General features: G+C 32.2%; 102 protein-coding genes (1 of these 102 cut by a window edge). 45 read left to right on the top strand and 57 right to left on the bottom strand.

All coding sequences use genetic code 11. The features are described 5' to 3' along the window. Both ACQ0RB_RS03900 and uvrA read right to left on the bottom strand, forming a co-directional pair. A protein-coding gene (locus ACQ0RB_RS03900; protein WP_129760168.1) for a hypothetical protein crosses the window boundary here: on the bottom strand, positions 1–296 show its start. The gene continues 376 nt to the left of window position 1, outside the view; only the first 296 of its 672 coding nucleotides appear in the window; its start codon is at positions 294–296; its stop codon lies beyond the left edge, outside the window. Positions 297–298: 2 nt separating this feature from the next. Further along, the gene (gene uvrA, locus ACQ0RB_RS03895) at positions 299–3,082 is read right to left on the bottom strand and encodes an excinuclease ABC subunit UvrA (RefSeq protein ID WP_430496609.1); all 2,784 of its coding nucleotides are present in this window, start codon (positions 3,080–3,082) and stop codon (positions 299–301) included. A gap of 230 nt (positions 3,083–3,312) precedes the next feature. Here uvrA and ACQ0RB_RS03890 point away from each other — a divergent pair, with 230 nt between their 5' ends. Together ACQ0RB_RS03890 and ACQ0RB_RS03885 are read left to right on the top strand one after the other, a co-directional pair. Beyond that, positions 3,313–3,897 carry an RNA polymerase sigma factor gene (locus tag ACQ0RB_RS03890; protein ID WP_129760166.1) on the top strand — a complete coding sequence of 195 codons (585 nt, stop codon included), beginning with the start codon at positions 3,313–3,315 and terminating at the stop codon, positions 3,895–3,897. Positions 3,898–3,954: 57 nt separating this feature from the next. Next, positions 3,955–4,098, top strand: coding sequence for a hypothetical protein (locus ACQ0RB_RS03885; protein WP_165353683.1), 144 nt, complete (start codon positions 3,955–3,957; stop codon positions 4,096–4,098). A gap of 28 nt (positions 4,099–4,126) precedes the next feature. On the opposite strand, the gene ACQ0RB_RS03880 is transcribed toward ACQ0RB_RS03885, so the two are convergent. Next, positions 4,127–4,786: an endonuclease III domain-containing protein gene (locus ACQ0RB_RS03880; protein ID WP_129760165.1), complete on the bottom strand. Its 660-nt coding sequence runs from the start codon at positions 4,784–4,786 to the stop codon at positions 4,127–4,129. 37 nt (positions 4,787–4,823) lie between these two features. Between ACQ0RB_RS03880 and bcp the strand changes: the two genes are divergently transcribed. Both bcp and ACQ0RB_RS03870 read left to right on the top strand, forming a co-directional pair. Continuing rightward, positions 4,824–5,276, top strand: coding sequence for a thioredoxin-dependent thiol peroxidase (bcp, locus tag ACQ0RB_RS03875; protein ID WP_131506834.1), 453 nt, complete (start codon positions 4,824–4,826; stop codon positions 5,274–5,276). A 99-nt stretch (positions 5,277–5,375) separates the two neighbouring features. Further along, positions 5,376–5,897 carry a hypothetical protein gene (locus ACQ0RB_RS03870; RefSeq protein ID WP_430496606.1) on the top strand — a complete coding sequence of 174 codons (522 nt, stop codon included), beginning with the start codon at positions 5,376–5,378 and terminating at the stop codon, positions 5,895–5,897. A gap of 56 nt (positions 5,898–5,953) precedes the next feature. Here ACQ0RB_RS03870 and ACQ0RB_RS03865 read toward each other — a convergent pair whose 3' ends face one another. Further along, positions 5,954–7,405, bottom strand: coding sequence for a TonB-dependent receptor (locus ACQ0RB_RS03865; protein ID WP_129760162.1), 1,452 nt, complete (start codon positions 7,403–7,405; stop codon positions 5,954–5,956). A gap of 91 nt (positions 7,406–7,496) precedes the next feature. On the opposite strand from ACQ0RB_RS03865, the gene ACQ0RB_RS03860 reads away from it, so the two are divergent. Next, the gene (locus tag ACQ0RB_RS03860) at positions 7,497–8,258 is read left to right on the top strand and encodes an MBL fold metallo-hydrolase (protein WP_134199049.1); all 762 of its coding nucleotides are present in this window, start codon (positions 7,497–7,499) and stop codon (positions 8,256–8,258) included. A 4-nt stretch (positions 8,259–8,262) separates the two neighbouring features. Beyond that, complete coding sequence (locus tag ACQ0RB_RS03855) at positions 8,263–8,769, top strand: hydrolase (RefSeq protein WP_238155788.1); 507 nt, start codon at positions 8,263–8,265, stop codon at positions 8,767–8,769. Here ACQ0RB_RS03855 and ACQ0RB_RS03850 read toward each other — a convergent pair. From ACQ0RB_RS03850 to ACQ0RB_RS03830, 5 genes are all read right to left on the bottom strand, one after another. Next, the gene (locus ACQ0RB_RS03850; RefSeq protein ID WP_430496603.1) at positions 8,766–9,407 is read right to left on the bottom strand and encodes an alpha/beta hydrolase; all 642 of its coding nucleotides are present in this window, start codon (positions 9,405–9,407) and stop codon (positions 8,766–8,768) included. The genes ACQ0RB_RS03855 and ACQ0RB_RS03850 overlap by 4 nt on opposite strands. A gap of 1 nt (position 9,408) precedes the next feature. Beyond that, positions 9,409–9,741 (bottom strand): hypothetical protein, encoded by a 333-nt coding sequence (locus ACQ0RB_RS03845; protein ID WP_430496601.1) that lies wholly within the window; start codon positions 9,739–9,741, stop codon positions 9,409–9,411. Continuing rightward, positions 9,741–10,994, bottom strand: a complete 1,254-nt coding sequence (locus ACQ0RB_RS03840) for a dihydroorotase (protein WP_430496599.1) — start codon at positions 10,992–10,994, stop codon at positions 9,741–9,743. The genes ACQ0RB_RS03845 and ACQ0RB_RS03840 overlap by 1 nt, the downstream gene beginning before the upstream one ends. Beyond that, entirely contained in the window at positions 10,991–12,916 is a 1,926-nt protein-coding gene (locus ACQ0RB_RS03835) for a vWA domain-containing protein (protein WP_430496598.1), read from the bottom strand. The genes ACQ0RB_RS03840 and ACQ0RB_RS03835 overlap by 4 nt, the downstream gene beginning before the upstream one ends. A 100-nt stretch (positions 12,917–13,016) precedes the next feature. Then, positions 13,017–14,048 (bottom strand): glycosyltransferase, encoded by a 1,032-nt coding sequence (locus ACQ0RB_RS03830; RefSeq protein WP_430496597.1) that lies wholly within the window; start codon positions 14,046–14,048, stop codon positions 13,017–13,019. Positions 14,049–14,120: 72 nt separating this feature from the next. On the opposite strand from ACQ0RB_RS03830, the gene ACQ0RB_RS03825 reads away from it, so the two are divergent. After that, positions 14,121–16,016, top strand: coding sequence for a PDZ domain-containing protein (locus ACQ0RB_RS03825; RefSeq protein WP_430496595.1), 1,896 nt, complete (start codon positions 14,121–14,123; stop codon positions 16,014–16,016). A gap of 40 nt (positions 16,017–16,056) precedes the next feature. On the opposite strand, the gene ACQ0RB_RS03820 is transcribed toward ACQ0RB_RS03825, so the two are convergent. From ACQ0RB_RS03820 to ACQ0RB_RS03800, 5 genes are all read right to left on the bottom strand, one after another. Then, positions 16,057–16,359 (bottom strand): hypothetical protein, encoded by a 303-nt coding sequence (locus ACQ0RB_RS03820; protein ID WP_129760155.1) that lies wholly within the window; start codon positions 16,357–16,359, stop codon positions 16,057–16,059. A 45-nt stretch (positions 16,360–16,404) separates the two neighbouring features. Next, entirely contained in the window at positions 16,405–17,169 is a 765-nt protein-coding gene (locus tag ACQ0RB_RS03815) for a TIGR02757 family protein (protein ID WP_430496691.1), read from the bottom strand. Between the two features lie 73 nt (positions 17,170–17,242). After that, on the bottom strand, positions 17,243–17,809 hold the full coding sequence (locus tag ACQ0RB_RS03810; RefSeq protein WP_430496593.1) for a hypothetical protein: 567 nt from the start codon (positions 17,807–17,809) through the stop codon (positions 17,243–17,245). A 57-nt stretch (positions 17,810–17,866) separates the two neighbouring features. Further along, entirely contained in the window at positions 17,867–18,529 is a 663-nt protein-coding gene (locus tag ACQ0RB_RS03805) for an ABC transporter ATP-binding protein (protein WP_430496591.1), read from the bottom strand. A gap of 51 nt (positions 18,530–18,580) precedes the next feature. Continuing rightward, positions 18,581–20,995, bottom strand: a complete 2,415-nt coding sequence (locus ACQ0RB_RS03800; protein ID WP_430496589.1) for a DUF5916 domain-containing protein — start codon at positions 20,993–20,995, stop codon at positions 18,581–18,583. A 218-nt stretch (positions 20,996–21,213) separates the two neighbouring features. On the opposite strand from ACQ0RB_RS03800, the gene folE reads away from it, so the two are divergent. Continuing rightward, a complete protein-coding gene (gene folE / locus ACQ0RB_RS03795) occupies positions 21,214–21,810 on the top strand; it encodes a GTP cyclohydrolase I FolE (RefSeq protein ID WP_430496587.1) in 597 nt (198 codons plus the stop codon). Positions 21,811–21,866: 56 nt separating this feature from the next. Then, positions 21,867–22,142, top strand: a complete 276-nt coding sequence (locus ACQ0RB_RS03790) for a hypothetical protein (RefSeq protein WP_129760150.1) — start codon at positions 21,867–21,869, stop codon at positions 22,140–22,142. 34 nt (positions 22,143–22,176) lie between these two features. Here the strand turns inward: ACQ0RB_RS03790 and ACQ0RB_RS03785 are convergent, their stop codons facing one another. The 8 genes from ACQ0RB_RS03785 to ACQ0RB_RS03750 form a co-directional block, all read right to left on the bottom strand. After that, entirely contained in the window at positions 22,177–24,438 is a 2,262-nt protein-coding gene (locus ACQ0RB_RS03785; RefSeq protein ID WP_430496585.1) for a TonB-dependent receptor, read from the bottom strand. A gap of 66 nt (positions 24,439–24,504) precedes the next feature. Beyond that, positions 24,505–24,837: a hypothetical protein gene (locus tag ACQ0RB_RS03780; protein ID WP_430496584.1), complete on the bottom strand. Its 333-nt coding sequence runs from the start codon at positions 24,835–24,837 to the stop codon at positions 24,505–24,507. Beyond that, positions 24,837–25,325, bottom strand: a complete 489-nt coding sequence (locus tag ACQ0RB_RS03775; RefSeq protein ID WP_129760147.1) for a DUF6787 family protein — start codon at positions 25,323–25,325, stop codon at positions 24,837–24,839. Before ACQ0RB_RS03775 ends, ACQ0RB_RS03780 begins: the two co-directional genes overlap by 1 nt. A 26-nt stretch (positions 25,326–25,351) precedes the next feature. Beyond that, positions 25,352–25,783: a DUF6146 family protein gene (locus ACQ0RB_RS03770; RefSeq protein WP_430496581.1), complete on the bottom strand. Its 432-nt coding sequence runs from the start codon at positions 25,781–25,783 to the stop codon at positions 25,352–25,354. A gap of 122 nt (positions 25,784–25,905) precedes the next feature. Next, positions 25,906–26,547, bottom strand: coding sequence for a DUF937 domain-containing protein (locus ACQ0RB_RS03765; protein WP_430496580.1), 642 nt, complete (start codon positions 26,545–26,547; stop codon positions 25,906–25,908). Positions 26,548–26,649: 102 nt separating this feature from the next. After that, a complete protein-coding gene (locus ACQ0RB_RS03760) occupies positions 26,650–27,600 on the bottom strand; it encodes a D-2-hydroxyacid dehydrogenase (RefSeq protein WP_262732744.1) in 951 nt (316 codons plus the stop codon). Positions 27,601–27,731: 131 nt separating this feature from the next. Beyond that, a complete protein-coding gene (serC, locus tag ACQ0RB_RS03755) occupies positions 27,732–28,793 on the bottom strand; it encodes a 3-phosphoserine/phosphohydroxythreonine transaminase (protein ID WP_129760143.1) in 1,062 nt (353 codons plus the stop codon). An 81-nt stretch (positions 28,794–28,874) separates the two neighbouring features. Next, positions 28,875–29,933, bottom strand: coding sequence for an acyl-CoA reductase (locus ACQ0RB_RS03750; protein ID WP_430496578.1), 1,059 nt, complete (start codon positions 29,931–29,933; stop codon positions 28,875–28,877). A gap of 119 nt (positions 29,934–30,052) precedes the next feature. On the opposite strand from ACQ0RB_RS03750, the gene ACQ0RB_RS03745 reads away from it, so the two are divergent. The 8 genes from ACQ0RB_RS03745 (at position 30,053) to ACQ0RB_RS03710 (ending at position 38,748) form a co-directional block, all read left to right on the top strand. Continuing rightward, positions 30,053–30,406 carry a 4Fe-4S dicluster domain-containing protein gene (locus ACQ0RB_RS03745; RefSeq protein WP_129760141.1) on the top strand — a complete coding sequence of 118 codons (354 nt, stop codon included), beginning with the start codon at positions 30,053–30,055 and terminating at the stop codon, positions 30,404–30,406. Positions 30,407–30,497: 91 nt separating this feature from the next. Next, on the top strand, positions 30,498–31,016 hold the full coding sequence (locus ACQ0RB_RS03740) for a DUF3124 domain-containing protein (RefSeq protein ID WP_430496576.1): 519 nt from the start codon (positions 30,498–30,500) through the stop codon (positions 31,014–31,016). Positions 31,017–31,048: 32 nt separating this feature from the next. Further along, a complete protein-coding gene (locus ACQ0RB_RS03735; RefSeq protein WP_430496574.1) occupies positions 31,049–31,813 on the top strand; it encodes a class I SAM-dependent methyltransferase in 765 nt (254 codons plus the stop codon). Between the two features lie 113 nt (positions 31,814–31,926). Then, positions 31,927–33,021, top strand: a complete 1,095-nt coding sequence (ychF, locus tag ACQ0RB_RS03730; protein WP_131506796.1) for a redox-regulated ATPase YchF — start codon at positions 31,927–31,929, stop codon at positions 33,019–33,021. A gap of 91 nt (positions 33,022–33,112) precedes the next feature. Further along, on the top strand, positions 33,113–33,574 hold the full coding sequence (locus ACQ0RB_RS03725; RefSeq protein WP_430496572.1) for an SRPBCC family protein: 462 nt from the start codon (positions 33,113–33,115) through the stop codon (positions 33,572–33,574). A gap of 150 nt (positions 33,575–33,724) precedes the next feature. Next, on the top strand, positions 33,725–35,584 hold the full coding sequence (locus ACQ0RB_RS03720) for a DNA topoisomerase IV subunit B (protein WP_335975816.1): 1,860 nt from the start codon (positions 33,725–33,727) through the stop codon (positions 35,582–35,584). Next, a complete protein-coding gene (locus tag ACQ0RB_RS03715; protein WP_430496570.1) occupies positions 35,581–36,060 on the top strand; it encodes a hypothetical protein in 480 nt (159 codons plus the stop codon). Before ACQ0RB_RS03720 ends, ACQ0RB_RS03715 begins: the two co-directional genes overlap by 4 nt. A gap of 3 nt (positions 36,061–36,063) precedes the next feature. Next, positions 36,064–38,748 (top strand): DNA gyrase/topoisomerase IV subunit A, encoded by a 2,685-nt coding sequence (locus ACQ0RB_RS03710; protein WP_430496568.1) that lies wholly within the window; start codon positions 36,064–36,066, stop codon positions 38,746–38,748. Positions 38,749–38,772: 24 nt separating this feature from the next. Here the strand turns inward: ACQ0RB_RS03710 and ACQ0RB_RS03705 are convergent, their stop codons facing one another. From ACQ0RB_RS03705 to ACQ0RB_RS03695, 3 genes are all read right to left on the bottom strand, one after another. Further along, complete coding sequence (locus tag ACQ0RB_RS03705; RefSeq protein WP_430496566.1) at positions 38,773–39,564, bottom strand: TerC family protein; 792 nt, start codon at positions 39,562–39,564, stop codon at positions 38,773–38,775. Between the two features lie 3 nt (positions 39,565–39,567). After that, positions 39,568–39,954 carry a hypothetical protein gene (locus ACQ0RB_RS03700; RefSeq protein WP_129760132.1) on the bottom strand — a complete coding sequence of 129 codons (387 nt, stop codon included), beginning with the start codon at positions 39,952–39,954 and terminating at the stop codon, positions 39,568–39,570. An 80-nt stretch (positions 39,955–40,034) separates the two neighbouring features. Beyond that, entirely contained in the window at positions 40,035–40,409 is a 375-nt protein-coding gene (locus ACQ0RB_RS03695) for a helix-turn-helix domain-containing protein (RefSeq protein ID WP_430496564.1), read from the bottom strand. A gap of 303 nt (positions 40,410–40,712) precedes the next feature. Between ACQ0RB_RS03695 and ACQ0RB_RS03690 the strand changes: the two genes are divergently transcribed. Continuing rightward, positions 40,713–41,855, top strand: a complete 1,143-nt coding sequence (locus tag ACQ0RB_RS03690) for a M14 family zinc carboxypeptidase (protein ID WP_430496563.1) — start codon at positions 40,713–40,715, stop codon at positions 41,853–41,855. A gap of 73 nt (positions 41,856–41,928) precedes the next feature. After that, positions 41,929–42,408, top strand: a complete 480-nt coding sequence (locus ACQ0RB_RS03685) for an Lrp/AsnC family transcriptional regulator (RefSeq protein ID WP_131506780.1) — start codon at positions 41,929–41,931, stop codon at positions 42,406–42,408. Between the two features lie 53 nt (positions 42,409–42,461). Here the strand turns inward: ACQ0RB_RS03685 and aroB are convergent, their stop codons facing one another. Further along, on the bottom strand, positions 42,462–43,529 hold the full coding sequence (gene aroB / locus ACQ0RB_RS03680) for a 3-dehydroquinate synthase (RefSeq protein ID WP_430496561.1): 1,068 nt from the start codon (positions 43,527–43,529) through the stop codon (positions 42,462–42,464). 97 nt (positions 43,530–43,626) lie between these two features. Here aroB and ACQ0RB_RS03675 point away from each other — a divergent pair, with 97 nt between their 5' ends. Beyond that, the gene (locus tag ACQ0RB_RS03675) at positions 43,627–44,799 is read left to right on the top strand and encodes a proline dehydrogenase family protein (RefSeq protein ID WP_430496559.1); all 1,173 of its coding nucleotides are present in this window, start codon (positions 43,627–43,629) and stop codon (positions 44,797–44,799) included. Between the two features lie 33 nt (positions 44,800–44,832). Here ACQ0RB_RS03675 and ACQ0RB_RS03670 read toward each other — a convergent pair whose 3' ends face one another. From ACQ0RB_RS03670 to ACQ0RB_RS03560, 23 genes are all read right to left on the bottom strand, one after another. Then, a complete protein-coding gene (locus ACQ0RB_RS03670) occupies positions 44,833–47,178 on the bottom strand; it encodes a GumC family protein (RefSeq protein ID WP_430496557.1) in 2,346 nt (781 codons plus the stop codon). Between the two features lie 16 nt (positions 47,179–47,194). Further along, positions 47,195–47,968 carry a polysaccharide biosynthesis/export family protein gene (locus tag ACQ0RB_RS03665; RefSeq protein WP_262732757.1) on the bottom strand — a complete coding sequence of 258 codons (774 nt, stop codon included), beginning with the start codon at positions 47,966–47,968 and terminating at the stop codon, positions 47,195–47,197. Between the two features lie 23 nt (positions 47,969–47,991). After that, the gene (locus ACQ0RB_RS03660) at positions 47,992–49,740 is read right to left on the bottom strand and encodes a polysaccharide biosynthesis protein (RefSeq protein WP_343798133.1); all 1,749 of its coding nucleotides are present in this window, start codon (positions 49,738–49,740) and stop codon (positions 47,992–47,994) included. Between the two features lie 149 nt (positions 49,741–49,889). After that, positions 49,890–51,008, bottom strand: coding sequence for a DegT/DnrJ/EryC1/StrS family aminotransferase (locus ACQ0RB_RS03655; protein ID WP_430496555.1), 1,119 nt, complete (start codon positions 51,006–51,008; stop codon positions 49,890–49,892). Between the two features lie 209 nt (positions 51,009–51,217). Then, positions 51,218–52,000 carry a 4'-phosphopantetheinyl transferase family protein gene (locus ACQ0RB_RS03650; RefSeq protein ID WP_335975836.1) on the bottom strand — a complete coding sequence of 261 codons (783 nt, stop codon included), beginning with the start codon at positions 51,998–52,000 and terminating at the stop codon, positions 51,218–51,220. Next, positions 51,993–55,979 carry a non-ribosomal peptide synthetase gene (locus ACQ0RB_RS03645; RefSeq protein ID WP_430496553.1) on the bottom strand — a complete coding sequence of 1,329 codons (3,987 nt, stop codon included), beginning with the start codon at positions 55,977–55,979 and terminating at the stop codon, positions 51,993–51,995. Before ACQ0RB_RS03645 ends, ACQ0RB_RS03650 begins: the two co-directional genes overlap by 8 nt. A gap of 76 nt (positions 55,980–56,055) precedes the next feature. Next, a complete protein-coding gene (locus ACQ0RB_RS03640) occupies positions 56,056–56,922 on the bottom strand; it encodes a cupin-like domain-containing protein (protein ID WP_262732763.1) in 867 nt (288 codons plus the stop codon). 9 nt (positions 56,923–56,931) lie between these two features. Then, the gene (locus ACQ0RB_RS03635; RefSeq protein WP_430496550.1) at positions 56,932–63,585 is read right to left on the bottom strand and encodes an amino acid adenylation domain-containing protein; all 6,654 of its coding nucleotides are present in this window, start codon (positions 63,583–63,585) and stop codon (positions 56,932–56,934) included. 188 nt (positions 63,586–63,773) lie between these two features. Next, positions 63,774–64,619 carry a class I SAM-dependent methyltransferase gene (locus ACQ0RB_RS03630; RefSeq protein WP_430496548.1) on the bottom strand — a complete coding sequence of 282 codons (846 nt, stop codon included), beginning with the start codon at positions 64,617–64,619 and terminating at the stop codon, positions 63,774–63,776. A 135-nt stretch (positions 64,620–64,754) separates the two neighbouring features. Then, positions 64,755–65,609 (bottom strand): cupin-like domain-containing protein, encoded by an 855-nt coding sequence (locus ACQ0RB_RS03625; RefSeq protein ID WP_430496546.1) that lies wholly within the window; start codon positions 65,607–65,609, stop codon positions 64,755–64,757. A 217-nt stretch (positions 65,610–65,826) separates the two neighbouring features. Further along, positions 65,827–66,840, bottom strand: coding sequence for a peptidoglycan bridge formation glycyltransferase FemA/FemB family protein (locus ACQ0RB_RS03620; protein WP_430496544.1), 1,014 nt, complete (start codon positions 66,838–66,840; stop codon positions 65,827–65,829). Positions 66,841–66,853: 13 nt separating this feature from the next. Further along, complete coding sequence (locus ACQ0RB_RS03615) at positions 66,854–67,603, bottom strand: aldo/keto reductase (RefSeq protein WP_430496543.1); 750 nt, start codon at positions 67,601–67,603, stop codon at positions 66,854–66,856. Beyond that, entirely contained in the window at positions 67,600–68,376 is a 777-nt protein-coding gene (locus ACQ0RB_RS03610) for a TauD/TfdA family dioxygenase (RefSeq protein ID WP_430496541.1), read from the bottom strand. The genes ACQ0RB_RS03615 and ACQ0RB_RS03610 overlap by 4 nt, the downstream gene beginning before the upstream one ends. Before the next feature lie 4 nt (positions 68,377–68,380). Further along, the gene (locus ACQ0RB_RS03605; RefSeq protein ID WP_430496689.1) at positions 68,381–68,992 is read right to left on the bottom strand and encodes a sugar transferase; all 612 of its coding nucleotides are present in this window, start codon (positions 68,990–68,992) and stop codon (positions 68,381–68,383) included. A 2-nt stretch (positions 68,993–68,994) separates the two neighbouring features. Continuing rightward, the gene (locus tag ACQ0RB_RS03600; RefSeq protein WP_430496539.1) at positions 68,995–70,146 is read right to left on the bottom strand and encodes a glycosyltransferase family 4 protein; all 1,152 of its coding nucleotides are present in this window, start codon (positions 70,144–70,146) and stop codon (positions 68,995–68,997) included. Positions 70,147–70,313: 167 nt separating this feature from the next. Then, the gene (locus ACQ0RB_RS03595) at positions 70,314–71,387 is read right to left on the bottom strand and encodes a glycosyltransferase (RefSeq protein WP_430496537.1); all 1,074 of its coding nucleotides are present in this window, start codon (positions 71,385–71,387) and stop codon (positions 70,314–70,316) included. Then, positions 71,384–72,469: a glycosyltransferase gene (locus ACQ0RB_RS03590; protein ID WP_430496535.1), complete on the bottom strand. Its 1,086-nt coding sequence runs from the start codon at positions 72,467–72,469 to the stop codon at positions 71,384–71,386. Before ACQ0RB_RS03590 ends, ACQ0RB_RS03595 begins: the two co-directional genes overlap by 4 nt. Before the next feature lie 3 nt (positions 72,470–72,472). Beyond that, on the bottom strand, positions 72,473–74,323 hold the full coding sequence (gene asnB, locus ACQ0RB_RS03585) for an asparagine synthase (glutamine-hydrolyzing) (protein WP_430496534.1): 1,851 nt from the start codon (positions 74,321–74,323) through the stop codon (positions 72,473–72,475). A gap of 20 nt (positions 74,324–74,343) precedes the next feature. Then, positions 74,344–75,441: an O-antigen ligase family protein gene (locus ACQ0RB_RS03580; RefSeq protein WP_430496532.1), complete on the bottom strand. Its 1,098-nt coding sequence runs from the start codon at positions 75,439–75,441 to the stop codon at positions 74,344–74,346. Position 75,442: 1 nt separating this feature from the next. Next, the gene (locus ACQ0RB_RS03575; RefSeq protein WP_430496530.1) at positions 75,443–76,315 is read right to left on the bottom strand and encodes a glycosyltransferase family 2 protein; all 873 of its coding nucleotides are present in this window, start codon (positions 76,313–76,315) and stop codon (positions 75,443–75,445) included. Beyond that, complete coding sequence (murJ, locus tag ACQ0RB_RS03570; protein WP_131506745.1) at positions 76,308–77,645, bottom strand: murein biosynthesis integral membrane protein MurJ; 1,338 nt, start codon at positions 77,643–77,645, stop codon at positions 76,308–76,310. Before murJ ends, ACQ0RB_RS03575 begins: the two co-directional genes overlap by 8 nt. A gap of 21 nt (positions 77,646–77,666) precedes the next feature. Continuing rightward, the gene (locus ACQ0RB_RS03565) at positions 77,667–78,614 is read right to left on the bottom strand and encodes a glycosyltransferase family 2 protein (RefSeq protein WP_430496528.1); all 948 of its coding nucleotides are present in this window, start codon (positions 78,612–78,614) and stop codon (positions 77,667–77,669) included. Further along, positions 78,614–79,708: a glycosyltransferase family 4 protein gene (locus tag ACQ0RB_RS03560; RefSeq protein WP_430496526.1), complete on the bottom strand. Its 1,095-nt coding sequence runs from the start codon at positions 79,706–79,708 to the stop codon at positions 78,614–78,616. Before ACQ0RB_RS03560 ends, ACQ0RB_RS03565 begins: the two co-directional genes overlap by 1 nt. Positions 79,709–79,998: 290 nt before the next feature. Between ACQ0RB_RS03560 and ACQ0RB_RS03555 the strand changes: the two genes are divergently transcribed. After that, on the top strand, positions 79,999–84,096 hold the full coding sequence (locus tag ACQ0RB_RS03555; protein ID WP_430496524.1) for a T9SS type A sorting domain-containing protein: 4,098 nt from the start codon (positions 79,999–80,001) through the stop codon (positions 84,094–84,096). 32 nt (positions 84,097–84,128) lie between these two features. Here ACQ0RB_RS03555 and ACQ0RB_RS03550 read toward each other — a convergent pair whose 3' ends face one another. The 6 genes from ACQ0RB_RS03550 to ACQ0RB_RS03525 all read right to left on the bottom strand — a co-directional run bounded on the left by ACQ0RB_RS03550 (position 84,129) and on the right by ACQ0RB_RS03525 (position 88,742). Further along, positions 84,129–84,500, bottom strand: a complete 372-nt coding sequence (locus tag ACQ0RB_RS03550) for a hypothetical protein (RefSeq protein WP_430496522.1) — start codon at positions 84,498–84,500, stop codon at positions 84,129–84,131. A gap of 80 nt (positions 84,501–84,580) precedes the next feature. Beyond that, positions 84,581–85,780 (bottom strand): alanine dehydrogenase, encoded by a 1,200-nt coding sequence (locus tag ACQ0RB_RS03545; RefSeq protein ID WP_129760106.1) that lies wholly within the window; start codon positions 85,778–85,780, stop codon positions 84,581–84,583. Between the two features lie 57 nt (positions 85,781–85,837). Continuing rightward, positions 85,838–86,389, bottom strand: a complete 552-nt coding sequence (locus tag ACQ0RB_RS03540) for a hypothetical protein (RefSeq protein WP_129760105.1) — start codon at positions 86,387–86,389, stop codon at positions 85,838–85,840. Next, positions 86,328–86,474 (bottom strand): hypothetical protein, encoded by a 147-nt coding sequence (locus ACQ0RB_RS03535; RefSeq protein WP_165353677.1) that lies wholly within the window; start codon positions 86,472–86,474, stop codon positions 86,328–86,330. Before ACQ0RB_RS03535 ends, ACQ0RB_RS03540 begins: the two co-directional genes overlap by 62 nt. Before the next feature lie 156 nt (positions 86,475–86,630). Then, positions 86,631–87,086, bottom strand: coding sequence for a tRNA (adenosine(37)-N6)-threonylcarbamoyltransferase complex ATPase subunit type 1 TsaE (tsaE, locus tag ACQ0RB_RS03530; protein WP_335975880.1), 456 nt, complete (start codon positions 87,084–87,086; stop codon positions 86,631–86,633). A 102-nt stretch (positions 87,087–87,188) separates the two neighbouring features. Next, a complete protein-coding gene (locus tag ACQ0RB_RS03525; protein ID WP_129760103.1) occupies positions 87,189–88,742 on the bottom strand; it encodes a bifunctional response regulator/alkaline phosphatase family protein in 1,554 nt (517 codons plus the stop codon). 35 nt (positions 88,743–88,777) lie between these two features. On the opposite strand from ACQ0RB_RS03525, the gene ACQ0RB_RS03520 reads away from it, so the two are divergent. From ACQ0RB_RS03520 to ACQ0RB_RS03410, 23 genes are all read left to right on the top strand, one after another. Further along, positions 88,778–90,007, top strand: a complete 1,230-nt coding sequence (locus tag ACQ0RB_RS03520) for an HD domain-containing protein (RefSeq protein ID WP_430496518.1) — start codon at positions 88,778–88,780, stop codon at positions 90,005–90,007. A gap of 25 nt (positions 90,008–90,032) precedes the next feature. Continuing rightward, positions 90,033–91,061, top strand: coding sequence for a UDP-3-O-(3-hydroxymyristoyl)glucosamine N-acyltransferase (gene lpxD / locus ACQ0RB_RS03515; RefSeq protein WP_129760101.1), 1,029 nt, complete (start codon positions 90,033–90,035; stop codon positions 91,059–91,061). Next, entirely contained in the window at positions 91,048–92,454 is a 1,407-nt protein-coding gene (locus ACQ0RB_RS03510) for a bifunctional UDP-3-O-[3-hydroxymyristoyl] N-acetylglucosamine deacetylase/3-hydroxyacyl-ACP dehydratase (RefSeq protein WP_131506737.1), read from the top strand. The genes lpxD and ACQ0RB_RS03510 overlap by 14 nt, the downstream gene beginning before the upstream one ends. 94 nt (positions 92,455–92,548) lie before the next feature. Continuing rightward, complete coding sequence (gene lpxA / locus ACQ0RB_RS03505; RefSeq protein WP_129760099.1) at positions 92,549–93,334, top strand: acyl-ACP--UDP-N-acetylglucosamine O-acyltransferase; 786 nt, start codon at positions 92,549–92,551, stop codon at positions 93,332–93,334. Positions 93,335–93,337: 3 nt separating this feature from the next. Continuing rightward, positions 93,338–93,904 (top strand): elongation factor P, encoded by a 567-nt coding sequence (gene efp, locus ACQ0RB_RS03500; protein WP_129760098.1) that lies wholly within the window; start codon positions 93,338–93,340, stop codon positions 93,902–93,904. Positions 93,905–93,910: 6 nt separating this feature from the next. Beyond that, on the top strand, positions 93,911–94,849 hold the full coding sequence (locus ACQ0RB_RS03495) for a UDP-3-O-(3-hydroxymyristoyl)glucosamine N-acyltransferase (protein ID WP_430496514.1): 939 nt from the start codon (positions 93,911–93,913) through the stop codon (positions 94,847–94,849). Then, entirely contained in the window at positions 94,846–95,253 is a 408-nt protein-coding gene (locus ACQ0RB_RS03490; protein ID WP_430496512.1) for a nuclear transport factor 2 family protein, read from the top strand. The genes ACQ0RB_RS03495 and ACQ0RB_RS03490 overlap by 4 nt, the downstream gene beginning before the upstream one ends. 67 nt (positions 95,254–95,320) lie before the next feature. Next, entirely contained in the window at positions 95,321–96,193 is an 873-nt protein-coding gene (sucD, locus tag ACQ0RB_RS03485) for a succinate--CoA ligase subunit alpha (protein WP_129760095.1), read from the top strand. A 94-nt stretch (positions 96,194–96,287) separates the two neighbouring features. Further along, positions 96,288–99,260: a M16 family metallopeptidase gene (locus ACQ0RB_RS03480; RefSeq protein WP_430496510.1), complete on the top strand. Its 2,973-nt coding sequence runs from the start codon at positions 96,288–96,290 to the stop codon at positions 99,258–99,260. A 135-nt stretch (positions 99,261–99,395) separates the two neighbouring features. Beyond that, positions 99,396–100,142 carry a 3-oxoacyl-[acyl-carrier-protein] reductase gene (fabG, locus tag ACQ0RB_RS03475; protein ID WP_131506733.1) on the top strand — a complete coding sequence of 249 codons (747 nt, stop codon included), beginning with the start codon at positions 99,396–99,398 and terminating at the stop codon, positions 100,140–100,142. A gap of 22 nt (positions 100,143–100,164) precedes the next feature. Continuing rightward, positions 100,165–100,701: a hypothetical protein gene (locus tag ACQ0RB_RS03470; RefSeq protein WP_430496509.1), complete on the top strand. Its 537-nt coding sequence runs from the start codon at positions 100,165–100,167 to the stop codon at positions 100,699–100,701. Continuing rightward, positions 100,701–102,734 (top strand): VWA domain-containing protein, encoded by a 2,034-nt coding sequence (locus tag ACQ0RB_RS03465; RefSeq protein ID WP_430496507.1) that lies wholly within the window; start codon positions 100,701–100,703, stop codon positions 102,732–102,734. Before ACQ0RB_RS03470 ends, ACQ0RB_RS03465 begins: the two co-directional genes overlap by 1 nt. 12 nt (positions 102,735–102,746) lie before the next feature. Further along, complete coding sequence (locus ACQ0RB_RS03460) at positions 102,747–103,562, top strand: prohibitin family protein (protein ID WP_129760090.1); 816 nt, start codon at positions 102,747–102,749, stop codon at positions 103,560–103,562. Between the two features lie 281 nt (positions 103,563–103,843). Next, the gene (hisG, locus tag ACQ0RB_RS03455) at positions 103,844–104,701 is read left to right on the top strand and encodes an ATP phosphoribosyltransferase (RefSeq protein WP_129760089.1); all 858 of its coding nucleotides are present in this window, start codon (positions 103,844–103,846) and stop codon (positions 104,699–104,701) included. A gap of 1 nt (position 104,702) precedes the next feature. Then, positions 104,703–106,004 (top strand): histidinol dehydrogenase, encoded by a 1,302-nt coding sequence (gene hisD / locus ACQ0RB_RS03450; protein WP_430496504.1) that lies wholly within the window; start codon positions 104,703–104,705, stop codon positions 106,002–106,004. Positions 106,005–106,093: 89 nt separating this feature from the next. Continuing rightward, the gene (gene hisC, locus ACQ0RB_RS03445; RefSeq protein WP_430496502.1) at positions 106,094–107,146 is read left to right on the top strand and encodes a histidinol-phosphate transaminase; all 1,053 of its coding nucleotides are present in this window, start codon (positions 106,094–106,096) and stop codon (positions 107,144–107,146) included. Beyond that, positions 107,143–108,279 carry a bifunctional histidinol-phosphatase/imidazoleglycerol-phosphate dehydratase HisB gene (hisB, locus tag ACQ0RB_RS03440; RefSeq protein ID WP_430496500.1) on the top strand — a complete coding sequence of 379 codons (1,137 nt, stop codon included), beginning with the start codon at positions 107,143–107,145 and terminating at the stop codon, positions 108,277–108,279. The genes hisC and hisB overlap by 4 nt, the downstream gene beginning before the upstream one ends. Before the next feature lie 47 nt (positions 108,280–108,326). Next, a complete protein-coding gene (gene hisH / locus ACQ0RB_RS03435; protein WP_430496498.1) occupies positions 108,327–108,908 on the top strand; it encodes an imidazole glycerol phosphate synthase subunit HisH in 582 nt (193 codons plus the stop codon). Between the two features lie 78 nt (positions 108,909–108,986). Beyond that, positions 108,987–109,718, top strand: a complete 732-nt coding sequence (gene hisA, locus ACQ0RB_RS03430; RefSeq protein ID WP_430496496.1) for a 1-(5-phosphoribosyl)-5-[(5-phosphoribosylamino)methylideneamino]imidazole-4-carboxamide isomerase — start codon at positions 108,987–108,989, stop codon at positions 109,716–109,718. 1 nt (position 109,719) lies between these two features. Beyond that, entirely contained in the window at positions 109,720–110,475 is a 756-nt protein-coding gene (hisF, locus tag ACQ0RB_RS03425; RefSeq protein ID WP_430496494.1) for an imidazole glycerol phosphate synthase subunit HisF, read from the top strand. Positions 110,476–110,560: 85 nt separating this feature from the next. Next, positions 110,561–111,157 (top strand): bifunctional phosphoribosyl-AMP cyclohydrolase/phosphoribosyl-ATP diphosphatase HisIE, encoded by a 597-nt coding sequence (gene hisIE, locus ACQ0RB_RS03420; protein WP_430496492.1) that lies wholly within the window; start codon positions 110,561–110,563, stop codon positions 111,155–111,157. Between the two features lie 97 nt (positions 111,158–111,254). Continuing rightward, positions 111,255–113,057 (top strand): zinc-dependent metalloprotease, encoded by a 1,803-nt coding sequence (locus ACQ0RB_RS03415; RefSeq protein ID WP_262732804.1) that lies wholly within the window; start codon positions 111,255–111,257, stop codon positions 113,055–113,057. Positions 113,058–113,163: 106 nt separating this feature from the next. Next, positions 113,164–113,946: a tRNA pseudouridine(38-40) synthase TruA gene (locus ACQ0RB_RS03410; RefSeq protein ID WP_430496490.1), complete on the top strand. Its 783-nt coding sequence runs from the start codon at positions 113,164–113,166 to the stop codon at positions 113,944–113,946. A gap of 52 nt (positions 113,947–113,998) precedes the next feature. Here the strand turns inward: ACQ0RB_RS03410 and ACQ0RB_RS03405 are convergent, their stop codons facing one another. Both ACQ0RB_RS03405 and ACQ0RB_RS03400 read right to left on the bottom strand, forming a co-directional pair. Then, positions 113,999–114,436: a hypothetical protein gene (locus tag ACQ0RB_RS03405; protein WP_262732807.1), complete on the bottom strand. Its 438-nt coding sequence runs from the start codon at positions 114,434–114,436 to the stop codon at positions 113,999–114,001. Positions 114,437–114,535: 99 nt separating this feature from the next. Continuing rightward, positions 114,536–114,760, bottom strand: a complete 225-nt coding sequence (locus ACQ0RB_RS03400; protein WP_129760079.1) for a hypothetical protein — start codon at positions 114,758–114,760, stop codon at positions 114,536–114,538. Between the two features lie 188 nt (positions 114,761–114,948). Between ACQ0RB_RS03400 and ACQ0RB_RS03395 the strand changes: the two genes are divergently transcribed. Beyond that, on the top strand, positions 114,949–115,343 hold a 395-nt coding region (locus ACQ0RB_RS03395), incomplete at its 3' end, for a CorA family divalent cation transporter (protein WP_430496487.1).

The following is a 115,343-nucleotide window of genomic DNA, read 5'->3' as shown; positions in this document are numbered from 1 at the left end:
CAACTTACTGGTTTTACCGTTGAAAAAACACCAATAATATTAAGTAGGCAAGCTATTGTAATTATAAGTCCAATACTGAGAAACAAAATAGAAAATGCAGCTCCACCTACTGAAGGTTGATAAGCATATTTTGAAGACGATTTTTTTACTAAAGAGTGTGTTTTAAAATTTGCGCCTCCAGGTTTTAAAGGTGTAACAGCTATATTAACGTTTTCTGAAGTATTTGTAGAAAAATCAATAGACTCAATAGAATGAAGTTCATCTTTATTGTTGTCTATGTTTTCTGAGAGCTTCACAACTATAGTTTTTCTTTTAAATAGCTACCAGTAACCGAGTTTTTATCAGCTACAATGTCTTCGGGAGTACCATGAGCTACAAGATGTCCACCTTGCTCACCTCCATCAGGACCTAAATCAATAATGTAATCGGCACATTTGATAAGCTCTAAATTATGTTCAATAACAATTATAGAATGTCCTTTAGCAATTAAAGCTTGAAAAGAGGTTAGTAGTTTTTGAATATCATGAAAATGTAAACCTGTTGTAGGCTCATCAAAAATAAATAATGCATTATCACTTTTACTTCCTTTGCCTAAAAACGATGCTAATTTAATACGTTGCGCTTCACCACCAGACAAGGTTGAAGAGCTTTGACCTAAAGTAACGTAGCCTAAACCAACATCTTGAAGCGGTTGTAACTTGCCTTGAATTTTAGATTGGTTATGCTTGCTAAAAAACGCAATAGCATCATCAATAGTAAGATTTAAGATGTCATCAATAGTCTTATCTTCAAAGGTAACTTCAAGTACTTCTTTTTTAAAGCGTTTGCCATTACAAGTTTCGCAAGTAAGGTGAACATCTGCCATAAACTGCATTTCTATGGTTACTTCACCTTCACCTTTACAGGTTTCGCAACGCCCACCATCCACATTAAACGAAAAATGTTTTGCTTGGTAGTTTCTTATTTTACTCAGCTTTTGATTAGCAAATAAAGCTCTTATATCGTCATAGGCTTTAATGTAAGTCACAGGGTTTGAGCGCGAAGAACGACCAATAGGATTTTGGTCAACAAACTCAACGTGTTTAATATTGCTAAAGTTGCCTTTTATTTCAGTAAACTGTCCAGGTTTATCGCCAAAATCAGTTAGTTTTTTCTGTATGGCAGGAAACAGTATTTTTTTAACCAAAGTGCTCTTTCCGCTTCCAGATACTCCTGTAATAACGGTTAACATTTCCAAAGGAAACGTAACGTCAATGTTTTTTAAGTTGTTTTCGCGAGCTCCAATAACATCAATATGATATTTTGAAGTACGCCTTTTTTTAGGAATTTCAATAGATAGATTTCCGTTTAGGTATTTAGCGGTTAACGAATCTGAAGCTAAAATAGTGTCATAGCTACCAGTTGCTACAACATGTCCTCCAAAAGTACCAGCTTCAGGGCCAATATCTATAATTTCATCAGCAGCTTGCATAATGTCTTCGTCATGCTCAACTACAATTACTGTATTGCCTAAATCGCGTAAGGCTTCTAAAACTTTAATTAGTTTTTGAGTGTCTTTAGGGTGTAAGCCAATACTAGGTTCATCTAAAATATACATTGAGCCTACTAAACTGCTTCCTAGTGAAGTCGCTAGGTTAATACGTTGACTTTCACCACCAGATAAGGTGTTTGAACGACGGTTAAGCGTTAAATAATCTAAGCCAACATTTGATAAAAACGACAAACGATTATTGATTTCTTTTAATAGTCTTTTGGCGATTTGAGTGTCATAATCGTTTAACTCTAGCTCTTTAAAAAACTGAGTGAGTTTTTTAAGAGGCATTTCAACCAAATCAGTTATTGTGGTTTGTCCAACTTTTACATAGTTAGCTTCAGGACGTAAGCGTTTTCCTTTACAAGCACTACATTTTGTTTTTCCTCTGTAACGCGAAAGCATTACTCGGTTTTGAATTTTATAAGCTTTAGCTTCAAGTTCTTCAAAGAAACTGTTTAATCCTTCAAAATACTCGTTACCATCCCAAATGAGTTGTTTTTGTTCATTAGACAATTCAAAATAGGGTTTGTGTATTGGGAAATCGAATTTATGTGAATTATTTACTAGCATATCTCTATACCAACTCATGCTTTCTCCACGCCAAGCGAAGATTGCATTTTCGTAAACCGATAAACTAGTATTTGGGATGACTAAGTCTTCATCAATTCCTATAATATCTCCATAACCCTCGCATTTAGGACAAGCTCCATACGGATTGTTAAAACTAAAAAGATGAACATTAGGTTCTAAAAAAGACATACCGTCTAGTTCAAACTTATTATTGAAAGCATGTAGTTTTTTTGTGGAAAGCGATTCAATAATACAAGCGCCTTTTCCTTCAAAAAAAGCAGTTTCGATAGCATCAGCAAGTCGGTTGTAAAAATCCTCTTCGTGTTTAACCACAATTCTATCCACCACTAAAAAGACGTCTTTGGCTAGTTTTTTATCGATAGCATCATCAATACGTAATACGTCATCACCAGACTTTATTCTAGCATACCCTTGTTGAAGTAGCACTTTAAGTTTATCTGCCATAGTACGTCCTTCTTCCAAAATAATAGGAGCAAGGAGTAATAGTTTTTCTTTCTCTTCAAATTGTTTTACCAACTCCAGTACATCTTTTGTGGTGTGTTTTTTTACCAATTCACCAGAAATAGGAGAGTAGGTTTTACCAATTCGCGCAAAAAGAAGTTTTAGGTAGTCGTAAATTTCGGTAGTTGTACCTACAGTAGAGCGTGGGTTTGTTGAGTTAACTTTTTGCTCAATAGCAATAGCAGGAGCAATACCTTTAATGAAATCTACTTTTGGTTTATTTAATCGTCCTAAAAATTGACGCGCGTAACTAGATAAGCTTTCAACGTAACGACGCTGACCTTCAGCATAAAGCGTATCGAATGCTAAACTGGATTTACCAGAACCTGATAAACCAGTTATAACCACAAGTTTGTTTCTTGGTATAACAACATCAATATTTTTTAAATTATGAAGTTTAGCACCTTTTATGATGATATTTTGCTTTTGATTAACTTCAGAAATATTAACGCTCATATTGAAAATTATGCTTTAGAATTCGCAAAGATACTACAACTATCTCAGCCTTGAAAATGGATTTTTGTTGATTAAAATGTTAAATTTTAGTCTGTTTTTTTGGAATTTCGGAATGATTGTTGTTATATTTGAGACATAAACAGTTAAAAACCATTCGCCTATAGCGTAACATTACTTTTGAAATTAACCCCAAGCTAAGAAGTAAATTCTTTGCCCTTAAAGTAATGATTATGAAACACGAACTTATCACTGACGCTGTTTTAGTAAAAAACTACATTCAAGGAGACGAAAGCGCTCTTTCGGTTTTAATCCACAGACACAAACAAAAGATTTACAGTTTTATCTATTCAAAAGTATTTGATAAAGACATTACTGAAGATATTTTCCAAGACACTTTTATTAAGGTTATTAAAACGCTTAAGCTAGGAAAATACAACGAAGAAGGTAAATTTTTACCTTGGGTTATGCGTATTGCGCATAATTTAGTTATTGATCATTTTAGAAAAAGCAACAGAATGCCAAAGTTTGACAACTCTGGTGAGTTCAGTATTTTTTCGGTATTAGGAGATTCTGCCTTAAATGCTGAAAAACAGCTTATCAAAGAACAGGTAGAATGTGATTTAAGACGACTTATTGAAGAGTTACCAGACGACCAAAAAGACGTTTTAGTAATGCGTATGTATAAGGATATGAGTTTTAAAGAAATAAGTGATAGTACTGGTGTTAGCATCAATACAGCTTTGGGTAGAATGCGTTATGCATTGATTAATTTGAGGAAGGTAATCGAAAAAAATAATATAGTTTTAACAAATTGATATAATAAATAGAGTTTTACTGCGTTATTGAAATTGTACTAACTTAAAATTCCGATAATGGCAAAACTTTACTCTAATTATCCTCAAACAAAAAACAACCTGAACCCTAAAAAAGAAACTGTAGATTTTCTTTTAAATTACTCTAAGGCTTTAAGTGTTATACATTGTAATAAATTGAAGTTTGAAGCACTTCTAAATTAAATTTTGAAAAGTCCTGATCGGTTAGTCGTCAGGACTTTTTTGATTTATAATAGTCTTTTATTACAGATGCTCTACCAATAGTTTTGGTGATGATGTCTTTTTCTAAATTCCAACCTCTAGCAGGAGAGTATTCTCTACCATACCAAATGATTTGCAAATGAAGATCATTCCATAATTCTTCAGGAAATAATCGTTTTGCATCTTTTTCGGTTTGTACAACATTTTTACCATTACTAAAACCCCAACGATACATTAATCGATGTATGTGTGTGTCTACAGGAAAAGCAGGAATACCAAACGCTTGCGATAATACAACTGCAGCAGTTTTATGTCCAACAGCAGGGAGTTTTTCTAGGTCTTCGTAGGTTTGAGGAACTTCTCCGTTGTGTTCCTCAATAAGTATTTTTGAAAGCCCATGTATACCTTTACTTTTCATAGGTGATAGTCCAACAGGCTTAATAATTTCACGAATTTCTTCAACCGTAAGTTTTATCATATCATAAGGGTTATCAGCCTTTTCAAAAAGTAAAGGTGTAATTTGATTTACCCTAACATCTGTACTTTGTGCAGACATAAGTACAGCTATTAACAATGTATAAGGGTCTTTATGGTCTAAAGGAATAGGAATGGTTGGATAAATAGATTTTAAGGTATTTATAACAAAATCTACCTTTTCTTGCTTAGTCATTAATTGTATTTTTACATAAAATTCAAAGTTAATAAATATGACTAAATTAAAAGCAGGAGATAAAGCTCCAGATTTTACAGCAAAAGACGAACAAGGAAACACAGTATCGCTTTCAGACTATAAAGGAAAAAAGCTTGTGATTTTCTTTTATCCTAAAGCCAATACACCTACTTGTACTGTAGAAGCTTGTAATTTAAGAGATAATTACAGTGAGCTTACCGATAAAGGCTACGAAATTTTAGGTGTGAGTGCTGATACAGAAAAACGACAAACTAACTTTAAAAATAAGTTTAGTTTTCCTTATCCATTATTAGCAGACGTTGATAAAGAAGTAATTAATGCGTTTGGTGTTTGGGGACCAAAAAAGTTCATGGGACGAACATTTGATGGTATTCATAGAGCAACTTTTGTTATTAATGAAGACGGTATAATCGAAAAAGTTATAGATAAGGTTAAGGCTAAAATACATTCAGAGCAAATATTGGAATAGCAATATTTTTCATAAAAAACACATAGGTTATTTAAGAAAATGTTAAAAATTAGATCAAAAAGTTTATTTTAGCTGTATAACTAACTAATACTTTAGATTATGATAAAGAACTTTTTAACAATTATTTTTTTAGTAACATGTTGTTTAGGAGCATATGCTCAAGAAGAACAACCAGAAGAAGAAACTTTAGATCCTTATGAATTTAGAGCTGCATTTAGTGTAGGAGGTACTGTAGGAGGAGACTATGCTAATGAAGTTTTCTCAACCAATGCAGCGTTTGACGTTACGTATTTGTACAATTTAACTAAGGATTTAAAAGTAGGAGGAACGCTTGGAGCAATGTATGCATTTCAAAACAACTCTAGCAACACTCTTATAAAAGAAGGTGACGGGAAGTTTGTATCGTTTGCAGGAACGTTTAGATTTCATACTGATAATGATAAGTTTCACGTAGGTGGAGATGCAGGTTATGCTTATGGATTAGATGAAGGCGGTTTCTTGTATAGACTTAGGCTTGGTATGCAAGTTTCAAAATGTTCAGGTATTGTAGCTTCATACACAGAAGTTATGGATACCTACAGTTATTCTGCAGTTAATATAGGATATGAGTTTACATTTTAAGTAAAGTTTACCCTCTTAATCATAAAAAAAAGCGACCATTTGGTCGCTTTTCTTTTTTATTCTTTATGAAATATTTCTTCCGATTCACATCCGAAGAGGCTTTTTTCTTTAATTAATTTAGAAACACCTTCAGGTAGCATAGTTTCCCATCCATCTTCCCCTTTGGCAATCATTTTAAGTACTTTTCTTGAGAAAATAGCTAAAGTAGAAGGGTCAAAATCTGTAATGTCTACTACTTTTCCGTTGTATTTGAAGAACTTGTAAAGTTCTTTCATTCTAGGATGTACTTTAAGATTTTCACTATTAGTTAGCGTACCATCTTCATTTTGCATTGGATATAAGTAAACTCTTAAATCTTTAAAGAACAACTTACCAAAAGCTTCTAGAATACCTCCACTTAAGTGTCTGTAGTATTTTTCATCAAAAATATCTACTAAGTTGTTGACACCCATTGATAATCCCATTCTGTTTTTAGAGTATTGAGAAAAATATTCAACAAGTTTATAATACTCCTGAAAGTTAGAGATAAGAACTGTTTGCCCTAAAGAACATAATAATTTTGCTCTATCCATGAAATCTTGCTCATCAATTTCACCTTCAGCACGAAGGTTAGATAATGTAATTTCAAAGATGACTTGAGTTTTATCGACATCAACTTTATTTTCTTTAATGAACATGTCATAAGACTTTTGAAACATGTCCATATTTACTTTGGTTACAGGTCTAAAACTACCACGTAGCGCTAGTATATTCTTTTTATATAAAACCCTTGCTGGTAATACGTTGTTTCCGTCAGGAGCAAACATTACGGCATCAGTCATACCGTTTTTAACTAGTTGTAAGCTCATTAAACGGTTATCAATGTCTTTAAACACAGGTCCAGAGAAGTTAATCGTATCGATTTCTAACTGGTCTTTATCTAAATGGTCGTATAAGTAACGCAATAATTTTTTAGGTTCATTGTACTTATAAAACGCACCATAAATTAAATTTGTACCTAAAACCCCAAGTGTTTCTTGTTGTAAACGTGCATCAGTTTCTTTAAACCTAATATGAATAATGATGTCGTTATACTCTTGGTCTGGTTCTATTTGGTATTTAATACCTACCCAACCATGTCCTTTATAGTTTTTAGCAAAATCTATTGTAGCAACAGTATTAGCATAAGAGAAAAACAATTTATTAGGATGTTTGTCTCTAGGTAGTCTTTTTTCAATTAAGTTAACCTCATGATTTAGCATTTTTCTTAAACGCGCTTCAGTAACATAACGTTTGTCATCTTCTATACCATAAATAGCGTCGCTAAAATCCTTGTCATAAGCAGACATTGCTTTTGCAATTGTACCCGAAGCACCGCCAGCTCTAAAAAACTGACGTACAGTTTCTTGTCCAGCTCCAATTTCGGCAAAAGTACCGTAGATATTTTCATTAAGGTTAATTCGAAGTGCCTTAGTTTTTAACGAAGGTACGTCATCAAATTCTCTGTCTCCCTTTAAGGTTATTTCCATCTTTTAAATCCGGGTTTTAGTATTGCACAAAGGTATTAAAATAGCATGGTAAACAAAAAAATAACATTATTTTTGTTTCAAACTTCTAGAATTGAAAATAACATTTTTGGGTACAGGCACATCGCAAGGAATTCCAGTTATAGGAAGCACACACCCAGTATGTTTAAGTGATAATCCAAAAGATAAGCGACTTAGAGTTTCTGTGTTAATTGAATGGGACAATTATGCTTATGTTATTGATTGTGGTCCTGATTTTAGACAGCAAATGCTTACTGCTAATTGTAATAAAATTGATGGTATTTTATTTACTCATGAACATGCAGATCATACAGCAGGATTGGACGATATTAGACCTTTTAATTTTAGGCAAGGTGACATGCCTATTTATGCTCATAAAAGAGTTGTAAAAGCTTTGCAACAGCGATTTGCGTATGTTTTTGAAACTAAAAATAAATATCCAGGAGCTCCTGGAGTTGATATACGCGAGATTGAGAATACACCTTTTAAATTAGGAGATACTACTGTAGTACCAATAAACCTAATGCATGGTAACTTGCAGGTGTTTGGGTTTAGAGTTAATGATTTTGCTTATTTAACAGACATGAAAACCATTGCAGAAGCGGAAATGGAAAAATTAAAGCATTTAAAAGTTTTGGTTATAAATGCCTTAAGAGAAGAATCTCACCACTCACATTTAAATTTAGAGGAAGCCTTAGCATTTATTGACAAAGTAAAACCTGAAAAAGCATACCTTACTCATATTAGTCATTTATTAGGTTTTCATGATGAAGTTGAACAAAAATTGCCAAAACATGTATTTTTGGCTTATGATAATCTACAAATAACACTTTAAAATTATGAAGAGCAGAATATTTATGTACTTGTTTATTTTTTCAGTACTACTAATCATTTTTCAGTATGTAAACTCGAAGAATATACTTGATGTTTATGAAAAGGATATAAATATCTTGAAGGAAAAGGTTGATAAATACGAAGCTGAAATATCAAGCTTAACAGAAAAAAATTCTGAACTCATGCATTTTAATATCGACAATGATGATGATGCACTTACCTATTTTGAAGATAGAGGTTATGATACTGAAACCTTAATTCCGTTTATAAAAGATGAATTGTATAAGTTAAACGTTTATGAAGGTGATGACCATCCAATTGTACCTTATGCATCAATGACAGACTCTAAAATGTCAATAAACACAGTAAAAGTGCTTAATCACAAATGGATTTTAGCCGATTTTACTGATGGAAAACATTGGGGACAAATGTTCTTAACCTATGAAATTGTCGGTCAGGAAGAACTTAAGTTTAAGCTGGTAGAATATTTTTTATACAGACCTAGTTACTAGAGCTTGTCGTTTAACCAAGTTCTAAACTCATAAAAATTTTGTGGTGCAACACCATGGCCTACAGGAAATTCAGAATACTTGTGCTTAATGTTTAAAGCCTCTAAAAACTTAGGTGTTTTTCTTGCCCATTCAACAGGAATAACTTGATCTACACTACCATGAGAGCAGTAAAAATCTAGTTTGGTGTAATCGTTAGGGTTTAAGTTTTCAGGCAAAATGTCTTCACTTACATAACCGCTAAGTGCTATAATATTATTTACCTTGTTAGGGTAGGTTAGCGCAACAGCATAACTTAAAATACTTCCTTGACTAAAACCTAATAATGTAATATTGTCCTTGTTTACAGGGTAAGTATCGCAAGCCTCGTCAATAAATTGAGCAATTAAATCTCTTGATGCTGTGGCTTGTTCATTGTCGTTCCATTTGTTGTGTTCAGCATCAAAATTAATAGCATACCAAGCATTGCCAAAAGGTTGCATTGGGTATGGAGCTCTCAAGGAAATGATAAACAATTCTTCAGGAAGTTCAGATGCAAATGAAAACAAATCGTTTTCGTCACTACCATACCCATGAAGCATGATTAATAGTGGAGCATTTTCTTTTATAGTAGAAGGTCTTTTTATGTAAGATAGTTTCATGTTATTTTCCTAATGATGCAAAAACTTTCTGAAAAAAATCACCTAATAATGGTATTGGTTGTACTTTTCCTGAAATAGCAGTTAATACACCATAAAAGAGTAACACTGATATTCCAATCCAAAAAGCTAAAGTAATATTCCAGTTATCAAAACCACCAATTACATATCCTAAAATCATTTGTAGAATCCAAAGACCAAGAGCTTGTCTTGTGTGAAAAGCAGTAAACTCATTTTTTTTATCTTGATTCATAAAAAAAGCGATTATTGTTCCAAATAGCGTTAAGTAGCTTACTATAGCTAAGGTTTTACCTTCTTTTATAATATTTTCTGTCATTATTTTAAAACAAGTTGGTTGTTAGCGTAAATACCGTAAACAATTCCTTTTAAGTCATGGTTTTCAAAGCAACTGTTTTTGGAGCTTGAAACTATATTATCTTTTGTAAATGTATAACTTTGGTTTGGGTTAAAAAGTGTGATGTTTGCTTTTTCGCCTTGTTGTATTGGGCTGGATTGCAGATCAAAACATTCTTTTCCTTTTGTAAGTAAGTCTATAGTTTTCTTAAGTGTGAAAATAGTTTGTAACGCACCAAAAGCACTTTCTAAACCTATTGTACCATACATTGCGTGGTCAAACTCAACTTTTTTGTGTTCAATATCAATAGGGTTGTGGTCACTAGTAACCATATCAATTGTACCATCTTTTACGCCTTCTATTAAAGCATCTATATCAGATTGCGAACGTAATGGAGGTAACACTTTATAATTGGTGTTGAAATTTACCAGATCTTTATCGGTTAGTATCAGGTTGTGTATAGCTACACTACAGGTAACATTAAGCTTTTTCTGTTTTGCAGCTCGTATAAGCTCAACAGATTTTGCTGTTGAAATTGTTGGAATATGAAGTTTTCCTTCAGTGTATTCTAAGATAAACAAATCTCTTGCTATTTGTAGTTCTTCAGCTAAGGAAGGGTTTCCTTTAAGTCCTAAAGACGTACTTGTGACATGTTCGTGCATGACACCAAGACCAGAAATTTTGGATTCTTGAGGAAAGGACATCACTAAACCATCAAAATTGCTAGCATATTGAAGTGCAATCTTTATAAGATTGGGGTTGCTTATGGGTTTTTGGTAGTCATAAAAAGCAACAGCTCCAGCGCCTTTCATGTCAAACAGTTCAGCTAAATCAACACCTTTACTTTCTTTGGTTAAAGCACCTAAAGGATGTAAGTCTACAGCATTTCCATTGGCCTTTGTTTTTAAAAACGAGACATCAGCATTAGTATCAATTACTGGATGTGTGTTAGAATTTAGGACAACAGATGTAAATCCTGATAATGCAGCAGTTTTTAAGCCGTTTTCAATGGTTTCGCGTTCTTCATAACCTGGTTCTCCAAAACTCACACTACTATCAAACCAACCTTTTGAAACATGAAGATTGTCTAGCTTAATTTCTTTGTAGTTTTTTGGATTGCTAATACGTTTTGAAATCTGCGAAATGACTCCTTTTTCAATTAAAATATCAACAGTTTGATTGTGAAAATCGCTTTTTGGGTCAACTATTGTCGCAGATTTTAGGAGTACGTTCATTTAAAATATTTTAAGATGAGCATTTCAATGATTAAAAAAGCTAATGCAAAAATAACAAACCATTTCCATAGCTCATTAACATTTGTAGCACTTTTTATGTCGTTAATTGCCGAAGCGACACTTTTAGTTACGTTTAAACCTTCAATGCTTTCTAAATCATTATAGTTTAAATTACTTTCAGTTCTATTGTAATTAAAACTTAATTGCTTTAATACTTCATTCTTGTTCATTACAGGAATAATACCAGCTTTTTCAGGATATTCATTAGTAATTAACTCCACTTTATTTGTAAAGGTTTGTTGTAAAGGAATACTAGCGTTGTTTTCGTTTCCTAGTTTTAATATATCGTCTTGTTGTAGCTTGGTGTTTATGTCTATTTTGTTTTCCTTTCCAATAGTATAGTACAATTGAGACAGTTTAAGACTTTGCTTCCCAATATTATATAACACAGGAACAATTAAAGGCGAATTTTTGAAGTTTGAATTGTCTTCATTTAAAGCCGCTGTAAAAGTGTATAGATTTTCGTTTTGGGTTAAAAAAGGAGTGCTGTCTTCAAAGTTTAAAACCGAAGCACCACTAGGTCCTGAAAACACATATCTTTTATTGGTTTTTGGGTATTGAAAATTGCTGATTTTTTTATCAAAAACATTAGTCAATAAAGGATGTGAAAACTGAATAGAAGTTATTTTTTTCTCCTCAGGAGTTGTAGCATTGAATGTTGAAATATTGTAATTTCTAAATAATTGATTATAAGAGCTTAATTCAGAATCACCTGAAGGAATAATTAATAGTGTTCCACCATCATCAGTAAATGCTTTTAAAGCAGTTGTTAGCGAATTTGGAATGTTTTTTATCTCGTTTAAAACAATTAAATTTTGAGATGAAATGGTATTGTAATCTAGCTCGTTTAGCTTGTATGATATGTAACTAAATTCATCATCAGTATATATCTTTTTTAAGAAGGTGTCATCAGCTTCATTTATGGATAATACCTTTATGGTTTCACTTTTATCTAAGTTAAAAAATAAGGTGTTGTCATAAGTTAAACCAGCATCTTCAATACTTAGTTTACCATTAAACATTTGATTAAAAGGAAGTGTGAAAACCACAGAGCCATTTTCAGTACTACTTACTGAACTTTTAGCTACTAAATTATCGTCATTGTATAACGATACAGGTAAGTTATCAATAGGATTACCAGAGTTTTTTATGGTAACGCTCAACTCAATGTTTTCAGCATTTGTTTTTGAAACATAAGCACTATCAATAGCTACATTGTAGTTGTTAACAGGTTTTAGCTGTACTAATTTTAACTGTATAGAAGAATCGGTAACTGTGTTGAATGCGTTATTGTGCTGTTGAAAATCGGAAATCAGCACCAAATTTTTAAGCGTACTTTTATCTTTAGAAAAGGCATTTTTTCCTTTTAATAGTGCAGCATCATAAGTAATTTGATTTGGCGAATTTGATAGTTGAATCAATTCGTTCTTTATAGCTTTAACCGTTGTGTTGGGTTTGTAACTGTTATTAGTGAAAAATGTAATCTTTTCGTTTTCATCAATATGTTCAATAATATCTTGTATAGCACTGTTTAAAAGCGTTCCGTTACTTCCTTTGGCTTGCATGCTAAACGAATTGTCTAAGTAAATTACCGTTTCGCTTTTGGTTTTATAACTGCTAGATTTAGAAATGTAAGGTTGTGCAAATGCAATTATAGTACAAGCTAAAAGTAGTAAACGAGTAAGTAGTGTTAACCACTTTTTTAGTTGGGAACTTTTACGAGTTTGTAAAGTGATGTTTTTTAAAAACTGAACATTTGTAAATTCAACCTTTTTAAATCTACGTAGTTGAAATAAATGAACAATTATAGGAATGATAAGCAGGAGTAAGGCGTAAAGAAGTTCTGGGTGTTTAAACTGCATTCCTATTGATTAATTGTACTAGCTTTCAAATATAGAAAATGATGAGCGATTATTGCGGTTGGGTTTTGAGAAATTTAACGTTTTGTCTGGTAATTGAAATCTAGCAAAAGAAAAAATAATCAATCATTGGTTTCATTTGTTGTTGTTTAAAATAAGATGTAATCTCTTGTTGTGCTTGCTCATTGGCAACTGTAACAATACTTTGTGGTTGTTGCAACTGTTTTAAATGTTCAAAGTTATGCAGTTTAACACCATAAATGCTTTTGCCTATTTTTTTTGGGTTGTCGCAAATCCAAACAAAAGGTGTTTGTTTCGCTTTAAGTTGTTTGGCAATGCTTTTTCCTTTTGCACCTGCTCCCCAAACAGTAAGTGTTCTATTAGAATTGTAATCTAGCTCTAAAAAATAATGAAGTTTTAATTCTAAAAATGTGTTTTCGGCATAATGCTCGTGAGTTCGTGAGCTGCGATAACTGTAGTCTCTCCAATGATGCAATACTGTATCACAAGGAATACACTTGTAATTGTGCTTGTAAAACCTAAAGGTTAAATCGTAGTCTTCAGGATATCTATTTGGGTTAAAAGCATCACAAGCAATAAAATCTTCTCTGTGAATTAACCAACAAGGTGAAGGAATGACACATTCTTTATAGATTTCAGAATAGTTACTGCCAGTTTCCGTAAGGTTATTTAGCCAAGTTTCATAACGTGCATAACCATCGCTAATTCCTACATCACTAAAATACTTTACCTTGCCAACAGCTACATGTTTTTTACCATAATCCAATAAGCTATTGAGCATGAGTTGTAATCGGTTTACATGCATAATATCGTCACTATCCATCCTAGTTACATAACTCCCTTTACTTGCTTTAAAAGCTAGTTGTAGCGCATCAATAATACCGCTTCCAGAGTTTGTAAACAGTTTTATTCTAGGGTCTTGTTGCGCAAAAGCGTTAACAATTTCAAAGCTATTATCGGTTGAGTGATCATCAATTATCAAGAGTTCCCAGTGTGTATAACTCTGATTAATAATAGAGTTTATGCAGTCAGGTAAAAAGGCTGCTGTGTTTTTAAAAGGCGTAAAAATACTTATCAAAGGTTTAGGCATGCTGCTAAGATAGTGATTCATCATTTTAACAAAATATTGGCTCACAAAAATGTAACATAATCCTAAATTTGTTGACCCTTAAAAGAAAATAATAGCATGAAGAATATACTTGCCCTAATTGGGATTAGCGTTTTGTTAACTTCTTGTGGTTCTGCATCTAAGTCAGTTGATGATTTAGCAGTAAGCAACCCAATTAATACGTCTATAGACATTACAGCTGTTAATAACGATAAATTACCTGTTACAATAAATCCTGGACGTTTTACTCAAGATTCAGTAATTTATAGATTGCCAAAAATAGTCCAAGGTACTTATGATATAAGTAATTTTGGGGCTTTTATTGATGATTTTGTAGCAAAAGATTACAATGGTAATGTGTTGCCTTCTAAAAAGATAGATGAAAACTCTTGGGTTATTACCAACGCACAACAATTGGATGTTATCACTTATTGGGTGAATGACAGTTATGATGTTGAAAGTGATCCTAATTATCCTAGCTTGTTTTCGCCACAAGGAACAAATATTGAGCCAGATAATTATGTCCTGAATTTACATGGTTTTATTGGGTATTTTGATAGTTTAAAAAATGCACAATACAATTTAGATGTTACTGCACCTGCAACTTTTGAGCGTACTTCGGCATTACAAAATGTAGGTATAAAATCTAGTAGCGATGGCACTAAAATAACGACAAGCTATTTTGCTCCACGATATTTTGATATTACTGATAACCCAATGATGTATGGGAAACTTGATGTAGAGGAGTTTATGGTAGGTGATATTAAAATTGTGCTTAGCGTTTATTCTCCAAACAAAAAACACACTGCTGCAAGTTTAAAAGAAACGATGTTTACTATGATGGAAGCCCAAAAGAACTACTTGGGAGACATTAACAGTACAGCACGATATGATATTTATTTATACCTATCTGATGGTTCAGATAAAGCACCTAAAGGGTTTGGAGCTCTAGAGCATCATACTTCAACAGTTGTGGTTTTACGCGAATGGGCTTCAGCAGAATATTTGGCAAAATCTATGGTTGACGTGGTGTCGCATGAGTTTTTTCATATCGTAACACCACTTTCAGTGCATTCTGAAGACGTGCATTATTTTGATTATAATGATCCAACATTTTCAAAACATTTATGGATGTACGAAGGTGTAACAGAGTTTTTTGCACAACACTTTCAAGTGTATGAAGGATTAGTAACTCCTGAGGAATACTACAGGACAATTCAAAATCAAATAACAAGATCAAAATATTATGACGACAGCATGAGTTTCACTGAAATGAGTGAGAATGTTATTGAAGAACCTTATGCTAAAAACTATACTAACGTTTATCAAAAAGGCGCTTTAATAGGGATGTGTATTGATATTTTAATGCGAGAAGAAAGTAATGGAAACAGAAGTATGTTGTCTTTAATGAAAGAACTTTCGGCTAAATATGGAGTGCATAAACCGTTTGATGACGATACTATTATTGAAGAAATTACTAAAATGACCTATCCATCAATTGGAGAATTTTTACAAACACATGTGGTTGATGGTGTGCCAATTGACTATGGTGCGTTTTTTGAAAAAGTAGGTTTAATATATGAGTTAACACAAACAGAAACCAATTATGTACAATCAGGAATGGGCTTTGTTTTTGATGCCAATGAAGAAGACGATTACGTGTTCTTTTCTAGTAACGTATCAGAAAATACTTTTTGGGAATCGCAAGGTGTAAGAGAAAACGACATTATTACTTCGGTTAATGGAACAGATGTTAAACTTAACAATCTTAGAATGGTTATGGGACAAATGTTTAGATGGAAAGAAGGAGACGAAATTGAAGTAAAATTGTTAAGAAATGGAGAAGAAAAAGTTATTAAAACTAAGCTAACTCCAGCATTTACAAAAATTAAAACAATAGTAGAAAACTTAGAGGCTACTAAGTCTCAGGTAAAACTAAGAAATGCTTGGTTAAACCAAAGTGATACTTTGTAATTAATTACATATAAAAAATAGAAAAGCGAATTAAAATTTTTTAATTCGCTTTTTTGTTTTCTGTTGTGTCTTCAATGAACTCAGTAAACTTTTTAATAGTTTTAAAAAAGTCTTTTTTATCTCTTTCAGGATTAAGTTCTAATTGAAAACTTACCATAGTATTGATAAAATTGTAATTACAGTCTATCGGATTAAGATAACTGTCAAGGTCGTTAAAAACTAAAATGTTTGTGATTGCATTCTCAACATCAGACTTATTTTCAATAGAAACGGATTTAATATCTAATTTCTCAAAAAAAACAGTCTTTATTTGAGATTTTTTCAATCTAAAAGAGTGCTTCATTTTTTGGTTAGTTAAATTAGGGTAATATGGAGCAAATATATAAAATTAAAAACTTTCAAATACACCAAGCCCAAAAAGTGCAAAATCGTATTTTACAGGGTCTTTAGGGTCTAATTTCCTTAAGTTAGTATCAAGTTCAAACAATGCTTTTGCATCATTTTGTTTACGTGTTAAAAGCTCTAGTTTTCTAGCTACATTTCCTGAGTGTACGTCTAAAGGGCAGGAGAGTTGACTAGGTGAAATGTTATTCCAAATCCCAAAATCTACTCCAGTATTATCATTTCTAACCATCCAACGTAAATACATGTTGATTCGTTTTGCAGCTGAATTATTTAAAGGATCACTCACATGCTTTTGAGTTCTTGGTAAATGTTCTATTTCAAAAAAGTGAGTTTTAAATTGGCTTATTGCTGTTTGTAGCGACTCATTTTTAGCAGTTTTGCTAAATATAGTTTCTAATCCACCATGATTGTTATAAATGTGTTTTAGAGCTTTTACAAAAGTGATTAAATCGGTTCCATTAAATGTTCGATGTACAAAATGCAATAAAGATTCTAGGTCTTTTTCCCTATGGTTTAGTACAAAATCATAAGGTGAGTTATCTAACAAATCCATCATTTTAGATGCATTGTTGATAATGCTTTTTCGGTTTCCCCAAGCAATGGTAGCAGTTAGAAATGCAGCAATTTCAATATCTTCTTTTTTTGAAAACCGATGTGGTATTTGTATTGGGTCGCTTTCAATAAACTTTGGGTTGTTGTATTGCTCAACTTTACTATCTAAAAACTCTTTAAGCTCTGTTTTATTAATGAATTTCACTTTTGCTGTTTTGGTAATAAAGTGCAAAAGTAATCATTAAAACAATTTTGAAATCTATTTAAGGTTATTCGGCAGTAATAGTTGTAGTTACTGTTGAGCGTTCAATAAGTTCTCCATTTTCTAAGGAAATACTAATTTTGAATGACGCACTAACATCTTCATTAATGGGATTAGCTAAAACGAATTGATAAAAATCGCCATAGTAGTAAGTGTCTTGATTTATGTAATCCAAAACACTATCTACCGCTTTAAGTGTTTCATTGTGGTTTAGATAGAATAATTCATTCAATGAATTTCCTGCTTCTATATTTTGAAAAGTAGCGTCACAAGTAATTTTAACTTGAGTTGCTTTATTTCTAACAATGTAGGTTTCATCACAACTTGTAGCATAAGCTTTGTTGGATAGTCTTGATAATTCTTTTTTTAAGTAAGTAAGCTCTGTTTCATAAGTAAGAAACAAGTTTAGCTGTAAATCTTCATGTTTTATTGTAGTAATGTCAAAGTCAGCATTATCTTCAACGGTAAAGTTTATGCTTGTTAAATAAAGATTGTATTCTTCTTCACAACATGAAACGACTAAAACTTCAAGTAAACAAAAAAACAGAAAAGAAAAAGTAATTTTTTTAATCATAGCAATCATTTCTCTTAAGATGCTGAATTGCTAATTTGGTTGCGTTGTAGGAGGTAGTTATTTTACAATCTTCCCATCAACCATAGTAAGTTTGCGGTCAGCCATATTAGCGAGTTCCTCGTTGTGCGTAACAATTACAAAGGTTTGACCAAACTCATCTCTTAGTTTGAAAAATAGGTTGTGAAGGTTTTCAGCACTTTCGCTATCAAGGTTTCCTGAAGGTTCATCGGCAAAGATTAATCCAGGATTATTTATCAAAGCTCTAGCTACTGCAACCCGTTGTTGCTCACCACCTGAAAGTTCGTTGGGTTTATGATTGTAGCGTTCTTTAAGGCCTAAAAAATCTAACAACTCTTTAGCACGTTTTTCGGCTTCAGCTTTAGGAGTATTTTTTATAAAAGCTGGTAGGCACACATTTTCCAAAGCTGTAAATTCAGGTAGCAATTGATGAAATTGAAAGATAAACCCAATATGCTCATTTCTAAATTTAGCTAAAGTCTTATCTTTTAATTGCAATACATCAACGTCGTTAATCAATAACTGACTTTCATTGTTGCTACTGGCTTTGTCTAAAGTACCAAGAATTTGCAGTAAAGTGGTTTTTCCAGCACCAGAAGCACCAACTATAGAGACTACTTCACCTTTAGAAATAGTAATATCAACACCTTTTAAAACGTGTAAATCGTTATAGTATTTATGAATATTTTTAGCTTTAATCATGCTTTAGAAAATAATAACGTAAACATACTATTTTAAGCTGTGATGCACAATTTAAGAGTTGGTTTTGTTTTTCTTCTTAAAGACATTTTTTAAGTCGCTGTAATTTAAAAAGTATTGTAAGCGTAATGAAAATGTATACTGAATAGGTTGGTCAAAGAGTCTGTCTAGGCTTTGTCTGTAAGTCTCAGTAGCTGCAGTATCAGAGTTAAATAATTGATTTCTGTATAACGCAGTTAGAAAACTTCCAGGAGCAAATTGCCATGAGTAATTTAAATCCAAATTCCATGTGCTGAAATTGATATTTGGGTTGTTTTCTAAATCACCAACCGTAAATCCTGAGTCTTTTGTAAGTCTACCATTATCTCTTAATGTAAACAATTCATCTTGATAAATAACGGTTGACCAATAGTTTCTAAACGTTAAACCCAAAGAGTGGAAGGAGTTAAAGTTATAAGTTCCAGAAATACTGTTTACCAATATTTTTCTGTCTCTTTCTCCAAAAATGATATTATCATCTGAAAGCGTTGTAAATCCTCTATCCTTGAAAATTTTATTGTAGTCAAAAGAATACACTACTAAAAATTTATCATTAAATCGTACTCTTGGGTTTAACCCAAACCAATACTCGTTAGTGTCTCTATTATCTTCAAAATAAGTTGCTCCACCAAGATTAGCATCTATAGCAAAGGTGTTGTTGTAATTTGAAGAAATCCAAACGTTTGAGTTTATTCGGTTTTCATAGATAAAATAACGTCCTTCAACACGCGGTTCAAAGTAATCAAACTGTTTACCAACTTGGAAATTTATGTTTCCACCAAAGTTGTGAAGGGTTTTAGTTACTGCGTCAAAGTTTACGCCAAAGCTGCTTCCTGTGTACTCTCCAGGATTAGCTAATCTTGTATAATTAACATAAGTGCCAATATAGTAGTTGTTAAGTTTTTTGGTAGGTTCAAAAATTCGATAGGTAAGGTCCACACCAAAGTTGTTGTAATTGTTTCTTGAGATAAATCCTAAATCATTAATGTCATACTTGGTGTCAGCATAACTATGGTCAAAACTATATCTTAATTTTCCATGTGATTTTCCTGCAAAAAAGAAAGTGCTGTAACCTGTTTGGTTTCCGTCAGCTAAGTTTAGATTACTCATTTTAGCTTCACCATAAAGGTTATAAGTATTTCGCTTGTTTGAAATATCAAACAGTAAACCAGTAACATTGGCATCTCTAAAATCACCATCTCTAGTTACATTGGTGTTAATTAAGCTTACTGATGAGTTTTGATTAAATTGTTGGTCAAGTACCAAAATGTTATAGTTAGCAAGAGGTTCAACAACTTCTTCTCTTACTTCACCAGTTTCATTATCTCTAATTTTAGCTTTGGTTTTTTCGGTAATAGCATTAAAAACACCAATTCCTAATCCTTTTTTAGTTCGACCAGAAACTTTAGCAGCATTAAGTACTTTAACTGTGTTAGGGCGATCAATAATTTCCTCATTTTCATTAAGTTCAACATTACCTGTTGGCCTACTACCTACACGTCTTGAGAAAAATAAATTACCTTTATTAAACAAATCAACACCTTCGGTGAAAAACTGGCGTTGTTCAGAAAAGGTTTGCTCAAAAGGTCCAAGGTTTAGTACCAAATTATCAAATCCTGCTTGACTAAAATCAGGTATTAAAGTCATGTCTAACGTAAAGTTTTCGGTAATTCCGTATTTGATGTCTAAGCCTAAGTTAAAATCAGTATCGGTTTCACCATCATAAGTGTTTAAAAGCCCTGAAGTAAAAGGGTAGAAGCTAAGCCTTACAGGAGGCTCAATATTTTCAATGCCTTTTAATTCACCATGATATAATCCTATGTTACCTTTGGTTCTGTCTATTGGATTCCACGAATATTGCGCTCTAGTAGTTCTAAAATGTCTATGGAATTGTAATCCCCAAGTTTGAACATCTTGGTTTGAAAATCGTAAATTAAAGTATGGAATTTTCATTTCAACAACCCAACCATCATCTACAATTTTCACAGCGCTTTCCCAAACAGCATTCCAACCAAAATCTTCACCGATACTAGGAGAAGCAATAGCATCTGCTTGATTTCCTGACGGAAAAATAAAAAACTCAGTATCGTTTTGAGCGTCGTTGTTAGGGTTGAAGATAACGCCAAAAAAATCTTGTTGACCAAAATTATCTCTGCTGTTAAACTGCTTCATGATTTCCTCTGGCTTATCATAGAGATATGCACCAACATATATAGCATCGTCGTCATAAGTAATTTTCACAACCGTTTTTTGATAATCGGTTTCAGGAACACCCATTTCAGGTCTAAATTGAGTAAAGTCTTTTGCTTCATCAGCATTTTGCCAAACAGCATCGTTTAATACTCCATCAATTTTAGGAGGTGTAGTCGTTCTGGTAATAGTTAAGGTTTTTTTATCCTGAGCTTTAATTGTAGAAAAACAAAAAAGCACAGAGAGAAAGATAGTTAAGCGGAAAAACATTTTAATGATTGATGATTTAATTAATTTCTAAAAGAAAGACATTAATTAATTTAATTTGTTACAGTTAGTGATACAAATCTATTAGTTGAAACCGTTTTTTCTCTTAAATAAAAGTTAAATGAGCTTTTTGTGCTACTAGGGTTTCAATTGAATTTTACGTATTTTTATGTATCAAAAAAAAATTGAATATGCCTTATAACAAATTTGAAGAGTATAATATTAATATCACAGACGACACTAAAAATCGCTTTAAAGACATAATTAAAGATATAGGTGAAGATGTGGAAAGAGAAGGTTTGCTCAAAACGCCTGAGCGCGCTTCAAAAGCGATGAAATTTTTAACACAAGGCTATCATCAAGATGCAGCGGAGATTCTTAAAAGTGCAATGTTTAAAGAGTCTTACAACGAAATGGTAGTCGTAAAAGACATTGAGCTTTACTCGTTATGCGAACACCACATGTTACCATTTTTTGGAAAAGCGCATATTGCCTATATACCAAACGGACAAATTGTAGGGCTTAGCAAAATACCAAGAATTGTAGATGTTTTTGCACGACGATTGCAAGTACAAGAGCGCTTAACAGAGCAAATATTAGACTGTATTAACGATACTTTAAAACCACAAGGAGTAGCTGTTGTAATTGAAGCCTCTCATATGTGTATGATGATGCGTGGTGTGCAAAAGCAAAACTCTGTAACAACAACATCAGGGTTTAGAGGTCAATTTGAAAAAAATGAAACGCGAAATGAGTTTTTAAAGCTTATAAGCGAAAAATTGTCATAATACTATTTTGGTATGTTTCTTGTTATAATATAAAGTATAACAACACATTATAAATTATGAATTTAGAAGGATTAAGCAAATACAAAAAACTAGCATTAAGTATTCTTTTTGATGCTATTGGTTTTATTACCATTATAGATATTATTTGGGCACCACTTTCAGGGGTTTTGATGGCTAAAATGTATAGTGGAAACAAAGGTAAGGTCGCTGGTGTTATATCTTTTATAGAAGAGATTATACCAGGACTAGATATTATACCAACTTTTACAATTATGTGGTTTTATACCTATGTATTCAGTAAAGAGAAAGAAACAGTTATAGAAATTAAATAAAAAAAAAGCGTTCATTTGAACGCTTTTTTTGTTATCACAAGTAATAGGTAAGCCCTAAGCTTATATTTCTTCCCATGTTATAAATTCCATCTGGTTTTAATCTAGATAGATGATTAATATACTTTTTGTCAGTAATGTTTGTTGCAGAAACTGAAACCATCAAGTCATTGTTCATTAATTTAATAGTGCCACCAAGTCCAGCGCTTAACAAACTATAAGAATCAGTAGAAGTCTCAAAAGTGCTTACATTATTTTGAGCAAATGTTGAGCGTAACTTTACAAATGCAAATCCTTGTTTTAACCAGTTTGTATCATACTCAATACGTATGGTGTTATTAAGGTTGTTTGCAGGAATTAAAGGAAGATAATCACCATTGTCTTGTTTTCCTGTTACAGTTTCAAAACTACTCTCAAAGTGTAACCAGTCTAATGGATGTGGATGCAAATGGAAGCCAAATTCACCTCCATATAATTTAGCATCATCTTGTACATAGTTAAATACAGGGGTTTCATCAACTATAGTTCCGTTAGGAGTTAAAAATATATAATTGCTAATGCTATTATAAAAACCGTTAGCAAATATCTCAAAATGTTCACTTTTATACTCTAGATTAATATCTGTTTGAAAGTTTTGCTCGTTATCTAAATTAATATTTCCAACTTCATATCTATTTGAACCATGATGTACACCATCTGAAGTTAATTCAGCTAAGTTAGGAGCTCTGAATCCTGTTGCAAGGTTAATTCTAGCAGTTATATTGTTTGCTATGTTGGTTTTAACACCTACAGCTCCATTGAAACTATTAAAGCTTTTTGATTGAATGCCACTTATATTTAGATCTCTATTGTCAAATCTAGCACCTAGTTGTATGTCGGCTTTTTCAAAATGAATGTGTGAAGTTGCTAAAATGCCAATATCATTGGTAGTTGCATTAGGTATAAGCACTTCTTCACCATAATTAGTATTGGTTTGATGCATACCTTGTATACCAACTATGGTTTCAAATTTACCATATTTAGGTAAGTGGTACTTTACATCATAATTAAAGGTTTTTAGTTTCATTCGTAAAGCAGGATGGTTAAGTTCATGTTCATCATGATCTTCGTGTTCATCTTCATGGTCGTGATCCTCATCCTCATGGTCATGGTCTTCTTCGTGTTCATCTTCGTCATGATGATGTTCGTCTTCAAATTCCTGTCTGTCATTATAGATATACCCTAAATTAAATTCAAGATTAGAATTATTAAAAAACACTGTAGATTTTGAACTAAGAACATGATTGGTAATATCCTGATAAGGAAGTAATGGTGTTTTGTTGGTTGATTGATGACCAACTTCTTCAGGAATGCCTATTTTAGCATGATTGACATTGTATCTAAAATCTGTTTTGAATTTAGTAGATTGATAACCTAAGCCTGCTTTAAAATCTTGTTCTCTAAAACGTGTATTGGTAACTCTATATTCATTTGTTTCATAATCGGAATGCTCGGTAAGACTTCCTCTGAACAAAAATTTAAACTTATCTCCAGATGCTTTGTATCCAGCGTTTGTGTTGTAGCCTTTTGTATTGCTATAGTAATTGGCTCTAATATCAGCTTTTGATGAGTTTTGATTTGCAAACTTTTCAGGGTTTAAATATAAAACTCCACCAAGAGCATCACTACCGTAGAGTAGTGATGCAGGACCTTTAATAACCTCGACACTTTCAATTCCAGCATCGTTGAGACCTAAACCGTGTTCGCTACCAAATTGCTGATTTTCTAATCTAACACCTTGAGTGTAAACCAAAACTCTATTAGAGCTAAGACCTCTAATAACAGGTTTTCCAATTCCTAAACCTGTAGTTACACTTTCAACACCAGGAATATCTGTAATTCCTTCGGCAAGGGTTACTGCTCCTTTACTCTTTAAAGCGGACACATTTTGGTGTTCAACTTTCATTACATTTTCACTTTGAAGTTTATGAAATGGTGTTGATACTATAACTTCTTCCATTTCGATGACAGAAGGAATTAATGCTACAGTAATAGTGTTAATTGGAAATGTAATAGATTGTGACCAAGTTTCATATCCTATATAGGAAACCACTATTTTAAAAGTGCCTTCTGGCATATTCTGTAAGGTAAACTTTCCATTTTCATCGGTTGTTACTCCTTTTTCTAATTGAGGAAAGTATATGTTGGCATAAACAATAGCTTCTTGAGAGTTAGCGTCAGTTACAGTTCCTTGTGTTGTGTTTTGTGCATATATTGATGATACTGCTAATACAAGCAGTACATTTAAAATTGTTTTCATTTAAATTTTTTTTATAGTTAATGTAATTGTCAAAATAGTTTTTTGACAAAATTGAAGTCGTATATGTTAACTATAAAAAGGAGGCCCTCTTAAGGAAAAATGCAAGCGTTGATAATCGCTTAAAAAGAAGTATTGAGATACTATTATTTCATGATTGTCTTTTATTATAGCAATTTCGAAATTAAACTCAGGGAGAGTGTAAGAATTATTAAGCTTAAATTTATAAAAGCTACAATCTACATCTAGTGTGTGAAGGTGAGTTTCACTTTCTCCATGACAAACTTCATGCTTATGATGATTGAATGTGTGTGCAAACTTTTCAGCTTCAGGTGCAAACAGCCCAAGCACTAATAAAAGTGCTGATAATTTTATAAAAATATGTTGTTTTGTTTGCTGCATCAATCAATAAACCGTTTTAAACCAAACCTACGAAGCATCTTTTTTTCAAATTCCCAAAAGAAATTGAACTGACCAAAGAGCCATCCAAAAAACACCAAAAGCAGCTGGTAAAAAATGAGCCCAATGATAATAAATAAAACCCAATAAACTATAGGGTTTAAGTTTTCTTTAGTAATTCCAAGCAATGAAAAAATAGGCTTACCTATATATGCTGAAGTTGATCCAGTTATAGCAAATACAATAAAAACCCTAATCATTTCCCACTTGTATTGCAGTATCCATTTCTTTTCCAGTTTTTTAAAAAGAAATAAAAAGAACTTAAGCAACGCATAAAAAATAGGGATACTTACTAAAACAATTAACCAAACTGTATCTATAAACAAAGATGAAAGTTTATAGGAAGAGTAGAGTAAAGCAACTATACCTATAATTGGAAAGAGTAGTTGCCAATTATGTTGTATTTCCCAGTTTTCTTTAAATTTTTTCATAGCAATTTTTGCTATGCAAATATAGTTTAAATTCTAGGAATGAAGCCTGCTAATTTTTGCTTGTAAGTGAGCTGAAAGTAGATAAAGTAGTTGTACAGTTTATAATTTACCTCATAGCCATAATCAATTCCATTTTGATAGTCAATTTGCATAGCGTAAAGATCTGGATTGAATTGTTGAGGCTGCATAACACGTTGGTTCCAAGCTATAACGTATTGTAAGTTTCTGTTTTCTAAAAAATCTTGAGAATAGTAGCCTTCAGGTCTTGCAACACTTTGTAACCAAGTATTAAAACCTGGTTCAATAATAATGATTTCATACTCTAGTTCATCATTAGTTATTCTAACTGTGTCTTCTTCTGAAATTGTTTTAGGAGCAGAATGTTCAGTAACAGTTTTTGTGCTATTGCAACTAAAGACAAAAAGGGCTAACAGTATTGTGTAAACAAAGGCTTTCATAGCTTAACGTTTCTGTTAAAGGTACAAAAATTATGCCTTAAATTATTGGTTTTTAACTCATTTAACACTACAAAAAAGCCAAACATTTCGTTTGGCTTTTAGTATTTATGATTTAGAAAAATTTATTTGTTTCCAAATAAGCCTCCTAGAAGTCCTCCTAATCCACTTTTCTTTTTGTTTCCTCCAAGAACCATTCCTGCAACATCATCAATTACACTTCCGTCGCCATCAGCATCAAGTATCGATTCTAAAAAGCTTTGTTCTTGTTGTGGAGAGTTTCCTTTAATTAAACCACCTAAAAGTCCTTCAAGTCCAGATTGACTAGATACATTGCTTTGTCTACTTTCTTTACCTAAAACACCCATTAAAATAGGAGCGGCTACTTTAAGTATTTGTGCTACAGAAGCAGCATCCATACCAGATTTAGCTCCTAAGGTATTAGTTACATTTTGTTGCTTGTTTCCAAGTATATGTCCTAAAATTTTGCTTCCATCGTCTAGCACACTAGAGTCAACACCACCACTAAATAATCCACCAAGATTATCTAAGATACTTCCATCGTGTTTAGAGTTGTTTAATGCGCCTAATAATCCTTCAGCTCCTTGAGGAGTAGAAGCATTTCGTTTCATAGCTTGCATTAAAACAGGCAAAGCCATTGTTAATACACTACTTGTTTTGTCTTCTGGTTGATTGGTTTGCCCAGAAACTCCACTAATGATAGTTTTTCCTAGGTCGCTGTTTAATAAGTCTAGTATACCTGACATGATTTTTAATTGTTATTTGGTTAATAAAATGACTATACAATTTACAAAAAAAAGTCCTAATTGTATTAATTAGGACTCACTTTTAATGATTTGGTCACATTATTATTTTAGCAACTCTATAATTTGAGTGGCTAGTTCGGTTCCAATTCTATCTTGTGCTTCGTTTGTTGCAGCTCCTGTATGAGGTGTAAGCGATAACGAAGGATTCATTAATAATTGAATTTCTGGTTTAGGCTCTTTTTCAAAAACATCTAAAGCAGCACTTGCAACTTTACCTGATGTAATGGCTTCTACTAAGGCTACTTCATTAATGACACCACCACGAGCAGCATTAGCTATAATTACGCCATCTTTCATAGTGTCAAACTCGGCTTTGTCAATAACGTAGTCTTTTTGAGCAGGTACATGAAGTGTAATAAAATCTGATTGTTTTAAAACGTCTTCTTTTGAAATGGTTTTGATTTCAAAACTTAATTTTTGACCATCAAAAAACTCTAACTCTAAATCGGTTTTCTCAATAAAAGGGTCAAATGCAAGTACTTTCATGCCAAGTCCTAAAGCTACTTTTGCTGTAGCTTGACCAATTCGTCCAAAACCAATTACACCTATTGTTTTTCCTTTTAATTCAGTTCCTTTAGAATAGTTTTTCTTAAGACCTTTAAAATTACTATCACCTTCTAAAGGCATATCTCTATTAGATTGATGTAAAAATCTTGAAAGACCTAATAAGTGAGCAAAAACAAGTTCAGCAACCGAATGTGAAGAAGCTGCTGGTGTGTTTATAACGTGAATGCCTTTGCTGCGAGCATAGTCAACATCAATATTATCCATACCAACACCACCACGACCAATGATTTTTAAATTTGGACAATTGTCGATAATGTCTTTTCTAACTTTAGTTGCACTACGCACTAAAAGTACATCTATTTGATTGTCGTTTAAATAATTTGCCAATTGCTCTTGAGCAACTGTTGTAGTGTTTACTTCAAAACCTGCATTTTCTAAAGCATCAATACCACTTTGAGAAACACCATCGTTTGCTAATACTTTCATTATTTAAGTTAAAAGTTAAAAGTTATGGACTAAAAGCTGTGAAACAATTAGCTTAAACTTTTAGGGTTAATTATTTTTTATAATTTGAGTAAAACCAACTGCATACTGCAACTGGTTTACTGATTTTTGAATTATGCTTTTCGTTCTAATTCGCTCATAACTTCAACAAGTACAGCAACACTTTCTAACGGAAGTGCATTATACATTGAAGCTCTGTAGCCACCAACACTTCTATGACCATTTAAACCATTAATCCCTGCATCTTTTACCATAGTATCAAATGTTTCTTTAAGGTCTTCGTTTTCAAGAGTAAACGTAGCATTCATGTTTGAACGGTCTGCTTTTGTAGCGAATCCTTTAAAGAGTGGGTTTAGGTCAATTTCAGAATAAATTAACTGTGCTTTTTTCTCGTTTTCTTTTTCAATAGCTTCAATACCTCCTAGGTTTTTTAACCATTCTAGAGTAAGCATTGATGTGTATACTGCAAAAACAGGAGGTGTATTAAACATACTACTTTTATCAATATGCACTTTATAATCCATCATTGAAGGGATTTTACGAGATACTTTCCCTAGTACATCTTCTTTAACAACAACTAGAGTAGTACCTGCTGGACCCATATTTTTTTGAGCTCCTGCATATATAATGTCAAACTTTGAAAAATCTAGTTGACGAGAAAAAATATCACTACTCATGTCACATACCATAGGTATTGGACAATCAGGGAATTCTTTTATCTGTGTTCCAAAAATGGTGTTGTTTGATGTACAGTGAAAATAATCGTAATCAGTTGGGATATCATATCCTTTCGGGATATAGTTATAGTTAGCATCTTTAGAAGATGCTACTTCGTAAATATCGTCATAAATTTGAGCTTCTTTAATGGCTTTAGCACTCCAAGTACCTGTGTTAAGGTAACCAGCTCTTTTTTCTAACATATTAAGCGCAACCATTAAAAACTGAGTACTTGCTCCACCTTGAAGAAATAATGCCTTGTAGCCTTTACCTTCAAGACCTAAAAGTTCAAGAGCTAATGCTCTGGCGTTTTCCATAACGTCTACAAACGCTTTACTACGATGGGATATTTCTATTAGCGATAAACCGTTGTCGTAATCTAAAACTGCTTGAGCAGATTTTTCAATAACTTCTCTTGGTAATACGCAAGGTCCTGCGCTAAAATTGTGTCTTTTCATTCTTGTAAATGTTTAAATGTAGTCTTGACAAAGGTGATAAATTCTATTAAAAAACTCGTTAAATAATCTATAATTTATCAACTATATTTTTAACAAAAATTCAATGGTATCTACATTATCTGCATAATCCCAAAGATTTGGTTTTTGAGTGTTGCCAAAAGCAATTTCAGATTCAAAAATGCCATCGGAAACTATACATTGAATTTTGTCAGAATCTTCAGTTAGCATTTCTTTAAGTGTGTCAATGCTATCATAGTACTCATAAAATACAGTTGCTATTGGCGAAGCGTAGCTTTTATCTTCTTTAATCATTAAAAACCCATTCTCAAGCATATCAAATTCACTCATTAAATACACTGCTTTGTTGTAGTCGTAATTGTTAGCGTATTTAGCTTGATTGATAATAGGGTTCCATTTATACATTGCCTTAAAGAACTTGTCAAAATCATAACCTTTTGGTACAAATAACTTAGAAACACTCCTACAACCCAAGCCATAGTATCTAAAAATATCTTCAGATAAACTATCTAGTTGTTCTTCGGTTTCATTTCCTGTAAGTATAGCAACCGAATTTCTATTTTTTCTAATTATAGAAGGTTTGTCTTTAAAGTAATATTCAAAATAGCGTGCAGTATTATCACTTCCTGTAGCTATTACAGCGTCAAAATTGTTTAGTTTTTCTTCTGTAAAACTAATTTTTCCTTTAAAACCTGGTTCAACATACTCTATATATTTAGCTAAAAAAGGAAGTAAGCTCTTATCGTTTGATGATTGCTTAACTAACACATCATGACCAGACATTAAGACAGATAAAAAATCATGAAAGCCAACTAAAGGAATATTTCCTGCCATTATAATGGCTATTTTTTTAGGATTTACTGTGTTAAAGTTATAGTTCTTAATCCATTCTTTAATGTTTTTTATTTCAAGTGATTTACTCCAACCTTCTAAAGCGAATAAAACATTACTTTCAGTAAACCAACCATTTTGCTCTTCGGAAATTTTAATTTGATGTTTAAAGCCATCAAAAAATAATTCGTTGTGAGGAATAGTGTCTTTTTTTGAGTAACCTTCTGTAGTAAATTGACTTAAAAACTCGCCTAATTTTACGAATGCATTAATTCTTTGTTCTAAATTCATTCTTAGTTTGGTTATGAATTGTTTTGGCTTTATTTTTGTTGTGCAAAGTTAGAAAAATGAAAGTGAACCTGAGTTTTATTTTATGGATTAAATAAAATTCAAAAATCCAAGAATAACCTATGGCAATAATTATAACAGACGAATGCATAAACTGTGGTGCTTGCGAACCAGAATGCCCAAATACAGCAATTTATGAAGGTGCTGACGATTGGAGATATAATGATGGAACTAGTTTATCTGGTTCGGTAGTGTTACCAAACGGAAAGCAAGTAGATGCTGATGAGGCACAAGAACCTATTAGTGATGAAATTTATTATATAGTTCCTGATAAATGTACTGAGTGTAAAGGGTTTCATGAAGAGCCACAATGCGCAGCAGTATGTCCTGTGGATTGTTGTGTGCCTGATGACGACCATGTTGAAACAGATGAAGAGTTGTTAGGAAAACAAGCATTTATGCATCCTGAGGATTAAAAAAACATTTTTAAGTATTAAAATTTAAAAAACCTCAAGTTTAACTTGGGGTTTTTTGTTAGCTATATCTTATTTTAGTAAAAAAAATATAATGCGTTATATAAGTGTAATTTGTGTTTTGGTTCTTTTTTTGTTTTCGTGTAATGAAACAAAAAATAATGTAGATGATTTGCCTCAGTCGGTAAATTGGAACGAAAGAAAAGCAACAACGGTAAATGATTCATTATTAAAAAATAGTGGAAGCACTTACTTATCAGTCTATTCGCAAATTTATAGTTTAACCGAACATAGAACACATAATCTTACAGCTACAATAAGCATGCGAAATGTGAGTAGAACAGATACAATTTATCTTAAAACGGCAGATTTGTATGATACTCATGGTGATTTGGTGAAAAAACACATTAATTTTCCTGTGTTTTTAAAACCGTTGGAAACATTGGAGATTGTAATAAAAGAATCTGACAGAAGTGGAGGCACAGGAGGTAATTTTGTTTTTGATTGGGTAACTCCAATCAATGCTCCTGAACCCTTATTTGAAGCTATAATGATTTCTACTATGGGACAACAAGGCTTGTCGTTTAGCACACAAGGTAAGCGGATTAAATAAAAAAGATTGAAAGCTCCTTAAATGACTAATGAATGAAACAGATTAAAAGTTTTTTAAAACAAATTAAGCCTTTGTATTACTTGGTTAAAGGGAGAAATTTTTTAAACGACTCATTTTATATTGATGGTCAATTAAAAACAAAAAAAGAACAACAAAATGGTCCTTCTAGAACTGTCATTATTAATTACATACTTTCTAAGTTTAACCGTGAAACAGTTTATTTAGAGATTGGTGTTCGTAATCCTAAAACTAATTTTAATAAAATTAATTCTCATGTAAAGTTCGGTGTAGATCCTGGTTATGCTTTTAAAGAAAACCCAGTTGATTTTAAGATGACAAGTGATGAGTTTTTTAATCAGTTAGAACAAGGTAACGTTTTGAGTTCTAATATAAAGTTTGATGTTATATTTATTGATGGCTCTCATTTGGCTGAACAAGTAGATAAAGACATTGAAAATGCTTTAAAATATATAAAAGAAGATGGGTTTATCGTGATGCATGATTGTAATCCACCTACGCAATGGCACGCTCGTGAAGAAATTGATTATACATTTTCTCCAGCAGGAACCAGTTGGAACGGAACTACATGGAAAGCTTTTGTAAAATGGAGGTCTAGCGAAGATGTTACATCATGTTGTATTGATGCAGATTGGGGAATTGGAGTCTTGTCTCCTAATAAATCTGTAGGGAATACTATTAAATTCACTAATGTTTTTTTTGAGTACAATACCTTTTCAAAAGACAGAAAACGAATACTTAACTTAATAGATTTTAACGACTTTAAATCCTTACTTTAGGCTTAGTATTTAGTAGTAATTATTTTGTTGTTGATTATAACTAAATGTCTACCTTTGCACACGCTAAACCAAACACTTGGTTTTATACATTAAATTTAATTGCCAAATAAATTATGAAAGCAGGAATTGTAGGATTGCCAAACGTAGGTAAATCAACGTTGTTCAATTGTTTGTCTAATGCTAAAGCGCAAAGTGCAAACTTTCCGTTTTGTACTATCGAGCCTAACGTAGGAGTGGTAAATGTACCAGACCCAAGACTCGAAAAACTTGAAGAATTAGTAAAACCTGAGCGTGTTATTCCTGCAACTGTTGAGATTGTTGATATTGCTGGTTTAGTTAAAGGAGCAAGTAAAGGAGAAGGTTTAGGAAATCAATTTTTAGCAAACATTAGAGAAACTGATGCAATTCTACATGTGTTACGTTGCTTTGATAATGATAATATTGTACATGTTGATGGAAATGTAAATCCTATAAGAGATAAGGAAACCATTGATATGGAACTTCAGCTTAAAGATTTAGAAACTGTTGAAAAGAAGCTTGACAAAGTTAAGCGTGCTGCAAAAACAGGAAACAAAGAAGCACAAAAAGAAGAAGAGGTTTTAAGTAAGATAAAAGCAGGCTTAGAGTCTGGAGTTTCTGTGAGAGCTGTTGAAGTTTCTGAAGATGATTATTTAGAATTCGTTAAGCCGCTACAATTTATAACAGATAAACCAGTAATGTATGTTTGTAATGTTGATGAAGGTTCTGCTGTTTCAGGTAATGCTTATGTAGAACAAGTAAGAGAAGCTGTAAAAGATGAAAATGCCGAAGTATTGGTGTTAGCTGTAGGTACTGAGGCAGATATTAATGAGCTAGATGATTATGAAGAACGTCAAATGTTTTTACAAGACATAGGTCTAGAAGAACCTGGTTCATCAAAATTAATTAGAGCTGCTTATAAGCTGTTAAGTCTTCAAACGTATTTTACTGCTGGTGTTAAAGAGGTTAGAGCATGGACAGTAAATATTGGAGCAACTGCACCACAAGCTGCTGGAGTAATTCATACCGATTTTGAAAAAGGTTTCATTCGTGCTGAAGTAATCGCTTACAGTGATTACACAAGCTATGGTAGCGAAGCAAAAGTTAAAGAAGCAGGAAAGATGCGAGTTGAAGGTAAAAACTACATTGTAAAAGATGGCGATGTTATGCATTTCCTATTTAATGTATAATGTTACTTTTTTATGTGACTTTGTTAATATGTTGTGTCTAAACTTTAAAAGCAAAGACTAAGTCTTGTGATGTAATAAGTTAGCTCAACATATGCCCTCTGTAAAAACAGAAACTTTAATCAATGCGAATATAAAATTGTGCTTTGATTTAGCTCGAGATGTAGCTATTCATGAACAATCCCTAGACAGAGCCTCATTAAGAGCTGTATCTGGTAAAACTTATGGAATATTAGAATTAGGTGAATGGGTGAGTTGGGAAGAAGAGCACTTTGGATTTCTTCAACATTTAACATTGAAAATTTCAGAACTTGAAAAACCTAATTATTTTGTAGAAGAAATGGTTGAAGGTATTTTTGAGTCCTTTCGTAATGAATTTCACTTTAAAGCTTACGGAGAAAAAACGTTACTTGTAAATGTTCTTAGTTTTGAATTGCCTTATGGATTTTTAGGAAAAATGACTAAGAAGGTAATTATGAGAAATTATACCAAAAGTTTACTTAAAAGTAGGGTTGAATATTTAAAATCAGCTATTGAAGATTCAGCTAAAAAATAGATTTGCTCCTCATTAGCAAATTTTTAACCTCTTAGCCTACGTTATCAACGACATAGGCTTTTTTATTGTTAATTACTTTATGGGTTGTGTATTTCATTTTTTAAAGTGATATATTATATTAGCATCCTATCACTAAATTCACTCAATTCTATGTCAGAACAAACCAATTATACCGAAGATAATATACGCTCACTCGACTGGAAAGAACATATTAGAATGCGTCCAGGAATGTATATTGGTAAACTTGGTGATGGCTCATCTCCAGACGATGGTATTTACATTCTTTTAAAAGAAGTATTAGATAACTCCATTGACGAGTATGTCATGGGAGCAGGAAAAACCATTGAAATTTCCATACAAGGAAACAAGGTTATAGTTCGCGATTACGGACGTGGTATTCCACTAGGTAAAGTTGTAGATGTTGTGTCTAAAATGAATACAGGTGGTAAGTACGATTCTAGAGCGTTTAAAAAATCGGTAGGACTTAATGGTGTTGGTACAAAAGCTGTAAACGCATTATCAAACTATTTTAGAGTAGAATCTACACGTGATGGAAAATCAGCTTCAGCAGAGTTTGAACAAGGAAATCTTACAAACCAAGAAACTTTAGATGATACATCAAGACGAAAAGGAACCAAAGTATCTTTTATTCCTGACGAAACCATATTTAAAAACTATAAGTATAGAAATGAGTATGTAGAAAAAATGCTCAAAAACTATGTGTACTTAAATCCTGGATTAACCATTGTCTTTAATGGAGAAAAGTATTATAGTGAAAATGGTCTTAAAGATTTACTGTCTGAAAACATTAGTGAGACTGATGTGCTATATCCAATAGTGCATCTAAAAGGAGATGATATTGAAATAGCTTTAACTCACAGTAAAACGCAGTATAGCGAGCAATATCATTCTTTTGTTAACGGACAAAATACCACTCAAGGAGGTACGCACTTAGCGGCTTTTAGAGAAGCTTTAGTGAAGACCATCCGTGAGTTTTACGGTAAAAACTATGAAGCTTCAGATATTAGAAAATCTATCGTTGCTGCCATTTCAATAAAAGTAATGGAGCCTGTTTTTGAAAGTCAAACAAAAACAAAATTAGGTTCAACTGATATGGGAGGCGATTTGCCCACTGTAAGAACTTATGTAAATGACTTTATAAAAACATACTTAGATAACTTTTTACATAAAAATCCTGATACTGCTGAGAAAATTCAACGTAAAATTTTACAGGCAGAACGCGAGCGTAAAGAACTTTCAGGAATTAGAAAGCTTGCAAAAGACAGAGCTAAAAAGGCAAGTCTTCACAATAAAAAATTAAGAGACTGTCGTGTTCATTTTGGTGATACCAAAAACGAAAGAAACTTAGAAACTACCTTATTTATTACTGAGGGAGATTCTGCATCGGGAAGTATTACAAAATCTAGAGACGTGAATACTCAAGCGGTTTTCAGCTTAAAAGGAAAGCCTTTAAACTGCTATGGACTAAGTAAGAAAATTGTATACGAAAACGAAGAGTTCAACCTATTACAAGCAGCTTTAAATATTGAAGAGTCGTTAGAAGACTTACGTTATAACAATGTGGTTATTGCTACTGATGCTGATGTTGATGGTATGCATATTAGATTGTTGTTGATTACGTTTTTCCTACAATTTTTCCCAGAAGTTATAAAAGAAGGTCATTTATATATATTACAAACACCTTTATTTAGGGTTCGTAATAAGAAAAAAACCATTTATTGCTATACAGACGAAGAACGTCTAAATGCTATAGAAGAATTAAAGCCAAAACCAGAAATTACACGATTTAAAGGTCTTGGTGAGATTTCACCAGATGAGTTTAAACACTTTATTGGCGAAGATATTCGTTTAGATCCTGTAATGTTAGACAAAGACATGTCTATTGAAGAATTACTGTCGTTTTACATGGGTAAAAACACACCAGACAGACAAGAATTTATCATTAATAACCTTAAAGTTGAGTTAGATATCGTTGAGGAGAGTGTATGAGAACCAACAACTCAAAAGTTAGAAATGTGATAATATCGGTATATTTTATACTGATAGTGCTTGCCATATTTTTTGCAACCGTTTTTAGCGCATTCAAGGATTTAACTAGCAATCCGTTACTTACGTTTGTTATTATAGCTTTAAGTTTTGCGTTTTTGTTCTTTGTGGTGCATAGTATTTCTAAATATTTTGAGTATGATAGTGATGGACTTAAAGTAGTAGTGTCTAATAAAGGTTTATTGCTTTCAGATCATTTTAACTATCGTGAGCATACTATAGAGTTTGAAAAAGAAAATCTCACAGGATATAAGTTTGTGAATTTTATAATTTATAAAGGCTTAATACTTTATATTAAAGATAGAAGAGGGCACACAAAAAAAGAACGTTTTAATGTAACTTTGGTTTCTAAAAAAAAGCGCAAGTATATAAGACAGTCATTGAGTAAAATGATTAAACTAAACCGAAAACAACACTAATTAATGAGCGAAGAAAAAGACGATTTGTTGAATGAACATGATGATAACCAGGAAACAATTACCAGAGTTACTGGTATGTATAAAGACTGGTTTTTGGATTACGCATCGTATGTAATTCTAGAACGTGCTGTACCAGCAATTGAAGATGGTTTTAAACCAGTTCAACGACGTATTATGCACTCTATGAAAGACTTAGACGATGGTCGTTATAACAAAGTGGCTAATATAGTTGGTCATACTATGCAGTACCATCCTCATGGAGATGCAAGTATTGCTGATGCCATGGTACAAATTGGTCAAAAAGATTTACTCATTGATACCCAAGGAAACTGGGGAAATATTCTTACAGGAGATAGTGCTGCAGCATCGCGTTATATTGAAGCACGCTTGTCTAAATTTGCTTTAGATGTGGTGTATAACCCAAAAATTACCGAGTGGCAAGCTAGTTATGACGGTCGTCGTAAAGAGCCTGTAAATCTTCCGGTAATGTTTCCATTATTATTAGCTCAAGGTGGAGAAGGTATTGCAGTTGGACTGTCAACTAAAATTTTACCGCACAACTTTATCGAGTTAATCGATGCTTCTGTTAAACACTTAAAAGGAAAGCGCTTTACAATATATCCAGATTTCCCTACTGCAGGAATCGCTGATTTTACTAACTATAATGATGGAAACAGAGGAGGTAAAGTTCGTGTTAGAGCAAAAATTTCTCAGTTAGATAAAAATACTTTAGTAATTACCGAAATTCCTTTTGGTACAAATACCTCTTCATTAATTGATTCTATCCTTAAGGCGAATGAAAAAGGAAAAATCAAGATTAAAAAGATTGAAGACAATACTGCAGCAGAGGTAGAAATACTTGTGCATTTACCTAACGGAATTTCACCTGATAAAACCATTGATGCACTTTATGCATTTACCAATTGCGAGACCTCAATTTCGCCATTAGGTTGTGTTATTGAAGATAACAAACCATTGTTTATTGGTGTCTCTGAAATGCTACGTCGTTCTACAGACAATACAGTTCAGCTTTTAAAAAGTGAATTAGAAATAAAGCTAGGAGAGTTTGAAGAGCAGTGGCATTTTGCATCTTTAGAGCGTATTTTTATTGAAAACAGAATTTATCGTGATATTGAAGAAGAAGAAACTTGGGAAGGTGTTATAAAAGCTATCGACAAAGGACTTCAGCCACATATTAAGCATCTAAAACGCGCAATTACTGAAGACGATATTGTTAGATTAACCGAAATACGAATTAAGCGTATTTCAAAATTTGATATTGAAAAAGCACAACAAAAAATAGATGCTCTTGAAGAACAAATCGCCGAAGTAAAACACCATTTAGATAACCTTATCGACTATGCTATTGCTTATTTTGAGCGATTGAAAAAAGACTATGGTGAAGGTAAGGAGCGAATGACTGAAATTCGTGTGTTTGATGATGTTGATGCTACAAAAGTTGTAATTAGAAACACAAAACTTTATGTGAATAGAGAAGAAGGTTTTGTAGGTACTTCGCTTAAAAGAGATGAGTATGTGTGCGATTGTAGTGATATTGATGACATTATAGTGTTTACACGAGAAGGTAAAATGATGGTTACCAAAGTGGATTCAAAAACATTTATTGGTAAAGATATCATTCACGTAGCTGTATTTAAGAAAAAGGACAAGCGTACCATCTATAATATGATTTATAGAGATGGAAAAGGAGGTCCAACGTATGTAAAACGTTTTGCCGTAACTTCAATAACTCGAGATAGAGAGTACGATTTAACTAATGGCTCGAAGAGCTCTTTAGTGTATTATTTCTCTGCTAATCCTAATGGCGAAGCAGAAGTGGTAACTGTTTTGTTACGTCAAGTAGGAAGCATTAAAAAACTAAAATGGGATTTGGATTTTGCCGATATACTTATAAAAGGTCGAGCTTCTAAAGGAAATTTAGTTACTAAATACTCTGTAAAACGCATTGAACTTAAAGAAAAAGGAGTCTCAACTTTAAAACCAAGAAAAATTTGGTTTGATGATACTGTACAACGATTAAATGTTGATGGTAGAGGAGAACTGGTTGGTGAGTTTAGAGGAGAAGATCGTATTTTAATCATAACTCAATCTGGTATAGTAAAGACTATTATTCCTGAAATTACCACGCATTTTGATGACGATATGATTGTCATGGAGAAATGGGTGCCTAAAAAACCTATTTCAGCTATATATTATAATGGCGAAAAAGAGTTGTACTATGTCAAGCGCTTTTTAATTGAGAATGAAGGAAAGGAAGAAGTTTTTATTTCGGAACATCCTGAGTCTCGTTTAGAAATTGTTTCAACCGATTGGAAACCTGTTGCCGAAATTGAATTTACTAAAGAAAGAGGTAAAGACCGTAAACCTAATTTAGAAATCAATCTTGAAGAGTTTATTGCTATTAAAGGAATTACAGCTTTAGGGAATCAACTAACAAAAGATAAAGTAAACCAAGTAAGCTTACTTGAGCCATTGCCTTATGAAGCTCCAGAGGAAGTGCCTGCTGATGATATAGAGGTTGTTGACGAAACTGAAGTTAGTAATGATGACAATGCTCCTAAAGCATCAAGCGACAATAAGCAAGAGTCGAATTCATCAAACAGTTCAACTAATAATGACGACAACAATTTTGAAACTGATGAAGAAGGACAAATCACACTGTTTTAAGCTTTAATTAGCTAAGAACAAAATTTACTTGCTCTTGTTTTTTGTAACTCTGTAATTTAAAAATTCTACAAACAGTGAAAATGCTATAGCAAAGTACAAATATCCTTTTGGTATAGCTCCAACAGTTTGTCCAAAAACAGAAGTGTGAGATAAATGCGCAGCTTCAGTAATCAACATAAAACCAATAAGTATTAGAAACGCTAATCCTAATATTTGCATACTTGGATGTGTGTCTATAAATTTTCTAATTGGGTTTGCAAAACCTATCATAATTATTATTGAAATAACTACAGCAATAATCATAAGTACTAAAGCGTAATTGTGGTTTGGGTGTAAACCATTGGTCATTCCTACAGCAGTTAAAATAGAGTCTACCGAAAAGATAAAGTCAATAATCAAAATTTGAGTAATGGCTTGCGATAACGAGGTGATTTTTTTGTGTTTTACATTATTTTCGTCATGGCTTGGAGTTTCAACTTTTTCTCTAATTTCAGAAGTACTTTTATAGATAAGAAAAAGTCCACCAGCAAATAAAATAATAGCTTGCCAACTAATACCAACATGTAGCCAAGAGTTATCTATCGTATAAAAAGGCTCTTTAAGTCCAATTAAAAAGGAAACGAAAAACAACAAAATAATACGTTGTAACATAGCTAGCAGTAAACCAATATTTGTGGCTTTGCTACGTTGGTGTTCAGGCAATTTGTTGGCAGCAATAGATATGAAAACGATATTGTCTATTCCTAAGATGATTTCAAGGAATGTCAATGTTAACAATGCCATTATAGCATCTGGTGTAAGTAAAAACTCTAACATTTTTTAATCGATTTTAGTGGCAACTCCTTTTTCAACGCGATTAGATCTATTTTGCTCTTTTACAGCGTAGGTGTATTCAAACGTATATGAATTGTCAGTTGTATTTAGAATTTTCATATGGATAGCTTTTGCTTCTTGTGTAGACTTAGGGTGTAGTTTTTTTAAAATAAACTCGCAGTCATTTATCCATCGTACAGAAGACGAATCAGCTTTTCCTTCAATAAAATCAATACTATAATCTTCCGTTCTGGTAAACTTTGCAGTTTTCTCGACACCATTGTCGAGATAAGAAAATTCAAAAGTTCCTGTTTTGTAATCACTACAATTACGTTCAGTTTGAAAACAGCTCGAAAACAAGGCTAAAAAGCAAATACAAATAAGTAGTCTCATAAAAGTTAATTGTAATACAAAATTACGAAAAGAAACCTACCAATTTATTTGTTGCTATTATAAAAAGAATGTGAGTAAAACTATTTAACAAAATCTTCAAAAGTACCATCGTCATAAAAAATTACAATTCTATTTATTTTCTTTTCAGATGAATTTGAAGTAGGAGAAGGTGATTGGGTTATTGATTCAATAGTTTTAATTTCGGGTTGAACAATTTTTTGATTTTCGGTAGCAGGAAATTCTCCCTTACCATTCATTAACCAATACAATTCAACTTCGGGATAGGAGTGTAGCACTTTCAAAACAAAATCTAAACTAGGCTTATTTCGTCCTGAAAGTATATGCGAAATACTAGAGCGTTGCACACCAATTTTTTCTGCAAAAGACGATGCACTTTCACCATAAAAATCGATGACTTTTTGTAGTCGGATAATGAATTCTTCGTTGTTTATCATTGTAAACATACAAATTTAAGATTTGGTGTTACAAATGTAACAAATAATATGATATGTAGATTATTATTGTTTCATATTTAATAATTTTATATATATTTTTACTTTAAGTAAAATATATTAAATATCTGATAAATAATATTTTAAATAAATAAATACGCAATTGTTAAAAATTGGATATTTAAATGAAGTGTTCCCAGTTTAAAAATTAAATTTTCTGTTTACAAGTGTATTTATTCCATCAATTTTTTGTGTTTACAATTGTAAATTTACAATTGTATACCTTTGTAGCATTAAAGAAAATCTATGGATATTGAATTGATTAAAAACGCCTATAGTTTTAGTAAGGAAAAGTCATTGCATCATCGATATATTTGTAATGATCATATTGTTTCTTTGCTTAATAATTTACCATCAAATTTTAGAGTTGATGTCATTGGAGAATCGGTTAATGGAGAAGATATTTTTTCTGTTACTGTTGGTAAAGGTGAAAAACGTTTATTGTTATGGTCGCAAATGCACGGTAATGAAAGCACAACTACCAAAGCGCTTTTTGATGTGTTTAACTTCCTTGCATCTAATAATAGTTACGCTAAGGCTATTTTAAATAACTGTACTTTAAAAATCATTCCTATACTTAATCCTGATGGTGCTAGAGCATATACACGAGTTAATGCAAATGAGGTTGACCTAAATAGAGATGCTCAAAACCTTACTCAGCCAGAAAGTTTAGTTCTTAAAACGTGTTTTGAAGACTTTAAACCAGACTATTGCTATAATTTACATGGTCAGCGTACAATTTTTAGTGCAGGAAAGTCCAATAACTCAGCTATAGTATCTTTTTTGTCTCCAGCGCAAGACGAAGCTCGTAGTCTTTCTAAAAATAGAAAAATAGCTATGGAAGTGATTTCGGTTATGAATAATGCGTTGCAACAAGTTATACCTAATAAAGTTGGTATTTATGATGATGCGTTTAATATAAATTGTGTAGGAGACACGTTTCAACATAAAGGTGTGCCTACTATTTTGTTTGAAGCTGGACATTTTCCAAATGATTATGCTAGAGAAGAAACTAGAGCGCTTATCTTTAATTCGCTATTAACATCTTTCAATTATATTACAAATAATAATGTTGAAGGAGAAGGTTATGAGTCTTATTTTGATATTCCAGCAAATGAGAAGCTGTTTTTCGATATTATTATCAGAAATGCAGACGTAAATGGTGAAATTTTGGACATTGCGATTCAATATGAAGAGCGATTGAAAGAAAATTCCATCATTTTTGTGCCGAAAATTCAAAAAATTTCAAAATTAGAAAACTTTTATGCTCACAGGGAAATAAATGCCAACAATAGCAAGGTTTTAGATGCTAAAAATGGTGCTCTAAAAGTGGAAAGCGAAAACGATTTCGTTTTGATAAACAATCAAAAAACTTCATTATATCTTTAAAAAAATCACTTTTCCTTGTATTATCTTCAATAAAAATCTACTATTTTTGCTTTAAATTTAAAGAAAATTAAAAATGGCAAAATTCAAATTAGACGATATAGATCACCAAATTCTAGATATGTTGATCGATAATACAAGAGTTCCTTTTACAGATATTGCAAAAAAATTAGTTATTTCTGCAGGTACTGTACATGTGAGAGTGAAAAAAATGGAGGAAGCTGGTATTATACAAGGTTCGTCTTTGACACTTGACTATAAAAAGCTGGGATATTCTTTTATAGCTTATGTTGGTATATTTTTACAAAACACCTCTCAAACTAAATTTGTTTTAGAGCGTATTAATGAAATACCTTTTGTTACTGTAGCTCATATTACTACAGGAAAATTCAATATTTTCTGTAAAATTAGAGCAAGAAATACTGACCATGCTAAGGATGTCATTTTTAAACTAGACGATATTGAAGGTGTTTATAGAACAGAAACTATGATTTCTCTTGAGGAAAGCATTAACGATAAAAAACGTTTAATGCACACTATTTTTAATGATATGTAACCATCACTAACTAATAAACATAACAAGAAGCCCTTTGCTCTAGAGTAAAGGGTTTATTTTTTGTAGTATTCAAAGGCTTCAATTATAAGCTCGTTGTCCACTAAACAATCAATTTTTGGTGTTCCTATGGCTTCTAGTAGCACAAAATTGATGTTTCCGTGTTCGTTTTTCTTATCGTGTTTTAAGAGCTCAATTATCTCAGGGTAATCATTATCATCAAAATCTACTTGAGCAAATACATTTAAAATCACTTTTTTCACTTCTTCCAAATCTGCTTCAGGGAAATTGAATAGTCTTGAAGAGATATAAGTTTCTAAAATCATACCAATAGCTATAGCTTCACCATGAAGTAAATCGGTTTTATTCGGATTACTTAAAAAGTAAGACTCTATAGCATGACCAAGTGTGTGACCATAATTAAGTGTCTTTCTAACGTTGTTTTCAAAAGGGTCTTTAGTAACAATAGTATTTTTTATAATAACAGATTCGTGGATAAGTGCATCTAAATCGTCAAGGTTGAGTTTTGATAAGTCGGTCATTTTATCCCAATAATTTCTATCGTAGATTAAACCATGCTTTAGCATTTCAGCTAACCCTGATTTTAAATGACTTTGTGGTAAAGTAGAAAGAAAGTTAGTGTCAATTAATACCATATCACCAGAGTCAATAACTCCTATTTGATTTTTTAAGCTCCCTAAGTCAACTCCAGTTTTTCCTCCCACAGAGGCATCTACCATAGCTAAAAGAGAAGTAGGGATGTTTATGTATTTAATTCCGCGTTTAAAGGTACAAGCAACAAATCCGCCTAAATCGGTTACGACACCTCCACCAAGGTTAAGTATTAAGCTTTTTCGGTCTCCACCAAGCTCAGAAAGCGCATTCCAAACACCAACACAAGTCTCAATGGTTTTATGAGTTTCTCCTGGTTCAATTTCAATAATTTCAATAGCAACATCAGTTTCTATACGCGATAAAAACTCAGGTAAGCAATTTGTATTCGTGTTAGAATCGGTAATTATAAAAATTTTAGAAAACCTATTAGAAGCCAAATACTCATTAATGGCAGTGTAACAGTTTGAATTAAAATGAATTGTGCTGTCTTTGGTTGTAATGGAGTTCATAAAATGCATCTATACTTTAAATAGGGTATGAAAATAAGTAGATTTTGATTAAAAATAGAAGATGAATAAATATATTTGCTATTATTTTGTTCAGATAATGATAGATAAAAATTTTTTTGAAAACACTGAGGTTGCTTTTCAGTTAAAAAGTGACTCAGAGTTAGAGCGTGCTTATTTTTTGTTTAAAATGATTTCTCACGAGCCTTTAGTGAGAATAGGAACTGCGGCTACAAACTTTGCGCTAAAAGCACATTTACCTGTTGAAGGTTTAATTAGGTCAACTGTTTTTGATCACTTTTGTGGTGGTGTAAGTGAGGACGATTGTCTTAATGTAATTGATAAGATGTATGAAAAGGGAGTGTGTTCGGTTTTAGATTATTCAGTTGAAGGAAAAGAAGTTGAATCACATTTTGATGATGCTATGGAGAAAACCTTGAAGATTATAAGGTTTTCAGATGAAAAGGATGCGATGCCTATTGCTGTATTTAAACCTACTGGTTTTGGGAGATTTTACTTATATCAGAAAAAAGGAGAAGGAAAAGCGTTTACTAGTGAGGAGCAAGATGAGTGGAATAGAGTAGTGGAACGATTTCATGCCGTATGTAAATTGGCAAAAGAACGCGATGTTGAATTGCTTGTTGATGCTGAAGAGAGTTGGATGCAAGATGCAGCTGATGATCTAATTGAAGAAATGATGTCTATTTACAATAAAGAAAAACCTATTGTTTACAATACACTGCAAACGTATCGTTGGGATAGATTAGATTATTTAAAGAATTTACACACTAGAGCTAAAGAAAAGGGCTTTACAATAGGTGTGAAAATTGTTAGAGGTGCATATATGGAGAAAGAACGTGAGCGTGCTGAAAAGAAAGGTTACGAATCTCCTATCTGTGAAAATAAGCTAGCTACTGACAATTGTTTTAATGATACGCTTACTTATGCTTTAGAGCATTTAAAGGATATTTCGGTTTTTATAGGTACTCATAATGAATACAGTTGTTATCTAGCTATGGACTTGATGGAGCAGCTTAAAATAGAGAAAGAAGATAACAGAGTATGGTTTGGTCAACTTTATGGAATGAGTGATCATATTAGTTTTAATCTGGCTGATAATGGCTATAATGTTGCAAAATATGTCCCATTTGGACCAGTTAAAGATGTAATGCCATATTTGATAAGAAGAGCAGAAGAGAATACATCTGTTGCAGGACAAACGAGTAGGGAACTTAGTTTATTAAAAACAGAAAAGAAGAGAAGAAAGTTATGAAAAAACTCCAATCAATCGATTGGAGTTTTTTGTTTATTTAAGCTGATACCATTTTTTCTTTCTGTTTGGGTTGTTGCCATAGCCGTATCCATAACCTCTTTTGTGTAATGTGCCATTAAGTAAAACAGCCATATTAGGTAAACGTTTTTCAGTGTACATGGTTTGAGCAATGTGTAATTGACGTTTGTCAATGTTATTTGCACTAACAACATAAATAAACATATCTGCAAACTTGCTAATCAATAAAGTATCAGTGACTAAACCTACTGCAGCTGTGTCTACAATAATATAATCATATTTTTTCTTTACGGTATCAAATAAGTGCTTTAGTCTGTCGCTCATTAATAATTCAGCAGGATTTGGAGGGATAGCTCCAGAAGGAATGACATCAAGAAATGGGTTGTCTTTTACTTTTATAGTAACGTCTTCAACTTTGAGTGACTTGTCGGAAATATAATTGGTTAATCCTACGTCGCCTTTAATGTTTAAATAGTCATTAACTCTAGGTACTCTAATGTCAGTTTCAACAATTAGGGTTTTCTTTTCTGAAAAAGAAAAAGACGAAGCTAAGTTTATTGAAGTATGTGATTTCCCTTCTTGACTAGTGGTTGATGTTACAAAAATAGTCTTGCACTCAGTTTCAATATCCTGAAGTAAAAAATGAGCATTGGTTCGTATTATTCTAAATGCTTCAGCTTTAGGAGAGTAATCTATTTTTTTGATTAGTTTTGATTTAGTGTTTGATTTTGGAATATCACCAATAAAAGGAGCGCTTACTGCTTTTAAAACATCATCTTTATCTTGTATTGTATTGTTAAGTAGATCTCTAGTGTAGATTACAGAAAAAGGAACTAGAAGACCTAATAAAATAGCTGCTAGATAAATTACCTTTGGTTTTGGAGATATTGGACTATCAAGAGTATATGCATAATCTATAATTTTAGCATTAGGTGAAGACATGCCAAGAGTAATAGCTGTTTCTTCACGTTTTTCTAGCAAGTATAGGTATAACGACTCTTTAATGTCTTGCTGGCGTTTAATATCTCTAAATTGTCGTTCTTTACCTGGAGCAGAGTATATTTGCCCACGTATTCTTGAATCCTCTTGGTTAAGATTATCTAAAGTTATCTTGTTGGCAGACCTAATGTTGCTTAAGCTTTGTTGAAGATTAGCTTTAAGTGCCATAATCTCATTGTTTAAGTTGATAACAACAGGGTTTTTTTCACTTGAATTTTTTAGAATTCTATTTCTCTTCAATACAAGCTCATTGTGAATTTTTGTTATTTGAGAAACATCACTATCAGCAATTCCTACATCAGGAGGTAGTAAATCAGAATTGCTATTGTTTTCTGATAGGTGATCGCTCATGTAATCAATAAGCTGTATTTGGTTTGAAGTGTTGATTATTTTTTCTTCGTTAATTTTTTCACTTTCCAGAAAGATATTTGCTTGAGAGGATAAAGCTGTTAGCCTATTGTTTTTTTGAAGGTTTTCAGCAGTGAAATCTACTTGTTCGAGTTCGTTGGATACTACGTTTAGTCTGTTGTTAATGAAGTCAGAAGTTGCTTTTACAATTTGTTCTTTATCATTGATAACATCTTCATTGTATTTTTCGATAAGCTTGTTAAGGATTAATCGAGCTTTTTCTTTGTTTGCTTCTGTTAATGATAGTTTTACAACATTAGAGGTTGGGTCAGAAGCAAGTTTGATTTTTCCAAGATAAGATTCAACAACGCTATGTACTGGTCTTATATGTATTTCAACTAAAGAACCAGGAGTAGAGCCATAGGTGTTTGTATTGGGTGTTAGAATAAAATCACCAAAACTACTGGTTACTTTTTCTCCAAAGTTGTGGCTAGTAGTAACACCACTATCAAACTCTAAAACTTTCATAGTGTTAGTGGTTGACATTTCAAATTTTTCTGAAGAAATTATCTTTATGTAAAGATTTGTGTTTATGTGGTTTATAATAGAGTCTTCAACAAAAAAATTAATATTTACAGGAGGGTTTAGGTAGACTTCCTCTTCTTTGACTTTACCACTTACATAATAACTTATGTTTAGGTTTAAATCTTGTACTACTTGAGAAATAATAGATCTAGATTTAATAATTTCAATTTCGTCTGTAACATTAGTAAAGTTGTTTGAAAACAAACCATAATTTTGAAGACTTGAAATTTCTGATAATTTTTGAGAATTCTCATCTTCCTTTATTTTTATAGTAGCATTTGCTTGGTATTCAAACGTACTGTATCTAACTTTTACGTAAGCAATACCAATTGCTATAATTAAGCAAAGTAAAATAAACTTCCACTTAGATAAATATAGCTCAACTGCTTTTATAATGCTTTCTTTTGTGTTTTGAGTGTTTTGTGGCATTTTTGAAAGGTTAGTTCTAACGAATTAATATAGCAGCTATAGTTGCTAAGGTTGAAATTGCTGAGATAATTACAGCTGTGTTTGGGTTGTAAGTAGATGATTTTACTTTAGCATCATTAGGCTCAACATATATCACATCGTTTTGAGCAAGGTAGTATAAAGGAGAGCTAGTTATGCTAATTGATGTTAAATCTAGTTTCGCAAAACGTTTTTCACCATTTACTTCTCGTATTAAAAAAATGTTATTCCTTTTTCCTGTATTAGTTAAATCACCTGCTAAACCAAGAGCTTCAGGGATAGATACTCTCTCATCTTGTATTGTATATGTTCCAGGTCTGTTAACATCTCCTATAACAGTTATTGTAAAATTCACCAACCTAATGTTTACTATTGGGTCTTTAACATATTCAGAGAGTTTCTCTTTCATCATTTCTGTTGCTTGCTCTCTAGTTAGTCCTCCAATTTTTATTGTTCCTAAAGTAGGAAATTGAATGTTGCCACTATTATCAACTAGGTATGTTCTCATTGTGAGTGTACCCTGAACAGTTAACGCGCTTTCACTATAGCTAACAGCAGGTAGGTTAAATGGTTTTACAACTTCTGGATCTAATGCTGCTACATCTATTGTTAATAAATCGTTTGGTTGATAAGTTATATCAACAATGTTGCTTAAAGTGGAAGATTCAATAGCTGGTTCGTCTTGAAAATATACATACTCTTTTCTTGAAGCACAAGAAGATAGTGTTATTAACATTAAGACAGCTAGTTTAAAGAGTATTTTGTTATTCATGATAAATTTATTTGTTAGGGATTTTATTTTTTCGAGTCTAAAACTTCAAATTTTGAATTGTTAGAAATGTACTCAGGGATAATTTCTTTTATTAAAGACACTATTTCTAGTGTTTGTGTTTTTGAGTTTATATTGCAAAGGTTGAGTATTCTGGATTCTGTATCTTCAGCTATATTTACTTGCTTTGTTTTTGCAATCATTATCTTTTCATGATAGGTTGGTATTGTGTTTTCACCATCAGCGAGCAGTTCTTCAAATATTTTCTCACCAGGTCTAAGTCCGGTTATTTTTATATCAACATCCTCAGGGTATTGTAGGCCTGAAAGAATAATCATGTTTTTTGCTAGGTCAAATATTTTGATTGATTTACCCATATCAAACACAAAAATTTCACCTCCATTTCCCATTGTAGCTGCCTCCAAAACTAATTGGCAAGCCTCTGAGATGGTCATAAAATAACGAGTGATTTCTTTATGGGTAACTGTAAGAGGTCCTCCAGCTTCAATTTGTCTTTTAAATAAAGGGATTACTGATCCATTTGAGCCTAAAACGTTGCCAAAACGAGTAGTTATAAATTTTGTTTGACCTTTTCCTTTAAGACAGTTAACATAAAGCTCTGCAATGCGTTTTGATGCACCCATTACATTGGTTGGGTTAACTGCTTTATCAGTAGAAATTAGTACAAATTTTGCTATGCTGTGCCTAACAGCTAAACTAGCAATGTTTTTTGTGCCTCTAATATTTACACTTACAGCTTCGTATGGATTGTTTTCCATTAGAGGAACATGTTTATATGCTGCAGCATGGAAAACAATTTTTGGTTTGTAAACATTAAATAAATATTCCATTCTACCATAATCTCTAACATCAGCCACTATTGCTATAAAGTTTTTGATTCCATTTTGGATAAACTCTTGCTGTAAATCGTACAATGCAGACTCAGCGGAATCTATTAAGATGAGCTTTTTGTAACTGTAATTATTGATTTTCCTAGCAATTTCACTTCCAATAGAGCCAGCAGCTCCTGTTATTAAGATAACTTGATTTTCATATTCGTTATTAAGGCTAGGGTTAATGATGTTTATAGGTTCTCTACCTAATAAATCTTCAATTTTAACGTCTTTAATTTGTCCAACACTCAAGTCTCCATCAATCCATTGTTGAACAGGAGGAACAATTTTAACTTTTAGACCTAATTCGAATAATTGAGCTGTAATTTGTAATAAGCGAGTAGAATCAACACTTTGAATGGAGATGATAACTTCTTCAATGTTGTTTTTTTCTATGAAATTCTTGGTTATTTTATCTAGACCATAAACAATTAGTAAGTTTATTTTCTTTCCTATTTTACTAGGATTGTCATCAATAAACCCAACAACTTCATATCCTCTTTTAGGATCGTTAGAAATAGCATCATATGTTATAAGTCCTGAATTTCCAGCTCCATAAATAAGTACATTGGTAAAAGTTTTGTAGTCTTGTTGTAAGTTGTTGTAAATGGACTTAATGACTAATTTAGAGCCTACTAGCAATAATATGTTAAGTAGTAGATGTATATATATAATTGTTCCAGAAATGTTGAAAGTACTATCAAAATTAAATTTTCTACTGAAAAAAGTAGATATAATTAATATAGTAGCTAATATGTTAACACCAATTATTATATTGATAACATCTTTATATCCTGTAAACCTAACTACTCCTTTGTGGGATCCAACAGCCAAAAAACTAATTAAAGCAGCTAATACAACAAAAGGCAGTTGCTTAAGCATTAATGTGAGATTAAAAACGAGGCTAAAATTAAATCTAATTAAGTAAGCAATAAAAAAAGTGAAAACTACAATACATAAATCAAAGATGAGCACCAACCATTTTGATGCATATCTGTTTGAAATTTTATGTAAAAGTTCCATTAACATATTCAAAAATAGGCTTTTATTGTTGAAATTACTCTATTTAGTTCATTGTCAGTTAAATTTGAACCACTTGGTAAACATAAACCACGTTCAAATAAACTATCAGAAATCCCGTTAGGATATTTAGGAGTATCTTTAAATACAGGTTGCTGGTGCATTGGTTTCCATAATGGACGCGTTTCAATGTTTTCTTTTTCTAGCTTAAGCCTGATGTTTTCTCTTGTTTTAAAATCAGGTGTTAATATGCAACTTAACCATCTATTTGAAAAACAATCTCCAGGTTCATCTAAAAACTCAATAGCATCAATTTTATTTAATTGGTTGTAGTAAAACTCAAAGTTTTGTCTTCTTTTAATTACATACTGGTCTAAAACAGTCATTTGACCACGACCAATACCTGCTAAAACATTAGACATTCTGTAATTATATCCTATGTTTGAATGCAGATATGAAGGATCTTTATCACGAGCTTGGGTAGCTAAAAAAACAGCTTTATCTTTTATGTTATTATCTTTTGTTACAAGAGCTCCACCTCCTGAAGTGGTAATTATCTTATTTCCGTTAAAGGATAGAATAGAGATATTAGCTAAAGTTCCACATTTTTTGTTTTTGTAAACACTGCCTAAAGCTTCTGCGCTGTCTTCAATTACTGGTATATTGTAAGTATTAGCAATACTGTTTATTTGGTCAGCTTTATAAGGCATTCCGTATAGGTGTACAGCAATAATGGCTTTTGGTTTTTTACCTTTCTTAATTCTGTCTTTTATAGCAATTTCAAGTAATTCAGGACACATATTCCAAGTGTCTTTCTCACTGTCAATAAAAATTGGTTGAGCGCCTTGGTAAATTATTGGGTTTGCAGATGCAGCAAAAGTAAAACTTTGGCATATAACTTCATCACCAGAAGAAACTCCTAGTAAAACAAGAGCTAAGTGTATTGCGGCAGTTCCAGAGCTTAATGCAGCTACGTAACTATTACTTTTAAGGTAGTTTTCTAAATCAGATTCAAAACCCGATACATTAGGACCTAAAGGAGCAATCCAATTTGATGCAAAGGCTTCACTGATAAAAGATTGCTCTTTACCAGACATATGAGGAGAAGAAAGCCAAATTTTAGGATTCATAGGTTAATGTTTGAGTGTTAAAACTAATGCTTATAATATTTTTTCTAGGGCTCAAGTTAAAAATAGCTTAATTGTATCAAACTAATTATTGTATTTCTTGTTAAATATCATTCAAATAGAGAGGACTAAACAAATAAACACGATAAAAAACAATTTTTTACGTTGATAAAAGGTAATTGTTGATTAAAGTGTTTAGTTTGTTGTGTTAATCATTGATAATCAGTTTTATTGTTAGGATTTAGTAATTCTTTTAAAGATGAAGGAAGGCTAAAAATGGTTAATACATCATCATCTTTTTTTTTATTGCAAAAAGCGACAGATGCAATGTAGCTTTTATTTAATGCAAAGCTTAATACTTTTAAACTTTTAAACTTATTTAAAGAGTTAAGGTTTGTAATGTGTCTTCCATCAATTGAAGGGATTTGACTTAAGTTGTCATTAATTCCTTGTCCAGAAAATTTTGCAATAGCCTCTTTTCTTGTCCAGTATTTGTAAAATGTATCTATTTGATTTTTAGAGTTTAAAACGTGTTTTGTTTCAGCTTCACTATAAGAGTGGTTTGTTATTTCAAGAACATCGAATTCATTATTTTTATATTCTAAATCAACTCCAACATTAGAATTGCTTATAGCTATAATAGCACTGTCTTCACTGTGGGAAAGGTTGAAATTTATAGAGTTATTAGAAACTAAATAAGGTTTTTGGTTAGTATCTTTTTTAAGTTTTATATCCAAAATATCTTGCTCTGTGTACTGAGCTAGTATAATTTTTAATATGCTTCGGCAAATTATAAACCTGTTTTTGTCTTTTTCGAAATGATAACGTTCAGCTCTGCTTGTTTCGGTTTCGTCTAGAATCGCTTTAAGAGTTGTGATGTCTTTATAATAGTTGAGTATATCAATATGAAATAAAAATAAACCGGATTTATCAATTGGTTTAACTTTATAACTTTGATTCAATACTTTAACAGTTTCACAATGCACACTAGTCATAATGCTCTAAGTTATAGTTGTCTAAAACATTTTGGAGTTTATTGGCAAAGTCCTTAACGTGTGGTTTTTCAAACATATCTACATGATTACCTGTGACCATTTGTTTTCTAATACCCTTGAGAGCCATTTTTTTCCAGCCTAAATATTTATGATCATGTACTAAATTGACTTCTTCAGAAGCTCTAAAAAGATCTATAACAATATCTTGTGGTGTAATAGTATACTTGCTAGTTGCTTTGTTGTGGTAATCAAGGAGTTTTATGGGTACATTAAACTGCATTTCATATTGTTTAGCTCTTCCATGTCGTAATCTAAGATAATAGCCTTTAAATAACAGCTTGAGTAACTCATAACGCCTTACAAAATTCTTCTTGCTGCTAAACATGTTTAGTATTAAATACCCTACTTTTCCTATAACATAAAGTGTGGAAATTGCTTTTTTTATTATAGGGCTTTTATAGTAATATTGAGGAAACACATAGGTGTCAAACTGAGCAAGAATAGTAACTTTTTTTCCTTGAGCTCTTAATTGTCTTGCCATTTCATATGCAACTATTCCACCATAAGAAAAGCCTGCTAGTGCATAGGGACCTTTTGGGTTTGATGCTACAATTTCTTTAATATAATCAGCAGCCATTTGATCAATAGAATCATGAGGTTCATCAACACCATTTAAACCTCTTGATTGAAGCCCATAAACAGGTTGGTCTTTATCCATAAATTGCGCTAATGCATCAAAAATTAATACTTGGTGGTTTGCTCCATGTACAATGTATAAAGGAGGTTTTGTTCCAGTTGGTTTTAATGCAACTAAAGAGTCCCAAGTAAAGAATTCTGTATCCATATAGGTTGAAAAAGTCCTGATTGTTGGATTTTTGAGTAAACCTACCAAAGGAATACGTTTACCTGTTTCTTTTTCAAGTTTAGCCATTACCTTTACGCCAATTATTGAATGTCCACCAATTTCAAAGAAATCGCTATCTATATCAATATTATCTAACCCAAGTACTTCTTCCCAAATTCCGGCAACAATTTTTTCGGAAGTTGTTGAAGCAGTTGTGTGGTTTTTGGTGACTGATTTGCTTGGTAGTTGTTCCAACAAAGCTTTTCGATCAATTTTCCCATTTAGTGTTTTAGGAAATTCTTTAACTAGATTAAAACGTTGCGGAATCATGTGTTTTGGAAGATGTTCCTTTAGTGCATTTTTCCATTCGGAAATTTGATGCTTATCCTCATTAGTATAGTTTGATGTGATTAAATTAGCAATTAATTGATCTTCATTTAAAATCACAACAGAGGATTGGATGCTATTTAAACTATCTAGAGCTTGCTCAATTTCTCCTAATTCAATACGTTGCCCTCTAATCTTTACCTGATGATCTAATCGACCTAAACACTGTACTCTTCCATCAGGAAGCAAGCGTGCTAAATCACCTGTTTTATAAAGTTTTGAACCCGAATCGTTACTAAATGGATTAGGTATAAATTTTTCAGAAGTCAATTCTGGTCGTTTCCAATATCCTTTAGTAACACCGTCGCCAGCAATACATAGTTCGCCAGTATTCCCTGGCGGAACAATTTTTCCGTGTTCGTTAACTATATACAGTTGGGTGTTATTCATAGGAAACCCAATAGTAATCAAATCATCAGACTCTTTAATTTCGGTAAAAGCTGACCAAATAGTTGTTTCTGTTGGCCCATATAAGTTCCAGAGTTCATCAACTAAAGGAAGCATCTTTTTAGCAAGAGCTATAGGTAAAGCTTCTCCAGTACTTATAATTCGCATTGGTAAATGCTCATTCCACCCAGAGTCTAATAACATCTGCCAAGTTGCAGGTGTAGCTTGCATAATGGAGATATTCTCGTTCTTCATTACATCTAGCAACATTCTTGTATCTTTAGCTGTTTCTTCACTAGTCAATATTAGTGTAGAGCCTTTTAAAAGAGGAGCAAATATCTCTGCCATGGCGATATCAAATGATATGGTTGTAATGGAAAGAAATTTATCAGACTCTTTTAATCCAGGTTGCTTTAAGAAACTATATAAAAGATTGACTAAGTTTTTATGTGTTACCTCAACACCTTTAGGTTTTCCTGTTGATCCTGAGGTATATAGTATGTAAGCTGTTGTAGAGTTGTCAATTTTTAGGTTTAAAGGCGTTTGAGGGAAATTGTAACTATTTGTAAATAATTGGTTTAAAAACAATAGCTTCGAGTTTGTGTTTAAAGTTGAAGCTAATGTTTCAGTAGTAATAACATATTTTGCCTCAGCATCTTCAAGCATAAACTCAATTCTTTTTTTAGGGTAACTTGGGTCTAAGGGTAGGTAAGTGGCACCACATTCCATAATTCCCATTAAAATTGAAATCAGTTTTATGGATCTTGGCATTAAAACAGCAATACGATCATTATGTTCAATACCTATGTTTTGAAGATAATGGGCTAATTGATGGGCTTGTTTTTCTAAGCCTTTGTATGAAATTTGATCATTCTCAAATTTCAAAGCTACTTTATTTGGTGAAATTTTAGCTTGTTTAGCTAATAATTCATGTAATGGTAAATTAGGATAAATTGAAGCTGTATCATTCAACATGCTATAGGCTGATTGATCAAACTCAATAATATTCCCTAATTGAATGTTTGGGTTTTCAATTATTTTTTTTAGAATTTTTTCAAAAGTGAGCATCATGCCTTCAATAGTTGATGCTTTAAATAATGTTGTATTATATGACCATTCTAAAACAAAACTATCTTCTGATCCACTTGCATTCAGAAAAATTTCAAACGTTTCAAAAGCTCTTGGGTTGCTTAGCAATTTAAAGGTTAAGCCTTCAAAATTAACATTACTATCCATACCCATATCAATATTGAAAACAACAGGGATTAAAGGTACTCTCGAAGGGTCTCTTTGAATTTTCAACTCTTGAAGTAATTCTCCAAAGCTTAATTGTTGATGATCATATGCATCAAAAACAGCTAGTTTGCGTGCCTTTAAATAATCACTGAAAGACTGTTCAGCGTTTATTTGACTTCGTAAAGGAAGTAAATTTACACAATGTCCTATTAAATGCTGTTGACCTGTGGCTGCTTGTCCTGCAGAAGGTAACCCAATAACAATATCGTCTTGTCCTGTTTGTACGTAGAGTAGTACTTCAAAAGCTGCCATTAACGCAGTTACAAAACTACAACCAGATTTAACACCAACTTTCTTAAAATTAGCAACTAATTCCCTATTCATGTGAAAGTCAAGACGTGCACTGTCGTGAGTTCTTAATTCTGGTCTTGGATAATCAATAGGTAAGTTCAACTGCGGAACAGATTGCTTGTATTGATCTAACCAAAATTGTACTGTTTTCTTGTGTTCAATACTGTCAGTATACAATGTTAACTCATCGGCAAAAACACTAAAACTATCAGCTTCAGGAAGTGCATGTGCTGTTTTATTGATTTGAGCAGAATATAATATACCTAATTCATATAAAATAGTACCTAATGACCAACCATCACAAATAATGTGGTGTCCAGTTATGACAAGATGATGCTCAGTAGCCTTTGTTTTTAGTAATCCCATTTTTAGTAATGGACCGTTAACCAAATCAAAAACATAGTTGGCTTCAGCTTTCAGGTAATTTGATATTGATGATTTTTGTTCTAACTCAGTTTGATTTGAAATATCTAAATACTCTAGTTTGAAAGGTGCATATTCTAAAACACTCATAAAACGACCATTAGCACTAAATATAGATCTAATTGCTTCATGTCGTTGTACCAATTGTTGAATAGCAGTATCAAAAGCTTTATAATGCAATTGACCATTAAAAACTAGAGAGATAGACTCATTATAAGCTCTATTGGCGTCGTCACCACCAAGAGTGCAAGAAATCCAGATTTCAGCTTGTGGCTGAGTAATAGGTACTACCTTTTCAATTTGAGGTCCTTTAAATGGATTAAAACTGATTATGTTCTTTGAAGAGTTCATCAAATTAATTCGAAAAATAAGATGAATATAATAATTTAAAAAGTTAGAATGGTTTAATTATCAGTGATACTGGTTTTTATTTAATTATAGGCTTTACAACTGAAAGATATACACTAACCATTTTAGCTAGTATTTTATTTCTTTTAGAAACTTTTGTTACAACTTCATTTTTAAATCTTTTCCAATTAGAATTGTTTAAAGAATCTAAAGCCACTGAAAGTGTAATGCTTAATGAGTGTGCTGTATGCCACCATCCATTAGGAATAAACAAGGTTTCACCAGGACCAACAGTAAAGGTGACAGGTGTAATGTTTTTACATAGAGGAAATTTATCTAAATCTATGTTTTTAATGTCTGGTACTTCAGAAACCCATGGGTCATTGGGTTTTGGGTAAACATATTCAGTTTGTTCAGGAGGGATTACCGTAAATTCTTTTACACCATATAGCTGAGTGATAAAAGCGTGTAATCCCATATAATCATAATGTACATATGGGAATTGACCTCCAGGACTTCCAAGAAAAACCTCATAAGTATCAGCACTACCAAGTAGTGGTTCTATAAGTTTGTTGTGACACCAATCTGGTTCTGAAAATTTAAACCTAGGAGAAATATCTGGTAAAAGCTCTGGGTAGTCCCTATCTAGTTGTAGCTTGCATGGATAAGGTGCTGGATTTTCAATTGAAGACTTTTCCATTAAATCAATAAAATCTTTCAAAAGATAGTCTTTACCTTCAACTGTAACCTTTCGGTCTCCGTATTCAGATTTAAAGAAATCTGGTGTAAATTTATCTTTTGCTTTCCAGTCTTTACAGGCATCACCTATTACAACAGGCTTACACGCAAAAAGATGGTCTTTGGCAAATTCTTCGTAGGTCATGCCATATTTCTTCTCTACTACAAGATTTCCATTGTTTACTAACTCAATAACTTTTGTCGCCATAATTTTTTGTTATAAATCTATTTGTAAATATTCTCCAACATTATCTTTGTCAGCAACAAACCAAGCTGGATTGCCTTCTCTGTCAATTCCTAAACGTGCTCCAGAAACTGGAGGTTTATTTAAGTCTTTTGTTGTAGTCTTATTATTATTGTTTGAATTCGTTGAAGAAATTGTTTCAGGTTGAAGAATGCCAACTTCAGAAAGGATTTCTACACACTCAATAGAAGTGTTAATTAAGCGTGTGATATCATCTTCTGTGTATGCTGTTGTAACATAACAAGGAAAACCATCCCAAACATGAATACCACGTTCTCTCATTAACACAAAGAATAATTCAGCGTAAGGTACATCTTCAAGCATTACTAGTTTCCAAAGCGAACGATAGTATACAATTTCCATTGGAAGTTTGTGTGATTTCAAATAATTATTTACTTCGGTAGCAAAGCGTTCTGTTTTTCTAGCTAATTCATCTTGAAGCGCAACACCTTGTTCTTTCATGTGTAAAAGAGAAGCTTTACAAGTAGCTAAGGCTAGTGGATGGCGTACAAAAGTTCCTGCAAAATAGGTAACACCTGCTTCAGGAATAGAGTCATCTCCAAAAGACCAGAAACCACCATCAAGTGCGTCCATACATCTTTTACTCCCAACAATTGCACCAATAGAGATACCACCACCTATAACTTTTCCATAGGTTCCTAAATCGGCTTTTACACCAAATAGAGCTTGGGTGCCACCAGGATGCATCCTAAATCCAGTAATGATTTCATCAAATATTAGTACAGATTCTGATGCTTCGGTTATTTTTCTAACTTCCTTAAGGAATTCTATTGGTCTAAAGTTTGGTCTTCTACTTTGTACTGGTTCTACTAATACCGCTGCAATTTCATCAGCACGTTCTCTAATGATGTTTAAACTCTCTTCAGTGCCATAATCTAATATGAGCATATTTTTTACAGCTTCAGGTAAAATACCTGAGGCTGCAGGGAATGATTTTAATTTTTTAGACCCTCTAACAATAACCTCATCATTAATACCATGGTATGATCTTGAAAAGGCTACAATTAATGAGCGTCCAGTTACTGTTCTTGCGATACGCATAGCACCTAAAACAGCTTCAGATCCTGTGTTGCATAACGCAGCACGATCTTGATTGGTAAACTCACATAATAATTCACAAACTTCTCCTGCTAATGGATGTTGAGGACCTACTTCAAAACCACGTTCTACTTGGTCATTAATAGCTTTTTTAATGAAGTCTGGTTGATGACCAAATAAACAAGCTCCAAAACTGTTTAACACATCTAGGTATTCATTGCCATCAATGTCCCAAAGACGACTACCAGAGGATTTATCTACCACAAGAGGGTACACTAACTCCTTGGTTTCAGGTTTAAAACCTGTAACCACTCTTGGGTCTGACATATGAGCTCTGTGTTTTTGCGTATAGGCTTTACTGCTAGCAGTTTTTTTATTGTAACTAGCAATTAAATCGTTTAAAAATGCTTGTTGTTCTTTATTTAGCCCTGTAGATTGCTTTTGAATTTTTGGAGATGCACCAAACGGTTTTTCATGCTCTTTCTTTTCGTCTTCATCTAAATCATCATTTGATGTTGTGCTTATATTGTTGGCTAAAGGCGTTGGTTTAGTTTGAGGAGTAGTATGATTAATAGAAGGAGAAGCAATATGTTGGCTTGTGCCTTGCATTAATTGTATTTGTTGACCTAACAATTGGATTTGCTGTGCAATAAGACTTAATGCTGTATTAGGGTCTCCAGTGCCAATATTGGTCATGGGTTGCGACAATGGAATTTGTTGGTTTGAGCTATTGGTAGTTGAAATGGTATGACTAGCTTGGGCTATTGGAGCAGGAGCTAGCTCTTCTTTAGGTAGTATCTTATCAATGTGGGTTGCTAATAAGTCGGGTGAACCTAATTCACCATTTAATTGTCTAAAAGTTATTGGTGTATTAAATTCATTTTTCAGATTGATTGCCATTTGAGTAAGTACTAATGAATCTAACCCAAGTTCTAAAAAGCTTAGATTATACTCACTAGCTTCTATTTCGATTCCAGAATTATTTTCTACAATTTCAGCTATTTTATCAAGAATTATGGGTTTTCTCATAATTTGAGTGTTTTGGTTTGGTATAGGTTCTACAGATTGTTCTTGTGGTATTGCTGTAGTAATATTATTAGGTGTTGAATTTATAGTTGTTGATTGATTTGTAGGTGGGTTGATCCAACATGGTTTACGATCAAAAACATATGATGGTAACCAAACACGTTGTTGACTTTGGTGTTTGTAAAACGCATTCCAGTTTATGTCAACGCCATTTAACCAAAGTTCACCAAGAGCAGACAAAACAGTATGGTACGCGGTTTCATCTTCATCAGGAATAGTTAAAGTAGAAATCGATGCAAGTGCTTTTAACCCTTTTTTCTGCTTGGATAAGGTTGTTAAAGCACGACCTGGTCCAATTTCTAAAAGTATAGTGTCCTCAAGGTTTAAAACTGTTTCCATAGCTCCAGAAAAATTCACTGTAGCTCTTAAATGGTTAGCCCAATATTTTGGGTCTATAGCTTCTTCGTCCTTTATCCAATCGCCAGTAACTGTTGATACTAATGGAAGACGAGGAACATTTAATGTTACTTTTTTAACTTCTGCTTCAAATGTATCTAAAACAGGATCCATCATGGTAGAATGAAATGCATGACTTGTAAACAATAATCGGTTTGCAATACCTTTATCATCTAGCTGTTTTGCAAAGTCTGCTATAGGTTTATCTGGTCCAGAAACCACAATTAGTTGATCAGAATTAATCGCAGCAATAGAAAGATGATCAGGAATTAAGTGTTTGACATCTTCTAAACTTTTTCGAATCGACAACATACTTCCTTTAGGGAGTTCGCTAACTAGTTTTCCGCGTCGCGTAATTAAGTGTAAAGCATCTTCTAAAGAAAATATACCAGCCAAATGCGCAGCAACAAATTCGCCAATACTGTGACCGCATACTAAAGTGGGTTTAATTCCCCAACTCATCCAAAGTTGAGCAAGTGCGTATTCAATAACAAATAGAGCAGGTTGAGTGTATTGTGTGTCTTTTAGTTGTTCTTCAGCTTTTTCAGAATGTTCTTTTGGATAAATAATATCTCTAATGTCTAGTTTTAATTCTGATTTTAAGAGTTGAGCACAAGTGTCCACAGCAGTTTTAAATACGGTTTCATGTTCATAAAGTGCTTTACCCATTTGAAGATATTGCGACCCTTGACCTGGAAATAAAAATGCTAATTCATCTGGTTCAGATGATAACGCCTTAGATTTGATTGTATTGGTTTCTAATGTTGCTAATTGCTGCTTAGCTTGTAATGTTGAGCTAGCTATTAAAAAGCGTCGTTCTGCAAAAGTAGCTCTTGTAGTATTTAAGCTATATGATACATCAGCTAGTTCAATAGACTTAGAAGTGTTTAAATAACTGTTTAATGCGTGCTGGTAACCATTTAAACTGTTTTTTGTCTTTGCAGACCAAGTCAATAGTTGTAAAGGTCGACTAGGGTTTGATGTGTTGGTTTCTTGTTCGTATTCTTCAAGAATGATATGTACGTTTGTGCCTCCAACACCAAAGGAACTTACACCTGCTTTACGTTTGTTTTTAGCATTCCATGGAGTTAAAGTACTATTGACATAAAACGGGCTATTATCAAAATCGATTGATGGGTTAGGTTGTTCGTAACCTAAAGATGCTGGAATCTCACGATGTTTTAATGCTAATATCGTTTTGATAACACCAGCAACTCCAGCAGCACCAGTAAGGTGTCCCATATTACTCTTTATAGAGCCAATAGCGCAAAATCCTTTTTGTTCTTGTTCTCCAAAAGCAATTTTAAGGCCTTCTATTTCTATTGGGTCACCAACCGGAGTTGCAGTTCCATGGGTTTCTATATAGCTTATTTCAGAAGAGTTAGTGTTGGCATCTTGAAGTGCCCTAACAATAGCATTGGCTTGCCCTTCAGTGCTAGGAGCTGTAAAACTTCCTTTGTTTCCGCCATCATTATTAACTCCAACACCTTTTATTACAGCATGAATAGTATCTCCATCACGTTCGGCATCTTCCAGTCGTTTTAATAAAACAACTGCAGCACCATCACTAAAAATAGTTCCTTTGGCATTTGCATCAAATGGTCGGCATCTACCATCTGGACTCATAATTGACCCTTCTTGGTATAAATGACCAGTATGAATTGGAGCAGTTACACTTGAGCCACCAGCTATAGCGGCATCACATTGTCCGCTTTTAATAGCTTCAACAGCTTGAGCAATAGCTAACGATGAAGTAGAGCAAGCAGATTGTACACTTACTGCAGGCCCTTTTAAATTAAGTTGATATGCTGTTCGAGACGCGATGTAATCTTTTTCATTAAACGTATCGGCAAGGAAACTTCCTATTCTATCCATTACTGTTGTGTTGGGAAGAATATTGTTTTTGTAATAGGTATTCATTCCAGTTCCTGCATAAACTCCAATGGTACCACTGTAATGCTCTGGTAAATGACCTGATTGTTCTAAAACTTCCCAAGCAATTTCTAAAAAGATACGCTGTTGCGGATCCATAGCTTCTGCTACTTTTGGATTGAGTCCGAAAAAAGCAGCATCAAATTCTTTAGCAGAAGGAACAATGCCACGAGCAGGAACATATAGAGGGTCGTTTTTAATTGCATCAGGAATTGAAGGGTCTAATTCTTCTGGAGAGAAGAACGTAATCGTGTCTTTGCCTTCTCTTAATACATTCCACAATTCTTGAATTGTATTAGCTCCAGGAAAACGACCTGCCATTCCAATTACTGCAACATCTGAAGTGTCTTGATTTCGTTTTTTGCTTTTTTTATACTGAATTCCAGTATTTTTTTTAGGCTCTAAGAAATTTGCTAACTCAGCAATGGTTGGATGTTGATATAATTTTATAATAGGTACTTCATATTGATAATTAAGACGTAAAGCAGAAACCGTTTTTTGGGCTAGAAGAGAAGTTCCTCCCATTTCAAAAAAGTTGTCTGCAATACCAATTTTTGGAATACGAAGAATATCAGACCAAATTTTTGCAATATGCTTTTGTACTTCAGTTTTTGGTTTCTTGTAGATAGGTGCATTACTTGGGCGCTTATATTCAGGAACAGGTAGTGCTTTTTTGTTAACTTTTCCGCTAGATGTTTTTGGAAATTCATTGACCCAAACATAATAGTTAGGAAGCATGTATTCAGGCAATACAGAACTTACTTTTTCTCTAAAACTAGTATCGTTTTTTAAAGTAATATTATCGGTCTGTACGTAGGCAATTAACTGTGGTTGCGCAGAAAAATGTGTGCTTGCAACAACTACTGCCTGCTTTATGTGAGGTAGTTTGCTAATAGCAATTTCGACTTCGCCTAATTCAATACGATGTCCACTAATTTTTACCTGTTCGTCTTCACGACCTAAAAATTCAATATTACCATCAGGTAAAAACTTTGCGACATCACCTGTACGATACATTCTAGTTTTTGTTCCATCTGGAAGTGTTAATGTTGTAAAGCGTTCATTGGTTAATGTCTCATTGCCTAAATACCCTTCAGCAAGACAATCTCCTGTGATGCATAATTCTCCAACTTCACCGTTAGGAAGGATGTTTTGGTTTTTATCTAAAATATAGATAGTTGTATTATCTATAGCTTTTCCAATATTGGGTAACCCAGGCCATTCTTTAGGCTGTCCTTCAAGCTTCAATTCAGTAACTACATGACACTCAGTAGGACCATATTGATTGTAAAGCGTGCAGTGGTTTAGTTTTGTGAAAAATGTTCTTAATTCTTTAGTGATTTTAAGCTGCTCACCTGCGGTCATAATTTCATTTAGACTATCAGGATATTTGTCTAAGCTTACAGCTGTTTCTGCAAGTGCTTGTAATGCAACAAACGGAAGGAATAACCGATTGACTTGATGTTTGTTTATTCTTTCTAACAACTGCACCACATCTAGTCTTTGTTCTTCGTTAATTAGAACAAGACATCCACCATTTGTAAGTGTTGTCATTATTTCTTGAAAAGACACATCGAAACTTAAAGGAGCAAATTGAATAGTTCTAGTTCCTTGAGTTGCTTTAGAGTTTTTATGCTGCCAGTTAATTAGATTAACTGCTGCGGTATTTCCCATACAAACTCCTTTTGGTTCTCCTGTTGACCCTGAAGTATATAAAATATAAGTGCTATTATCAGCCATAGAAGACTGTTGTAATAGATGTTTTGGGGCTTTAAAATTATCATTAGATAATACAGATAGACCCATTTCTTCAGCAAGTGTGGATTCCTTAAGGTTGGTTAAACAGAAATTGAGATTTGAGTTCTTTATGATTTTAAGAATTCGGTCTTTAGGGTACTTAAAATCTATTGGTAAATATGCTTTTTTAGCTTTTAAAATAGCAAGCATAAATACAATTTGATCTATGCCTCGTGTTGTTGATAATCCTATTATTTTTTCATCATTGGTATGTTCAATAATTAAATTGAATACACTTAGTATTTTATCGTTTAATTGATTGTAGGTTATAGCTTTGTCTCCTTCGATTAAACAATCATCATTAGGATATAATTTTACTGCTTTTTCAAATAGTGAATATGTTGCAGTTGAAACCATAATTTAAATTATTATAAGATATTTTAAATCTAAATATTTTATTTCATTAAGCTATTAATCAAAATTAAAGGGGATATAAAGAAATATTAAAGGGTAATTAAAAGTAAACTCAAAATAATTTTTACTAAAAAAAAATAGTTATACAGCACTTTAATTCGTTTTAGCACAAACCTTAAAGATTTATTAGTCTAATTTTTAGCGCCAATAAAAGTTTGTTTACTTTCTCCTTCTAGTTGTATCTGTGAAAAATGCCATAAAGTAAAACCTGCATTTTTAAATAGTTTCGGGTAATTGTGTGAAAAAGAAGGTTCATCACCATAAAGCTGAGTATTTGGGTCTTTATCAAAATCGTGACTAGCTCCATTGGGCTCTATGGATACAAAAAAAATGTTTTTTAACTTATTTATTTCTATTAAAAGCTCTTGTAATTGCTGTTCTAAAAAGTATTCTAAAACACCATTGTAAGTAACAAAAACAGTATTCTTTTTACCATTTTTTTTAACCCAATCATAGGCGTCACTTGTTACGAACTCAAGTTTAGTGTTTTGTTTATATTTTTTTTTGTTTATCTCAATTTGATTTGCGCTTAAATCAATTCCGATAAACTTTTTAAAATTTGAAAACTCATTGCTTAAGTGGTTAAGAATATTGCCGTTTCCAGTACCTATTTCTACCAGTGTGTCAATTTCTTGATCTTGATTTGAAATTTCTTGTTTTAACAAATCAAAAATAAAAGTACAATGTGGAATGAAAAACGTATTAATTGAATCTTTAGTTTCGGTAAACAACTCTGTAGCGCTTTCATTTATCCAAAAAGTTCTGTTTTGTTCGGCTATTTTATTGTGATCGTCTAATGTTTCTAGGTTTTGTACTAGGGCAAAACGCATTAAACGTTCTTGAAAGCTTAAATTATTTTTGTTTTTATGAACTAGTGTAATTCTGTTTTCTGAAAGTTCTTGAGCTTTTTTAGGTCTTAAAAATACAAGTACATTACCAATATGTTTTGCAATAGTTCGTGTGAACTTTGATTTCATGTTATCGAACATAATAATTTTTAGGCAGTTGAATAACGTAAAGTTATGTTTTATTGCTAATTATTAAATGAAAAACACTAAATATTAGTTTATTATACAGTTTTATACTTTGAAATGAAGTTTAGTTGTTAAATTCTAGTTGAGTATTGCTTCTTTAGCATTAAATATTTTACCCATGATAACTTTATAGACTTTAACCAATGATGCTAGTTTTGGATAATTTTTTTTAGCTGAAAGGTAGTATTCATCCATAAAAAAGTTCCAGTTAAAAGAGTTTACATGGTCTATGGCATAGGTTAAATTAAAATTATGAATATATGTTGTGTGCCACCAACCAGCTGGTATAAATAAGGTTTCTCCAGGTTTTAGTGTGGTTTTTATAGCTACTGCGTTTTTGAACAACGGATATTTTTCTAAATCAGGTTCAAAAATATTTACTGGACTTTGGTTTCTTCTTATTTTATCAGGATAAAAACATGCTGACTGATCAGGAGAGTATAAATAAAAGTCTTTATCTCCAATTATTTGTGTTAATTGCGTGTGAACACCAAGGTAATCTATATGTAGCGTTGGAAATGAACAGTCTTTTCCTCCAAAAAATAATTCTCTTTTGTTGGTGTATTTAGCAATAAATTTTGGTAGCATTTTGCTTTGTAGTCTATTTGATTTTCCATACAATAACTCTGGTATTTCATTAAGTAATTCGGGAAAATCTCTTTTGACATCATAAATGTTAGGGTAGGGAGCTTTATTCTCTTTTGTAGATTTCTTACAAAGTTCTATAATTTCAGATAAAGAATAACTTTTACCGTTAACAGTTCGTGTTAAATGATTATAGTGTGATTTTAGGTAGTCAGTTGAAAACTTGTCAGACGAAACCCATTCACCTTTATCGGTCAATACAACTGGTAAAGATTTTTTTACGTAAGAATTGTAAAATTCTTTTTTAGACAGTCCTTCTCGTCTGTCAATTTCAAAAGCATTAGTCATGGTGTCCCATTTTATTTTGAATTACTTATGCTATTAATAAGGAGATGAACTTGTTTTAAGTCTCTTAAATTTAACTAATTAAGTGTAAACTGTCTTGGTAGTTTGGTTAAAATCGGTAAAATATACTCTTTAAACGATTATTTGCCTGTAAAACGTTGATAATTAATTTGTTGTAATGTTTTTCTTGTTAAAAAAGATTTGATAGAGTCAATAAAATCTATTTTGAACGATAAGCAGGAAAGTAATTGGTGTTTGTTACTTCGTTTTTAGATGATAATTTATTGTAAGCATCTACATCAACAATATGTTTCCATAGACTAAATGTTTCTAGTTCTTTTGAAAAAGATTTCTTAAAGCGTAATAATGAGTCTTCTTTACTACCAAGACCACCACCAAGGTTTAGGTATTTGTAGCCTTCATTTGTAGCTAATATTCTCATTTCGTCAATCAGCATTTTTACAGGCATAATATTAAGGAAGTCTGTTTTAGTTCCAGATAAGTGATATTGTACAATTTGGTTTGTTTTAACGAACATTACACCTGATATGTATTGATTGGTTTCATTATCAATAGCTAATAACAGGTCAGTTTTAAAATCATTACATTTTAGAAACTTGAAGAAATAATCTTTGTCAAAATAATAAGAATCTTCGGCATCTACACGATTCATGTTTTCATAATAAATGTCAATAAATGCTTCAATTTCTTCTTGTGTTTGGGCTTTTTTAATAGTGCACAATCGCCTCGATTTATTGATATGTGATTTGATTCTACGTTGATATCCTTGACGCTGTACTTCAATATCATTAGTGAGATCGATAAACACAACAGAACTTAAGTCTTCACAGTCTCCTAAATTTTTTAAAATGTCTTTTTGATGATTGATAAATGGGTTTAATCTACTAAATACAGAAACAATCTTTTTATTAAAGAGGTATTCTTTAAATTCAGTTATAAATTGTGTGTTGTTAAAACTGTAAGATATGTTTTTAGAAACAGGACCAGAATAACCGTAAACAGAAGTGATATCGAAACAATCAGTCCCTTCAATTGGTCTTATAATTAAAGGTATGGCTATTAGGTAATTGTCTTTTTCAAATTGTAAGAGTACACATTCTTCATCTTCTTGTTTGGATATTATATGATAGTCATAAGTGTGATAAAAGTCGTAAGTATCAACTTTACTGAGAACATTATCCCATTCTTGCTTTGAAGTTATTTCTTTTATCATTTTCTAAAATCGATTAAGACTTTTTTAAATAGTTTTTATACTGACTTAGTTGTTGTATAGTGTTTATGCTTATTATAGAGGTTTTTACGCTTTTGTGTTTATACACATAATCTAAACAATCACTAATTATGCTTTCAGAGGAGTTTGAAGCATCATTAAAAAGTTTTCCTGCAAAAAATGGTCTTATGGCTATAAAAGGTACTGAATTTGCAAAGTGGGAATAATCAGTTTCAGATTTATTGAGATAAGAAATAATTCCATCAACAGATTTTAGTTTTATGACCTCATGTGCAAAGTTTACAGAGTAGGGGAAAGCAAACACGTGTTTGATTTTACCTTTTTCTTTTAAGCTTGATAAGCTTGCTTCTATGGTTTCTTTTTGATGGAGTAGAACTGATAGTCTGTCGTTGTCATTAATAGGTTCTGATCTTACTAGCCATTGCAAAACATCAATACAGTCGACTTTTAAATGTTTTAACTCATTATCAATAAGTTTTTCTAGCTTTTCAGCTGAAAATTTTGACTCTCCAAAATGAGGAGAAGATAGTTTAACAATGTGTTTGATGTGAGGCTTGCAACTGCTTTTATTTAAGGCGTTTGCGTATAAGGAATAAGAATTGTATTCAAATGAAGAATGGTGAGTATTAATGCCTAGATCAAAACTCTCTTCAATAAGTTTTACTGTTTCCTTGATACTAAGGTTTTTATCAACGAAACGCATTGTTCCTAAAGTGATTTTTCCCAGATTTAAAGTATTCATCATCCTACCCACTTAAAGCCGGTTTTCCAGATGTAGCGGTCGTTGGTTTTTTTTGCATCATAAGATGTACGACCATGTAATACATATTGATCCCACCATAAAACAGATTCACCAGGATTAAGATATACCCTTTCTACTAAATGTGAGTGAGCTATGTATTCTTGTAAAAATGTAAAAAACTCTTTATTAAGCTTTTTATTTTCTTCGGTTTCATTTGGGTCAATACAATAGTAGTTAAAGTTTAAGGTAATTTTACCATTGTCTTGAATGTCTATAATTTTTTCGGTTCGCGCTTCATCTGCTTTTCTATAGCATATAGATTTTGATGTTAAGTCATCCAACATAATTGGCGCATTTTTCTTCATATAATCTACAAGAACTTGTCCATCAATAAAAGTTGTGGCTCCACCAGCAGGTGCTTTATTAACACAGTAAAAAAGCATTATATCAGCAGGATTTGTTAGGTAAGACTCATCAGTATGTAATGGCTGCGCATTTTTACTGTGTCTGTATGCAGCAAGATCAGGAATGTCGTCATCATATCTAATTTCTAACCAACGTTCACCAGTTAAAACGCCTCCTTTTGTAAAATCTTCACCACCATTTACTACAGGACCTAAATAATCTACAAGCTTATTGTAGAAAAGACGCAAATCACCTAAATACCACTCAGGAGTAACTTTGAGTACTTTTGTATTTTTTAGAGTTTCTTTTATCATTTCAGCACTTTCAACTGGGTCGTTAGTGCGTAAGTTTAGATTGTTGTAGAAATTCATATCTTTAGTTTTTACCATTAAATTTTTCGGCAGTTACTTCTAAATTACCATCCTGATTTACATCTAACGTGCTGAAAATCTTAATCAAAGTTAAAAAAAGTATTTTAATATCTAGCTTAAAACTTAGGTTGTTTATATACCAAATATCTAAGTCAAATTTTTTATTAAATGTTAAGTTGTTTCTACCATTTATTTGCGCCCAACCTGTTATTCCTGGTTTTACATTTAAACGTTGTATTTGGTGGTCATTGTAAATTGATAGGTACTCAGCAAGCATAGGTCTTGGACCAATAAGGCTCATGTCACCTTTTATTATGTTTATTAGTTGAGGTATTTCGTCTAAAGAAGTGTTTCTAACAAAGTTTCCAATTTTCGTTAGTCTTTGCTTATCTGGAAGTAAATTTCCATTTGCATCCTTTTTATCGTTCATGGTTTTAAACTTTATTATCTTAAAAACGGTTTTGTTTTTACCACCACGTTTTTGAATGAAAAAGGGTTTGCCTTTATTAGCTATAGTTAATAGTAGAGTTGTTAATATGAAAATAGGAGATATAACTATTAACCCAAGTATAGCGCTTAGCTTGTCGAATAATGGTTTGAAAAAATGTTGGTACATCTTCATTCTTCCAGTGTTTTATAAAGAGATAGTAGTTCTTTCCAAACAATATCCTGACTGTATAAATCTATAATTGTGTTTCTAGATAGGAGAGACATTTCTTTCACTTTTTGAGGGTTGTTTAAACAAAACGCCATAGCGTTTTTTAGTGATTTGGTATCTTTTGGAGGAATTATTATCCCATTAATTTCATTTTTTATAATTTCATTACAACCATTAATATTTGAGGCAATACAAGGCACTTGCATTGCACATGCTTGTAGTACTGCGTTTGGAAAACCTTCTCTGTAACTAGGAAAAGTTAAAACATTTGAAATTGATAAATAAGGTCTAATATCGGTTTGAAAACCTAGTTCTATAATGTTTTTATTTTCTTTTAGAACTTTTAGAGATTTTTTGGATATTGGGTCTAAGTGACTTTCTTTATGACCCAACAGAAGTAGCTTTATAGTACTGTATTCTTTGTTTAATGAGTTAAAAGCCTTGATTAACTCATTGATGCCTTTGTCTCCAACTATACGTCCTACGAATATGAACACAAAATCATCGGGTTGAATACCAAACTTTAGTCTTAATTTTTCTTTTTGTGATTCAGATATTGCCTCAGGATTGAAGTGCTCAACATTAATGCCATTAGAACTTCCATTACCTATTACCTTTAATTTAGATTGATTTGTAAATTTTAAATCAATAATAATTTGTTTAAGACCAAAAGAGTTTGGTAGTACTAGGCTAGAGCAGTTGTAAGTGCATTTTTCAACAATGTCCAACAGCTTTCTTTTTAAGCCTTTACTTTCTAGTAGAGGTAACCCAGCAACAGTGTGTAAACGATGTGGTACTTTGGCTAATTTGGCAGCAAGCATACCTGCTATACCTGCTTTAGGAGTATGCGTGTGTACAATAAAGGGTTTTTCTTTTTTAAATAATTTATAAAGAGAATAGGTAGCAGCTAAATCTCTAAAAGGAGTAATTTTTCGAGTCATTTCTACAGCATAAGTAGGAATGCCCTCTTCCTCACCAATACTTTTGAGTCTTCCACCTTCATCGCTTGACACAGCTAAGATGTTGTAATGTTGACTCATGAAGCCTAATTGACCTTTTAAAAGTGAATTTATTGATCCAGGCATTGTTGTTACTCGAATTATTTTTTTCATTTAATTTTTTTAAGATGTAAGTTGTTGTTGAACATCTTTTTATCACTAAAAACTATTAGCCGAATATATCAAATATTTAAATTGTAATAAATGATAAAAGGATTAATTAGTTGTAAGGAAAGGTTTATAGGATGAAGGTAAAAACAACTTAAAAGATTGTTTGAGATTTAAGTTATTGCAATAATTTTTTTAATAAACTTGTCAATGTCTCTATCTCTAAGGTAATTGTCAAATTTACTTCTGTTGCTTGTACTGTTTGATGTAGAAAGTGCTTTCTCAATAGCAATTTTTAAGCTTTCAGCATCATTTGGCTTTGATAAGTAGATACCTTCGATTTTATCAATTCCACCAGCACATGTTGTAGATGCTACATTGTTGTTTTGCGACATCATTTGCAAAAGGACATTAGGAAAACCTTCGATTCTTGATGATACAACACATAGTTTTGCAGACTTAAAATAGGATAACACATTGTTTACATGACCAGGTAATATTATATCGTTGTCCAAACTTAAAGATTTAATTTGCGCTACTAAATCGGGTTTTAATTCGCCATCACCAAGAAGTATCAATTTTAAATTTGGGTAGGATATCTTAACATGATAAAAGGCATTAATTAATAAATCGAACCCTTTTTCTGGAATGAATCTACCAGCTGATACGATATATTCAAAAGGAAGATTTACGCCTTCTTTTGCACGTTCATTAAGTAAATATTCAAAATTTAATGGATTAGGGATTGTTACTATTTTTGTTTTCTTTTCAATGCTTTTAAAATGTTGTATTAATTGGTTTTTCATCAATTCAGTCTGACAAATCAATAAGTCTATTTTTTTATACCCAATTTTATATGCTAGCTTATATAAAAATAGTTTTAATCCTTTGTATCTAAGGAAAATTGAGGTTGATTCTCTTGCGATAAACTTTTTAGTTTTTAAAATTTTAAGTTTTAGTAGTATTCCTACTAAAGCGTTAATATAGATATGAGATGTAAAAACGTAATCATACTCTTTTTTTTGTTTTTGACTTAGAGAAAGAAATTTTAAAACACCCAAAAATTTATTGCCAGTAGAGCAGAAGTGTTGATTTGTGTTATTTTTTATATCGTCCCAAAGCTTTGTTTCATAGACTGTGATAAAATAAATATCTACAGTTGCTTCTTTAAAGTAGGATGCAACCATTTTTAAGTATTGTTCTGCACCACCAAGTGCATCATTTGGAATGATTATTAGTACTTTCATGGTTTTGATTTAGATGAAAGACTGTTAAACAAAGCTTCATACTTTTCTAAAATTAACTCTTTATTGTACTTTTTTGTAACTGAAGCATTGATGCGTTTAGGATCCCAATCTTTTTGAACCATCATATTCAACGTTTCAATAAATTGAGTGGTGTTTTCTACAATATAACCATTTATGCTCTCTTCAATAATTTCTTTGGTTCCACCAGGAGCATTAAAAGCTATCACAGGAGTTCCAACCACACAACTTTCTAGTAAAGCATTGGGAAAACCTTCTACATATGAGCCTTGGATAAAAATATCGCTGTTAGATAAATATTGAGCTACAGTATTGGTATGCGGAATAATTTTTATATTATCAATAATTCCTAAATGTTTTGCATGCTGTATAATTGCATCTTTTTCATCTCCAGTTCCAATAATTGTATAATTATATTCAAAGCTTAATTTAGAAATTGCTTCTAAAATTCTGAGATGACCTTTTTCTTTACTTAATCGTCCTATTGTGATAAATTCTTTTACTGTAGTGATAGGCTTAGAAGATTTAATAGGTAAATAACCAGATATAGGATTGTTGATTATGTGTATTTTTTCTTTGGAAAATGAATTGTTTAATATTAGGTCATTAGCCATGTCAATAGACTGACAAATTACAGCATCTAAATACTTGTGGTAGTTTTTAAAAAAAGGAAATTGAAAAACACTTTTTTTTGTATTGAAACTATTCATAATACTTAATACACTAGCTTCTCTACCAACAAATTTAGTATTAAAGAAAAAGATAGATAACATAGCTAGCACTCTGTTAACATGAGCAATAGACCCAACAACTATATCAGGATTTTTTATTAGTATATGTTTAAATAATTTAGGTATTGCATTTAAGACTCTTCGTTTATTAAGAAAAAGAACCTCAATAGCTTCAGTGTTGTATATAGCATCTTTTTTTTGACCAACAACAATTAGCGTGCATGTAAATTTATTTGGGTTTAAATTACTAGCAATAAAAGAAATAACTCTTTCGGCACCACCAGCCTTTAATGATGGTAAAACAAAAAGTATATTTATTTTAGACTTAGACATAAGTTAGCTTATACTTATTCCTTTTCCATTAGTACTTAACCATTGTTTTAATACTAATAAAGACCATATTAAAGGGTATCTATTCCAGGTGCCATCCATATGTTGGTTAATCATAAACTGCACTTTTTTGGTGTCAATACAGGGTAGCGATTTTAAAGTGTCTTCATTTAATTCACTTAAAACATAGTCTTTTAAATCTTCTCTAAACCATTCAGAGAAAGGCATAGTAAAGCCTGCTTTTGGCCTATTAAATATGTGCTTTGGAACTGATTCGTACAACACATCTTTTAGAATGCGTTTCATTTCCTTTTTATGAAATTTAAAAGATGTTGGTAGCGAATTTGCAAACTCAACTATTTGATGGTCTAGCAATGGAGCTCTAACTTCTAGTGAAAAAGCCATCGAAGCCCTATCTACTTTAGTGTTTATATCCCAATTAAGATAGGTTTTAGTGTCAAAATCACTAATGCGTTCAAATAGGTTTTTATTATTGTGCATTAAGTATTTTGATTCGTCAACTAGTCTAGTGTTATAGTCTGTGTTTATATGAGATAAGTCTACACCAGTCATAGCGCCTAAGTAAACTTCATTTACGTCTTTAAACTGTAAAGCTTTAGCAATAACATTTAGTCTATAGTGAGGTAATAGAGATAAGACTCCTGCACCAAGTTTTCTGATAGGTAATGGTAGTTTGTAATAAACTCCTCCTTTTTTTGCCCAATTGTATCTGTGATATCCAATAAAACTTTCGTCACCACCATCACCAGAAAGAGCTACTGTTACATGTTTTTTGGTATGTTTAGCTAAAAGCATTGATGGGATTGCTGAAGAATCAGAAAAAGGCTCATCGTAATAATGGCAAAAATTCTTAATTAAATCGATGCCTTCGTTGTAATTACATTCAATTACATGATGATCTGTTTGTAAGTGGTCTGCAACTTGCTGTGCATAATGACTTTCATCAAAGCCTTTTTCGTTAAATTTAACCGAAAATGTTTTAACCTTAGCGCTAGATGTTTGCGTTGCAGTAGCAGCAACTAATGAAGAGTCTACTCCTCCAGATAGGAATACACCAACAGGAACATCGGCAAATAACCTGCTTTTTACAGCGTCATTTAAAATTGTTTTAAGTTCTTGTTTAGCATCTTCATAACTTCCTTTATAAGGGTTTTTATTTGTGTAATCAATATCCCAATAGGGTTGTGATTTGAACTCACCAGAACTAAGGTTAAATGTAAACTTATGTCCTGCTTTAAGTTTTTTAACTTGACTGAAAATAGATTGAGGATCTGGTACATTTCCCCAGGATAAATAATAAGCTATTGCGCGTTCAGAAATTGTGAGGTTGTTGGAGTGTAATTGAATTGAGGATATTTGACTAGCAAATTCAAAATCTTTACCATTGTGGTAATAATAAAATGGTTTTTTACCTAGTCTATCTCTTGCGCCAAAGAGTATGTTGTTTTTTTCATCGTAAATTACAAACGAAAACATTCCAACAAAGTAATCTACACATTTTTCACCATACTCTAAATATGCAGCACAAAGTACTTCGGTATCACTAGTTGTTTTAAAACTATATCCTTTTTTACTAAGTGTTTCTTTAATTGTTTTGAAATTGTAAACTTCTCCGTTAAAAACAATATGAATTGTATCGTAATAAGTAAATGGTTGATTTGATCTAGTGTCTAAATCTATTATTGAAAGTCTGTTATGACCAAAAATGACTTGTCTATTATCTTTTTTATAAAACTGCCAACCCATTTGATCAGGACCTCTAAAAGCTGTTCGCTTGAGTTTGTCCTTAACTTGCTGTTCGTTATAATTTAATGTTGTTCCGTAAATACCGCACATAGTATGATTTGAGTTTACTTTTATAAAGTTATTTCATTTTCTTGAGAGTTATTTGTACTCACTTTATTAAATAACCAAATAGTTATAAATAGTATTAGGTAGTAATTAAAATAATTATGCATTGTTAATAAAATAGCGCTTAATGATATGGCTAGGAGTAATTTATCAGTGTTGGTTTTGTAGCCGTAAATAGTTTTTCTAATTAAATACAAATAAATACCTATAATAATCAAAAAGGGGATGATACCTGCTTCACCTAAAACCATTAAGTAGGTGTTATGCACACCTTGTTTAATATTGTCTATACCGCTAAAACTTTTATAACCATTACCAAAAATTGGCTTATCTAAAATATCATTGTAATAGGTAGACCATCTGCTCATTCGGCTATCTTCAGTTAGTCGTTCTGTTTGTGCATTATTATTTAATAATCCAATTAATAGAGAAAATCGAGTAGTGTTAACTTGTAATATTGTGGCAAAACTTATTAATAGAGCCAATGTGCCAATACCAATTCCAAATAATTGCAAGTTTTTTTTGTTACTTATTGCAGAAAGTAATGTTATTAGAAACCACATTAAAAAAAAGAACCTTGAAAAGGTTAAAATACCTGCAAAAGTAAAAATGAATGTAAATAAATACTTTGTAGTTTTATTACTAATGTTAAATGTTAAGCAGTAGCCTATTAGGCATACAAAAGCTGCTCCATTAGGATTTAAATAAAAGCCACTATACCTACCATAGTTATCAGCAAAAAATAAAGAATGAATTAATACACTTGCTGCTCCAATTAAAAGAAAAAGTATTAACTCTTTTGAAGATGTGTCTCTGGCTACTTCAGCACCACAAATAATTAGAATACCGTATTTGATAAACTCATTGATGTAAACTTCATAATTATCAATATATGTTAGACCTGAAATTATAAAATAACTAATTCCTAGGATGGCTAAAGGGATAATTACAGGACGCTTTCTTGCAAAGAAATAATACCCAAGTAATAGTATAAAAGTAAGATGACTAACATAACCACCTATGGTTTCTCCAAACACAAAAAATGAGAAGCTATCAATACCCCAAAGAATTAAAATTAGAATTATGTATTTTAGGATTTTCATATTAAGTTCTTACTAATTTTAATGGAATATTCAACATAAATATCACAAAGCATGTAAGCTTTTTTACAAAAGACAAGCGATTGGTTCTTCGTTTTAAATATAGGTTAGATTTTATGTATTGAAATGCATAAAACCTATAAAATTTGTATTTTATAATATCATTTAAGGATACGTTTTCTAACTCAATCAAAGCACTGTTGTAATAGACTTTGGCTTTTCTTTCTTTACTTGTTTTTGTGGCAATAAGCCCATCGTTAGAATGGAAATAAATTCTATGGGCAATATTTATGCATAAAAAATCAAATGATCTATTAATATGATTCCAAGTGTGACTTTCGCCAATATGACATTCATCGCTTAAAATCATTTTGTTAGATTTTAAAACACTAGTTTTCCAACAATGCCATTTTTCGCCTTCAATGTTATGTTTGAGAACTCTAGTCTTAAAATCTACTTTCCAATAATCTTCAGGAAACTTATCTCCAATAATTTGACCGCTTTCATCCTTAGTGAGTGTCCAAATAGCTCCAATGCTATTATCAGTATTGTTAGTCCAAATATCTTTTAAATCTGATATTGTTTCTGGAATAAAAGTATCATCGCTATCTGCAATTATGGTGTATTTTTCTTTACATAAATCTATTGCAACGTTTACAGCATTAGATTTTCCTTTATTAATATTTAGTTTATGGTAAGTAATTTTAAATTCGGTAGTGTTTTTTATCCATTCACTAATTAGTTGATATGTGTTATCAGTACTACCATCATCAACAATAATCCATTCAAATGTTTTGGAGGTTTGTTGTATTAAAGATTTGTATACTCTAGGTAATGTATGCGCTCTATTATATGTTGGTGTAATTATATTAAACATAGGAACTGTTTAATTTGTTTATATAGACATATAAAATGATACTATTAACTATGGAAACTAACGATGTAGCTAATGCTAATCCATAAACTCCCATTACATCTATTAAAATAAAATTGAACACAATATTTAGAATTAAACTTACTAAAGAAGTTAATACCATAAAGTTATTTTTATTTATTGATGTTAAAAACTTAACCATCACTAAGCCACTAATATAAGAAGGTATTTGTAAAATATACATTTGTTGTATTTTTGATACAATTACAGTGTCTGAACTTGTAAAAGCATTTCTCTCAAAAACAAGCCATATAATTGGAGAAGAGAGAAGAACTAGTATAATTACTATAATAGAGCTACTAATTATAAGGTATTTAAGTATTAGTTTTAGTTTTTTAAAAGTAGCTTCTTTATTATCAACAGCATTTTTAGAAAAATAGGGCAGAAGTACATTGCCAACTGCAATACCTACAATTGAGATCGCAAAAGCAGGAATTTTGATTCCATAATTTAGAGCAGCTATTGAACCAACAATTAATTGAGCTGAAAAGTATTGGTCTATAAGTGGGTTAATACCACTTAGCAAGCTAGATGACACTTTAGCAGGTATTTGCTTAAATAATACTTTAATGTTAACCGAAATAAAATCAGGTGTTTGTAATGTGATAATTTTTCGATTAAGTGCTACTATCAACAAAAACAAGAAGTTTAGGATGCTTCCAAATAATGTGCCTAAAGCAAGTACCAAACTTCCAAGAGCCTCTTTAAAAAAAACGAGACATATAATAATTGATATAGGCGTAAAAATACTTGCAATTGAAGAAAATTTAAACTCGTCATCAATGTTTAATAATCCACTTATTAAAGAAGAAAGTCCCCAAAATAAAATACAAGGAGCTACATAATAAAATTGTGTTTTAATTAAACTATAGTATTGTGTAGTGTGACCTTTAAAAAATGTTTCTAAATAAGTGTCAGTAAAAAGTATAGCAATAAGTAAAAACACTAAGGATATTACAATTGTCACAATAAAACTGGTGCTTTGAAACGCTCCTATGTTTTTTCCTGTTTTTAATTCGCTAACATAGTTTGGTATAAAAACGCTTTTAAACGAATCTAGAAAAACACCACTTATAAATGTGGGAAACAATATAGCTATGTAAAAAGTGTCGAGTAATTCCGAAAGACCAAAGCTATTAGCTACAACTATTTCTTTAAAAAAACCAAGCCCACTTACAATTAAAGTAGTTACTCCAACGGTAATTACATTAGTAACCGTTGAGTTTTTAAGTAAGTTACTTATAAAAGATTTTAAATCGAATTTTGAATTCAATTGTACTGGTATTGGTTAAGTCTATTTTAGAAATCTTCTAATTGGCCATAATAGTACAAAGAAAAACTTGATAATAGGTGAATCAATAGATGTTGTGTAGTTTTTTAGGTTGAAATCTAAATAATTAGATAATCTTAGTAAAAAGTATAAGCTTTTTATAAAGTATGTTGGTGCTTTTAAAAAGTTCTCTTTAAAGAACCAATTGTAGTTAGCAATGAGTTGTGTAGCAGATCCTAAAGCAGTTTTTTCAATGTTAGAACTAGATATTGAGTTTTCAATGTTAGTATGATAAATACGTAATGCCTTATTAATATAAACAGTTATAAAACCTTTTTTAGCTAATAGATTCCAAACAAGTCCTTCAGGCATAAAACCGTTGCTAATAAACGCTTTGTTGTAAACTATATTCCTTAAAATATTAGTTTTAGTAAAACCCCATTTTTCACCTAAAATTCTCTTTACAGTATATGATTCAAAGGTATTACTAAAATATGGACTCGTAGGATAAGAGTCACCTACCTGATCACCATTTTGATCAATGCATAAAGCTGTAATAGCAACAATAGTGTTTTTTTTCTCAACAGGTATACTGTTGTAAGTACTATTAAACACTTCTAAGGCATTATCAACGCATTCATCATCAGCATCAAATGTTAAAAAAAAATCACCATCGGCTAATTTAATGGCTTGCATAAAACAGCTCATCTTATGCTTATTTTTGGTGTTATGTATATACTTAATCTCTAAAGACGACTTTTTTATAATGCTTGAAATGATGTTGTGAGAACTATCGGTAGAGCCATCATTAATGATTAACCATTCAAAATCCTTAAAACTTTGTTTAACTAAACAGTCGTGAACACGTTCAATTGTTTTTTCACAATTATATACAGGTGTAAAAACAGTAAATTTATACTTAAATGCCTTAGTTGGTTGTTCAATGTATTTTGGAATTAAATCTCTAAACATTATATAAGTTTAATTATGAGTTCGTTCCATTTTTCAGCAACTTGAGTTACTTCGTATGCCTTAGCGGTTTTAAAAGCTTCTTTTCCTAGTGAATCTCTAAGGGTATTATTATCGATTAGTTCTATAAGTCTGCTTTCTAATTGTGATTGATTGTTGACTTCAATTAGGAAGCCATTTTTGGTGTTTTCAATAATATCTGAAGGTCCTGTCGGACAATCTGTTGATATGCATGCCATTTCAAAATACATAGCTTCTATTAAAGCATTAGGAAAACCTTCAGACTTTGATGTAAAAGCAAAAATACTAGCTGTATTGTAATAATTTTGAACATCGTTAATATTGCCTGTAAATATAACGTTGTTGGCTATATGTAACTTTTTAGTGAGTTTTTCATAGTCTTTTCGTAATTCACCATCGCCAATTAAAACAAGTTTCCAGTCCTTTTTATTTATGCTCGCAAATGCTTTTAATAATACATCTTGAGCTTTATTACTGTCTAACCGTCCAACATTAATTATAGTAGGTGTTCTTTTTTTAGAAATATTTTTTTGAGAACTTAATGTTTCAGAAATAGGATTAGGAAGGATTAAAACTTTATTGCTCTTAACAAAAGTTTGATAATAATTTTTAATCAAGTTTGATTGAACTACTAAGAAGTTAGCTTTAGGGTAGGTATATCTTACAAGTTTATCCCAAAAAGAATTGTTTGTGTATATGTATGGGTTACTTCTTTCTGAAATTATACATGGTATTTTTAAAGATCTTGAAGCAATTAAACTTAATACATTTGATGTGGTCATAAAACTTAATACTAAGTCAATATTTTCACTCTTTAAATGTTTTTTTATTGTTTTAATGAGCTTTGTGTTATTCTTTAAAGCACTAACTAAGTTTTTACTATTGTTAATCTCATTGACACAAGACTTCAATGTAATTTCTTTATTTAAGGTATAAAATGGTGTAGTATTAACAATTGTTATTATAGTAACATTGTATTGTAATGCAAAATAATTGGCTAATGTAGTTACTACGCGTTCTGCACCTCCAGAGTTCAAACTATACACAACAAAAGCAATATTTTTTTTGGGCTTCAAATTCTAATAATTTATGTAAATGTAGTTAATTTAATAGTTCTATGTTCATTATCAATTATGTAGGAATTTACTTTTAAACGTTAAAATTGTGTAGTTAGTCGACTTTTTTTACATTCTGCACGTATATTTGTTGACGCTAAAATCACTATTTCATCCTGAAAAATCTTTATTTGTAAGAAAAGTATTTCAAATATTTTCTTTTTGTCGAATATTAATGCGTTAAAACGTATTTTTAGATATTATTTATATAGATTGCCAGTATAATAGCAAGCCCCAAAGATTAATAGTAGATGAAGCCCCTAAATTTTGGTTGCCATAATTATGGCCTATTGTGTTTAAAAAAAGCACTGTGTTTAATTTTATTTGTATCGTATTATAGTATAGCTCAAGTTTACCCACCTGATGTTAATGTTAATTCAGTTGATTGGGGAACTTATCAAGTACCAACTAGTGTGCCTGATTATTTAGCTACGTTTACGGACCCATTAACAGGTAATAATGTTACCCGAATAAGTGATGAAAATGTATTTGGTTGTGATTGTTCTCAATTACGACATATTTATGCCAAAAAGCAACCTTGGAATGCTGATGGCACTAAAATTATGACTGCAGGTTGGCCATCAAAAATTTTAGATGGTAATACTTATGAGGTGTTAACAACTGCTTATTGTCGTTCATTATGGAGTAATGTTGAACCAGACATTACGTATGATTCACATGAGAACCAATTATTCAGAAGAAATATAGTTACACAAAATGAAACTGTTTTAAAAACATTTTCAGGATATTCATCTGTAAGTGTTGGAGATGGAGAAGGTAATTTGTCCAATGATGATCGTTATGTGGCTTTAATAGCAACTAGTGGATCACAAAAAACGATATTAGTTTACGATATTTTTAATGATGAAATTCTAGGAACAAAGTCTCTAGGAACTGCTAATATTGATTGGGTGTCAGTATCACAATCTGGTGAATATGTAGTAATGAGTGGATACTCTGATGGTTCAGGACCATTGCAGGGCATTAAAGCTTATGATAAGTATATGAATAATGAAATACACTTATATAGCGGAAGACCTCATGGAGATATAGGATACGATGCTCAAGGAAATGAAGTTTATGTGGCATACCAAGGTGTTAGTGGTTATAGTTTGTCTTATGCAAGATTAGATAATGGAGCAAAACAAGGAATTTTTCCATTCTCAGGAGGATCAGGTGATAGTGGCCTTTGGGGAGGACATATTAGTACTAGAAATTTAGACAGACCAGGATGGGCTTATGTAAGTGAACAAGGGCATCCGTCTAATGTAAATAATTATGAAGCAACAAGAGAGATTTTTGCTATTAAGTTAGATAATTCTCAAACTATAGAAAGATTTACCAAGCATAATACTAATTTAAATTCAGGATATAGCCATCAAGCTCATGCAGTACCAAATAGAGATGGTTCTAAGGTGATATTCGCAAGTAATTGGGATAACGCTAGCTTAGAAAACAATTCTTATCCTTTGTTGTGGGTTGTAGAAGCACCACAAGATCCAACAGGCATAACTGCAAACGCAGGAGAAGATGTGTCGATTTGCGAAGGAGAAGAGGTGGTTTTAACAGCTTCTGGAGGAGCAACGTATGAGTGGAGTACAGGTGAAACTACACAAAGTATTACAGTAAGTCCAACAGAAACAACAACCTATATTGTTACTGCTTATGATGAATCTGGAAGTAATTCAGATCAAGATGATGTAATAGTTATTGTTAATGCAATACCCGAAGCTAATGTAGGAGAAGACGTGTCTGTTTGTTTTGGTAACTCTATTACGCTAACAGCCTCCGGAGGAAGTACATATTTATGGAGTACAGGAGATACTACAGAAAGTATAACTGTATCTCCAAGTGAAACAACAATATATTCAGTTGAAGTTTTTGAAAACAATTGTTCTAGTAGTGATGAAGTACTAGTAACTGTTAGTGAGCTTCCTATAATTAACGCAGGAGAAGATGTAACAATTAATCTTGGAGAAAGTACTACGCTTACTGCTTCAGGAGGAGATACATATTTATGGGATACTGATGAGACATCTGAGTCAATAACAGTAAGTCCAATCGAAACTACTACTTACACAGTAACAGGTTTTGTGGCTGATTGTGAAGCTTCTGATACTGTAACTGTAACAGTTGTTGATAATAGTGTAGTTGCTGATGCAGGAGAAGATGTGTCAATTTGTGAAGGAGAAGAGGTTGTTTTAACAGCTACAGGAGGAGCAACGTATGAATGGAGTACAGGTGAAACCACACAAAGTATTACAGTAAGTCCAACTGAAACAATAATCTACACTGTTACAGTTTTTGATGAATCAGGAAGTAATTCAGATCAAGATGATGTTACTGTAACAGTAAACGCACTTCCCATAGCTAATGCAGGAGAAGATGTGTCTGTTTGTTTTGGTAACTCTATTACGCTAACAGCTTCAGGAGGAAGTACATATTTATGGAGTACAGGAGAAACTACTCAAAGTATAACAGTATCACCAAGTGAAACAACAACATATTCAGTTGAAGTTTTTGAAAACAATTGTTCAAGTACTGATCAAGTGATGGTTACTGTAAATGAATTACCAATTGTTGATGCAGGTCCTAATGTTACAATAAATGTAGGAGAAAGCACTACGCTTACAGCTACTGGAGCAGATACTTATTTATGGAGTACAGGAGAAACTACCCAAAGTATAACAGTAAGTCCTGTAGAGACAACAACTTATTCAGTTACAGGATTTACAAATGGATGTGAAAACACGAACACTGTTACTGTTTTTTTGCAAGGTAGCAATGTAGTTGCAGACGCAGGAGAAGATGTGTCAATTTGTGAAGGAGAACAAGTTGTTTTAACAGCTACAGGAGGAGAAACGTATGAATGGAGTAATGGAGAAACTACACAGAGCATAACAGTAAGTCCAAGTGAAACAACAACCTATACTGTTACAGTTTTTGATGAATCTGGAAGTAATTCAGATCAAGATGATGTTACAGTAGCAGTAAATGCACTTCCCATAGCTAATGCAGGAGACGATGTGTCTGTTTGTTTTGGAGATTCTATTGTGTTAACAGCCTCAGGAGGAAGTACATATTTATGGAGTACAGGAGAAACTACAGAAAGTATAACTGTGTCACCAAGTGAAACAACAACATATTCAGTTGAAGTTTTTGAAAACAGTTGTTCAAGTACTGATCAAGTGATGGTTACTGTGAATGAATTGCCAATTGTTGATGCAGGTTCTAATGTTGCAATAAATGTAGGAGAAAGTACTACGCTTACAGCTACAGGAGCAGATACTTATTTATGGAGCACAGGAGCTACTACTCAAAGTATAACTGTTAGTCCAGCAGAGGCTACAACTTATTCAGTTACAGGATTTACAAATGGCTGTGAAGCGTCTGATTCTGTTGTTGTTTTTGTTGAAGATTTAGTAATAGCCAATGCAGGAGATGATGTGAGTATTTGTCAAGGTTATGAAACTGTTTTGACAGCTTCAGGAGGTGATAGTTATTTATGGAGTACAGGAGCTACTACACAAAGTATAACAGTAAGTCCTAGTTCAACCTCAACCTATTCGGTTATTGCTTATGTAGGTAATCAACAAGATGAAGACGAAGTCACAGTTACTGTTAATCCTAATCCAAATGTTATTATTCAAAATGGAGATGAAGTTATGATACTGCAAGGTGATTATATTACTTTATCAGCAACAGGAGCTAATAGTTACCAATGGAGCAATGGTGCAACTCAGCCTAACATAGCTGTTAATCCTAGTGTTACAACAACATATTCAGTTACAGGATTTATAAACAATTGTGAAGATGAGAAACAAATAACAGTTAATGTGTTAGAAGAAGTTACAGCAGTTGTTGATGTTGAGCAAAATGAAATTTGTTTAGGAGAGACTGTTACACTTACCGCTTCAGGAGGAGATGAGTATTTATGGAGTACAGGAGATACAACTAAAAGCATAACTGTATCGCCTGAAGAGAGTTTAGAATATTCGGTAACAGTATTTAATGCGTTAGATTTTGATGAGACCTCAGTAATTGTTTCAGTGGTTGATTGTTCATCAATTGAAACTCCTGATGAGCCTGAGGAGTTTGATTTTCTTGTATATCAAGACCCACAAACAGATGTGTTAAAAGTACGCGTATCAGGTTATCAAAGCGTTAATGTAAATAACATGTCTATATTTGATATTACTGGAAAACACGTGTTTTCTATTGATTTTGAAGAAGAAGATGAGTCAACTGTTATAAAAGAAATAGATACAAGCTCATTTTCTAGAGGAATCTATATCATCAGGTTGATATACGATGATAAAGCACTCGTTAAAAAAATTCCTATTCGATAAAAAAAGAAAAGACTTGGTTATCCAAGTCTTTTTTATTTAAAATCTATTGAAAGAACAGTAGCTACTGAATCACAGTTTTTGATATGAAGTGCAATATTACTTTTATTTAACTTGTTTTCAATAACATAAGTTTTGCAATCTTCAGACTTTGTATCACTTTCTTGAAAGTTAACATCTCCAGTTAAAATTAAATTAGTGATAGTAGTAGTGTCTATATCATGAGTATTCATAATTGCTTTCGTTTCATCAGAGAGCAATCGTTTTTTAATTGAAATGTTTTTAATGGTTCTTGCGTTTGGACCATAATCACACGAAGTATTTTTTCCTCTTAAAAAAAAGGCTAAAAGTATTAAACCTATTGAAAATCCTCCTAAGTAGTAACCTATACGTTGTATTAATTTCATTAGTTAAATTGAAAATTTTCTGTAAAAATACAACCCTTTTTAACCTTAGCAAAACTCCAACTTAGTAAAGATGAATTGAACTAAAAAATAAGCAAGTTTACGTCATTATAGTTAAGACCAAACCAATCAGCTACCGACTTATTGGTTAAAACACCATGATATAAGTATAAACCATTTTTTAAACCTCTATCAAACCTGATAGCATCTTCAATACCACCATCTTCAGCAATTTTTAGTAGATAAGGTGTAAAAATATTACTGATAGAAACTGATGCAGATCTAGAGTATCGAGCAGGAATATTAGGTACACAATAGTGAGTAACTCCATTGACTTCAAAAGTTGGATGGTCATGATTTGTAATTTCACTAGTTTCAAAACAGCCTCCCATATCAATACTAACATCTATTACAACAGATCCATTTTTCATGCTGCCAACCATTTCTTCAGTAACAACAATAGGAGCTCTATTGGTTCCTCTTACAGCTCCAATAGCAACATCACAGCGTTTTAGGGCTTTAATTAAGTTTTTTGGTTGAATGGTTGAGGTGTATATTGTTCTTCCAAGGTTAGACTGTAAACAACGTAATTTGGTAATAGAATTGTCAAAAACCTTTACATTGGCTCCAAGCCCAATTGCTGAACGTGCAGCAAATTCACCAACAGTACCAGCACCTATAATTACAACCTCAGTAGGAGGGACACCACTAATATTACCAAACATTAATCCGTTACCACCATTAACATTAGATAGTAATTCTGAAGCAATTAAAATTGAAGCTGTTCCAGCAATTTCACTAAGTGATCGCACAGCAGGATATGCACCATCTTCATCTTTAATAAATTCAAAAGCTAAAGCTGTAATTCGTTTAGAAGCAAGAGCTTCAAAGTATTTTTTACTTTGAGTTTTTAACTGTAATGCAGAAATAAGAAGCGTTTGCGGATTAATAAGTTTTATTTCGTCAAGAGAAGGTGGTTCAACTTTTAGAATAATAGGGTTAGAGTAGACCTTAGCTGTATCTTTGGTAACTTCGGCACCTGCTTCACTGTAGTTTTTGTCTTTAAAGTTAGCACCTTCGCCAGCTCCAGATTCTATCATTACTCTATGTCCATTTGACACTAAAGCAGATACTGCATCAGGAGTTAAACAAACTCTTTTCTCTTGAAAATAAGTTTCTTTTGGAATACCAATGTATAGATTGCCTTTTTTTCTTAAAACTTCTAGTTTTTCTTCTTGAGGCAAAAGTTGAGCCCTTGTAAAAGGAGATAAAGATTTACTCATTTGTGATTGAAATAATATTCAAATTACAAATAATAATTTGAATTTTAAAAGAACTCTTTAAAAGTAATCTTTAAGTTTTCCTAAAATACCTTTTGGCTTAATTTTAAATTCATCTTCTAAGTCTTGCATAGTCTTATCAGCATCATTTAATTTATCAAATATTCTAACTCTTATAAGATATATTGAAGGAACAACTATAGCCATAACAGGTAGTAAATAAAAAATTTGCTTGCTAGTATCTATAAACTCTAAATCGTCATTAAATATTTCAATTACTTGATATACATACATTGCAATTGGCACTAATAGTGCATGATACCACCAATGTCTTGATGTAAAAAACCAAACAAAAATAAGTAATAACGGAATTAACTTATTCATAAGTGTCCAAGCTGTGATTTGTGCACTAGTGTAATAGTTACTGCTATATGTAAACAAAAAAGTGTCCCAAACTTTAACGTTAGGGACACTCTCGTAAAAGGTAAAAATATATGGAGTTAAAGCTATTAAAGTAGCAATAATAGTTCCATATACTAATGACTTAGCACTATTTTCCTTGACCTGGAATTTTGATTTTTGCTTTTTCGATGTTTGTTGTTGTTTGGTCATTTAAGTCAATTAAATTTGTAGCCTGTGCTGCAAATAACATTCCACCGAAAATAGCAACTGCTAATACGTACTTTTTTGTTTTCATAATTCAAGGGATTTAATTAATTAATTACTTCAAATTTAGAATCAACAGGAGTTAAATTCTGTTAAAGAAATGTTAAAATAATTTTCAGAAATCGCTTGAACGTTACGGTTTTTCCGTACTTTGCAACTATGCTCTATTGGTGTGATGTCACTTTTTTTACAAAAAATTTTGCTGCTCCATAGGTTTTTTTTTGGTTAATTTTATGTTTTGGTCAAATTTGAGGGTTCTTTTACCATTTTCATCAGAAACAATTGTTATGATTTCTGCGTCATCTGGTATTAAATTTGGAATTTTTTCTGGCCATTCTACAAGTTTCCATGCACTAGAGTAGAAGTAATCTTCAATACCAAAATTTAATGCTTCTTCCTCGTTTTCAATTCTATAAAAATCAAAATGAAAAATTGTATCAGAAGGAGATGAATATTCGTTAACAAGTGAGAAAGTTGGACTACTTACCAAATCATTACTACCAAGATGTTCGACAATCGCTTTTATAAGTGTAGTTTTGCCAACACCCATTTCTCCGTAAAACAAAATTGTTCTAGAAGATGCATGTTTTATAACTGCTTCAGCAATTGAATGAATATCAGATATTTGATAAGTTGTTTCCAAAATTGTACTTGCTAAGTATAAAATTCAGCACAAGTATAAGAATAAAATTCGAGAAAAACCAATAAAAAGTGTATTTCGTCGGATTTTTTTGCATTACATAGATTATTTTGGACTCATGACAACAAACGGAATAATCATTTCTTCTAGAGACACTCCACCATGTTGATAAGTGTTTCTATAGTAGCTTACATAATGGTTATAATTGTTTGGATAAGCTAAAAAGACATCGCCTTTTGCGAAGATATAAGAGCTACTCATCGTGATTGAAGGCAAATGTATGGTCTTTGGATCTTTAGCTGCAAGTACATCTTTATTTTCATAAGTTAGGCTACGTCCAGTTTTGTATCTTAAATTTAAACTAGTATCTCTATCACCAATTACTCTTGATGGGTTTTTTACATTAATGGTTCCATGGTCTGTGGTTAAAATAAGCTTAAAACCAAGAAGCTGTGCTTGTTGAATCATTTCTAATAATGGAGAGTTTTTAAACCAGCTTTGTGTTAAAGATCTGTATGCCTTATCGTTTGAAGCTAACTCTTTTACAACTTCCATTTCGGTTTTAGCGTGAGAAAGCATATCTACAAAATTGTAAACCACTACAGTAAGGTCGTTGTCTTTTAAAGCTTTAAAGTTTTCAACTAGTTTTTTTCCAGACTTTAAGTTTGTGATTTTGTGATACTCATGTTTTAAGTGTGATAACCCTAAGCGTTTTAATTGTGCTTCAAGAAATTCTGCTTCGTGTAAATTTTTACCACCATCATCAGTGTCGTTTTTCCAAAGGTCTGGATGTAGCTTTTCCATATCACTTGGCATTAAACCAGAAAAAATAGCATTTCTTGCATATTGCGTAGCTGTAGGGAGAATACTGTAAAACGGCTCTTCGTATGTTTTTTTGTAGTAATTGTTTACAATAGGTTCAAACGCTTTCCATTGGTCGTAACGTAAATTATCTATAACAACAAAAAGAGTTGGTTGTTTGTCGCTTAATTCAGGAACAACTTTTTCTTTAAATAAGGTATGCGACATTATAGGTGCTTCGGTGTTGTGATCAAACCAACTAGGGTAGTTCTTGTCTATAAATTTTCCAAACTGTTGGTTAGCTTCACTTTTTTGAGATTCTAAAATCTCAGTCATACCAACATCTTCAATATCTTCAAGCTGTAATTCCCAATAAATCAGTTTTTGATACAATTCTTCCCATTCTTTAAAAGAGTTAACCATAGATAAATCCATAGCTATTTTTCTAAACTCTTGTTGGTAGTTAGAAGTTGTCTTTTCTGAAACTAACCTAGAATGATCCAAATTCTTTTTTAAACTCAGTAGTATTTGATTTGGGTTTACAGGTTTTATGAGGTAATCTGCTATTTTACTACCTATAGCTTCTTCCATAATATACTCTTCTTCACTTTTGGTAATCATAACCACAGGAAGGTTAGCACGCTTTTCTTTAATCTCATTCAAGGTTTCCAATCCTGTAAGTCCTGGCATGTTTTCATCTAAAAAAACAATATCAAAATTAGTATCGTTAATAATTTCGATAGCTTCAGTACCACTTTTGCATGTAGTAACCTTATATTGCTTTTGTTCTAAAAAGAGAATATGCGGTTTAAGTAAATCAATTTCATCGTCAACCCAAAGAATATTTATATTGTTCATGTATATTTGTTTAAATTTAAAGTAAAAATTGAAGTTTGAATAAGGTAAACAAACTTAAGATATTTAACGACCCAATTTACGGATTTATTACTATTCCAAATTCGTTAATTTTTGATTTAATTGAACACAGATACTTTCAGCGTTTAAGACGAATAACCCAAATGGGAATGTCTTATTTGGTTTATCCAGGTGCACATCATACTAGATTTCATCATGCAATTGGTTGTATGCATCTAATGCAAAAAGCGGTGAATGTACTTCGTTTTAAGGGAGTTACCATTTCTGAAGAAGAAGAAAATGCGCTCTATATTGCCATTTTATTACACGATATTGGTCATGGTCCGTTCTCGCATGCTATGGAACATAGTATTGTTAGTGGAGTCTCGCACGAGGATATTTCAATGCTTTTTATGGAGCAGTTGAATAAAGAATTTAACTCAAGTTTAACGCTTGCTATAGCTATTTTTAAAGGTAACTATTCCAGAAAGTTTTTATGTCAATTAATATCTGGTCAATTAGATATGGATCGGTCAGATTATTTAAAGCGTGATAGTTTTTACACAGGAGTTGCTGAGGGAAATATTAATAGTGAGCGATTAATAACTATGCTTAACGTAGTTGACGATGTGTTGGTTGTTGAAGAAAAAGGTATTTATAGTGTTGAGAAATTTTTGGTAGCAAGACGTTTTATGTATTGGCAAGTGTATTTGCATAAAACTAGTTTAGCTGCTGAACAGTTGTTAATGAGAGTATTGAGTAGAGCTAAGGAGTTAACTAATAAAGGAGTTCATTTGCAAGCAAGTGAACCTTTGCAGTATTTTCTTAAGAATGAAATCTCACTAGATGATTTTAATAAAGATACTCTAGAAGCCTTTTCGCGATTAGACGATTATGATATTGTTTCAGCAATGAAAACATGGCAGTTTCATGAAGATTTTGTACTGAGAAATCTTTGTGAAATGATTATAAATAGAGATTTACTTAAAGTTAAAATAAAGAATAAAAGGATAAAGAAAGATGTTTTGCTAAAACACACTCAAAACCTAATGAACAAGTATTCAATATCTAAAGAAGAAGCTGAGTATTTTGTGTTTTATGGCGAAATTTCAAATCAGGCTTACAACGCCAAAAAGCAAGGGATTAATATTCTTCAAAAAAATGGAAAGATAGTAGACATCGCTAAAGTATCAGACCAGTTCAACATCAAGTCCCTTTCAAAACAAGTGACTAAATATTATATATGTTATCCTAAGGATAAAATGTGATACATTTTTTCTATTTTTGCGATTAATGAAATTCACAGCAACACAAATAGCAGGAATTTTAGAAGGTGATATTATTGGAAATCCCGATGTTGAAGTTTCTAAACTTTCCAAAATAGAAGAAGGAACCGAAGGGTCATTAACCTTTTTGGCTAATCCTAAATACAAGCCTTATATTTATTCTACAAAGGCATCAATTACAATAGTTAATAAAACTTTTGAAGCAGAAAACGACATCACTACAACTTTAATAAAAGTTGAAGATGCTTATAAATCGTTCTCAAAATTGTTGGAGTATTACAATCAGGTAAAACTTAATAAAAGCGGAGTTGAACAACCCTCGTTTATTTCAGAAACAGCAAGCTATGGAGAAAACGTTTATGTAGGCGCATTCACTTATATAGGTGATAAGGTAAAAATAGGAGATAATGTAAAAATATTTCCAAGTGCTTACATAGGAGACAATGTTACAATTGGTGATAATACCATAGTGTTTTCTGGAGCTAAAATTTATTCTGAAAGTTGCATAGGCTCAAACTGTGTGATTAATTCAGGAGCTATAATTGGAGCTGATGGTTTTGGTTTTGCACCTAATGAAAAAGGAGAATATAGCAAAGTGCCACAAACCGGAAATGTAATTATTGAAGATTATGTAGATATTGGTGCTGCTACTACTATTGATAGAGCAACGTTAGGCTCAACAATTATTAGAAAAGGAGTTAAGCTTGATAACCAAATACAAATTGCACATAATGTTGAAGTTGGTAAAAACACAGTTATTGCAGCTCAAACAGGTGTAGCAGGATCTACTAAAATAGGTGAAAACTGTATTATAGGTGGTCAAGTTGGTATAGTAGGACATATAACAATAGGAAATAATGTAAAAATCCAAGCACAATCAGGAATTGGACGAAACATTAAGGATAATGAAGTGTTACAAGGTTCGCCAGCATTAAGTTATGGTGATTTTAATAAGTCCTATGTATACTTTAAAAATCTTCCTAAGATTGTAAAAGATATTAATGAAATAGAAAAAAAAGTAAATGGCAATAATTAAAACAGACGTTAAGCAAAAAACCATTCAAAAAGAAGTTTCGCTTACAGGTGTTGGGTTGCATACAGGAAAAAATGTAACACTTACTTTTAAACCTGCTTCGGTAAATAATGGTTACTCTTTTAAAAGAATTGATTTAGAAGGTAATCCAGTAATCGAAGCTGATGCAAACTATGTTACCAACACACAACGTGGTACATGTTTAGAAAAAAATGGAGTTGTTATTCAAACCTCTGAACATGTTTTGGCTGCTTTGGTTGGAATGGATATTGACAACGTTATTATTGAGCTAAACGCTTCAGAACCTCCAATTATGGATGGATCTTCAAAATTCTTTGTTGAAGCATTGGAAAATGCAGGAATTGAAGAGCAAGACGATTTTAGAGAAGAATATGTAGTGTCTGATGTTGTGTCGTATTCTGATGAAGAAACAGGTAGCGAAATTATTGTTATGCCTTCAAAAGAATATCAAATTACAACAATGGTTGACTTTGGTACAAAAGTATTAGGTACTCAAAATGCAACTTTAAATCATATTTCCGATTTTAAAGATGATATTTCTGACTCTAGAACCTTTAGTTTCTTACATGAGCTAGAAATGCTTTTAGAGCATGGACTTATTAAAGGAGGCGACTTAAACAATGCAATAGTTTATGTTGATAAGGAATTGTCAAAAGAAACTACCGAAAAACTTAAAGTAGCTTTTAATAAAGAGACTCTAGCAATAAAACCAAATGGAATTTTAGATAATCTTACGTTACATCATCCTAACGAAGCGGCTAGACATAAACTGTTAGATGTAATAGGAGATTTAGCTTTAGTAGGAACTCGAATTAGAGGGAAAATTATAGCTAACAAGCCAGGGCATTATATCAATACGCAGTTTGCTAAAAAAATGTCTAAAATCATTAAAAATGAAAGACGTAACAATGTTCCTAGTGTAGATTTAAACCAAGAACCATTAATGGATGTCAATCAAATTATGGCAATGTTGCCTCATAGACAGCCATTTTTGCTTATTGACAAAATATTTGAATTGACTGATAGTGGTGTTATAGGTATGAAAAACGTCACTATGAATGAGCCTTTCTTTGCAGGTCATTTCCCAGGAGCTCCAGTAATGCCAGGAGTTTTAATAGTTGAAGCTATGGCACAAACAGGAGGTATTCTGGTGTTAAGTACAGTGCCAGATCCTGAAAACTACTTAACCTTCTTTATGAAAATAGATAATGTTAAGTTTAAGCAAAAAGTAGTTCCTGGTGACACATTGATATTTAAGTGTGATTTAATTACACCTATTCGTCGTGGTATATGCCACATGCAAGGATATGCTTATGCAAACGGAAAGTTATGCGCTGAAGCAGAACTTATGGCTCAAATATCTAAAGTGAAATAAACATGAACCAGACAGAAACTTATATTTTAAGTGCTTTGGTCAATCAAATAGGCGAATACATTTTCACCTATTTATTTAAATTAAAATTACAAAAATGAACCAACCATTAGCATACGTGCATCCTGGAGCAAAAATTGCAAAGAATGTCGTAATAGAACCTTTTACAACAATCAACAATAATGTAACTATAGGTGAAGGTACTTGGATTGGAAGTAATGTTACCATTATGGAAGGTGCAAGAATAGGAAAAAACTGTAATATTTTCCCTGGCGCTGTAATTTCTGCAGTACCTCAAGACTTAAAATACAAAGACGAAGACACACTTACAATTATTGGAGATAATGTAACTATAAGAGAGTGTGTTACCATTAATAGAGGCACAACTGATAAGATGAAAACAGTTGTAGGAGATAATTGTTTAATTATGGCGTATTGCCACATTGCTCACGATTGTATTGTAGGTAATAACTGTATTTTTTCAAACAACTCAACATTAGCAGGTCATATTACTGTTGGTGATTATGTTGTACTTGCTGGTATGACTGCTGTACACCAATTTTGTTCAATTGGTAATCATGCTTTTGTAACAGGAGGGTCTTTAGTAAGAAAAGATGTGCCTCCTTATGTAAAAGCAGCAAGAGAGCCTTTGTCTTATGTTGGTATAAACTCTGTAGGACTAAGACGAAGAGGGTTCTCAACCGAAAAAATTAGAGAAATTCAAGATATATACAGAATTCTGTATCAAAAAAATTATAACAATACCCAAGCTGCTGAGATTATTGAAGCTGAAATGGAAGCGACTTCAGAACGCGATGAAATACTTCAATTTATCAAAGACTCTCAACGAGGTATTATGAAAGGATATTTTAAATCAAATTAATTTATGGCAACTACAAGTGATATTAGAAACGGATTGTGTATTAGATACAATCATGATATTTATAAAATTATAGAGTTTTTACACGTAAAACCTGGTAAAGGTCCAGCGTTTGTTCGTACAAAATTAAAAAGTGTAACTACAGGAAAAGTTATAGATAACACCTTTTCTGCAGGACATAAAATTGAAGACGTTAGAGTAGAAACTCACAAGTTTCAGTTTTTATATAACGATGGAGAATTTTACCATTTTATGAATACTGAAGACTATACTCAAATTCGTTTATTGGAGGCTGCTTTAGACAGACCTGAATTAATGAAAGAAGGAGAAGTAGTAACTGTGCTTATCAACACAGAAGATAATTTACCTTTGTCTGTTGAAATGCCTGCAAGCGTTATTCTTGAAGTTACTGCAACTGAACCTGGAGTAAAAGGAAACACAGCAACTAATGCAACAAAACCTGCAACTGTCGAGACAGGAGCAGAGGTTAATGTTCCTTTGTTTATTAATGAAGGAGACAAGATTAAGATTGAAACTGAAAAAGGAACTTACAAAGAAAGAATTAAAGAATAGCTTTAATTGAAATTTTCTAAACCACATACTTTAAAAGAAATAGCTAGCATAATTAAGTGTGATTATGTTGGAGAAGAGACCTTTCCTGTTTTGGGCATGAACGAAATTCATGTGGTTGAATCAGGAGATATTGTGTTTGTTGATCATCCTAAGTATTATGATAAGGCATTACAATCTGCTGCAACCATAATATTAATTAATAAAGAGGTAGAATGTCCTAAAGGAAAAGCACTATTAATTAGTGATGACCCTTTTAGAGATTTTAATAAACTCACGCAACATTTTAAACCGTTTCAAGCTTCTGATATTGCAATATCAAAGACTGCAAAAGTTGGAAAAAACACAGTTATTCAGCCCAATTGTTTTATTGGTAATAATGTTATAATAGGTGACAATTGTGTTATCCATTCCAATGTAAGTATTTATGATGATGCTGTTATTGGTGATAATGTTACAATACATTCAGGTACTGTATTAGGCGCAAATGCATTTTACTACAAAAAAAGACCAACTGGTTTTGATCGTTTACTTTCTGGAGGTCGAGTAGTTATTCAAGATAATGTTGATATAGGAGCTTCTTGTACAATAGATAAAGGTGTTACAGGAGATACGACCATTGGAGAAGGTTCTAAGCTAGATAACTTAATTCAAATAGGGCATGATACTGTTATTGGTAAAAAATGTCTCATTGCATCGCAAGTAGGTATTGCAGGTTGTGTAGTAATTGAAGATGAAGTAACTATTTGGGGACAAGTAGGTATTACAAGTGGAATTACTATAGGCTCAAAAGCAGTTATTTCTGCACAATCAGGAGTAAGTAAATCTCTTGAAGGTAACAATAGCTATTTTGGGACACCAGCAGACGATTTTAGATCTAAATATAAAGAAATAGCTTCTATCAAGAAGATTCCTGAAATTTTAGAACAATTAAAAAATAAATCATGACTCCAAAAGAATATGTAAAACGTTTTTATGAATCAGATTTTGCCAATGATACAACTGTAATTGATAATTATCTACATAAAGATTGTTTACTGCATTGGAGTAGTAGTAAAGGGTTTTCTGTTTTAAAGTTTAATGATATTAAAGATTTATTCTTAGATATCAGTAGAACGTATGAATCGTTTAGAGTTGAAATCAGTCATCTGTTAGCTGATGAAAATTTTGTGACTACGAGATATACTGTTCATGTAAGAACAATTGAAGATCCTGATGAAGAACAACCAATGGCACATTTTATAACTATCTGGGAGTTAAAAGACAATAAACTCTATCGTGGTTACGAAATAAGCCAGCAAGCAGATGTAAGTTTAGAGAGTCTTAAATCATTTTTAAAAATAAAAGTATAAAACACTTTTTTATAGGTGTTAAAACAGTATTTTTGTAACGTTTTTTAAAATAAAAATCAAAATATAGATGAGCGTTTTAGTAAATAAGAATTCAAAAATTATAGTACAAGGTTTTACAGGTAGTGAAGGTACTTTTCACGCTGGACAAATGATTGAGTATGGAACCAATGTTGTTGGAGGTGTTACACCAGGAAAAGGTGGTCAAACTCATTTAGATAAACCAGTTTTTAACACTGTAAAAGAAGCTGTTGATTCAGTAGGAGCAGATACAACTATTATATTTGTACCACCAGCGTTTGCTGCTGATGCAATTATGGAAGCTGCTGATGCTGGTATTAAAGTAATTATCACCATTACTGAAGGTATTCCAGTTGCTGATATGATTACGGCTTCAAACTATATTAAAGATAAAGATTGTCGTTTAATAGGTCCTAACTGTCCTGGAGTAATTACTCCTGGTGAAGCTAAAGTAGGTATTATGCCTGGTTTCGTTTTCAAAAAAGGAAAAGTAGGGATTGTTTCAAAATCAGGAACATTAACTTATGAAGCGGCTGACCAAGTAGTAAAACAAGGTTTAGGAATTACTACAGCAATTGGTATTGGTGGAGACCCAATTATTGGAACAACGACTAAGGAAGCTGTTGAGTTGTTAATTAACGATTCAGAAACTGAAGCTGTTGTTATGATTGGAGAAATTGGAGGTCAATTAGAAGCTGATGCTGCTAAATGGTATAAAAACAGCGGAAGCAAAAAACCTATTATTGGGTTTATAGCTGGTGAAACTGCGCCTGCAGGACGTACAATGGGTCATGCTGGAGCTATAGTTGGTGGTAGTGACGATACTGCCCAAGCTAAAAAAGCAATTATGAGAGATTGTGGAATTCATGTAGTTGATTCACCTGCTGAAATAGGTAAAAAAGTAGCAGAAGTTTTATCATAACTTTTTGTTAAAATATATACAAAAATATCTCGTTATCATTCCGTTGGCTGTATCTTAGTCAACGGAATTTTTTTATCAATTAACAAATCAACAAATGAAACAATTTAAATTACTTTACTTGTGTTTATCACTGTTTGTAGTGTTTAGCTGCAAAACCGATAAAGGCAATGACACTTTGGCTTATGCTGTTGAAACACATAAAGACGCTAGTGGGTTTTCTTATGAAACTGTTGAAAACGATCCAACAGGTTTACGTTTGTATACTCTAGACAATGGTTTAAAAGTATACTTAAGTAAAAATAATGACGAGCCAAAAATTCAAACTTACATAGCAGTTAGAGCTGGTTCTAACTATGATCCTAAAGAATCTACTGGATTAGCACACTACTTAGAGCACATGGTGTTTAAAGGTACTGATGAGATTAGTGCGTTAGACTGGGAAAAAGAAAAAGAGTATTTAAAGCAAATTTCTGATTTGTACGAAGAGCATAAAGCTGAAACTGATCCTGAAAAGAAAAAAGCGCTTTATAAGAAGATAGATGAAGTATCGCTAGAGGCTTCAAACTATTGTGTAGCTAACGAGTATGATAAAATGGTTAGCTCTCTTGGAGCTACAGGAACAAATGCACATACTTGGTTTGAGGAAACAGTTTACAAAAACAAAATTCCTGCTAATGAGTTAGATAAATGGTTAAAATTAGAAAGTGAGCGTTTTAGCCAGTTAGTATTGCGTTTATTTCATACTGAACTTGAAGCTGTTTTTGAAGAGTTTAACAGAGGTCAGGATAACGATTTTAGAAAATCATACGCAGCAATGTTAGATGGTTTGTTTCCAAACCACCCTTACGGACAACAAACTACTATTGGTACAGGAGAGCACTTAAAAAATCCTTCAATGGTAGCAATTCATAATTATTTCGATAAATATTATGTGCCAAATAACATGGCAATGGTATTAGTTGGTGATTTAGATTTTGATGCTACAATAAAAAAGGTAAATGAAACTTTTGGAAAATTAGAGCGTAAAGAAGTTACACACCCTACGTTGCCAGTTGAAGAGCCAATAACTGCTCCAATTGTAAAAGAAGTGTTTGGTCCAGAATCAGAAAGTGTATCTATAGCTTTCCGTTCTAAAGGTGTAAATACCGATGAAGAAAAATTAATGACACTTGCCGATATGATTTTAGCTAATGGTAAAGCAGGTTTAATTGATTTAAATTTAAATCAGCAACAAGTTGTACAATATGCTGGATGTTCTCCTACTTTTTTAAATGATTATGGATACCATACATTTAATGGTTCTCCTAAAGAAGGACAAACACTAGATGAAGTTAAAGATTTACTATTAGCCCAAATAGATAAGCTTAAAAAAGGAGAATTTGAAGATTGGATGTTAGACGCAGTTATTAACGACCTTAAGCTTAGCGAAACTAGACAGTACGAAAACAGTACCGCTTTAGCTTCAATGTATTATAATGCTTTCATTCACCACGAAGATTGGCAAAGAAAAGTGAAGTTTTTAGATGATTTAAAGAAAATCACTAAACAAGAATTAGTAGATTTTGCTAATGGTTTTTACAAAGACAATTATGTAGTAACCTACAAGCGTCAAGGAGAAGATAACTCAATCGTAAAGGTTGAAAATCCTGGTATTACTCCTGTAAATCTTAACAGAGATAAGAGCTCTGAGTACTTAACAAACTTTAATGCTATTGAAGCAGCTGAATTACAGCCACAATACGTTGATTACAAAACAGCGATTAAAGAATCCAAAACCGATAATGGAATTAAAGTATCTTATATTGAAAATGAGTTGAACGATCTTTTCGACTTAAATATCATTTTTGATATGGGAAGTGATAACGATAAAAAGTTAGGATTAGCTGTTGGATATTTAGAGTACTTAGGAACTGATAAATACTCAGCTGAAGATCTTAAGAAAGAATTTTACAAATTAGGTATCGATTATTATGTAAGTGCAGGTTCAGAGAAGTCTTATGTAGGTTTAAGTGGTTTAAAAGAAAACTTGCCTAAAGGGCTAGAGCTATTAGAGCATTTATGGGCTAATGCTGTTCCAGACCAAGAAGCTTATGATAAGTATGTTGATCAAATCATAAAAGGAAGACAAGACGGTAAAACTCAAAAAGGAAATATTCTTTTTAACGGATTAATGAACTACGGTAAGTATGGTGAAAATTCAAGATTAAGAAACATCATGCAAGCTAGTGAACTAGCAACAGTAAATCCACAAGAGTTAGTTGACTTAGTTAAAGACATGAAAAACTACAAACAGCGTGTATTCTATTATGGTAAAGATGTTGAAGCAGCTATTGCAGCGTTAAATACACATCACATTTTACCTACTGAGTTAAAAGAATACCCTGAAGCTACAGCTTATGTTGAAAAAGAAACAGGAGGTAACGTGTATTTTGTAGATTACGATATGGTACAGTCTGAAATGTTATTTTTAGCAAAAGGAGAACCTTTTAAAGCTGAAAACATGGCAGCTTCTACTTTATTCAACACATATTTTGGTAGTGGTTTGTCTTCAATTGTATTCCAAGAAATTAGAGAGTCTAAATCGTTAGCTTACTCAGCGTTTTCTAGCTATAGTAATGCAAGTGATAAAGACGAGTCTAACTATGTAATGGCTTACATTGGTACTCAAGCAAACAAGATGCCACAAGCAGTAGATGCAATGATGGAGCTTATGACTAATATGCCTGAAGCTGAAGAGCAATTTAATGCTGCTAAAGAAGCTACATTAAAAAAGATTGCTGCACAACGTATTACAAAATCTAATATCTTCTGGACTTATGAAGGACTTCAAAAAAGAGGTATAGATAACGATAACAGAGAGGAAATCTATAACACTATAAAAGATATGACTATTGAAGATTTAAGAAACTTCTTCAATACAAATATTAAGGGTGAAAACTATAACGTAATGGTTATTGGTAACAAAAAAGAAATCGACTTTAAAGCGTTAAGCAAATTAGGAGAAGTGCAAGAAATGGATGTTGATCATTTATTCAACTACGAAAAGCCTGAAGACGTAAAGCTGTAATTGAAATTATCATTCCGAACCTGTTTCGGAATCTCAATAACAATGTTAAAAACCTCACAAGAATTTGTGAGGTTTTTTTATTTCGTGCAACTTGTATTTGCTATATTTGAACATCAACTAATATTAAAACTAACAATGAAAATTTTAGAAGGAAAAACAGCTATTATCACAGGTGCAAGTAGAGGTATAGGAAAAGGAATTGCTGAAGTTTTTGCACAACACGGAGCCAATGTGGCTTTTACCTATAGCTCTTCTGTAGAAGCTGCTAATCAATTAGAAAATGAATTAAACGCACTTGGTGTTAAAGCTAAAGGCTATCAAAGTAATGCTGCAGATTTTAATCAAGCTCAAGAATTGGCTGATGACGTTGTAAAAGAATTTGGAAGCATTGATATATTAGTAAACAACGCAGGTATTACAAAAGACAACCTATTAATGCGTATTACTGAAGAAGATTTTGACAAGGTTATTGAAGTTAACCTTAAATCTGTTTTTAATATGACAAAAGCAGTACAACGTACTATGCTAAAACAACGTAAAGGATCTATCATTAATATGAGTTCTGTTGTTGGTGTTAAAGGAAATGCAGGACAAACTAATTATGCAGCATCAAAAGCTGGTATAATAGGATTTTCAAAATCGGTTGCCTTAGAACTAGGTTCAAGAAACATCAGAAGTAACGTGATTGCTCCTGGGTTTATAGAAACTGAAATGACTGCAAAACTAGATGAAGATACAGTAAAAGGATGGAGAGATGCAATACCTTTAAAACGTGGTGGTACACCAGAAGATATTGCAAACGTATGTGTGTTTTTAGCTAGTGATATGAGTGCTTATGTTACTGGTCAAACCCTAAACGTTGATGGAGGAATGCTAACCTAATCAATATATTATTTCAAATCTTATGAAAAAACTCTCTTATTTAATTGCAATTTGTTGCTTATTATCTATTCAGGCAATAGCTCAAGATTGGCAAAAGTACAAATCTGAAGATTTAGCCTTTATAGCATATTTTCCCGAAACGCCTAAGCGTACTGTACAACAAGTTGATACAGCAGTAGGAACACTAGATATGCATATGATTATGTGTACTCCACAACAAGACGATAATGTTGTGTATAGTACAATAAAATCTGATTATCCTGAAGAACAATTTATAGATGCAGATGATAAGTATAATACTACTGTTTTAGATGGAGCAGTTAAAGGAGCAGTAAGTAATGTAAACGGCACTTTAATATTTGATAAAAAAATCACCTTCAATGGCTATCCAGGAAGAGATGTAAAAATTGAAATTCAAGGCGGTTTTATATACATACGTGTTACTTTAGTTACAAACTCAATGTACATTTCTCAAGTAATTTGCACTCCTGAAAATGATAATAATAGTAAAATAGAACGTTTTTTAGACGGTTTTGAAATTATAAAAGTTAAACAATAGTGCAAGAAAGCACCATTATATATATAATACTATCTGGAATCATAGCGCTTTTATTAGCGCTTTTTCAGTATATATATAAATCAAAAAGTAAGAGCAATAGTCATAAGTTTTTAGCTGTTTTAAGATTTGTGACTTTGTTTGCTATTATGCTTTTACTTATCAATCCAAAATTTGAGCAAACCACTTATTACAATGAAAAACCAACACTTGTTATAGCCACTGATAATTCAGAGTCTGTTAGGTATTTAAACCAAAGCAATAATACCAATGAGTTAATTGAACGCTTAAAAGCCAATGACTCTTTAAATGAAAATTTTAATCTAGAGTTTTATACCTTCGGAAAAACCTTATCTAAAACAGATTCGTTATCCTATTCTGATAGACAATCTAATATGGCTTTAGCATTTGACCGCTTATCAGAAATTTATAGTAATTCAGTAGCTCCAACGCTATTGATAACCGATGGAAACCAAACCTACGGTAACGATTATGAGTTTTCTACAAATAAGTATAAGCAGCCTATTTACCCAATAATTTTAGGAGATACTACACAGTTTATTGATTTAAAAATCCAGCAGTTGAATGTCAATAAATATGCATACTTGAAAAATAGATTTCCTATTGAAGCTATTCTTGTTTACAGTGGAGAAGGTTCGGTTTCAACCACTTTCAATATCACTTCAGGAAACACAGTTGTGTATTCGCAAAATATCAATTTTACAGCAACAAGCACTTCAAAAGTCATTAATTTAACTTTACCAGCTAATAGAGCAGGAGTGTCAAGTTATAAAGCTGAAATTGTTCCGATAGAGAACGAAAAAAACACAGTAAACAATATAAAAAACTTTGCTGTAGAAGTTATAGACCAAAAAACAAACGTAGCTATAGTTTCTGATATTTTGCATCCTGATATTGGAGCCTTAAAAAAGAGTATTGAAAGTAACGAACAGCGTCAAGCAACACTTGTAACACCTGAAGAGTTTGTTTCCAACGCAGGCGACTATCAGCTAGCAATAGTGTATCAACCTAATATGAAGTTTAAACAAGCGTTTGATGAAATCAATCGTTTAAAAATTAATAAATGGGTAATTGCTGGTACAAAAACAAGTTGGAATGCACTTAACGCGCTACAAAGTAATTACAAGCAAACAATAACCAATCAAACCGAAGATTTTTTACCAGAGTTAAACTTAAATTACACACCTTTTATTATTGAAAATGTCAGTTTTGATGAATTTCCTCCTTTGCGTTCAGAATATGGCGAAACCGAATTTAACTTACCAATTCAAACCATTTGCTATAAAACTGTAAATGGAATAGCTATAGGAGAACCTTTGCTAGCTACTTTTGAAATTAATGAAACACGAGAAGCCTTACTTAATGGTGAAGGTATTTGGAAATGGCGAGCACAAAGTTTTCTTGAGCAAAAATCTTTTGAACCGTTTGATAATTTTATCGGTAAGATGGTTCAATATTTAAGTTCTAAACAAAGACGTACAAGACTAAACGTTGAATACGAGTCTTTTTACAACGGAAATGAAGACTTAAAAATTAATGCTCAATATTTTAATAAAAACTATGAGTTTGACACTAGTGGTAATTTAAACATCACTTTAAAAGATAAAGAAACTAACAACTCCAGAACACTTCCTTTTGTACTAAAAAATAATGGTTATCAGGTAGATTTAAGTGGAATTCCTGCTGGCGAATACAGTTTTACGGTATCAGTTACTGGTGAAAATGTATCTCAATCTGGCGAACTGAAAATTTTAGACTATAATGTAGAACAACAGTTTCTTAATGCTGATGTCGCTAAGTTAGAAAGACTTGCAGCATCCACTAAAGGAAACTCTTTTTTCATTGATAATACCAGCAGCTTAGTAAAAACGTTAACGAGCGATACTAGGTTTGCAACACTACAAAAAAGCAGCAAAAATGTTGTACCTTTAATCGATTGGAAATACTTACTCGCTGTCATAGTTTTAAGCTTGACTGCTGAGTGGTTTATCAGAAAATATAACGGATTAATTTAAAAACTAACAAAAATGGATAAGTTACCAAAGATAGGACTACCCATCATAATTGGAGTAGTACTTTTAATAATTGTATTAGCTAAATCTGCAGTAACCATTGGTTCTGGTGAAGCAGGTGTGTTATATAAAACTTTTGGAGGAGGTGTAGTGACTGATAAGCCACCTTTAGGTGAAGGTTTTCATATTGTAGCACCATGGAATAAAGTACATGTTTATGAAGTAAGGCAACAAGAAGTTTTGGAAAAAATGAATGTACTTTCATCAAACGGATTAGACATTAAATTAGAAGCCTCAGTTTGGTTTCAACCAGATTTTTCTAACTTAGGAAAACTACACCAAGAAAAAAGTGAAATGTATAAAGAGCGAGTGTTGTTGCCAGCAATTCGTTCAGCAGCTCGTAGTGTTGTAGGTCGATACACACCTGAGCAGTTGTATTCAAGTAAGCGTGATGCTATTCAACAAGAAATTTTTGTAGAAACCAAAAACATTGTTGAAGACCAATATATTCAGCTTAATGAAGTTTTAGTGCGTGATGTTACCTTACCACCAACTATTAAGGATGCCATTGAACGAAAGCTAAAACAAGAGCAAGAGTCTTTAGAATACGAGTTTAGGTTGGTTACAGCCCAAAAAGAAGCCGAAAAACAAATTATTGAAGCTCAGGGTAAAGCTGATGCAAATAAAATTTTAAGTGCTTCCTTAACCGATAAAATTCTTCAAGACAAAGGTATTGAAGCAACTATTAAACTATCAGAGTCACCAAATAGTAAAGTAATTGTTATTGGTTCTGGAGATTCTGGAATGCCAATTATTTTAGGAAATCAATAATTAAATTCTATTAAAACTAGAAATTGCTAAAAATTTCTAAATATTAAATAGTTCATTTGGATTTTTAAATTTTTATTTTAAATCTTTGTACAAACAAAAACAACAAATGAATTTTATTCAATTACATCATCATTTTCATACTTGCACTCAAGCGAGCTGAAAATGTATTGGATAAAAACAAGATATTTTTAAAACCGTTTGAGTAAATCAAGCGGTTTTTTGTTTTTACAAACGTAAAAATATCTCCCAAAAAAGATTTACTCAAACACATTAAAACCAAAATGAGTAAATTAAAAATTGCAGTTCAAAAATCGGGTCGGTTACACGACGATTCTATGAAAATCCTTAAAGACGTTGGGATTTCTATAGATAATGGCAAAGACCAATTAAAAGCTTCGGCTAGAAACTTTCCTTTAGAGGTCTTTTATTTAAGAAATGGTGATATCCCTCAATACCTTAGAGATGGAGTGGTTGATGTTGCTATTATAGGAGAAAACGTATTGGTTGAAAAAGGTAAAGATATTTCCATAGTTGAAAAACTAGGGTTTTCTACCTGTAAAGTTTCGGTAGCTGTACCAAAGTCTACCAAATATTCAACAATTCAGGATTTAGAAGGCAAGCGTATTGCAACATCTTATCCAAACACTGTGAATGGGTTTTTACAATCAAACAATGTAAATGCTGAATTACATATAATAAACGGTTCGGTTGAAATAGCACCAAACATAGGACTTGCCGATGCTATTGTAGATATCGTTTCCAGCGGAAGCACCTTGTTTAAAAATAACCTAAAAGAAGTTGAAGTGCTTTTAAAGTCAGAAGCTGTTTTAGCAGTGTCTCCAAGCATTAGTGAAGATAAACAACAGGTATTAGAGAAGCTACAATTCAGGATCAAGTCGGTTTTAAAAGGAAGACAAAACAAATATGTTTTACTAAATGCTCCTAACAAAAACTTGGAAAGTATTATTAACATTCTTCCAGGAATGAATAGTCCTACAGTGATGCCTTTAGCAAAAGAAGGTTGGAGCTCACTACACTCAGTAATCAATAAAAATGACTTTTGGGAAATTATAGATGAACTTAAAGCAAATGGAGCTGAGGGTATTCTTGTTTGTCCAATAGAAAATATGGTAATATAGTATGGAAACAATCATAAATCCAAGTAAAGCACAATGGTCAAAAATTTTACAACGACCAACAAAAACCATTGACGACATTGAAAATACCGTAACGCAAGTTTTTGATGATGTTAAGCGTAATGGAGATAAAGCTGTTAGTAAATATACTTCCCTTTTTGATGGAGTAGATTTAAAAAGTAGCTTGGTTACAAGCTCAGAAATTCAAAAAGCAGTTGAAAGTGTACCTTCAGGATTAAAACAAGCCATTCAATTAGCTAAAGCTAACATTGAAACATTTCACACAGCTCAAAAAACCCAAAATGTAGACGTAGAAACCACAAAAGGAGTTCGTTGTTGGCAAGAAAAACGTGCTATTCAAAAAATAGGCTTATACATTCCAGGAGGAACAGCACCATTGTTTTCAACGGTTTTAATGCTTACTGTTCCTGCTAAAATTGCTGGTTGCACAGAAATCGTTTTATGTTCACCACCAAATAAAAATGGACAAATTGCTAATGAAATTTTATATGCAGCTCAGTTGTGTGGTGTAACTAAAATTTATAAAGTTGGAGGTATTCAAGCAATAGCGAGTTTAACATTTGGAACCGAAACTATTCCGCAAGTTTATAAAATATTCGGACCAGGAAATCAATTTGTTACTGTTGCAAAACAACTAGCTACCAAATATGGTGTTGCAATTGATATGCCTGCAGGACCAAGTGAATTATTGGTATTTGCTGATGATTCTGCTAATGCAACTTTTGTGGCTTCAGATCTATTAAGTCAAGCAGAGCATGGTACAGATAGTCAAGTTATTTTAGTGACAACTTCAAAAGCAATGGCTTCGCAAGTAGAGGACGAAGTTAAAAAGCAGTTGGAAATTCTACCAAGAAAATCAGTTGCAGAACAGTCTATTTCAAATTCAAAAATTGTTTACCTGAATTCTAATATTGAAGCTTTAGAGTTAATTAATGAATATGCACCAGAACATTTTATTGTGTGTGCAAAGGACGAAGCCTTTTTTATTGATGGGATTATAAATGCAGGCTCTGTATTTATTGGTAATTACACACCTGAAAGTGCTGGTGATTATGCTTCAGGAACAAACCATACTTTGCCAACTAATGGATTTAGTAAATCCTATTCAGGAGTTAATTTAGATAGTTTTACTAAGAGCATTACGTTTCAAAAAATTAGTGAAGAAGGTATAAAAAATATAGGACAAAGCATTGAGCTAATGGCAGAGGCTGAAGGTTTACAAGCTCACAAAAATGCGGTTACCATAAGACTCAAAGATTTAAGTTATAAATGTCACATCGAGTGATTTTTAAGAATTAAGAATTGTATCGAGATGTAATAAGTTCTCGATACAATTTTCAGGAAAATCACTCGAACAGACAAAGTATCAATAAAATGAAAACACGCTTCAATATAAATAATATAGTAAGACCGCCAGTTAAGGCTTTAAAACCATATTCTTCAGCGAGAGATGAGTTTAAAGAGTTCAATAGAGACATGATGTTTCTAGATGCTAATGAAAATCCTTTTAACAACGGATTAAATAGGTATCCTGATCCTCAACAAAGCAGTTTAAAAGAAAAACTATCAGAAATTAAAGAGATTAAATGTTCTCAGATTTTATTAGGAAATGGAAGTGATGAAATACTCGATTTGATTTTTAGAGCATTTTGTGAACCAACTAAGGATGAAGTCATTGTTTTACCTCCAACTTATGGTATGTACGAAGTGTTGGCAAACACCAATGCTGTAAAGGTTATTGAAATTAATTTAGATGAAACATTTCAACCTAATGTAAAACCTATCTTAGAGAGTCAAAAAGAAAATACCAAACTGCTTTTTTTGTGCTCACCTAACAATCCTACTGCTAATAGTTTCAATGCGAAAAATATTGAAGAGTTAATTAAAGGGTTTAATGGTATTGTGGTTATAGATGAAGCTTACATTGATTTTTCAAATCAAGAGAGTTGGTTGAGTAAACTAGAGGATTTTCCTAATTTAATTATTACTCAAACACTTTCTAAAGCTTATGGATTAGCTGGTATAAGATTAGGTGTATGTTATGCTTCAGAAGCTATAATTTCGATATTAAACAAAATAAAACCGCCTTATAATGTCAATGCATTAACACAACAAAAAGCTCTTGAACGATTATTAGAAATTAATAAAGTGAAGCAAGAGGTAAAGATTTTAATTTTAGAAAGAGAAGTATTGATAAAAGCACTTGGGGATTTGAAATTTATAGGAAAAATTTACCCTTCTGATGCAAATTTTATCTTGATGAAAGTAGATGATGCCAATTTAAGGTATAGGCAATTAATTGCAGAAGGAATTGTAGTTCGTAATAGAACTAATCAACCATTATGCGAAAACTGTTTAAGGATAACAGTTGGAACACCTGATGAAAACAAAAAATTAATTAAGACATTAAAATATTTAGACCAATGAAAAAAGTATTGTTTATAGATAGAGATGGAACGTTGGTGCTTGAGCCTCCTGTAGATTATCAATTGGATAGTTTAGAGAAATTGGAGTTCTATCCAAAGGTGTTTCAGTATATGAGTAAAATAGCTAATGAACTCGATTATGAATTGGTTATGGTTACTAATCAGGATGGTTTGGGCACTAATTCATTTCCTGAAGATACGTTTTGGCCAGCTCAAAACAAGATAATCAATGCATTTGCTAATGAAGGTGTTATTTTTTCTGAAGTTTATATTGATAAAACATTTCCTGAAGAAAACGCTAACACTCGTAAACCTAGAACAGGCTTACTGACTAAGTATTTTTCTGATGCGTATGACCTAGAAAATTCGTTTGTTATTGGAGACAGAATTACTGACATGGAACTTGCAAAAAACTTGGGAGCTAAAGGGATTTATTTATCTCAAGACCCAAATTTAGGAGCCAATGAAATTGAAACATCTTTACAGAGTATTACAGATTGTATTTCAATTACAACGACAGATTGGAAAGCAATTTATCAATACTTAAAAGTTAAAGATCGTTCGGCTAGTATTGAAAGAAATACTAAAGAAACCCAAATAGCAATCAATCTTAATGTTGACGGAACTGGTAAAAGTAATATTGATACAGGAATTGCATTTTTTGACCATATGCTAGACCAAATTGCAAGACACGGTCAGCTTGATTTAGATATTAAAGTCGATGGTGATTTAGAAGTTGACGAACACCACACTATAGAAGATACAGCAATTGCTTTAGGCGAAGTGTTTTCAAAAGCATTAAGCAATAAGTTAGGAATGGAACGTTACGGATTTTGTTTACCAATGGATGACTGTCTAGCTCAAGCAGCTATTGACTTTGGAGGACGAAATTGGTTAGTTTGGGGTGCTGATTTTAAAAGAGAAATGATAGGTAAAATGCCAACCGAAATGTTCTTTCATTTTTTTAAATCGTTTACTGATGGTGCCAAATGCAATCTCAATATAAAAGCTGAAGGTACTAACGAACATCATAAAATTGAAGCCATTTTTAAGGCATTTGCTAAAGCTATTAAAATGGCAGTAAAACGAGATGTAGAAAAAATGATTTTACCATCAACTAAAGGGGTTTTGTAAATGTCACTTCGAGTGATTTTGTACAACAAAAATTATATCGATAAGAAATGAAAGTAACTATTATAGATTATGGAGCAGGAAACATTAAGAGTATTCAGTTTGCTTTTAATAGGTTAGGAGTAGAAGCGATATTGACAAATAATTCTGAAGAAATTAAATCAGCAGACAGAGTAATTTTTCCAGGAGTAGGAGAAGCATCATCAGCAATGAATATGTTGAAAAAATCAAAACTTAATCTTTTAATTCCAGAGTTAAAGCAACCTGTTTTAGGGATTTGTTTAGGGATGCAATTGCTTTGTAGTTTTACCGAAGAAGGCAACACTCAAGGTTTAGGTGTATTTAATGTTAGTGTAAAACGGTTTTCTGATGCTTTAAAAGTACCTCAAATGGGATGGAATTCCATTACTGATTTGAAGTCACCTTTATTTAAAAACAGTAATGAGCAAGATTATATGTATCTGGTGCATAGCTACTTTGCGGAAGTATGTAATCAAACCATTGCTAAAACTAATTATGGGTTAACATATTCTTCTGCATTACAAAATAAAAACTTTTATGGCGTACAATTTCACCCAGAAAAAAGTAGTACAGCAGGAGAACAAATTTTAAAGAATTTTATAGAACTATAATGTTATGCTGAACCAGTTTCAGCATCTCAAAATAAATTATTAATTAAAAAAGAGTCCTGCTTTTGCAGGAAAGAAATCATGAGGATAATTCCAGCAATAGATATCATAGACGGTAAATGTGTACGCTTAACCAAAGGCGATTACAATACCAAAAAAATATATAATGAAAACCCTTTAGAAGTTGCAAAACAGTTTGAAGGTGCAGGTATTGAGTATTTGCATTTAGTTGATTTAGATGGTGCAAAAGCAAAACACATTGTAAACTATAGAGTTTTGGAGCTTATTGCCTCCAAAACTAGTCTTAAAATAGATTTTGGTGGTGGTTTAAAATCTGATGAAGACTTACATATCGCTTTCAATTCTGGAGCAAAACAAATTACAGGAGGTAGTATAGCTGTAAAAGACAGTGTAACTTTTGAAACATGGATTGAAAAATATGGTGGAGCAAAAATCATATTAGGAGCCGATTGTGAAAATGAAAAAGTAGCTATCAATGGTTGGCAGGAGCAAAGTAGTTTAGAAATAATTCCTTTTATCAAAACGTACCAAAAGAAAGGAATACAGTACATTGTTTGTACTGATATTGCTAAAGATGGCATGTTAGAAGGTCCTTCGTTTGATTTGTATAAAAAAATTATTGACAACTGTTCTAATAGTGAAAGTCAATCTATTAAACTAATCGCCTCAGGTGGTGTAACCTCAATTGATGATATTAATAAACTCGAAGATTTAGGTTGTGAAGCAGTTATAATAGGAAAAGCACTTTATGAAGGCGCTATAAACTTAAAGGACTTAGAAAAACAGTTTTAAAATGCTAACAAAAAGAATCGTACCTTGTTTAGACATCAAAAACGGTAGAACTGTAAAAGGTGTCAATTTTGTCAACCTTATTGATGCAGGAGATCCAGTTGAGCTAGCTAAAGAATATGCTACTCATGGAGCTGATGAATTAGTATTTCTAGACATTTCAGCAACTCTAGAAGCGAGAAAAACCACTAAAGACATGGTGCTTAAAGTGGCTGAACAAGTTAATATTCCGTTTACGGTAGGTGGTGGTATTTCGTCCATTGAAGATGTAAGTATATTATTGAAAAATGGAGCAGATAAAGTTTCGGTAAATTCATCTGCGGTTAAGCGACCTCAACTTATTAATGAGCTTTCTGAAAAGTTTGGTAGTCAATGTATAGTTGTTGCTATTGATGCGAAGCGAGTAAATGATGAATGGAAAGTACACCTAGCAGGAGGAACAATTGAAACAGAATTGAATTTGTTTGATTGGGCTCAAGAAGTAGAACAACGAGGTGCTGGTGAAATTTTGTTTACTTCTATGGATCATGACGGAACAAAAAACGGTTTTGCAAATGAGGCTTTAGCAAGATTATCCAACATGGTAAACATCCCAATAATAGCTTCTGGAGGAGCAGGAAGTATTCAACACTTTTCTGATGCATTTACTAAAGGAAAAGTCGATGCTGCTTTAGCTGCAAGCGTATTTCATTTTGGTGAAATTGAAATAAAAAATTTAAAAGAAAAATTAATGCAGGAAGGTATTTCTGTAAGATTATAACTTGTCATTCCGCACTTGATGCGGAATCCAAAAAAATAATTAACAATTAAATAGATTCCTGCCTGCGCAGGAATGACAGAAAAAAATGAACATAAATTTTAATAAAAACAATGACGGATTAATACCAGCTATCATTCAGGATGTAGCAACCAAAACAGTATTAATGTTGGGTTATATGAACAAAGAAGCGTATAAAAAAACAATCGATACAAAGCGAGTAACGTTTTTTAGTAGAAGCAAACAACGTCTTTGGACCAAAGGAGAAGAAAGTGGGAATATACTTGTTTTAAAAGACATAAAAGTAGATTGTGATAATGATACATTGCTTGTAAAAGTTCAACCATTGGGTTCTACTTGCCACAAAGGAGCTGATACTTGCTGGGGTGAGGATAACTCACAAACTTATGGGTTTTTGTCTAGTTTAGAACATATTATTTCTGATAGGAAACATAATTCCAAATCTAATGAATCTTATGTTGCTGCACTTTTTGAAAAAGGAATAAATAAAATTGCTCAAAAAGTTGGTGAGGAAGCTGTTGAAGTTGTGATAGAAGCAAAGGATGATAATGACAATTTATTTTTAAATGAAAGTGCAGATTTGTTGTTTCACTATCTAATTCTCCTTCAGGCTAAAGGGTTTAAGTTAGAGGATATTATATCTATTCTTAAACAAAGACACTAAGCTTCAAATCATCGATTAAACGTAAATATTTTCGATAAAGCGTTGTTTTTTTGTGAAAAAGTGTATATTGCAAGCCCAAAACTATAAACTAGATTTCATGAAAAACTTTACTATTTATGTTGTAATGGTAGTGTTTTCTTTGTTTAGCTATTCTACTTTTGCTCAGCAATGTGCATTTGATACTCAAAGAGAATTATTATTACAAGACCCTAACTATGTTCAACAAGAGCAACTTGCTGAACAGAAAATTCAAAACTTTATTTCAAACAATACGTTAACTCAACGTAATGGAACAGTATATACTATTCCTGTTGTTGTGCATGTATTGCATCTTGGAGAAGCAGAAGGTACAGGATCTAATATTTCTGATGCTCAAATTTTAAGTAGTATAAACAACTTAAACGATTTTTACAGAGGTCTAACTCCTAATAGTTCTATTGATTTTGAAATAGAATTTGCTTTAGCACAAAGAGATCCGAACTGTAACGCTACAACAGGTATTAATAGAATTAATGCTTCTAGTTTACCAGGTTACTCACAATATGGTGTTAATGTTGCTGAGTCAAATGGAGCTAGTTACAATGATATTAAGACTTTAATTAGCTGGCCGCAAACTGATTATTTTAATGTTTGGGTTGTAACTGAATTAGACGATAATAATGGAGGGTTTGGTTACCAAGGATATGCATATTTCTATAGCGAAAGTTCTAGTAGCCATGGATCGGTAATGATGTCAACCGTTTTTGGTTACGATCCTGGAAATACTAATGGTTGGGGATTAAACTCCAATGGAGACAATAGTACTGTAGTGCATGAAGTTGGTCACTATTTCCATTTATATCACACGTTTCAAGGAGATGATACTGACAGTGATGGAGTAGGTGATACTTGTCCTGCCGATGCTACTGTAGGTGTAGATAGTGATGGTTGTGCAGATACTGTTCCTCACTTAAGAGAAACAAGTACTTGTCCAGCAAATAACACATGTACAGGTAGTCCTTGGGTTGATAACAATACTGTTAATAATATAATGAGTTATTATTATTGTACTGATAGATTAACCGAAGACCAAAAAACAAGAGCAAGAGCAGCAATGACTGATACAGGAATTGTAGCATCTAAAGGAGATGAAGCTCCATCACCAGGATTTACAGCTCCTGCAGCAGTATGTTTAGCTAATTCACCTGCTGGAAACAATTACTCAGGTGTGATGAGTGTTGAATTAAACAATACAACTTATACAACATCTACTACAGGTATTGATGGTGGTAATCTTGATAGAAGTGTTAATTGCACTGGTCTTTTCAATATTGATGCAGCAAATTCTTATACAATGAATGTTGAAGTTGCGCCTGGTAACTTTCATCAGTTAGGTGTGTGGATAGATTGGAATAATGATGGTGATTTTGATGACGATGCAGAAACGCAAAGTTTTACTCAAGATATAGCTGGTGGTGCAGTTGTGCCAGTAACAATAGCATATCCTGCGAGCATTCCTTATGATAGTTATGTGAGATTAAGATTGATGACTGATGTTGATGATAGATTTGGAGGAGTTAATTTAATAGACTCAGCGTGTTACACCTCTTTAGTATATGGACAAACTGAGGACTATACAATTTATGTTGAACCAGGAACACTATCAATAGGTGAAGCTAATGCTAGTGAATTGAATATCTTTTCTGATAATACCAATAATGAATTAATTGTAAAAGGACAGTTGTTTGGTGAATCAACAGTTAACTTATACGATATTCAAGGTCGTTTAGTTAAAACTAAAATGTTAGATACTTCTGCAACAAGAAACAGTATTGATGTATCAGGTTTAAACAGTGGAATTTACATTGTAAAAGTATCAAACCAATCTCAACTAAAAGTTAAGAAAGTAGTTATAGATTAATAATTAGTTAGTAATTTTTTAAAAGGCTGTCAAGCTTCGTGCTTGATGGTCTTTTTTTATAAATATTAGACTTTGGATTGTTCAATAAAATAACGTTCTTGCCATTATGTTTGATAAGCGCTATTACTACCTCATAAAAATTCAATATTTAGGCTATAGGTTTCATGGTTGGCAAAAACAACCTAACTTAAAAACCCTTCACCTTATGGTGGATCGTACATTTAATTACATACTTGAAGGCAAATATTTTAAAACCTTAGTTGCAGGTCGAACCGATGCAATGGTGTCAGCAAATGAAACAGCTATAGAGCTATTTTTAAAGCATGAAATTGACGATAAAGATTATTTCTTAAAATGGTTTAACTACAACTTACCACAAGATGTTAGAGCCTTATCAATTGAAGAAGTCGATAAAGAATTTAATATCATTCAACATCCAAAAGTTAAAGAGTACATTTACTTGTTTGCTCATGGCGAAAAATGCCATCCGTTTTGCGCACCAATACTCACAACTATTTTAGATGAACTGGATATAGCTATAATGATTAAAGGCGCTAAACTTTTTCAAGGTGAGCACAATTTTAAAAGTTATTGCTATAAAGCAACAGGAAATGGATTATACACCAGAACCATTGAAAGCTGCGAGATTATAGAAAACAAAGAATACACAGCGAGTTTCTTTCCAAAAAACACATACATGCTAAGGGTTAGAGGAGAAGGTTTTGGTAGAAATCAAATAAGGTTAATGATGGGAGCCTTGATAAAACTAGGAAAAGGCGAAATAACCTTAGATGATATAACTGCGAGTTTGCAAGAAGATAGTGATATAGCAATTGACTACATTGCACCTGCCTCAGGTTTAATCCTTAACAAGATGTTGTTTAAATAAAAAAGCACCTTATTGATAAGATGCTTTTGATTTTTATTAACTTATAATAGCATTAAGATATCCAACCTTTAGCTATTGACTTGTTAGAAAACATAATAAGATATAGCGCAATAATCAATATAATTATAGGCATAATTAATCCTTTAGTACCGTAGACGTCTAAAGCATCGCTTACAAAAAGATTGTAAGAAGTCTGTATCAATACACCTATTAATGAAATAATAAATAGGCTTTTAGCCCATTTTTTTCTTAAAAGTAAAAGTAAGCATCCTAACGCACCTCCAAAAACACCAATAGCAAATGCAGCAGTTGCCCAAGCAGGCACATTGGTATAAAGAGCTTGTTCGGCTTCAGGTAAAGCGCTTAAATCAGCATCAGACATATAGGCTTGACCTAGGTAGGCCATAACACCCATTAAATTCCATATTAATGCAATAACACTAATAATCCAAAACCAAATTGGTGGTTTTGTTCTAGTTGAATGATTCATAAATTATTTTGTTTAGTTAGTAAAATTTTAAAACAATTTATGAAAATAATCTAAAAGTATATCTAAATAATTGCGAAATGAATAAAAAAGTATAAGAAGTTAATCTTCCATAACGTGTAAAACAGGTTCTTTGTTAACCCATTTTCCGTTTTTAGATTCTCCTAAAATAATAACTTCTTTGGCTTGTTCATACTCCTTAATTGTTCTAAGCATTTGAGCCTTAGTGTCTCTGTAAAGTTTAATTCCTGTTTTTGACCCTTTGTTTCTAATTTCTAAATAAAAACCATCTTTGAGTTTCTTAGGTTTTGTCGCTGGTCTTCCCATATATTCTATTTGAAGGATTTAATTTGCATAATAATAAAAATTTATCCAAAATGCAAGTCGAATTCCAATTATTCAAATATAGCTGGTTTTAACTTTTTTACAGTCAAATTTCAATTGTTATTAGTTATTCTTAAATTGATGTGTTCAATTGCTCTAAGTTTTATACTTTTAGTCTCCAAGTTATTTTAATGATGAAAATCAAAAAACGTAGAAAACCCAACAAAGCATCCAACCTTCCACCAGGAACTATTTCCTATAAGGGGAAAAAGTTTTCTGATGTTACTACTGTTGAAATTATCAATTACAGTATAGATTCTTACACAAAGTTAGATTCTAAAAATGTTGAGGATGCATTTAATTTTAAAGAGACCAATCAGGTAACTTGGATTAATGTAAATGGGTTAAACGCAACTAAAAACATTGAAAAACTTGGTTTGCATTATCACTTACATCCACTAACACTCGAAGATGTAGTTGATACCACACATCGTCCTAAAATTGATGAGTTTGAAGATTACTTATTTATCGTTTTTAAAATGCTTTATTTTAAAGATGATGGTGTGTTAAACTATGAACAGGTGAG

Source organism: Gaetbulibacter sp. PBL-D1 (assembly GCF_050509525.1).
Taxonomy (GTDB): domain Bacteria; phylum Bacteroidota; class Bacteroidia; order Flavobacteriales; family Flavobacteriaceae; genus Gaetbulibacter_B; species Gaetbulibacter_B jejuensis.
The sequence above is the reverse complement of the archived record's forward strand: the minus strand, read 5'-3'. Positions and strand labels throughout refer to the sequence as shown.

Coding starts and splice junctions, on each gene's coding strand:
- uvrA (WP_430496609.1), bottom strand. CDS start 3,082: ATGAGCGTTAATATTTCTGAAGTTAATCAAAAGCAAAATATCATCATA.
- ACQ0RB_RS03890 (WP_129760166.1), top strand. CDS start 3,313: ATGAAACACGAACTTATCACTGACGCTGTTTTAGTAAAAAACTACATT.
- ACQ0RB_RS03885 (WP_165353683.1), top strand. CDS start 3,955: ATGGCAAAACTTTACTCTAATTATCCTCAAACAAAAAACAACCTGAAC.
- ACQ0RB_RS03880 (WP_129760165.1), bottom strand. CDS start 4,786: ATGACTAAGCAAGAAAAGGTAGATTTTGTTATAAATACCTTAAAATCT.
- bcp (WP_131506834.1), top strand. CDS start 4,824: ATGACTAAATTAAAAGCAGGAGATAAAGCTCCAGATTTTACAGCAAAA.
- ACQ0RB_RS03870 (WP_430496606.1), top strand. CDS start 5,376: ATGATAAAGAACTTTTTAACAATTATTTTTTTAGTAACATGTTGTTTA.
- ACQ0RB_RS03865 (WP_129760162.1), bottom strand. CDS start 7,405: ATGGAAATAACCTTAAAGGGAGACAGAGAATTTGATGACGTACCTTCG.
- ACQ0RB_RS03855 (WP_238155788.1), top strand. CDS start 8,263: ATGAAGAGCAGAATATTTATGTACTTGTTTATTTTTTCAGTACTACTA.
- ACQ0RB_RS03850 (WP_430496603.1), bottom strand. CDS start 9,407: ATGAAACTATCTTACATAAAAAGACCTTCTACTATAAAAGAAAATGCT.
- ACQ0RB_RS03845 (WP_430496601.1), bottom strand. CDS start 9,741: ATGACAGAAAATATTATAAAAGAAGGTAAAACCTTAGCTATAGTAAGC.
- ACQ0RB_RS03840 (WP_430496599.1), bottom strand. CDS start 10,994: ATGAACGTACTCCTAAAATCTGCGACAATAGTTGACCCAAAAAGCGAT.
- ACQ0RB_RS03835 (WP_430496598.1), bottom strand. CDS start 12,916: ATGCAGTTTAAACACCCAGAACTTCTTTACGCCTTACTCCTGCTTATC.
- ACQ0RB_RS03830 (WP_430496597.1), bottom strand. CDS start 14,048: ATGATGAATCACTATCTTAGCAGCATGCCTAAACCTTTGATAAGTATT.
- ACQ0RB_RS03825 (WP_430496595.1), top strand. CDS start 14,121: ATGAAGAATATACTTGCCCTAATTGGGATTAGCGTTTTGTTAACTTCT.
- ACQ0RB_RS03820 (WP_129760155.1), bottom strand. CDS start 16,359: ATGAAGCACTCTTTTAGATTGAAAAAATCTCAAATAAAGACTGTTTTT.
- ACQ0RB_RS03810 (WP_430496593.1), bottom strand. CDS start 17,809: ATGATTAAAAAAATTACTTTTTCTTTTCTGTTTTTTTGTTTACTTGAA.
- ACQ0RB_RS03805 (WP_430496591.1), bottom strand. CDS start 18,529: ATGATTAAAGCTAAAAATATTCATAAATACTATAACGATTTACACGTT.
- folE (WP_430496587.1), top strand. CDS start 21,214: ATGCCTTATAACAAATTTGAAGAGTATAATATTAATATCACAGACGAC.
- ACQ0RB_RS03790 (WP_129760150.1), top strand. CDS start 21,867: ATGAATTTAGAAGGATTAAGCAAATACAAAAAACTAGCATTAAGTATT.
- ACQ0RB_RS03785 (WP_430496585.1), bottom strand. CDS start 24,438: ATGAAAACAATTTTAAATGTACTGCTTGTATTAGCAGTATCATCAATA.
- ACQ0RB_RS03780 (WP_430496584.1), bottom strand. CDS start 24,837: ATGCAGCAAACAAAACAACATATTTTTATAAAATTATCAGCACTTTTA.
- ACQ0RB_RS03775 (WP_129760147.1), bottom strand. CDS start 25,325: ATGAAAAAATTTAAAGAAAACTGGGAAATACAACATAATTGGCAACTA.
- ACQ0RB_RS03770 (WP_430496581.1), bottom strand. CDS start 25,783: ATGAAAGCCTTTGTTTACACAATACTGTTAGCCCTTTTTGTCTTTAGT.
- ACQ0RB_RS03765 (WP_430496580.1), bottom strand. CDS start 26,547: ATGTCAGGTATACTAGACTTATTAAACAGCGACCTAGGAAAAACTATC.
- ACQ0RB_RS03760 (WP_262732744.1), bottom strand. CDS start 27,600: ATGAAAGTATTAGCAAACGATGGTGTTTCTCAAAGTGGTATTGATGCT.
- serC (WP_129760143.1), bottom strand. CDS start 28,793: ATGAAAAGACACAATTTTAGCGCAGGACCTTGCGTATTACCAAGAGAA.
- ACQ0RB_RS03750 (WP_430496578.1), bottom strand. CDS start 29,933: ATGAATTTAGAACAAAGAATTAATGCATTCGTAAAATTAGGCGAGTTT.
- ACQ0RB_RS03745 (WP_129760141.1), top strand. CDS start 30,053: ATGGCAATAATTATAACAGACGAATGCATAAACTGTGGTGCTTGCGAA.
- ACQ0RB_RS03740 (WP_430496576.1), top strand. CDS start 30,498: ATGCGTTATATAAGTGTAATTTGTGTTTTGGTTCTTTTTTTGTTTTCG.
- ACQ0RB_RS03735 (WP_430496574.1), top strand. CDS start 31,049: ATGAAACAGATTAAAAGTTTTTTAAAACAAATTAAGCCTTTGTATTAC.
- ychF (WP_131506796.1), top strand. CDS start 31,927: ATGAAAGCAGGAATTGTAGGATTGCCAAACGTAGGTAAATCAACGTTG.
- ACQ0RB_RS03725 (WP_430496572.1), top strand. CDS start 33,113: ATGCCCTCTGTAAAAACAGAAACTTTAATCAATGCGAATATAAAATTG.
- ACQ0RB_RS03720 (WP_335975816.1), top strand. CDS start 33,725: ATGTCAGAACAAACCAATTATACCGAAGATAATATACGCTCACTCGAC.
- ACQ0RB_RS03715 (WP_430496570.1), top strand. CDS start 35,581: ATGAGAACCAACAACTCAAAAGTTAGAAATGTGATAATATCGGTATAT.
- ACQ0RB_RS03710 (WP_430496568.1), top strand. CDS start 36,064: ATGAGCGAAGAAAAAGACGATTTGTTGAATGAACATGATGATAACCAG.
- ACQ0RB_RS03705 (WP_430496566.1), bottom strand. CDS start 39,564: ATGTTAGAGTTTTTACTTACACCAGATGCTATAATGGCATTGTTAACA.
- ACQ0RB_RS03700 (WP_129760132.1), bottom strand. CDS start 39,954: ATGAGACTACTTATTTGTATTTGCTTTTTAGCCTTGTTTTCGAGCTGT.
- ACQ0RB_RS03695 (WP_430496564.1), bottom strand. CDS start 40,409: ATGATAAACAACGAAGAATTCATTATCCGACTACAAAAAGTCATCGAT.
- ACQ0RB_RS03690 (WP_430496563.1), top strand. CDS start 40,713: ATGGATATTGAATTGATTAAAAACGCCTATAGTTTTAGTAAGGAAAAG.
- ACQ0RB_RS03685 (WP_131506780.1), top strand. CDS start 41,929: ATGGCAAAATTCAAATTAGACGATATAGATCACCAAATTCTAGATATG.
- aroB (WP_430496561.1), bottom strand. CDS start 43,529: ATGAACTCCATTACAACCAAAGACAGCACAATTCATTTTAATTCAAAC.
- ACQ0RB_RS03675 (WP_430496559.1), top strand. CDS start 43,627: ATGATAGATAAAAATTTTTTTGAAAACACTGAGGTTGCTTTTCAGTTA.
- ACQ0RB_RS03670 (WP_430496557.1), bottom strand. CDS start 47,178: ATGCCACAAAACACTCAAAACACAAAAGAAAGCATTATAAAAGCAGTT.
- ACQ0RB_RS03665 (WP_262732757.1), bottom strand. CDS start 47,968: ATGAATAACAAAATACTCTTTAAACTAGCTGTCTTAATGTTAATAACA.
- ACQ0RB_RS03660 (WP_343798133.1), bottom strand. CDS start 49,740: ATGCTTAAGCAACTGCCTTTTGTTGTATTAGCTGCTTTAATTAGTTTT.
- ACQ0RB_RS03655 (WP_430496555.1), bottom strand. CDS start 51,008: ATGAATCCTAAAATTTGGCTTTCTTCTCCTCATATGTCTGGTAAAGAG.
- ACQ0RB_RS03650 (WP_335975836.1), bottom strand. CDS start 52,000: ATGACTAGTGTGCATTGTGAAACTGTTAAAGTATTGAATCAAAGTTAT.
- ACQ0RB_RS03645 (WP_430496553.1), bottom strand. CDS start 55,979: ATGAACTCTTCAAAGAACATAATCAGTTTTAATCCATTTAAAGGACCT.
- ACQ0RB_RS03640 (WP_262732763.1), bottom strand. CDS start 56,922: ATGGCGACAAAAGTTATTGAGTTAGTAAACAATGGAAATCTTGTAGTA.
- ACQ0RB_RS03635 (WP_430496550.1), bottom strand. CDS start 63,585: ATGGTTTCAACTGCAACATATTCACTATTTGAAAAAGCAGTAAAATTA.
- ACQ0RB_RS03630 (WP_430496548.1), bottom strand. CDS start 64,619: ATGAAATCAAAGTTCACACGAACTATTGCAAAACATATTGGTAATGTA.
- ACQ0RB_RS03625 (WP_430496546.1), bottom strand. CDS start 65,609: ATGACTAATGCTTTTGAAATTGACAGACGAGAAGGACTGTCTAAAAAA.
- ACQ0RB_RS03620 (WP_430496544.1), bottom strand. CDS start 66,840: ATGATAAAAGAAATAACTTCAAAGCAAGAATGGGATAATGTTCTCAGT.
- ACQ0RB_RS03615 (WP_430496543.1), bottom strand. CDS start 67,603: ATGATGAATACTTTAAATCTGGGAAAAATCACTTTAGGAACAATGCGT.
- ACQ0RB_RS03610 (WP_430496541.1), bottom strand. CDS start 68,376: ATGAATTTCTACAACAATCTAAACTTACGCACTAACGACCCAGTTGAA.
- ACQ0RB_RS03605 (WP_430496689.1), bottom strand. CDS start 68,992: ATGTACCAACATTTTTTCAAACCATTATTCGACAAGCTAAGCGCTATA.
- ACQ0RB_RS03600 (WP_430496539.1), bottom strand. CDS start 70,146: ATGAAAAAAATAATTCGAGTAACAACAATGCCTGGATCAATAAATTCA.
- ACQ0RB_RS03595 (WP_430496537.1), bottom strand. CDS start 71,387: ATGAAAGTACTAATAATCATTCCAAATGATGCACTTGGTGGTGCAGAA.
- ACQ0RB_RS03590 (WP_430496535.1), bottom strand. CDS start 72,469: ATGTCTAAGTCTAAAATAAATATACTTTTTGTTTTACCATCATTAAAG.
- asnB (WP_430496534.1), bottom strand. CDS start 74,323: ATGTGCGGTATTTACGGAACAACATTAAATTATAACGAACAGCAAGTT.
- ACQ0RB_RS03580 (WP_430496532.1), bottom strand. CDS start 75,441: ATGAAAATCCTAAAATACATAATTCTAATTTTAATTCTTTGGGGTATT.
- ACQ0RB_RS03575 (WP_430496530.1), bottom strand. CDS start 76,315: ATGTTTAATATAATTACACCAACATATAATAGAGCGCATACATTACCT.
- ACQ0RB_RS03565 (WP_430496528.1), bottom strand. CDS start 78,614: ATGTTTAGAGATTTAATTCCAAAATACATTGAACAACCAACTAAGGCA.
- ACQ0RB_RS03555 (WP_430496524.1), top strand. CDS start 79,999: ATGAAGCCCCTAAATTTTGGTTGCCATAATTATGGCCTATTGTGTTTA.
- ACQ0RB_RS03550 (WP_430496522.1), bottom strand. CDS start 84,500: ATGAAATTAATACAACGTATAGGTTACTACTTAGGAGGATTTTCAATA.
- ACQ0RB_RS03545 (WP_129760106.1), bottom strand. CDS start 85,780: ATGAGTAAATCTTTATCTCCTTTTACAAGGGCTCAACTTTTGCCTCAA.
- ACQ0RB_RS03540 (WP_129760105.1), bottom strand. CDS start 86,389: ATGACCAAACAACAACAAACATCGAAAAAGCAAAAATCAAAATTCCAG.
- ACQ0RB_RS03535 (WP_165353677.1), bottom strand. CDS start 86,474: ATGAAAACAAAAAAGTACGTATTAGCAGTTGCTATTTTCGGTGGAATG.
- ACQ0RB_RS03525 (WP_129760103.1), bottom strand. CDS start 88,742: ATGAACAATATAAATATTCTTTGGGTTGACGATGAAATTGATTTACTT.
- lpxD (WP_129760101.1), top strand. CDS start 90,033: ATGAAATTCACAGCAACACAAATAGCAGGAATTTTAGAAGGTGATATT.
- ACQ0RB_RS03510 (WP_131506737.1), top strand. CDS start 91,048: ATGGCAATAATTAAAACAGACGTTAAGCAAAAAACCATTCAAAAAGAA.
- lpxA (WP_129760099.1), top strand. CDS start 92,549: ATGAACCAACCATTAGCATACGTGCATCCTGGAGCAAAAATTGCAAAG.
- efp (WP_129760098.1), top strand. CDS start 93,338: ATGGCAACTACAAGTGATATTAGAAACGGATTGTGTATTAGATACAAT.
- ACQ0RB_RS03490 (WP_430496512.1), top strand. CDS start 94,846: ATGACTCCAAAAGAATATGTAAAACGTTTTTATGAATCAGATTTTGCC.
- sucD (WP_129760095.1), top strand. CDS start 95,321: ATGAGCGTTTTAGTAAATAAGAATTCAAAAATTATAGTACAAGGTTTT.
- ACQ0RB_RS03480 (WP_430496510.1), top strand. CDS start 96,288: ATGAAACAATTTAAATTACTTTACTTGTGTTTATCACTGTTTGTAGTG.
- fabG (WP_131506733.1), top strand. CDS start 99,396: ATGAAAATTTTAGAAGGAAAAACAGCTATTATCACAGGTGCAAGTAGA.
- ACQ0RB_RS03470 (WP_430496509.1), top strand. CDS start 100,165: ATGAAAAAACTCTCTTATTTAATTGCAATTTGTTGCTTATTATCTATT.
- ACQ0RB_RS03460 (WP_129760090.1), top strand. CDS start 102,747: ATGGATAAGTTACCAAAGATAGGACTACCCATCATAATTGGAGTAGTA.
- hisG (WP_129760089.1), top strand. CDS start 103,844: ATGAGTAAATTAAAAATTGCAGTTCAAAAATCGGGTCGGTTACACGAC.
- hisD (WP_430496504.1), top strand. CDS start 104,703: ATGGAAACAATCATAAATCCAAGTAAAGCACAATGGTCAAAAATTTTA.
- hisC (WP_430496502.1), top strand. CDS start 106,094: ATGAAAACACGCTTCAATATAAATAATATAGTAAGACCGCCAGTTAAG.
- hisB (WP_430496500.1), top strand. CDS start 107,143: ATGAAAAAAGTATTGTTTATAGATAGAGATGGAACGTTGGTGCTTGAG.
- hisH (WP_430496498.1), top strand. CDS start 108,327: ATGAAAGTAACTATTATAGATTATGGAGCAGGAAACATTAAGAGTATT.
- hisA (WP_430496496.1), top strand. CDS start 108,987: ATGAGGATAATTCCAGCAATAGATATCATAGACGGTAAATGTGTACGC.
- hisF (WP_430496494.1), top strand. CDS start 109,720: ATGCTAACAAAAAGAATCGTACCTTGTTTAGACATCAAAAACGGTAGA.
- hisIE (WP_430496492.1), top strand. CDS start 110,561: ATGAACATAAATTTTAATAAAAACAATGACGGATTAATACCAGCTATC.
- ACQ0RB_RS03415 (WP_262732804.1), top strand. CDS start 111,255: ATGAAAAACTTTACTATTTATGTTGTAATGGTAGTGTTTTCTTTGTTT.
- ACQ0RB_RS03410 (WP_430496490.1), top strand. CDS start 113,164: ATGTTTGATAAGCGCTATTACTACCTCATAAAAATTCAATATTTAGGC.
- ACQ0RB_RS03405 (WP_262732807.1), bottom strand. CDS start 114,436: ATGAATCATTCAACTAGAACAAAACCACCAATTTGGTTTTGGATTATT.
- ACQ0RB_RS03400 (WP_129760079.1), bottom strand. CDS start 114,760: ATGGGAAGACCAGCGACAAAACCTAAGAAACTCAAAGATGGTTTTTAT.